The following is a 115343-nucleotide window of genomic DNA, read 5'->3' as shown; positions in this document are numbered from 1 at the left end:
AGGAATGGATGCAGGTGCAGTATTTACAGCAACTGCATTATCATCAATTATAGCAACATTAGTAATGGGATTATATGCAAAATTACCATTTGCATTAGCACCAGGTATGGGATTAAATGCATTTTTTGCATATACTGTAGTTTTATCTATGGGATATTCTTATCAATTTGCATTAACAGCGGTATTATTAGAAGGATTAATATTTTTAATATTAACGGCTTTCAATATAAGAGAAGCAATAGTTGATTCTATTCCAGTTAATATTAAAAGAGCTATTTCTGTAGGAATAGGATTATTTATAGCACTTTTAGGTTTAGAAGGAGCTGGCATAGTTGTTCATCCTGCTGATGGAGGAACCATAGTTTCTTTAGGAAATATAACTTCAGGTGCAGGGCTTTTGGCAATTATAGGAATTGTTATTACTGGAATATTAGTTGCAAAAAATATTAAAGGTGCATTATTCTTAGGAATGATAATAACAGCTATAATTGGAATACCAATGGGAGTTATAGAGCTTCCAAATAAGATATTTAGTATGCCACCATCTATAAGCTCAACATTTATGCAATTTGAATTACATAATATTTTTTCATGGGATATGGTAATAGTATTATTTACTTTATTATTTATGGATATGTTTGATACTATAGGAACTTTAGTTGGAGTTGCAACAAAAGCAAATATGCTTGATAAGGATGGAAAAGTTCCAAATATTAAAAAGGCACTTTTTGCAGATGCAATAGGAACAACAATGGGAGCATGTCTTGGAACTAGTACAGTAAGTACTTTTGTAGAAAGTGCTTCAGGTGTAGCAGAAGGTGGAAGAACAGGATTAACAGCGGTATCTACAGCATTTATGTTCTTTTTATCATTGTTTTTATCACCAATATTTGGAGTAATAACTTCTGCAGTAACAGCCTCAGTTTTAGTTATAGTTGGATTATTTATGATAGAAAATATAAAAGAGTTAAATTTAGAAGATTATACAGAAGCTATTCCTGCATTTTTAACAATAATAATGATGCCTTTTGCTTATTCAATTTCTGATGGTATAGTATTTGGTGTTGTATCATACATATTATTAAAATTATTTACAGGAAGATGGAAAGAAATAAGTTGGACTACAGTTGTAGTTGGAATAGTTTTTGTATTAAAATTTGTATTTATATAAATAAAAAAGCTCACTTCGATATTAAATTTATTGAGGTGAGTTTTTTGTTTTTTATACATAGTAATAAATATTAAATTAGAATTTTTTTATTATATTTAATATATTATTTAAAGAATGCGATAATATATCGATATCATCAGGTTGTAATGTAGAAATTTTATCTTTTATTATTTCTTTAGCATATTCTTTACTTTCTTTAAATAATTTTAAAGCCTTAGGAGTACTTTGAATTAAAACAACCCTCCTATCTGATGGATTGTAATCTCTAGTAACAAAGCCGTCTTCTACAAGTTTATCTATTATTGGAGTCATATTTGGTTTTGAAACACAAAGTTCATTAGCCATTTTAGAAATAGATGTAGGACCATGATGAATTAAATAAAATAAAACCTTTATATGTGAATGTGGAAGTGTAAATTTTTTCATTATAACATTATGGTTAAAAAATTCTTTATTTAGAGATAATAATAACATATATAAATTATCATATAAATCATTTAAATTTGAAGTACTCATGTTAGCCTCCTTTTATTGTAATGATAATATTATAAAATAAAAAAAAATAGTTTACAAGAATATAGTTATAAAATGAAAATAGTTGTAAAAATTTTAATATTTATATTGACTTAGAATAGTTATGAAAATATAATAATTATAAAAATATAAATATATTAATTTGAATAAGGAGAGGAGAGCTTATGCTTAAATTATTAAAATACTTGAAACCTTTTATTGGTTCAATGATAATTGCAATAGCATTTTTATTTGTTCAAGCTGTATGTGATTTATCATTACCAGACTATATGTCTAATATAGTTAATGTAGGAATACAACAAGGTGGAGTAGAAAATGCTGTTCCTAAGGTTATTAAATCATCAGAAATGGAAAAGCTTTTAATTTTTATGAATGATAAAGAAAAAGATTTAATAAATAATAATTATACTTTGTTAGATAAGAACAGTCTTAATTTTGAGGATTATAATAAAAATTTAAAAAAGTATCCTGAATTAGAAAATGAAGGTATTTACAAATTAAATACAAAAAATAAAGAAAAATTAAAACAATTAAATAAGGTATTTGGAAAAGCAATGATTGTTGTTTCAATGTTAGAAGCACAAGGGATAAATGGTATACCAGGAATTGCACAAGCATTACCTCCAGGAACTGATATATCATCTATAAATACTTTTGATGTTTTGAAAATGATGCCACAAGAGCAAATTGATGGTGTATTAAAACAAGTAGATGAAAAATTAGCTGAAATGCCAGAAAGTATGATAACACAAGCAGCTACAAGCTATGTAAAATCACAATATAAAGCTGCTGGAATTAATACAGATAAGCTTCAATCTAATTATGTAATTCTTGCAGGGTTAAAAATGGTGGGAATAGCTTTAATTAGTATGGTTGCAACCGTAATTGTGAGTTTTATAGCATCAAGAGTAGGTGCAGCATTAGGTAGAAATTTAAGAAAAGATGTATTTAATAAAGTTGTAGATTTTTCAAATACAGAATTTGATAAATTTTCAACAGCATCTCTTATTACAAGAACAACAAATGATATACAGCAAATTATTATGCTTATTATAATGGGCTTAAGAATTGTATTTTATGCACCGATATTAGGTATTGGTGGTGTTATTAAAGTTATTAACACTGGAGCATCTATGGGATGGGTAATTGGTGTTGCAGTAATTTCAATATTACTTTTAATTATAGTATTATTTTCTTTTGCTATGCCAAAATTTAAAAGTGTACAAAAGCTTGTTGATAGATTAAATCTTGTAACAAGAGAAAGTTTAACTGGAATGTTAGTTATTCGTGCATTTAGTACACAAAAATATGAAGAAGATAAATTTGAAGTTGCAAATAAAAATTTAACAAGAACTAATTTGTTTGTTAATAGAATTATGACAACTATGATGCCTTTAATGATGTTTATTATGAATGCAATTACATTATTAATAGTATGGGTTGGGGCTCATAGAATTAATGATGGTATTATACAAGTTGGTACAATGATGGCATTTATGCAATATACTATGCAAATAATTATGGCATTTTTAATGATATCTATGGTTTCAGTTATTTTACCAAGAGCAATGGTTTCAGCTCAACGTGTATCTGAAGTTTTAAATGTTGATATAGCAATAAAAGATTCAGATAATTTACAAACATTTAATCATGATGAAAAAGGAACTATTGAATTTAAAAATGTTTCATTTAGATATCCAGGTGCTGATGAAGATGTAATAAGCAATATTAGTTTTAAAGCTCTTTCAGGAAAAACTACTGCATTTATTGGTAGTACAGGAAGTGGTAAATCTACATTAATTAATTTAATTCCACGTTTTTACGATGCAACAAAAGGGGAAATATTAATTGATGGTGTAAATATTAAAAATGTATCTCAACATGATTTAAGAGAAAAAATAGGATTTATTCCTCAAAAGGGGCTTTTATTTTCAGGTACAATTGAAAGTAACTTAAAATATGGTGGAGATTATATAACAGATGAAGATATTTTTAAGGCTTCAGAAATTGCCCAAGCAATGGAATTTATAAGTAATAAAGAAGAAATGTTTAATGCAGAAATTGCTCAAGGTGGTACAAATGTATCTGGTGGACAAAAACAAAGATTAGCAATAGCTCGTGCAATAGCTAAAAAGCCAGAAATATTTATATTTGATGATAGTTTTTCAGCATTAGATTTTAAAACAGATGCTAAATTAAGAAAAGCAATAAATACTGAATTAAAGGAAAGTACACTGTTAATTGTTGCTCAAAGAATAAGCACTATAATGAATGCAGATCAGATTATAGTACTTGACGAAGGTAAGATTGTAGGTAAAGGAACTCATAAAGAGCTTATGAACAACTGTGAGGTTTATCAGCAAATAGCTCTATCACAACTTTCAAAGGAGGAGCTTGAAAATGAGTAAACAAAAAATGAGAGGCCCAATGGGAGGAGGTCCTATGGGCGGAATGGGACGAGGCGGAGAAAAAGCAAAAGATTTTAAAAAGACAATGAAAACTCTTGCACAATATTTAAAGTCTTATAAATTATCAATAATAATGGTTATAATATTTGCTATTGGTTCTGCTGCATTTTCAATTGTGGGACCAAAGGTATTAGGAAAAGCAACTACAGAAATATTTAATGGATTAGTTAAAAAGGTTACAACTACTAATGCAGAGGGAATTAATTTTACTCGTATAGGGCAAATAATTTTATTCTTAGTTGGTTTATATTTAATTAGTGTAATTTTCTCATTAGTACAAGGATGGGTAATCTCAGGTGTTGCTCAAAAGGTATCTTATAATATGAGAAAAGAAATAAGTGAAAAAATTAATAGAATGCCACTTAGGTATTTTGATACTAAAACTCATGGAGAAGTATTATCAAGAGTAACAAATGATGTAGATACTGTTAGCCAAACTTTAAACCAAAGTTTATCACAAATATTAACATCAGTAACTACACTTGTTGGTGTACTTATAATGATGTTTTCAATAAACTGGATAATGACATTAGCTTCATTAATTGTAATTCCTATATCAGCAGGATTAATTGCTTTTGTTGTAAAAAAATCTCAAAAGTATTTTAAAACTCAACAAGAATATTTAGGTTATGTAAATGGACAAGTTGAGGAAGTTTATTCAGGACATAATGTAATGAAAGCTTTTAATGCAGAGGAAAGAGAAATAAATAAATTTGCACAGCTTAATGATACACTTTACAATAGTGCATGGAAATCACAATTTTTATCAGGTATGATGATGCCTATAATGACTTTTGTAGGTAATTTAGGATATGTAATAGTATCAATACTTGGTGGATGGTTAGCTATAAAAAAGGTAATTGAAGTAGGAGATATATTATCTTTTGTTCAATATATAAGATCATTTATGCAACCTATTGCTCAAACAGCTCAAATAGCTAATGTGCTTCAATCAACTGCAGCAGCTGCTGAAAGAGTATTTGAGTTTTTAGATGAAGAAGAAGAAACTTTAGATATTAAAAATCCAGTAAGTACTAAAGAAATAGTAGGAAAAGTAGATTTCCAAGATGTACATTTTGGATATAATTCAGAAAAAACTATTATTAATGACTTTACAGCTCATATAAAGCCAGGACAAAGAGTTGCTATAGTAGGACCAACTGGAGCTGGTAAAACAACAATGGTTAAACTTCTTATGAGATTTTATGATGTTAATGATGGTGCTATTTTAATTGATGGTCATAATATTAAGGATTTTAAAAGAAATGATTTAAGAAAAATGTTTGGTATGGTTCTTCAAGATACATGGTTATTTAATGGAACTATAATGGAAAATTTACGTTATGGTAGATTAGATGCTACTGATGAAGAAGTTAAAGAGGCAGCTAAAGCAGCACATGTTCATAGTTTTATAAAAACATTGCCACATGGTTATGATATGGAACTTAATGAAGAAGCAAGCAACATATCACAAGGACAAAAACAATTATTAACTATTGCCCGTGCAATATTAGCAGATCCTAAAATATTAATACTTGATGAAGCTACAAGTTCAGTTGATACAAGAACTGAAGTATTAATTCAAAAGGCAATGGATAATTTAATGAATGGAAGAACAAGCTTTATAATTGCTCATAGACTTTCTACAATTAGAGATGCTGATTTGATTTTAGTTATGAAAGATGGAGACATAGTAGAGCAAGGAAATCATAATGAATTATTAGCTAAAGGCGGTTTTTATGCAAATCTTTATAACAGTCAGTTTGAAGCAGCAGAAGCTTAAAATTAAATAAACTTTAATAAAAGGAAACCCCATTTATAGGAGTTTCCTTTTTAGCATAATTTTATTTTTAATCCAGGTTTTAAAAGTGTTAAATCAGTTATATTATTTAATGCAATTAATTCTTCAAGTGATAATCCAAACATATTGGCTATTTTATTTAATGAGTCATTTTTTTTAAAAGAATATATTCCATTAGAATATATTTGAAAAACTTCATCTTTATTAATAAAATTGGGATTTTTAATATTATTTAATTTAGATAGTTTTAAAATAGGAATATTAAATTTTTCTGAAATTTTAATAAGAGTATCATTTTCATCAACCACATAGGTAAATGGATATTTACAATCTTTTATCATCCAATTTTGAATTGAACTATTTTCTTGTTGTAATGGAGAAATGATGAAAAAGTTTTTGTAAGGAATAGAATTAATAGTAATACAAACATCATTAGTATTGTAAAAATTCATTAGTGTATTATAAATTGAATGGTAAAATAAATTACTATATTTTTTGGTAGAATTTTTTAAATGAAATAATAGGTCTTTTGAAAAATCTATATAAGCAAAATTGCTATCATAATTTAAACTATTAATTAGTGTATTTTTATCAATAAGTGAAAGTAATCCCTTAGGAGGGGTTTCAAATTCCTTTGAAAAAATTAATGAAATATTATCATTAGTATTAAAAGTTATTGTTTTATTATAGCACCAGATAGTATTTAAATTTTTATCAGGATAATAAAAGTTTATATTTTTTAAATAAGGAGTGTTTTCTAATATATCATCTAATTCAAATGAAAAATAGCCTTTATTTTTGATATAATAAATACTTTTAACTAATCCTATTCCTAATACATAATAATTTACGGAAAATTGAGATTTATTTTTTGATATTGTGGTAACTTCTATAGCTGAATTATAGTAAGAAAGGTGGGTTCTAACTTTAGCATTTTTATTTGTAATACAGCGTTTGCTGCCATCAGATAAAATCCAAAGATTATTTTCACAAAGAGGTTCTTTAATTAAATAATTATTTGTACAATCTTCATCATTTATAAATTGTTGATGATAAGAAGAGATATTGGTATAATAGCAAAGTTTAATTCCATCATCGGTATATTTATAAACATTAATAAAAGAATTTATACCATTATCATATCTTACTTGAATTTTATCATCATTGAAATATTCAATATATCTTTTAAAAGTAAAGCTTTCGTTATTTGTACATTTGTATACATAAATTGAATTTGATTTAGGTGGAATATAGTCTTTTGGTTGTATTTTCATAGTTACTCACCTCATAATCATTTGTGTAATAATTTATTTAATTGTTATTACAGTATATGAAGCAAAGTATTGTAATGACTTAAAGTATTTATATAAAATTAATTAAAAAAAAGAAGTTGTTGCCAGCATTTGTTAACAATAACTTCTTTTAATATTTAAATTTTAAAATTCTCTTTCTAACATATTAATTTTTTTAGGATCTTTAAAATCCTCTAATGATGTAATTCCTATCTTTTCTAAAACATCATCAAGAATTTTGCTATGAACAGCAACTTTAATTGAAGCATCATAAGCAAATTTATCAACTGCTTTTTTAGCATCAGAAGCAGGAACTAAAATTTTAGGGCCACCAACACAACCACCAACACAACCCATTCCTTCAATAAAAGTTGCATCTAAATTTCCAGAGAGAGCTTTATCAAGAATTTCTTTACATTCTTTTACACCTTCTGCTTTTTTAGATTTAAAGTATTTAATTTTATCAGGATATAATTCTTCAATTGCTTCTGAAACAGCGATTGAAACGCCTCCAGTGCGGGCATATAACCTTCCACCCCTTGAAGTATATTCTATAGAAGGAATTCCTTTTAAATCTTTGGGATGAAAATTAAAAGTATTAAATATATCATTTAATTCTTGGAAAGTTAGTACAAAGTCAATAGCATCAGCAACATCAGGAGCAGTAGCTTCTGATTTTTTTGCAATACATGGGCCAATGAATACAACTTTTGCATCTTTATTAAGAGCTTTAATTACTCTTCCAGCAGCAATCATTGGAGAAACAGAAGGTGAAAGATTTGGAATTAAATCTTTATAAACTTTTTTTAACATTCCAACCCACATTGGACAGCAACATGAAGTAATCATTAAATCATTAGGGCTATTAACATGTTTATTAAATTCTACAGATTCTTTTACTGTTAACATATCAGCTGCAAAGGCTACTTCAATCATATCAGTAAATCCTAATTTTATAAAAGCAGCCCTTAATTGATCCATTGTAACATCTTCACCAAATTGCCCCATAATAGCAGGAGCAACAGCTGCTATAACTGTTTTATTATTTTTTATTAAATTCATAATAGGTAAAAATTCAATTTTATCTAAAATACGTCCATCCTTACAAGCATCAACGCAAATTCCACAATCAATGCAAATATCTTCATTTATTGCTGTAGTTTTATTTTCATTATCATAAATTATTGCATGAAAAGGACAAGATCTTTGGCAGCTATAAGTATTATTTTTATCAGGTTTACAATTACTATTAGAACATTCAAGCTTTTCAACTATTTTTTTATTAACATTATATTCTGTAATTGCTTTTTTTAAGTTATATACATAATTATTATCAAACTTAATATCAACACCACATAAAGAAGTTATTATTGCAAATGTTTCTTGTGGAGATTTTTCATGACAAGTAATTATTTTATTTAATGTTTCATCAAAATTGCCATTATAATAAGATTTAATTAATATATCAAATAACTCAACATATTTATTATTCATTAATATACCTCCAAAAATAAATAATGTTTGTATATTTTAGTATTTGTTTTTATAACTAAAAATAAACAAATATAATATTATAAAAATAAAATGTTTTTAGTACAAGAATTATTAGAAATATAGTATAATTTTATATCTAATAAAATAAGGGATGTTTTTAAATGGAAAATATAATTAAGATAATAAAAAAAAATCAATTATTTTCTGGAGTAAGTGAAGAAAATATAAAAAATATATCAAAAGATATTAAGTATTATATAAAAACTTATAATAAAGGTGAAATAATTGCACATGAAGATGATGAATGTAGAAGTTTATCATTAGTTTTAAGTGGTGTTGTAGAAATACAAAGATTGTATTTAAATGGAAAGTATATAGTGTTAAATAGATTAAATGAAGGCGATGTATTTGGAGAAGCATTAGTTTTTTCAAAGGCAAGAACTTATCCTGCAACAGTTATTTCTTTAAATGAATCAAAAGTACTTTTTATAGATAAAAGTGATATTTTAAAAATACTTACTAAAGAAGAAAAAGTTTTGGAAAATTTTATTTCATTATTGAGTAATAAGGTTTTTATTTTAAACTCAAAAATAAAAAGTATTTCTTTTAAAAGTGTAAGGCAAAAGGTTATTGGCTATATCTTAAATGAAGTAAAAGAGCAAAAAAGTAATTCTATTATGTTGAAAAATACTAAAGAAGAAATAGCAGCATTATTAGCAATTCCAAGACCATCATTATCAAGAGAATTAATTAATTTAAGAAATTTAGGATATATTAAGTTTGATAGAAAAAAGATTACTGTATTAGACATTGAAAGTTTAGAAGAGGAATTATTTAATTAAAAAAACTGTAACAAAAGTTACAGATTTTTTTTTAATAGTATCATAAAATAATCACATAAATATTAAAAATATACTTTTAAGAGGAGAGTTTAAATATGGAAAATAAAATGTTTTGTTTCCAATGCCAAGAAACAGCAGGATGTACAGGATGCACTAAATTTGGTGTATGTGGAAAAAGTCCAGAATTAGCAAATATGCAAGATTTATTAATATATGTTACTAAAGGATTATCAGAAGTAACAACAAGATTAAGAAAAGAAGGAAAGAAAATAGATAAAGAATTAAATCACTTTATTACTTTAAATCTTTTCACAACTATTACAAATGCAAACTTCGATAACGAAGTATTTTATAGTAGAGTAAAAGAAGCTTTAAGAATTAAAAGAGAATTAATTGAAAAATTAAATGATAAGAACAACTTATCAGAAGTTGCTTTATGGGATGCTTCTTCAAATGAAGAAATGGACAAAAAAGCAGGTATATTAGAAAGAGTTAAAAATGTAGTAAGTGGTTCTAAAGAAGTTAAGACTTTAAACACAATATTAGAAGAAAAATCAAATAGTGATGAAGTTGGAGTACTTGCAACTAAAGATGAAGACATAAGATCATTAAGAGAACTTATAACTTATGGATTAAAAGGATTATCAGCATATTCTAAGCATGCTAATGCTTTAGGGTTTGATAATGAAGAAATAGATGCATTTATGCAAGAAACTTTAGCTAAGCTTTTAGATGATTCATTAAGTGTTGAAGAATTAATTGCTTTAACATTAGAAACAGGAAAAGTAGGGGTTGATGGTATGGCATTATTAGATACTGCTAATACACAAACTTATGGAAATCCTGAAATTACAAAAGTAAATATAGGAGTAGGTAAAAATCCAGGTATCTTAGTATCAGGACATGATTTAAAAGACATTGAGCAATTATTAATTCAAACTGAAGGAACTGGAGTAGATGTTTATACTCACTCAGAAATGTTACCAGCTCATTACTATCCAAATTTAAAGAAGTACAAGCATTTAGTAGGTAATTATGGTAACGCATGGTGGAAACAAAGAGAAGAATTTGAAAGCTTCAATGGTCCAATTCTTATGACTACTAACTGTATAGTACCACCAAAGAACGAAAGCTATAAGTCAAGAATGTATACAACAGGAGCTGCTGGTTTCGAAGGATGTGTTCATATAGAAGCTGATGAAAATGGAGTTAAGGACTTCTCTGAAATAATTGAACAAGCTAAGAAGTGTAAAGCACCAATAGAAATAGAACAAGGTGTAATAACTGGTGGATTTGCTCATGCACAAGTATTTGCATTAGCTGACCAAGTTGTAGAAGCTGTTAAGACTGGAGCTATTAAGAAATTCTTTGTTATGGCAGGTTGTGATGGAAGAGCTAAGGCAAGAAACTACTACACAGATTTTGCAAAAGCTTTACCACAAGATACAGTAATATTAACTGCAGGATGTGCTAAGTTCAAATATAATAAGTTAGAGCTTGGTGATATCAATGGTATTCCAAGAGTTTTAGATGCAGGACAATGTAACGATTCTTACTCATTAGCATTAATAGCATTAAAATTAAAAGAAGTATTTGAATTAGAAGATATTAATGAATTACCAATAGCATTTAACATTGCATGGTATGAACAAAAGGCTGTAATAGTATTATTATCATTATTATACCTTGGAGTTAAGAACATTCACTTAGGACCAACACTTCCAGCATTCCTTTCACCAAACGTAGCTAAAGTTTTAGTTGAAAACTTTGGAATCGGTGGAATAACTAATGTTGAAGATGATATGAAGATGTTCTTAAACTAATATTAGAATTTAATATAAGATTAGTATAATTAATTCCTAGGAGGAACTTAACGTAAAGTCCTTCTAGGATTTTTTTATAGATTTAAATTATAGTATTATAAAAAGCTACCTAATCTTTTTTGGGGGAAGAAGAAATTAGATAGCTTTTTTATTGGAGGAAAATTTTATTTTGTTTATGTTTAAATTATAATATTAAATTTTGTCAGTTTTGTTTCAATTTGATGAATTTAACATGAAGAAAGATATAGTAAATATTATTGGGCAATAATATAAAGTAGTTTATAATAATTTTATATGAATAAATAAAAAAATATACGACTAATATAATAAAGAAGAGGGTATTAAAAAGTAGTAATATGGATAAAAGAACTAATAAGGTAGCGGAGGAATTAAATGAAAAAGAATGCAGCACTAAGGGAATTTAAAAAGTTAAAAAGTCAAATAAATCAAATAGAAGAAATAGTACATCACTCAAAGATAGGAGCATTAGTAGAGCAAGAAACTTCTATTAGAAAAAAAATAAGGCTTCTTAAGGAAATGGAAAAAGAGGGGTTTAAGGAATATGAGTATGTATTTGAAAAATATGAAGAGCTTTTAGAGTATATTTCTAAAAAAATGATTGAGGATTATAATAAAAAAAATAATACTGATTTTGATTTTTATGAAGTTGTTAGGGGAAATTATAATACATTTTTAAATTCAGGTGTAATGACAGTTCTTACTAAACAACATATACCAAGGCTTATTGGAGAAGCATTTGAAGAAGCCTTTCCAGATAATCCTAAAGATGAATATATGGTAACAAGAAGAATGAAAAGAAAAATATATATTCATCTTGGAGATACTAATACAGGAAAAACTTATAATGCAGTAGAAAGACTTAAAACAGCTAAAAAAGGAGTGTATTTATCTCCACTTAGAATTTTAGCATTAGAAAATTATGATAAATTAAATAACGAGGGTATAATTTGTGACTTGATGACAGGAGAGGAAGAGATAATAAATGAAAATTCAACTCATGTGTCTTGTACTATAGAAAAGGTTAATTTAAAGCAAAGTTATGATATTGCTGTAATTGATGAAATTCAAATGATTAGTGATACTCAAAGGGGAATAGCTTGGAGTAGGGCACTTTTAGGTCTTAGATGTAATGAAATTCATATTTGTGGAGCAATGAATGCTAAGGATATCTTGATTAAGATATTAGAGGATTGTGAGGATGATTATGAAATTAAAGAATATCATAGAAATATACCTTTAGTAGTTGAAACTAAAAATTTTAGTTATAATGATGTCCAAGAAGGAGATGCTATTGTAGTTTTTTCAAAAAAGAGAGTTTTAGAAATAGCACAGGATTATTCTAATAAAGGAATTAAAACTAGTATTATTTATGGTGATTTACCACCAGAAGTTAGAAAAATGCAATATGAGCAGTTTATAAATAAGGAAAATAAGGTGTTAGTTACAACAGATGCTATAGGAATGGGAGTTAATTTACCTATAAGAAGAATAGTATTTATGGCTATAAGAAAATTTGATGGAGAAGAGGTAAGAGAATTAACATCTCAAGAAGTTAAACAAATTGCTGGAAGAGCTGGAAGAAAGGGAATATATGATACTGGATATGTATCAGGAGTTTCAGATACTCATAACTTTATAAGTAGGAAATTAGAAATGAAAGATGATATCATAAAGCAAGCAGTAATAGGACCTTCAGAAGAAATTTTAACTATAAAAAGCTTACCATTAAATGAAAAGCTAGTATTATGGAAGACTAGAGAATCTAAAATTAATTATTATACTAAAATGGATATAAGTGAATATTTATTAATTTTAGAAAAAATAAAAAGATATAAGCTTAAAGAAGAAGATCAATGGGATTTATTAAAGGTTCCATTTGATGTAGCAAATGAAGAACTTATGGATAAGTTTTTAGAATATGTAGATGAAATATTTGTTGGAAAAGTTGATGAAATAACAAAGCCACAATGTTTTACAGGAAATCTTGATGACTTAGAAATTTATTATCAAAAAATTAATATGTATTATTCTTTTTCTAAGATATTTAACTTAAAGTTTGATGTAAATTGGGTTTACAATGAAAGACTTAAAGTGAGTGAAGATATAAATGAAATTTTAATTAAAATTTAAAATATATTAATAATGGGAAAATTATAATATAAAAGGAGATGATTTCATGACACTGTTATATGATTATAATATTTCTGTAATAATAGGAAATTATTTATTAGGGGCTTTAGCAAATGATGAAGATTTAAATTTAAATTCTAAAAAGTCTAATTTTTTTACTAAGTTATTTAGAAAAAATAAATAGATAGTATAAATCAAATAAAAGTAGAGCTATATTCATGGTGAATTGTGAATATAGCTTTATTTTAATAATAATTTATAATTTAAGAGTAAATTTGAAAAAAGTTGAAAGTAATATAGAAAATAAGATAATATTTAAATAGGAGTAATTTAAAGAAAGTATGAGGAGTATAAATGTCTATAAGTTTAAGAAACTTAACAATTTATATGTTTAGAACTATTTATGAAAGAAGTGATAAATACAATAAGTTAAAGCCATATTTTTATAGATTTATAGGAACTGATAATAGTTTAAAATATAATGATTATATTAAAACACTTGAAAGTAAATGTAATGAAGAAAAAGATAAATGTATTATCTTTGATGGAAGTATTCCTTTAAGTGGAGAGATGGAATTAATTCAATATATATTTAATGAGCTTGCATCTATGGATATATATAAAATGACATCTCAAGAAATTGTTATATTTAATAATTCTGAAACTAATTTTAAATTTTTAAATGCATTAGAATATATTATTTCAATTGCTTGTAAGAAAGAAAATTTTTTAAATGAAAATGTGAGAAATAATTTTATTACTAAGTTAATTGTTTGGGCTTATACATATGCAAAGAATATACAATATGATGATAGTATAAATCCTAAATGTATTTATTATGGTAATATACAAAGGCATGAAATTTATTTTTTAATTCTTCTTTATAAAATGGGCTATGATGTAATTTATATTAATCCATTAAAAGAAGAATTTTGGGATGAAATTGATAGTGATGGATTAAGTGAATGTATCAAAGAAATGGAGATATTAAGCATAGAATCATTTAGAGAAAGAGCTAATAAAGGAGAAGTAATTAATAATTTTGAAACAATTACTAAGCAAATACAAAGGGATATAGAAAATGAATTGTTTTTAAATACTGGAGTTTTTAAGCCATGGCAATTTAGAAGTGGATATACTAAAAGTGTATTACTAGATACTATTTTAGAAGATATATATATTTATTGGAATGAACCATGTAAATTAAGAAGTGGATTTAAGGTTGAAGGAAATACAGTTAGAGTTCCTTGCTTTTTTAAAAAGATAAATGGTATATATAATGATGAGCTTGAATATCAAAAGCTTGTAAAGTATTGTACATCATCATCTAATACATTGGTATTTAATAATGTATATTTTTCAGAGGAAGTAAAATTTACAAATGATATGTATTCACTTATGTTTTGTCAATTAAGTGATGGTACTTTTGATATTGATGAAATTAAGAAATTATCAATATATAAGTTTTCTAAGTATAGTGAAGAAATTCAAAATTTCTTGCTTAAAAAATTTAATGAAACAATAACTAATAAGGAATTATATAATAAAAATTTAAATAAAGAAGATATATTAAAGTTTTTAGTTTTAGTTTTAGGATTAAATGATAGTATTATAAGGCTTATAGATAACTTTGATTTTACTGGTTTTGTACCTAAAATAGTAATTTATTTAGAAAATGAAAATACTTTGCCAGAATCAATGCAAATGATTTTAGGATATTTTCATACTATTGGAATTGATATTATTATATTCAATCCTTCAGGATTATTTAATATTAACAATGTAATAAATGAATCTATAGTAAATGAATTTAGGCTTGATATAATGAAGTATGATTCAAAATATAAAGAATTAATAAATATGAAACAAGGTATATTTTCAAGGTTTTTAAGAAATAGATAAAACAAATAAATTTAAAAATAGATTAAAAAATGGGAGTGTTGATTTATGAATAATTATAACAATAGCAATATGGGGCAGGGATTTGATAACTTCAATGTAAATAATCAAGGAGACAATAGCTTTAATGGATATCAAAATAATTATGGTTATATGAATACACAAGAAAATATGCAAATACAAAATAATGATTTTGATGTAGCAACAATTTCTGAATATAAACAAAGATTAAGAGGAATGAAGGAAGTTCAAGATTTAACAAGTGAAGTTGAAATTCAAAATCCAAATTCAATAGTGATGTTTGGACAAGGCGCAAGTGAACAAATTTCAAAAGTTTCAGATGAGCTATTAAATTCAATGAAAGCAGTAAAAGCAGAAGAAGCAAGTGAAATGTTAGTTAACTTAACTAAAATAATGGATAAGTTTGATATCAAGGAATTAGATGGTTCAGAAAAACAATCTATGCTATCTAAATTTATGAAAGGCGTAGGAAATAGTGTTGCAAAGTTATTTCAAAAATATGACACTATGGGATATGAAGTTGAAAAAGTATATGTATTATTAAAAAAATATGAAAATGATATAAGAGAATCTAATGCTAATTTGAAAAAACTATATGATGCAAATTTACATTACTATCAATTGTTAGAAAAGTATATTGTTGCAGGAGAATTAGCATTAGAAGAAATAGAAGCATACATATATCAAATATCAATGAACAATTCTCTTGGACAAGAAGAGAAACAAATGATGTTGCAAAAGCTTGAAATAAGCAAAGAAATGTTATCTCAAAGAGTTTATGATTTACAAATTGCTGAAAATGTAGCAATTCAATCAGCACCAATGATTCAAACTATTCAAATGTCAAACTTTAATTTAATGAGAAAAATTAATTCTTCATTTATAATAACATTACCTATATTTAAGCAATGTTTAGCACAAGCAGTTATATTAAAAAGACAAGAAATTCAAGCAAAATCAATTAAACAGTTAGATGACAAAACAAATGAACTTATTATGAGAAATGCCCAAAATACAGCTAGACAATCAGTTGAAATTGCAAAAATGGCATCAGGAAGTTCAGTTTCAATATCTACATTAGAAAAATCTTTTGAAACAATAATGAAGGGAATTGAAGATACAAAAGCAATTCAAGAAGCTAATAAAGTACAAAGAATTGAAAATTCAGCTAAGCTTGAAAGAATTAAGAGTACGATGAAAAAAAATACAGCTAAATTATAAAAATAAATTATTTAAATTTAAAATAAAAGTTGATAATAATCAGCTTTTGGTAAAAATAATATAAAATTTTATTTTTATAGCATTAACAAAAATATTATTAACCACAAAAAAGGTTGCAAAAGAATTTATTAAGTGGTATAATTTATCGTATAAGATAATTATAAATAATATTTAAAAGACGGAGGGGTTGAATATGGGAATTAATTTAGGAGCAATGATGAATAATATTAATATGGGAGCAAGCAATGGCAACAATGTTAATGCTTTAAATTTAAAAAAGAATGATATATTAAATTTAGCTAAAAAAAATCCAGGACTTAAAAAGGTAATATTAGGAGCAGGATGGGATGTAGCAAGTGGTGGACAAGACTTTGATTTAGATATAGCAGCATTTTTATTAAATGCTAATGGAAAAGTTCAAAACATACCAGATGATGTTATATTTTTTAATAATATGCAAGGACAAGGAATTTACTTAGAAGGTGACAATAGAACAGGAGCTGGTGAAGGTGATGATGAAAGAATAAGAATAGACTTAGAATCTATTCCAGCACATGTTCAAAAAATAGTCTTTGTAGTTACTATTCATGAGGCTCAAGCAAAGAGACAAACATTTGGAATGGTTGAAAATTCATATGTGAGATTATTAGATGAAGAAAATAATGAAAGAGAAATTTGTAGATTTAATTTAAAGGAAAATGGCTCAACAGTGACTTCAGTAATTTTTTCTGAATTATATAAACAAAATGGAGAATGGCAATTTAAAGCTATTGGAGAAGGAAAAATTGCTGATTTAAATGGAATACTAGGAATTTATATGTAGTAAAGAAAAAGGATATAAGTGGCAAGTGACAAGTGGCAAGTTAAGGAGGAAACCTTAAATCAGTGGCAAGTGACAAGTGTCAAGTGATAAGTTAGGGAGTTTCTGAAAATATATTTATTAAATTCAGAAAAAGCTGAATTTATACCTAAACTTGCCACTTGAAACTAATAAAAAGGAGAAGTTATGACAGGAATTTTAAATTTGAAAAAAAATGATATTTTAGACTTAAGAAAGGCTGAGCCAGGATTGAAGCATGTTGTTTTAGCAGCGGGTTGGGATGTTGCTAAAAAAGGTTTCTTTGGATTAGGTACAGATTATGATTTAGATTTAATTGCTATATTATTAAATGAAAATGATAAAATGATAAATAGGGGAGTAATTTATTTTGGTAATTTAAATGGTCCAGGAATATATCTTCATGGAGATAATAGAACAGGAGCAGGAGATGGAGATGATGAAAAAATATCTGTTGATTTAGAAAAGCTTCCTGCTAATTGTAGCAAAGTTGTATTTGCTTTAAATATTTATAATGCAGTTAAAAGAAAACAAAGTTTTTCTAAGGTAAAAAATGCATATATAAGATTATTAAATGAAGATAATGGAGATAAAGAAATTTGTAGATATAATCTATCAGAAGATGGTGGAGATAACACAGCATTACTTTTTGCCGAATTAGAAAGAAATAATGGAAGTTGGCAATTTAAGGCTAAGGGAGAATTATTACATGCAACAGTTTCTTCATTAGCAAATATGTACAAATAGGAGTGGAATAAATGGGAATTAATTTAGGTGCAGGATTTGAAAATTTAAATGGAAATTCAAGTATTTCTAATCAATCAGCGGGAATTTTAAATTTAAATAAAAATGATATTTTAGATTTAACAAAAAAAAATCCTGGATTAAAGAAAGTAAGACTTGGAGCTGGATGGGATATTGCAAATAATGGTTTAGATTATGATTTAGATATAGCAGCATTTTTATTAGATTCTAATAATAAGTTTAATACAGTATCAAATATTATATTTTTTAATAATAAAGAGAGTCAGGGAATTTCGTTAGCTGGAGATAATAGAACAGGAGCTGGTGAAGGTGATGATGAAGTTATAAACATAAATTTAGAAGAAATTAATCCTAATATAGCAAAAATAGTTTTTGTTGTTACTATACATGAGGCTCAGGCAAAAAGACAAACATTTGGAATGGTTGAAAATTCATATGTAAGATTAGTAGATTTAGAAAATAATAAAAGGGAAATTTGTAGATTTAATTTAAAAGAAAATGGATCTACAGCTACATCTGTAATTTTTGCTGAACTTAATAGAAAAGGTTCAGAATGGCAATTTAAAGCTATTGGAGAAGGAAAAATTGCTGATTTAAATGGTGTTTTAGCTTTATATCAATAATAAATATTAAAATAAGCAAGATATACATGCAAAAGTTAATTTAACTTTTGCATGTATATTTTAAAAAATAATCTTATAATAAATGTTAATATAAAATATATGATATATAAGTTTGAGTTATAAGGAGGATGTAATGATTAAGGGACTTAATAAAGACCAAGTAGAACAAAGTAGGAAGTTACATGGAGATAATATAATTCATGAAGCTGAACAAGAAACATTTTGGGACAAGTTTAAAGGGGCATTTGATGATCCAATGATAAAGTTATTACTTGTAATTGCTGCAATTATGGCTATTATGGCAGTTATGGGATATGCAGAGTTTGGAGAAATTATTGGTATAGTAATTTCTGTGTTACTTGTTACTGGAATTTCGGCAAAAACTGAAATTGCAAGTGATAATGAATATAGAAAATTAAAAGATTCAACCAAAAAAGAGGTATGTAAGGTACATAGGGATGGAAAGGTTGTAGAAGTAGAAATTAATGAATTAGTTGTTGGTGATTTAGTAATTCTTCAAAGTGGTGATAAAATTCCAGCTGATGGATATCTTTATCAAGGTGAATTAAGAGTTGATAATTCAGCACTTAATGGAGAAGCTGAAGAATGCAGAAAAGTTGCTGTAAGTGATTTTAAGGCTTATAAAGAATTGGCTATGACAGCTGATGTAACAGGGGATACTTTTGTTGATGCACATTCATTATTTAGAGGTGCTGTTGTATTTAATGGCGAAGGGATAATGGAAATTACTAAGGTTGGAATGAAGACAATGATGGGTGCAATGGCTGAAGATATGGCTGATGATGAAGTAGAAAGCCCATTAAAGGTAAAGCTTGCTAAATTAGCATCTCAAATTTCTATGTTTGGATATATTGGTTCAGTAGTTATTGCTTTAGCATTATTAGCTCATAAGGTGGTTATAGCTGGAGGCTTTGCTGATTACTTTGCAAATGGTGGAGTAATGGTATTTAAAGATGTATTAGAAGCTATTATGCTTGCTGTTGTTATAGTAGTTATGGCTGTTCCAGAAGGACTTCCTCTTATGATAGCAATTGTTTTAATGAGAAATACTGCAAAGATGCTTCAAAACAATGTACTTGTTAGAAAGCCAATAGGAATTGAAACTGCAGGTTCATTAAATATATTATTTTCAGATAAGACAGGAACAATAACTAAAGGTGAATTAGAAGTTGTAGAATTTTTTGATGGTAACTTAAAGGATAGTTATAAAGATGGATCAAAGATTAAAGAAATGATGGCTTTATGCATTGGAAAAAATACAGGCTCAATGTTTGATGCAAATGGAAAAGTTATTGGAGGAAATGCTACAGATAAAGCATTATTAAACTTTTTAACTCAAGCAGAAATGAATAAATTAGAAGATTTAAAGGTAGAAAAATCACAAGGATTTAATTCTGCAAATAAATATTCTGCAAGCCAATTAAATGGTAAAACTGTATATAAGGGTGCACCAGAAAGATTACTTACAAAAGCTACTAAGATGTTAGATGAAAATGGAAATGTTGTAGCTATTGATAAAAAGAAAATTAACGATAAGATAGATAGATTAGCAGAAAGAGCAATGAGAGTATTATCATTTGCTTATAGTGAAAGTGAATTAATAGAAGATACATTACCAGATGATTTAGTAATGGTAGGATTTGTTGGAATTCGTGATGATGTTAGACCAGAAGCTAAACAAGCAATAAAGGAAGTTCAAAATGCCGGTGTACAAGTAGTAATGATAACTGGTGACAGAAAGGAAACTGCTGTTGCAATTGCAAAAGAAGCTGGATTATTAAATTCTAAATCAGATGTTGCATTAACATCAGAAGAATTAAATAAAATGTCAGATAAAGAAGTTAAAGCAATTTTACCTAATTTAAAAGTTATTGCTAGAGCATTACCTACAGATAAATCAAGAATGGTAAAACTTGCACAAGAGTTAAACCTTGTATGTGGTATGACTGGTGATGGTGTTAATGATGCTCCTGCATTAAAGAGAGCAGATGTTGGATTTGCAATGGGTAGTGGTACTGATGTAGCAAAAGAAGCTGGTGCAATTGTTATCTTAGATGATAACTTTAAATCTATTGAAAATGCAATATTATATGGAAGAACAATTTATAATAATATATTAAAATTTATAAAATTCCAATTAACAATTAATGTTGGTGCAGTTGCAGTTTGTGCTATAGCTCCTTTCTTTGGAATCGAAGAACCATTAAAAATAACTCATATATTATGGATTAATTTAGTTATGGATGGTCTTGGTGCATTAGCTTTAGGATCTGAACCAGCACTTAAAAAGTATATGCTTGAAAAACCTAAGTCTAGAACTCAAAGTATTGTTTCAGCTAAAATGATGAATCAAATTCTTTTTGCTGGAGCATGGGTTGCAGTATTAAGCTTTGCATTCTTAAAGGCACCATTCTTTATAAATATGTTTGCAAATACAGAAGAACATATGACAGCATATTTTTCAATGTTTGTACTTTGTGCAGTATTTAATGGATTTAATGTAAGAAGCAATACTATAAATATTTTTGAACATATTAAGGAAAATATGAGTTTCTTAAAGGTTATGGGTGTTATAGTAATAGTTCAAGCTGCATTAACTTTAGTTGGAGGAGAATTATTTAGTTGTACTCCAATTACAGTAAAGAATTGGCTTGTTATAATAGCTATGGCATTTACAATAATTCCAGTAGACATGATAAGAAAAGTTATATTTAATAGCTTAGATAAAGAAAAAGATTTAAAAAATTTAGCTAAATCAGCTTAATAAGAAATGGGCTGTTGCACTAAGTAATTTAGTACAACAGCCCATTTATTTATTAAGCTAATGATTCCCATTCATCATATAAATTAGCAATTAGCTGCTCTAATGATTTAATTTCATTATTAACCCTTTGACTTTCAGAAGGATTAGAATATATAGATTCTAAGCAAAGCTGTTCTTGTAAATTATTTAATTCATCTTCTTTTTCAGAAATTGTTTTTTCAAGATTTTTAATTTTTAATTGTATAGCTTTAGCTTCTTTTTCAGCTTCTCTTTTCTTTTTCTTTTCATCCTTAAGTTGAGTCTTTGTTTTTCCATTTGCTAATTCTTCATAACTTTCAAATCTACTTGGATTAAGCTTTTTTTCTTGGTAGTAACTATAATTACCTAAATATTCAGATACACCATCTTCTTTTAATTCTAATATACGACTAATTACTTTATTTAAGAAATATCTATCATGGGATATTACCATTAATGTACCATCATATTCTAAAATAGCATCTTCTAAGGCTTCTCTAGATATAATATCAAGATGGTTAGTAGGTTCGTCTAATAATAATAAATTAGATTTTGAAAGAATTAGTTTTAATAAATTGATTCTACATTTTTCTCCACCACTAAGAGTATTTATTACTTTAAATACATCATCACCAGTAAATAAGAATGAAGCAAGATAGCTTCTAAGTTTGGAAGTTGTTAAATTAGGAAAGTCATCCCATACTTCATCTATAATAGTCTTATCTAAATTTAAGTCAGATTGCTCTTGATCATAGTATCCAACGTTAACATTAGTACCTAATACTTTTACACCTTTATCAACTTCCACTTTATCCATTATTATTTTAAATAATGTAGTTTTACCACGACCATTTTCTCCAATTAAAGCTACCTTTTCTCCACGCTTTAAATCTAAATTTAAGTTTGAAAATAATGATTTATCTCCATAAGATTTAGCCATATTTTCTATATGAAGCACATCATAACCGCTTTTTACTGAAGCTTCAAATTTAATTTTAGAAGCTTCTTTTGCATGAGTTGGAGCTTCTATTTTCTCCATTTTTTCAAGAACCTTTTCTCTACTTTCAGCAGCTCGTATACTTTTTTCTCTATTAAATGAGCGGAATTTTTCAATAATTGCTTCTTGTCTTTTAATTTCAGCTTGTTGAAGATTATAAGCTTTTAATTTTGTTTCATAATTCTTTTTTCTTAAATCTATAAATTTAGTATAAGGAACATTATAGCATTCTACTTTACCACCAATTACTTCAAAAGTATTATTAGTAACAGAATCTAAGAAAAATCTATCGTGAGATATTACTAAAACAGTTCCCTTATAATTTTTCATATAATCTTCTAACCAACTTATAGCTTCTAAATCTAAGTGGTTAGTTGGTTCATCAAGTAATATAATATCTGGTTTACGTAATAATAATTTACATAAAGCAACCCTTGTTTTTTGTCCACCACTTAATGTATTGATAGATTTATAAAAATCATTTTCAGTAAAACCAAGGCCTTTCAATACTCTTGAAATTTCTCCTTTATACACATATCCACCTTTATGAGAATATAAATCTTGAAGTGTTGTATAATCTTTAATAAGTTTTTCATGATAAGAAGCCTTTTTTTCATCATAAGGTTCACTCATTTTTATTTCTAAAGATGAAAGCTTTGATTCTATATTTAATAATTCATCAAAAACAGAAAGAGCCTCTTCATAAATGTTTTTTTCTGAATTTAATGCTAAATTTTGTGATAAGTAACCTAGTGTTTTATTTTTATCTATAAATACTTCACCAGAATCTTGGGATAGTTCTTTTGTTATTATTTTAAAAAGTGTAGATTTTCCCTCACCATTAGCACCAATAATTCCAACTTTATCTCCTTCATTAATGGAAAAAGTAATGTTTTTAAGTATATCTCTAATTCCATAGCTTTTACATATATCTTTACAACTTAGTATTATCATAATTTCCTCCGTTATAGTGAAGCTTCGTAAGTGAAATTTAAAATTAAATTTGCACATTTGTCATAAAAAAGTTTTTCAGTTTAATTATACTATTATAGCAAATCTATATCAAACCTAAAAAAGAGCTGCTAAGAAACAACTCCTTTAAATTAAGTCATCAACAAATAAATAACCCATAATAGGTTTACAAGCAAAAACTCCAATTATATAAATAGTATAAAATTTTCCACCATCTAAAGTAATATTTTTAATATATTTTGCAGTAAGCTGAGAAGTGCCAACTAATACTTTAAAATTATATATTCCAGAGGAAAGTGGATAATAACTTGTAGTTTCTAAATATTCAACACTATTAAATAATACAGAATTATTAGGCAAAGACAAGCTTAGTAATGGTGAATTATTAGATAAGTTTATAAATCTTAAAAATGCTTGTGTCTTTTGTATAGGTACATTATCATCCCTTAATTTAAATAAAAATAAGTTATTAGATAATGTAACAAATGATATTGTATAATTTGTATTAGCAATTAATTCAAGGGTTTGAGTTAAAATTGGTTTATCATAAGTTCCAGTTAAATAAAGCTGAAATTCATATTCTCCTGGAGTTAATGTAATATACTTAGATATCTTTCCAAAGGAAATATTACTTGTTAATAATGAACCATTTGCATAAATATCAACATTGGATGATGTTGGATTAGCGTGGATAATTCTTATATTAGTATTAACTCTAGGAAGATACTTGCTGAATAATTCCATAAAAATTCACCTACTTATTACAATTATCTAGAGAAATTTTAATGATTTTTTTTATTAATATTTTAGCAATTGGATAAGGAATTCTATAAGCTTTCATTGTAGCTAATATTCCAGAATGATCATTTTCAATTTTAGAAAAAATATTATTTACTTCTTCTTCAGTACAACTATTTTTACGTGATTCATTAATAGAATAATCTAAAGAAAGATCAAAATTTCTTAAGACATCAACAGCATTAACAGAATTATTTAAGTATCTTGGTTTTATAGTCGGTTCATTATATGAATGAAGTAAATCATTATTTAATTCATCTGGATATTCTAATTCTAAAGATTTATTATTAGAGGTTTCTTCAGATTGTGTAGTGTTTTTTGAATTGTTATTGTATAGTGAATTATCATTATTTAAATTAGGTGTATTTTTAGGGTAAGGCATAAGTGGTGCCATTACAGGAGTAATAGAATCAACCATTTCTAATGGAATAGGGCTGACATTTAAGTTTGGAAGATCTAAGGAAATAGAGCCAAATATTCCTGAAAGGGATAATCCATCTAAGTTATAAAGTATTGGAAATTTTGAACCATTTGGTGAAAGAGAAGAATCAATATTTAAAGGTATAAATTTTAAATCATCATTATCTATATTAGCTTTTTTTGAATTCATTATTTCCCTCCAAAAAATAAATTTATTAACAATATATGTGTTTTAAACACATATGTTACTTTATAGAATATGAGTATTATAGAGGATATATTACAAGTGAATGAGTTAAGGAAATCAATGTAACAATAGATATTGCAAGGAATATATTATACTGGAGGGGATTATTATGCATAGAGATAGTATAGATGATTTAAGAAAACTATTTGTAGGGTTGGATAAAAAGGTTAATATAAATGGGAAAGGGCGAATTGTTCCTATAAATTTTGATAATGCAGCTACCACTCCGCCTTTTAAAAGAGTTGTAAAAAGAGTTTTAGAAACTACTGAATATTATGGATCAATTGCAAGAGGTGATGGTCAGAAATCACAATATTGTAGTGATTTATATGAAGAGTGTAGAAGATATATTTTAAAGTATTTTAATGCGCCAGAAGAAATTTATACTGCCATTTTTGTTGGAAACACTACAGATGGATTAAATAAATTATCTAATATATTAATTAATAATAAAGATGATATAGTAATTACAACTAGAATGGAACATCATTCAAATGATTTACCATGGAGAAATAAATGTGATTTGAAGTATGTAGAAGTTAATGAAGATGGAAGAATAAATATAAATGAAATTGAAGAATTAATAGAAAGATATAAAGAAAAAGTAAAGTATATAACAATAACAGGAGCATCAAATGTTACTGGTTATATTAATGATATAAGAAAAATTTCAGGATTGATTCATAAATATGGAGGAAAAATAATAGTTGATGGAGCACAATTAGTACCTCATAAAAAAATATGTATGTATAAAAAAGATAGCTTAGAAAATATAGATTTTCTAGTTTTTTCTGGACATAAGATATATGCACCATTTGGAAGTGGAGCAATTATTGGTTTAAGGGAGGATTTTAACAATAATTTACCAGATACAAAAGGTGGAGGAACTGTTGAATATGTAATAGATAATAATCAGTTATGGCTTAATACTCCAGAAAAAAATGAAGCAGGAACACCAAATTTATTTGGTGCGGTAGCTATTATGGAAGCAATGAAAGAAATTGAAAAGATAGGATTTGAAAGAATAGAAAAAAATGAAAAGGAATTATTGCAATATTTAATTAACGGACTCAAGGAATTAAATAGAGTAAAATTATATGCTGATAATGATTGTATAGAAGATAGGCTTGGAATATTGGTATTTACTATTGATGGTATGAAATATTATGAAGTTGGAGAAAAACTATCAGAAATTAAGGCAATAGGGGTAAGGCAAGGAGGATTTTGTTCTCATCCATATACAAGAAGAGTATTAGGAATACCTAATAATCAACTTCAAGAATATATAAACAAAAATGGAATACCTGGATTAGTTAGAGTAAGCTTAGGAATATATAATAGTAAAAAAGAAGCGAATATATTTTTAGAAACAGTTGAGCTTTTATGTAGAAGATACGCAAGATAGTTAAGAGTGGCAAGTAGCAAGAGAGTTAAAAGTGACAAGTGGCAAGTTAAGGAAGAAATTCCGTAAGGAATTTCTAAGAATGTATTTTTTTTAAATTCAGCTAATGCTGAATTTTTACCTTAACTTGAAACTTGTCACTAATTAAATTGTTTATTAAACACCTTAAATGAAGGCATTGCAACTGATGAAATAACTGAAGGAACTGAAGAAATTAAAGGAGTTAAGTATTCAAGGGCTTCAGGTTTTATATTGTTTCCTTCTTCATTTATCCATTCTGTTGGGAAGTATTTAACATTATTTGCAACTTTATCTGCTTCTATTAAGAAATATGATGATTTATATGGAGAGTTACTTTCACGTTTAATACCAATCATGTAACCACATTTGCCAAGAGAAGCTTGCTTTAATGCTTCATATCCAACTTCATATGCTTCTTCTATATCAATGTTAGAAGCACAGTGCATTGCACATCTTTGTAATACTCCAAGTTCTAAAGATTTTACTCTACTAGTGATTCCAGAAGAAATTATTAGGTTCTTTAGGAAGTTACCTACACCACCTAATTGCGCATGTCCAAATTTATCGTGAGCTTGTGCATGAGCTTCAGCAATAAATTTACCTTCAGCATTTCTTATTCCTTCAGAAACAACTATATAAACTTGGTTTTGTTCTTCAAATTTATTTTTAACATCTACTAAAAATTTATCAATATCAAATGCTGTTTCAGGTAAGTAAATAAAATCAGCAACTTGTTTACCATTTAATTTAGCTAATGCAGCAGCAGAAGCTAACCAACCAGTATCACGTCCCATGGTTTCTAATATAAAGATTCCATTGTTTATGTAAACAGATGAATCTAAATAAGTTTCTAATACAGAAGTAGCAATAAATTTTGCTGCACTTCCAAAACCCGGTGTATGATCAGTATACATTAAATCATTATCTATAGTTTTTGGTATTCCTATAAATTTAACATCTATTCCAGTTTTTTTTGCATAAGCACTTAACTTTGCAGTAGTATCCATTGAATCATTTCCACCAACATAAAAGAAGGCTTTAATATCATTAGATTTTAATATTTCTAATAACTTATCATATTCTTCAGTTGATTCTTCAAGTTTTTTCATTTTGTATCTGCAAGATCCTAAGCCAGATGATGGAGTATATTTAAAGTTATTTATTTCTTCTTGTGAAATTGAAGAAAGTTCAATTATATTACCATTTAATATACCTTCAATTCCATTTAAACCAGCAAAAACTTTATTAAAACTTCCTAAAGTTTTATTTGCTTCTAATAATCCAACAACACTAGAATTAATTACAGATGTAGGGCCGCCTGATTGTGCTATAATGCAATTACTCATTAAAATAATCTCCTTTAAGTTAAATTTAATTAAGTTACGTATTAATAATAAATGTACATTAAATCCTTATTCTTAAGGGTTAATATGATATACTATTTCGTTCGTTAGTAAATACAATATATACTATACAACAAAAGCCAACAAAATGAAAGATAAAAAAATAAATTTTACAATATGTAGCATAGCTTTAAAGCACACTTAATAAAATTATATAAATACTTGAAGCAGGAGGGGAAAATGAATCTTAAAGATATAATTATAGTTGGTGTTGCATTAGCTATGGATGCTGTAGGTGTAAGTATAAGTATAGGCGTAAATTCAGCTATAAATAAAAAGAATAAAATAGAATTTATTATATCGTTTGCTTTTTTTCAATTTTTATTCTTTTTTTTAGGGAAAATAAGTGGAAATTTATTTGAAACATATATTACAGCAATACCAAATGTTATTGGAGGAATTGCTATAGCTATTGTAGGAATATTAATGATAAGTGATGGATTTGAAAATAAGGAAAATGACGAAAGAATGTTATTAAAAAAAGGAGTAGCGTTAATATTAGGAGTTTCAGTAAGTATAGATGCATTTGTAATTGGTTTTACAGGATTTGGTTATATCAGCAATATAATACGAATAATTTTTGAATGTTCAATTGTTGGATTTATAACTTTAATATTATGTACTTTTGCATTTTTTTTATGTAGATATATAAGAAAGGTAGAATTTATTTCTAAGTATGCTGATTTTTTTGGTGGAGTAACATTAATTATTTTTGCAATTAAAATGATATTTTTTTAAAATTAAAACCCATATTAAACAATAACTTGATAAAATTACATAATTTTTTTCTCTAAAATAATTTGACAATATGTAAATTATAAGTTATATTGATTACAAGAGAAAGACGTTTGTATTTTATTGGAGGACAAATAAAGGGGGAAAATTATGAAAAAGTTAGCTTTAATTACAAAAATATTTTTATTTTTAATATTAGGAATAGGAATTGGATTAATATGTGGGGTAAATAATATTCAATTTCCAATTAAAATATTAGCAACCTTTAGTGGATTATTTAGTAATTTTTTATCTTTTGTAATTCCATTAATAATAATTGGATTTATAGTTCCTGGTATAGCATCATTAGGAAGTAAATCAGGAAAGGGACTTATAATAACTACAATAATTGCTTATATATCTACATTACTAGCAGGACTTTTAGCATATTTAATTGGTTCAGGACTTCTTCCTAAATTAATAAGTGGAAATGTAGCATTAAGTGAAGGTGGAAAAACAGTAGAACCTTATTTTAATATTGAAATTCCAGCAATAATGGGTGTTATGTCTGCATTAGTATTAGCTTTTGTTTTAGGAATAGGTTTATCTAAAATAAAAAATAGTGCTATGCTAAAGGTTGCTGAAGAATTTAATCAAATAGTTTTAATGATAGTAACTAATGTTTTAATTCCATTAGTACCTATATATATTGGATGTGTTTTTGCAAAATTAAGTTATAGTGGAGAAATTTTTAATACATTAAAATCTTTTGGAATAGTATATGTTTTACTATTTGCATTACAATTAACTTATATATGTATTCAATACTGTATTGCAGGAGCAATTAAAAAACAAAATCCATTTAAATTAATAAAAAATATGGTACCAGCATATATGACTGCGGTTGGAACACAATCTTCAGCTGCTACAATACCAGTAACATTACAATGTGTTAAGAAAAATGATGTTAATGAAGAAGTTTTAGATTTTGTTGTACCTTTAGGTGCAACAATACATTTAGCAGGAGATACTATTACTTTAGTTCTTACTTCTATGGCAGTTATGTATATGAATGGACAAACTCCTACATTTGGGATGATAATGCCATTTATATTTATGTTAGGTGTAACAATGGTAGCGGCTCCAGGAGTTCCAGGAGGTGGTGTAATGGCTGCACTTGGACTTTTAGAATCAATGCTTGGATTTGGGGCAATAGAAAAACCAGTTATGATTGCATTACATGCAGCACAAGATAGTTTTGGTACTGCAACTAATGTTACAGGTGATGGAGCTATAGCTATACTTGTTGATTATATTATTAATAAGAAAAAAGGTAATAGTATTTCAAAAGAAGATAAAGTTATATCAGCGTAAATTTTGTTGAAAATATAGTTTTTAGATTAAATGAAATAGGGCTGTCACACTAAAAATTTTATACACAATATGATTGTAGTATTTATTCTTAATGCGACATCCCTTTTGTTTTAATTATAAAGTATTTATACTATGTAAAACTTTATTAAATTTCTAATATATTAAATAAATCTTTAAGTGAGTGTATTATATATTTTGGTTTTATATCACTATTATTTATAGTGCCTTCTTTACATATCCAACATGTATCAATTTTTGCATCATTTCCACCCTTTATATCAGATGTGAGAGAATCTCCTATAACAAGTGCTTTAGAAGAATCAAAGTTATCTATATTTGTTTTTACAAAGTTAAAAAATAATTTAGAAGGTTTGTTTGATCCTATTTCTTCTGATATAAAGCTTTTTTCAAAATATTTGTCTAATCCAGAGTTTTTCATTCTATGAGTTTGTGTTTTAGCTACTCCATTAGTTATAATATATAGTTTATATTTTTTATTAAGTTCTGCAAGTGTTTCATCAACATATGGCATCTTTTGTATTCCTTTATTTAAATATGAGCGATAGGTTTTTTCAAAATCTTGTCCATCAACAGTTTTGTTGTATAAATTCATAAGTCTTGAAAATCTTGTATTTATTACATCATTAATTGTAAGTTCTTCACGTTCAACAGCTTTCCACATTTCATGATTAATTTCTTTATAATTATTATATAATTCTAAGGTATACTCTATACCTTTGTCTAACATAGTGTTTTTAAATGATTCAAATTCATTACAATCAAAGTCAAGAAGTGTATTGTCAATATCAAATAATAATATTTCATATTTCATATTTTAATCATCCTTTCTTATTATTAAAATTTTAGTTATTTATTTTATAATAATATTTATTTTGATAATTATAAATAGTAGATATATAAATAAAATTGATTTGTATAAATTTATATGAAATAATATTATAATTTGGGATAGGAGTGTGATAAATATGTCTAAAGAAAAGATTGTAAAAACAAATGCAATGAGAATATTAGATTTAAAGAAAATAAATTATGAAATTATTAGTTATGAAAGTAAAGATGGAAAAATTGATGGGGTATCGGTAGCACATAAAATTGGTATATGTGAGGATAATGTATTTAAGACTTTAGTAGTACAAGGTTTGAGCAGAGAAATATATGTTTTTGTTATTCCAGTAGCAAAAGAATTAAATTTAAAAAAAGTTGCTTTATTAACTGGTGAGAAAAAAGTAGAAATGATTAATGTTAATGATATTATGAAGTATACTGGATATATTCGTGGTGGGTGTTCACCAATAGGTCAAAAGAAAGAGTATAAAACTTTTATACATGAAAGTTGTAAGGGATTAGATTTTATTATTGTTAGTGCTGGAAAAATTGGATATCAAATAAAAATAAATCCTAATGATTTGATAAATGTAGTATCGGGAAAAGTTGAATATATAATAAAATAATTATTATATAAATATGTCTATATTATTAAATTTCAAAAAATAATTATATGAAAGATAAAATACAAGTTAAATTTGATTTTACTTGTATTTTTTGTGTAATTTATAACTTATGTATAATAACTACATATTATGTAATTGAGAATAAGGTATGAGGTGAAAGGTTTAAATAATAAAGAAAATTTAATGTCTCAATATGGTGGACCAGATGGTGAACTAAGTGCATCACTTAGATATCAAAATCAAAGATATATAATAATTTTAAAAAAATAAAAATAGAAATGAATAATATATATTAAGTTTTTAAATAATAAATTATATAAATTTATTATTTGGAGGAATGATAAAATGTTTGAACATAAAAAGCAGTTATTACATGAAGTAAAGGTTGAAAAGCCTAATCCTCAATATGCAGTATTAATGCAAGAGCAACTAGGAGGTGGAAATGGAGAGCTTAAGGCAGCAATGCAATATATTTCTCAAAGTTTTAGAATAAAAGATCCTGAAATAAAAGATTTATTTTTAGATATTGGAGCAGAAGAGTTAAGTCATATGGAAATGGTTGCGCAAACTATTAATTTATTAAATGGGCATGATGTTAATAATAATGATGTATTTAATGGTGAAATTCAAACCCATGTACAATGTGGGTTATCACCTGTTTTAATAAATTCATCAGGAGCACCTTGGACAGCTGATTATGTAACTGTTACGGGAGATTTAGTTGCTGACTTATTATCTAATATTGCATCAGAACAAAGGGCTAAAGTTGTTTATGAATATCTGTATATGCAAATAGATGATAAGGAAGTTAAAGCAACAATAGATTTCTTACTTAACAGAGAAGAAGCACATAATGCATTATTTAGAGAAGCTTTAAATAAAGTTCAAAAAAGTGGTTCTAATAAGGACTTTGGAGTTACAGAAGATTCTAAGTTATACTTTGATTTATCAACACCTGGGCCTTCACATGAACCACCAAATCCAACTGCACCTTCATTTGAAAATCCAAGAAAATAATTATATACTAATTAATTAAAATTAAAAAGATATTATAAAAAATAAAGCAAGCTTAATGTTTGCTTTATTTTTTATATGGCTCTGTTTTAGCATAGGGATGATATTAGATTTTGAATATATAATTTAAGATTTATCTATTTTAAAATAGGGCAAAGTTTTAATATAGTATTTTCAATAGTTTATGGCATCAATCCTTATTTAAAATAGAGCCTTTAATATAAATTTAATTATTACTAAATTGTAATAATTAAATTTATATTAATGTAATAATTAAAATTTATACTAGGATTATAATAAAGATGAAAGAAGTGTGAATTTTAAAATGACATTAATAGAAGTAAAAAATTTAAATAAAATATATGGTAGTGGAGAAGCGGAAGTTAAAGCTTTAAAAAATATAAACTTAAATATAGAACAAGGTGAATTTGTAGCAATAGTTGGACAATCTGGTTCTGGAAAAAGTACATTATTACATTTAATTGGAGGGGTAGATATTCCAAGTTCAGGAGAAGTTATAATAGATGGAAAAAATATTTATAAGTTAAAGGAAAAAGAGTTATCAATTTTAAGAAGAAGAAAGTTAGGATTTATATTTCAATTTTTTAATTTAATACCAGTTTTAACAGCACAAGAAAATATTGAAATGCCAGTACTTTTAGATAATGAAAAAATAGATAAGAAATATATGAATGAACTTTTAAGGATATTAGGATTAGAAGAAAGAAAAAATAATTATCCATCGCAGTTATCAGGAGGACAACAGCAAAGAGTTTCTATAGGAAGAGCCTTAGCAAATAAACCATCAATTATTTTAGCAGATGAACCAACTGGAAATCTTGATTCAAAAAATTCAAAGGAAGTATTAGAGTTATTAAAATATTGTGCAAAAAAATATAATCAAACATTAATTTTAATCACTCATGATATTAATATAGCAAAATCTGCAGATAGAGTTATTACTATTGAAGATGGAGAAATCATAAGTGATGAGGTGATTAAATAATGAAAAGTTATAGTGATATTACTTTAAAATATTTAAAGAAAAATAAGAAGAGAACTTTGCTGACTATTATAGGAATTATAATTTCATTATCTCTTATTAGTGGAGTTGGATTTTTAGGATTAAGTTTTAATGAATATATGTATAATAGAGCAATAGATAATAATGGAGATTATGAATTTGGATTTAGTAATGTTGATAAAGATGTAGTAAATATATTGAGAAATGATGTTGATTTAAAAAATGTAGGAGTATTTTCTAATGTAGGTTTAGGAAAATATGTATTAGAAGATAAAGATGAAAATAGTATTTATATAACAGAACAAGATGAAACTTATTCAACTAAAATAACAAAAACAATATTAACAGAAGGGGATTATCCTAAAAATAGCAATGAGCTTATATTAAACAATAAGACTAAAGATTATTTAGGTATTAATTTAGGAGATAATATAAAGTTAAGAGAAGTTCAATTTGATGAAAATGGAAATGAAGTGTTAACTAATAATTATAAGACATATAAAATTGTCGGTTTTTTACAAGAGCAATTTGAAATAGGTGAAGGGGTATTTTCTGGAGAAACATTTTTAGATAACCTTGAAGATAACAAAGAATATAATGTATTTTTTAAAGTAATTAATAATAAAAATAAAACAAAATTAGTTAATGAAAAATTCGATAACTTAAATTTAGATAGAAATTTTAATTATATTAATGTTAATAATGATTTATTAGCATTAATAGGGGAAAGTGAATATACAGGTATAAATACAGTAGTTAAAGTTGTAGTTGTTTTTGTATTATTGATAATTATTTTAGCAACTATATTTTTAATTTATAATGCAATAAATATATCTGTAACCGAAAGAATGACACAGTTTGCAATACTTAGAAGTATAGGGGCAACCCCAAAACAGATAAGCAATATTGTTATTAAAGAAGGTTTAGCAATGTGCTTATTATCAATACCTTTTGGAATAGTATTTGGATTTTTAGGAGTTTGGACAACTGTTAAGATAATGAATATTAAAATTACAAACCTTCTTGGAACAGGTCAATTAATTATAAGATTTCATTTAAGTGTAATTTTATTTCCCTTGATTTTAGGAATGACAACAATATTTATGGCAACATATGGACCCGCAAAAAAAGCTGGAAAAGTTTCACCTATAAGTTTTATTAAGGGTAATACTGAAAATGAAAAAATTAAATACTATAATGGAAATCTTATAAGAAGAATATTTGGTGTTGAGGGATGGATAGCTTATAAAAATATAAGAAAGAATTCAAAGAGATTTACAGTAACAATACTATCATTAAGTATATCACTTATTATGTTTATTACATTTACTACGTTGAATATGAAGAGGATAAGTGAATTGGATTATATAAAGAAAAACACATTGATGCAAGGTAAGGTAGAAGGGTATGAAAGTATAAACAAAGATAAAATTAAAGAAGAAATAAAATCAATTGACGGAATTAGTGATATATATACAATATCTATGCAATATGTACCTTATTTATATTTAGATGGAGATATAATAACTGAAGATTATAAAAATTATAGGTATAATGGATTAAATACTGTAAATAATGAACTAATAGAAGGAGCACAAATTGAAGGATATAGTGATGAAGCTTTAAATAAATTAGAAGTTGAAAATGGATTAAAAAATAATGAGGTTATATTAGTTAATAGTTTTGTTAGGTACACTAATGAAGGACAATTGGAAAATGTTAACTTTGCCAATATAAAAGAAGGGGAATTTATTAAAATAGCAAAAAGCTCTATTGAAGAATATGATGATACTTTTAATGAAGAGTTAAATAAAGATAAAAAAGATAATAATTTTATAGAATTTAAAGTAAAAAAAATAATAAATAAAAGTCCTTTTGATTATGATTATAGCTCAACATTTAAAATAATAATGAATTATGATGAATTTACTAAATTATATGATGAAAATTATTATACAACTATTGGCTTTAGATATAAAAATATAAATGATAAGAAGCAAGTTGAGAATATTATTAAAAAAATTGACATTATTGCAGAAGAAAATGAACTTAATTTTGATGATATAAATAAAAAAACTCAAGAGAATGAAGAGATGTGGAATGTAGTAAATGTATTTGTTTATGGATTTATAATTATGGTAGCTTTAATTGGAATAGTTAACATTGGAAATACAATTTCACTTAATATACTTCTTAAGAAAAGGGAGTTTGGAACTTTAGGGACAATTGGAATGAGTAATAATCAACTTAGTAAAATGGTTTTACTTGAAGGAATATTACATGGAATATTTTCATCAATAGTAGCAGGAATTATTTCAATACCATTAGTTTTATTAAGTGTTAGAGTTGTATCTTATGGATTCACAATTTCAAATAAAATATATTGGCAACCATTTGTAATAGGATTTTTAATTAATTTATTTGTAGTTCTTATAGCTTCATTGATACCATTAAATAAGCTTAAAAAGATGAACTTAGTAGAAACTATAAGGAATGTTGAGTAATTTAGTTTATAAAGTAAAGTTAGTGAGTTATAATATAATAGATAGTTTTTATTTTATAGGAGCAGAATAAATTTCTGCTCCTATTTTATGATAAAGGGGGAATTTTAAAGGTGATAAAAATATTATTTGTAGAAGATGATTTACCATTAGCATTAGGTATTGAATATACATTAAAGCAAGAAGGATTTGATGTAATTCATGCTAAAAATTTAAATGAAGCTAGAGAACAATATAAAAATAATGAATTTAACATAATACTATTAGATGTAATGTTACCAGATGGAAGTGGTTATGAATTTTGTAAAGAAGTAAGAGTAAATAGTGAAATACCTATAATTTTTATGACTGCATGTGATGAAGAAGGAAATGTAGTTATGGGACTAGATATGGGTGGAGATGATTATATAACTAAGCCTATAAGAGTTAAAGAGTTAGTTTCTAGAATAAATGCAGTTTTAAGAAGAAAAAGAATAGTGTCTAAAAAAGAAGAAAATAGTAATAAAATTATAAGTGAAGATATAACTATTGAATTATTAAAATATAAAGTTTATAAAAGGGAAGGGGTTATTGATCTTACAACTATTGAATATAAGCTATTATTACTTTTAATAAAGAATAATGGAAATGTATTAGAAAGAAATTTATTATTAGAAAGACTATGGGATACTGATGGTAATTTTGTTGATGGAAATGCATTAACAGTTTATATAAAAAGATTAAGGGAAAAAGTTGAAGATGATATAAAAAATCCTACATATATAGAAACAGTAAGAGGAATAGGATATAGGTGGAGCAAGGAAGCTAAGGAGGTATAATATATGATTTTATTTAGAAATAAGGAAGTAAAACTTATTATAGTAACTAGCTTTCTAACCTTTTTAGTGTTTTTATCAACTTTTATTTTTATAACATATAATTGGTTTAATGAGATAAATAAAAAATATATAAATCAAAATACAGCTTTGGTTGGTGCAATAATTTCAAATAATCCTGAACTTGAAGAAGAAATAGTTCCAATAATAACTAAAGGGAATATAGAGCAATATTATACAATAGGAAATAATATTTTAGATAAATATTATTATACTGAAAATTTAAGTTCAATAAAAAATCCTGTTATTAAAGATAGTTATAGTAATTTTAATTTAACTATAATATTATTATGGGGAGTATTTTTTATAGTAATAAATATATTGATTTTTAAAATTATTTCACCAATATTCAATAATATAAAAATGTTAGGTGAAAGAGCTGATGAAATGGTTGAAGGAAATTTTAATTTTAGTAAGTTTAAGTTTGAAGAGGGAGACTTTTATGTATTTTATAATAAATTTACTCATATGGGAGAAAGACTGGAAAATGCATTAAATGATCTAAAGAATGAAAAAATAAATTTAAAAGATATAATAAATGATATATCACATCAGTTAAAAACACCACTTTCAGCTTTAATAGCTTATAATGATATATTAAAAAATCATGAAAATATGGATAGTAAAACAAAAAGTAAATTTATAGAAATGACATCTGAACAGTTAGATAGAATGGATTGGCTTATAACAACTTTACTTAAATATGCAAGAATAGAAAGCAATGCAGTAAGTTATAATAAAGAAATGATACCACTTAGTGACAGTATAAAATATGCTATAGAACCGTTAAAGGTAAGTGCCAATGATAAAAATCAAAGCATAGAATTAATACTTAATAATGAAGGATATTATTTTCATGATAAAAAATGGATTGCTGAAAGTTTAAGCAATATAATAAAAAATGCTATAGAACATACTGATATAAATGGTAAAATTAAAATTATGCTTGAAGAAACACCAATGTCTATTAGTATAACAATAAGTGATAATGGAGAAGGAATTGAAAAATCAGATATTAAAAATATATTTAAAAGGTTTTATAAAGGGAAAAATTCAATAAATCCTAAAAGTATAGGAATTGGATTATCACTTAGTAAAAAGATAATAGAAGCACATGGTGGTAGTATAGCAGTAGAAAGTGAGATTGGAAAAGGAACGAATTTCACTATAACATTATTAAAAGTGATAGTATAAGGAGAAAATTTATGACAAAAGATAAAGTTGAAGAATTAAAAGAAAAATTTGATACGTTAATAGAGTTAGGAGTAGTTTTTCGCTATGGTAGTGAAGATATAGAGCAAGGAGAAATTACTAATATTGAATTTACAGAAGATGATACTGTAAAATTAGAATTAGATGAATTTATTGAAGAAGAAGTAGATTTACAAAATTTTATAGAAAATCACATAAAAGAAGGAAACAATTATCATACTTGGAACGTAAGTAGGGAGTTTGATAATTTATTAGAAAAATAACCTTAAAGTAAGTGATAAGTGACAAGTGGCAAGTTAAGGAAAAAATATAAATTTAAGAAATTCTCTAGAGAATTTCTACCTAAAACTTGAAACTTGTCACTTGCAACTAACTCTTCTGTTTAACTGATTTCATTTGCCAACGTCCTTTAGAATCTTGAGTAAAGGTTCCAATTAAATAAGTTTTTTCATATGCTTTTTCATAAGTAAAACCATATGCTTCTATTTCAACAGTATTATTTTTTTTAGATATAACTGAAAAAGATTCTACTTCTATAAGTCTAAGGTCTTTATCTTTCCAATGAGTAAAATAATAATCCAAAGAATAAATAAAATTAGAACATCTAAAAGATACATACATATTTTTTAAGGAGGTTCCTATAATAATTAATGTTAATAATAAAATACAAGTTATAAGTATTTTTTTATTTCTTTGATGAATACGATTTTTTCTATTGTTTAATTTAATTACATTTTTATTTTTTAATGTATGTGTAGTATTCATAAAAATAACCTCCATAAAAATAGTTTTAATATATATTTATATATTACCATAATATGTAAATAAGTAAAGAAAATATTGTATATTTAGCACAGCAAACTTATAATTAATATAAAATAAATAAATTTTACAATTAAGATAAAGATAAAGAAGGAGATTATTAATAATGGATTATTCAAGTTTAATATTAATGGAAAAGGATAATGAAACAGGATTTGTAACTAAGGAATTAGGAAGCTTTAATGTATCAGAAGGTGCGGAATATATAAAAGGTTTTTATGTTCAAGGAGATACAGTTTATATAAAGTTCGATACAAATAAAGATGTTCAAGAATGGGAATATTCAGCAATATATGATATGTTTAACTTGGAGTTATTTGAAGAAGAAGGATTTAAAATAGAAGAAGTTGAGGATGAATATAATCCTACATATTTAGTAAGTTTTAAATATGAAGATAAGCATGAATATATAAGTGAGAAATTATCACTTTGTATAGAATTAATAGAAGAAGCAATGGAAAAGGCCTTTAATGATATTGAAGGTAAAGAAGAAGAATATAAATAGAAAGGAGAAACCTATAAAGATAGGTTGTAAATTAATATGGAAAGTAAGGTTTTGAAGAAAAGAGGGGAAATTCAAGAAAAGGATAAATGGGCTGTAAATGAAATTTATTCTTGTGATGAAGAATGGGAAAGGGAATATAAGGAATTACAAGAAGAAGCTCCTAAATTAAAGGATTTTGAAGGAAAATTAGGAGATGCAAAGGTATTAGAAGAATATTTTGAGGTAAATGAAAAAACTTCAAGAAAAGCTGAAAAAATATATGTATATGCACATTTAAGAAGTGATGAAGATACTAGTAATACAACATATCAAGCAATGATGAATAAGATAGATGCATATATGGCTGAATATGCAACATATACAGCATATGTTGTACCAGAAATATTAGCACTTCCTGATGGAACTATTGAAAAGCTAATGAATGAAAATAAGGGATTAGAGCCTTATAAATTATTGATAGAAAATATATTAAAAGAAAAGCCACATGTATTAGATAAAAAGGAAGAAGAATTATTAGCTGCAGCATCAGATTGTTTAGATGCTCCATCATCTATTCATAATATTATGACAAATGCAGATATGAAGTTTGGAAATATTAAGGATGAAGATGGAGAAGAAGTTGAATTAACAGAAGGAAATTATTCTTCATTTATAAAATCAAAAGATAGAAATGTTAGAAAAGCAGCATTTGAAAGATTATTTGGTGAATATAAATCATTTGAAAATACATTAGCAACAACATTATCAAGTTCAATAAAAGTATTTAATTTTGGAGCAAAAATAAGAAATTATAATAGTGCATTAGAAGCATCATTAAAGCCTAATGATATTCCAACAGAAGTTTATACTAATGCAGTTAAAACTATAAATGATAATTTATCATCACTTCATAGATATGTTAAATTGAAAAAGAAACTTTTAGGATTAGAAGAAATGCATATGTATGATTTATATGTTTCAGTTATAGAAGTTCCAAAGGAACGTGTAGAATTTGACAAAGCAGTTGAAATGGCTGTAGAAGGTTTAAATCCATTAGGAAAAGAATATTTAGATATATTCCAAGGTGGAATAAATGGTGGATGGATAGATAAGTATATAAACAAAGGAAAGCGTGGAGGAGCGTATTCATGGGGGGGATATGATACTAAGCCATATGTTTTATTAAACTATAATTATGAGCTTAATGATGTATCAACATTAGTGCATGAAATGGGTCATTCAATACATTCTTATTATTCAAGAAAAGAACAAAGTTATTATTATGCAGGATATACTTTATTTTGCGCAGAAGTTGCATCAACAACAAATGAAGCATTATTAATCCATCATTTAATAAATAAAGAAACTGATAAAAAGAAAAAGCTTTATTTAATAAATCAAGAATTAGAACAAATAAGAACTACAGTATTTAGACAATTAATGTTTGCTGAATTTGAATTATATACGCATGAAAGTTTTGAAAAGGGACTTCCACTAACAGCACAAGATTATAATGCAAAATGGCATGAGTTAAATGTTAAATATTTTGGACCAGATATGGTTGTAGATTCAGATATTGATGTTGAATGGTCAAGAATCCCACATTTTTATAGTGATTTTTATGTATATCAATATGCAACTGGTTATGCAGCTGCATCAGCATTTGCAAATAGTATTTTAAATGGTGAAAAAGATGCAGTTGAAAAGTATGTTGGATTCTTAAAGAGTGGAGGAAGTGATTATCCAATAGAAATTTTAAAGAAGGCAGGAGTAGATATGACTACATCTAAGCCTTTAGAAGCTACAATAAATAGATTTAATGAATTGCTAGATATGTTAGAGAAAGAAATATAAATATGAATAAATTAGAAAAGGGATTATTTGAGAATTTAACCCAAAATTCTGGATTTTATATTAAAGATTATTATAGTGAATACTTAAATTCTAGTAAGTGGATGGCAATACTTGAAAATAATGATTTTGTTTATGCAGTAATAGTATGCAAATATAATGATTGTGATTTTGAGTATGAAGAAGCAAAGGTGTTTTTAGAAAAAAATTATTTTAAAAAAATATCACTTAATGTTGTAATATATGCAACAAAGGAAGCAGAATCATTTATTAACAAAGGTTTTAATAAAATAATTTATTCAAAAGACAAAAAACAAGTAGTTTACAGCGATAATAGCTGTAAACCACTTGTTTATATTATTGATAGTCTTACTAAAAATAATAAAAAAACTAAATACAAAGATAGTTTAATTACAAATATATTAATAGGAATTAATGTATTAATGTATTTAATAACTGCACTTGTATCAAAGAATTTATTAGATATAAATTCTTTAACACTTTTATCATTTGGAGCTAAATTAAATGTATTAATTGATAGGGGACAAGTATGGAGACTTTTAACATGTGCATTTTTACATGGGGGATTGCTTCATATAACATTTAATATGTATGCATTAAAAATTATTGGAGCAGAAGTAGAATATGCTTTTGGAAAGGTTAAATATATTATTATATATTTAATTTCTGCTATAGGATCTAGTATATTTAGTTATATGTTTAATCCTGCTTCAATAAGTGTTGGAGCTTCAGGAGCAATATTTGGATTGTTTGGAGCAATGATTATTTTTGGAATTAGAAATAAAAATAAAATAGGAAAAGAATATATAATAAATTTAGCTCAAGTTGTTATTGTAAATATAATAATTGGTATAATATTAAGTAATATAGACAATTCAGCACATATGGGAGGATTAGTATTTGGAGCAATTAGTGCTCTTATATTAAAAAGTAAAAAAAATATATTAAATAGAGGAGTACTTTAAATGAAAATGAGTAAAGACAAAGCTCTTATTATAAATTTATTTACAATGGTAGCACTTATTATTACGGCAATATGTGATTTTATATTTTTTAATGGAGATAAACTTTTTAGAGTTGTATTAATGGCAGTTACATTATGGCTTATGTATTTTGTTTATAAAAGGACTTTTTTGAAAAAATCTAGAGTAAGTTTTTATTTGCTTTTTATATTTATTGTAGGTTCTATGTATTTAGGAAGTATTTTTGAGTTTTATGAAATAATACCAATGTATGACAAGATTTTACATTTGTTATCTGGAGTTGTAGCTTCAACTATTGGATTTGTAATATTTTTACATATAACTAATGGAAAAGGAATGGATATATGTAAAAGTTATGCTCCAGCATTATTTTCAATTATATTTGCAATAGCAGCAGCTGCAGTATGGGAAATATGGGAATTTTCAACAGATCAGTTATTTGGATTTTTATCACAAAATAATAGTTTACATGATACTATGTGGGATATTATTTGTGGAAGTATTATAGGAATAGTTTCAAGTATTCCAATTTTTTTATATAGTAAAGGAAAGAAATTTAGATATATAAAAAAAATAATTGAAGAAATGCAAAAATAAAGAAGTTAACAAAGAGGAAAATAGAGATTTATTTTACTATTTTCCTCTTTTTTGTTTTTATTAAGAAGAAATTAAGGAAAATTATAAGTAATTGTTAATAAAAAATTAATTTTTTATTAATGAGATGATATATAATAAAGTTATAGAAAATATTAACTAAGAAAAAAATAAAATCTATATTATATTAAAGTGATATTTAAATATTTTAAAAATGTACATAAAAGGGTAATGAAGTATATAATCAAAAATGTCAATTTAAATATATTAAATAAAGCTATATTGTTATAACTCTGATGGTGAGTTTAGGTATTTTATGGTTTGTAATATCAATAATGTTAATATTTAAATTTTGTGATATAATACTTAATTAATTATATAAATTTAATTGTTAGGGGGACCTTAATAATGAATATTCTTATTTTATCGGCATCTACAGGAGGAGGGCATATGAGGGCCTCTAAAGCCATAGAAAACTACATGATTCAGCAAGGCGAGAACATAAATGTAGAAATTGTTGATAGTTTATTGTATATAAGTCCCATTTTGAATAAGACAATAACTTCAGGATATTTATATTTAGCAACTAAAACTCCAAAGTTATATGGGAAATTATACGATTTAACAAATAAAGAACATAAATTAGCTAATTTTGTAGCAAGATTAAATAATATATTTGCAAATAAGTTAATGCCATTAATAGAAGATTTTAAGCCAGATGTTATAATAACAACACATCCATTTCCTACAGAAATGGTATCAAGATTGAAAGTTAAGGGTGAAATAAATATACCTTTAATTTGTATAATGACAGATTATGCTCCACATAAGGCTTGGATAAGTAAAGACATTGATGCTTATATTGTTTCAAATGATGATATGGTAGGAAAGATGGTTAATGAAGGAGTAAATCTTAAAAATATTTATTCATATGGAATACCTATTGATGAAGTTTTCTTTAAAGAAGAAGAAAAGCAATTAGTTATTGAAGAATTAGGATTTGATAAAAACTTACCAACTATATTAATGATGGCAGGAAGTTTTGGTGTTAATAATGTATTTGATGTATATGAAAATATAATTGATATTGATTTAGATTTTCAAATTATATTAGTCACTGGGAAAAATCAAAAGCTATATAATAATTTTGAAAAAATTGTAGAAGATAGTCCTAAGAAAACTAAATTAATATACTTTACAGATGAAATTAATAAGTATATGCAAGCTTCTGATATAATAATTACAAAGCCAGGTGGATTAACAGTTACAGAAGCATTAGCATGTAATATTCCAATGGCCGTTTTTGATGCTATTCCAGGACAGGAAGAAGAAAATGCTGAGTTTTTATTAAAACATAATATGGCAGTAAGAATAAAGGATGGGCAAAGTTGTAGGCAGTCTATAATTGAATTATTAAATGATGAAGATAAGCTTGAAGGCATGAAAGCTGCATGTAAATCTTTTGACAAAAATGATTCAAGCAAAAATATATTTTTATTAATAAATGAACTTATAGAAAATAATAAATTATTAAGTGATGAATAGGTTTTGTGATTTATACAAAGCCTTTTTTATTTTTAAAATTATACTTCATTAATTTTGCCAAGTCATTCTGTTTTTTTAGTGAGATAAAATATAATTAAAGTTAAAAAATATAAAAAATGATTATATTTATATGGGAAAAGTAATAAAAATAGTGTAGTATTATAAGTGGTAATAAATTTTTAAGGGGGTAAACTTATGACAGGAAAAGAATATGTTTTAAGTGTACTAGAACAAGTAGAAAATAGAAATAGCAATGAAAAGGAATTTTTGGATGCAGTAAAGGAAGTTGCACTTTCTTTAATACCAGTATTTGATAAGCATCCAGAATATATTAAAGAGGGGTTATTAGAAAGAATTGTGGAGCCAGAAAGACAAATAATGTTTAGGGTTCCATGGATTGATGATGCAGGGAATGTACAAGTTAATAGAGGTTACAGAATTCAATTTAATAGTGCTATAGGACCTTATAAAGGTGGATTAAGATTCCATAAGAGTGTTAATGCAAGTATAATTAAATTTTTAGGTTTTGAGCAAATATTTAAAAATTCATTAACTGGGTTACCAATTGGTGGAGGAAAAGGTGGATCAGATTTTGATCCTAAAGGAAAATCAGATAGAGAAGTTATGAGATTTTGCCAAAGCTTTATGGCTGAATTATGTAAACATATTGGATTAGATACAGATGTGCCAGCAGGAGATATTGGTGTTGGTGGAAGAGAAATTGGTTATTTATATGGATATTATAAGAAGGTTAGAAATGCTAATGACCAAGGAGTTTTAACTGGAAAGGGACTATCTTATGGTGGAAGCTTAGCAAGAACAGAAGCAACTGGATATGGATTAGTTTACTTTACTGATGAAATGATGAAAGATAATGGCCTTTCTTTAGAAGGTAAAACTGTTGTAGTTTCAGGATCAGGAAATGTTGCAATATATGCAACACAAAAAGCAACACAATTAGGGGCAAAGGTAGTTGCATTAAGTGATTCAAATGGTTATGTTTATGATGAAAATGGAATCAATGTTGATGTTGTTAAAGAAATAAAAGAAGTTAAAAGAGGAAGAATAAAGGAATATTTAGATTATGTTCCTACAGCAAAATATTTTGAAGGATGCAAAAATATTTGGACAATAAAATGTGATGTAGCATTACCTTGTGCAACACAAGGAGAAATAGATGCAGAATCAGCTAAGATATTAGTTGAAAATGGAACTAAGGTTGTTGCTGAAGGTGCTAACATGCCATCTACATTAGAAGCTATTGAAGTGTTCCAAAATAGTGGAATATTATTTGGACCAGCAAAAGCTGCAAATGCAGGAGGAGTAGCTTGCTCAGCTTTAGAAATGTCTCAAAATAGTATGAGATTATCTTGGACATTTGAGGAAGTAGATAGTAAATTAAAAAATATTATGATTAATATTTATAAAAATTCATCAGAGGCTGCAAAAGAATATGGTCATGAGGGTAATATTTTAATGGGAGCAAATATAGCAGGATTTAAAAAGGTTGCTGATGCTATGATGGCACAAGGAATTGTATAAATTATAATAAAAAATCAAATTTTCTTATATTATATTTGTTTATAAGAAAATTTGATTTTTTTTTGAATATTTATTTATAATGTTTGTACTCTAGGAATTTTTGAAATATAATGCAGTAGTGCAAGTAAAATACTTTGTAATTTTAAATATTAAGGATAATATATAAATAAGCTAATTAATACTACTTTGTAATAATTAAGTTATATTTTATGAATTTTAATTAAATAAATAGATAATAGTTAGTGAAGAAAAAATTGTGTAAAACAAAAAATATGATAAAATTATAAAGATTAATAAAGAACATTAGTTTGATTTTGATATTATAAAATTATATAATTATATCTAAATTATTACTTAAATGTTAATAGGTTATAATTTTGGAGGTTTATATGAGTAATGAAGTTAATAGTAAATATGATGTAACAGATTTGACGTCATTAGAAAAGTTAGAACCTGTTAGGATTAGGCCAGGTATGTATATTGGCTCAACAGGAACAAAGGGGTTGCATCATTGTATATGGGAAATTTTAGATAACTCCATAGATGAAATATCAAATGGATTTGGAAATAAAGCAACTATAATAATAAATAAAGATAAAAGTGTAACTGTTATAGATAATGGTAGAGGAATTCCTACAGGAATACATCCTATAAAAAAGAAATCAGGAGTAGAAATGGTGTTTACTGAACTACATACTGGTGGTAAGTTTGATAATAAGAATTATAAAACTTCTGGAGGACTTCATGGAGTTGGTGCTGCTGTTGTTAATGCTTTATCTAAGTGGCTAGAAGTTGAAGTTCATCAAAATGGAAAGATATATAAGCAAAGATTTGAATATGCTTATGATAAAGAATTAAAAAAGGAAATGCCAGGAACACCAGTTACAGCATTAGAAGTTGTAGGAAAGGCTAATGATACAGGTACAAGGGTTACTTTTAAGCCAGATAGTGAAATATTTTCAACAACAGATTTTAAATTTGATATTATTGATGAAAGATTACAAGAGTTAGCATTCCAAAATAGAGGAATAAGATTAGAACTTATTGATAATAGAAAAGATGAAGAAATTAAAAAAGAATATTATTCAGAAAGAGGATTACTTGATTTTATAGATTATTTAAATGAAAGTAAAACGCCTATTCATCAAACACCAATTCTTTTTGAAGGTGAAAGAACAATAAACAATATAAGTATGTATGGAGAAGTTTGTATGCAATTTACAGATTCTACAACAGAATATATTGCAAGTTATGTAAACAATATTCCTACAACTGAAGCTGGTACTCATGAATCAGGATTTAAAACTGGAATGACAAGAGCTTTTAAAGAATGGGCAAAAAAATTAGGGCTTGTTAAGGAAAAAGATAAAGAATTTGAAGGCGATGATTTAAGAGAAGGAATGACAGCTATTGTTAGAATAAAAATAACAAATGCTGTATTTGAAGGACAAACAAAAACTAAGCTTGGAAGTTCAGAAGCTTATACAATGATGAATGATCTTGCTTATACTAAGCTTTGTGAGTGGATAGAAGATAATAAAGAGGTTGCAACAAGTCTTATTAATAATGCTCTTGCAGCAGCTCAAAGAAGAGAAAAGATAAAAAAGATAAATGAAGCTGAAAAGAAAAAAATAGGTAAAGGAACAGCACCATTAGCAGGAAAGGTAGCTGTATGTACATTAAAAGATAATACAGTAAATGAATTTATTGTAGTTGAGGGAGATTCAGCAGGAGGTTCGGCAAAGCAAGCCAGAGATAGAAGATTCCAAACTATAATGCCTTCAAAGGGTAAAATAATGAATACTGAAAAACAAAAGCTTGAAAATGTACTAGCCTCAGAAGAACTTAAAATATTTAATACTGCTATAGGAACTGGAACTTTAGAAAATTATAAAGAAGAAGATTTAAAATATGATAAGATAATCATTATGAGTGATGCTGATGTAGATGGATTTCATATTAGAACATTATGGATGACATATATTTATAGATATATGAGACCTTTAATAGCAAATGGTCACCTTTATTTAGCACAACCACCTTTATATAAAGTTTATAAAAATAGTAAAGGTAAAGAAATATCAAAATATGCTTATAGTGATGAAGAGTTAGAAAAAGTAAAAAAAGAAATAGGTCGAGGTGCATTAATTCAAAGATATAAAGGATTAGGAGAAATGAATCCAGATCAGCTTTGGGACACAACATTAAATCCAGAAACAAGAACTTTATTCCAAGTTACAATAGAAGATGCAGCAAAAGCAGAAAAGATGGTTTCACTTCTTATGGGTGATGTTGTTGAACCAAGAAAGAATTATATGTATAAATACGCAGAGTTTTAAATCAAGAAAGGAGATAAGTTATGGCAAAAAAGGTACATAACATACCAAGAGATAATAATATTTTAAGAATACCACTTGAAGAGGCAATGCCAGATAATTATCTTCCATATGCTGTTGAAGTTGCTAAGGATAGAGCACTTCCAGATGTAAGAGATGGTTTAAAGCCGGTTCATAGAAGAATTCTTTATGGAGCGTATCTTTTAAAGGCATTTCCAGATAGGCCTTATTATAAAAGTGCAAGAATAGTTGGAGATGTATTAGGTAAATTCCATCCACATGGTGATACATCAGTTTATGATGCAATGGTACTTATGGCACAAAATTTTTCTACAAGAGAAACATTGTTTGATGGACATGGAAACTTTGGATCAATGGATGGTGATGGAGCAGCAGCAATGCGTTATACAGAAGCAAGATTATCACCAATAGCAATGGAAATGCTTAGAGATATAGATAAGGAAACAGTTGAGATGGTTCCTAACTACTCAGATAGTGAAATGGAACCTAAGGTACTACCAGCAAGGTATCCAAATCTTTTAGTAAATGGAACATTTGGTATTGCTGTTGGACTTGCAACTAATATACCACCTCATAATTTAGGAGAAGTTACTGATGGTGTTCTTGCTTATATAGATAATCCTAAAATAACTACACAGGAACTTATGGAATATATAAAGGCCCCTGATTTACCAACAGGTGGTGTACTGATAGGTAAAAAGTCATTGTTATCAGCATATGAAACAGGAGAAGGAAAAGTTACATTAAGAGCAAAAACTGCAATTGAAAAACTTGAAAATGGAAGATATGGAATTGTAATAACAGAATTCCCTTATAGAAGAAATAAATCAAAAATACTTCAAACTATATCTGAAATGACTGGTGATAAAAAGCATCAAAAGGCATTAGAAGCTATTACAGATATTAGAGATGAATCAGATAGAAGTGGTATTAGAGCTGTTGTTGAGCTAAAAAAAGCAGCAGATTATGAAACAGCAGACAAAATATTAAAGTATTTATTTAAGAAAACTGATTTACAATGTAATATAAGCTTTAACATGGTTGCATTAGCAAATGGAAAGCCACAAACAATGGGATTAAAGACAATAATAGAACATTATGTAAATCATCAAAGAGATGTAGTTACAAAAAGAAGTATAAGAGAACTTGCAATGGCAGAAAAAAGATTCCATATAGTTGAAGGATTTATTAAAGCAATTGATGTTTTAGATGAAATCATAAAAACTATTAGAGAATCTAAGTCAAAGAAAGATGCAGGAGTAAATTTAGTTGAAAAGTTTGGATTTACAGAAACTCAAGCAGAAGCAATATTAGAACTTATGCTTTATAGATTAACTGGACTTGAAATAAAGGTATTCCAAAAAGAATATACAGAACTTGAAAAAACTATAAAGAAATTAAGAAAAATATTATCACATGATAAAACACTTTTAGAAGTTATAAAAACAGAATTAAAAGAAATAACAGATAAGTATAGAAATCCTAGAAGAACTATGTTAGTTGAAGATGATAGTGAAGCTAAAATTGATTTACAAGAACTTATAGTGGTTGAAGATGTTATGGTTACATTATCTAAAGATGGATTTATAAAAAGAATTCCTCTTAAAACTTATCAAAGATCAAATGCAAAGGCAGAAGATATTGATTATAGAGAAGGGGATGAACTTAAATTTTTATTTAAATCTAATACTACAGAAAATATTCTTTTATTTACTGATAGGGGTAATATGTATCAAGTTAAGGGTATAAATATTCCAGAGGGTAAATGGAAAGAAAAAGGTGAAAGAATAGATTCACTAATAAAAACATTAAATTTAGATGAAGAAAAAATTATTGAAGCAATTTCAGTTGGAGTTTTAGATAGTAATAAGAGCATTCAATTCATAACTAATAGAGGGATAATTAAGAAGAGTAGTTTAAATAAGTTTCAAACTAACTATACTAAAATTCAAGCAATTAAATTAAAAGAAAATGAATTTGTATTAAATATAGCTCTTTTAGAAAATGATAATGAAAGAGAATTTTTAAAAGTAAAAACTAAATTGGGATTAAAGTTTAGTTTAGAAGTTCCTGCAATTGAAGATAGTCCAAGAAATATATTAGGAACTCAATTATTTAATTTAATAGAAAAAGATGAAATAACAGAAGTTGAATATGTGAGTGAATTTGAATTTATTTCATTTAGTGTTGGAGTTACTGCCAAAGGAAATTTAAAAGGATTTGCTAGGGCAAAATCAAGTGATAGATTAAAAGTAAACACAGATTCAGCAAGTACATTATTACTATTTACTAATGAAGGAAATGTATATAAAATTCCATCATTTTTAATTTCCAATGTTGTAAAAGAAGAAATTTTATTAGAAAATATTATTGAAGGATACAATAAAAAGGAAAAAGTAATAGATGTGCATTCAGTAAAGAATTTTGAAGAAGGAAATAGGGTGTATTTCTTTACTAAAAAGGGAATGATAAAAAAGACTTCATTAAAAGAATATGATGGAAATTATTCAATGTGTCAAGCATATAAATTTAAATATGAAAATGATGAAGTAATTTCTGTTTGCATATATAATAATATAAAAGCTGAAATAGTAATAATAAGTAAAAAAGGTATGGCAATAAGATTCCTAAGTGATAATGTAAATACAATGGGAAGAGTTGCATCTGGTGTTACTGGAATAAGCTTAAAAGATGATGATGAAGTTATTTCAGGAAAAGTAATAGGATTAATAGCTAATGATAATGATGAAATAGCTATAGATAAAGATAACAATAGTCAAGTTATATTAATTACAAAAAATAAAGAAAATAAAAATGTTCTTATTGAAGAAATAAGAATCCAAAATAGAGCAGGAAGAGGAACGAATGTTATGGTAATCAACTTAGATGATGAAATAACAGAAACAGAATTTCAATAGGCTATAAATTAGTTATGAATTGACAGTGACAAGTGGCAAGTGATAAGTTAATGAAAAAATTCAACTAGGTTGAATTTTGAAAAATGAATTAAGAAATTCCCTAAGGAATTTCAACATTAACTTGCCACTTGAAACTTGTCACTTGAAACTAAAATAAAGGGGTGTTTTATATGAAAAAGGTAGCAGTTTTATTAGCAGAAGGTTTTGAAACTATTGAAGCATTAACAACTGTTGATATTTTAAGAAGAGCAGATGTTATTTGTAATACATTTAGCATTAAAGAATTAGAAGTAACAACATCACACAATATTACAATAAAAGCAGATAAAATTTTAAGTGATGAAGTATATGATTATGATGCAGTAGTATTACCAGGTGGAATGCCAGGAGCTGTTAATTTAAGAGATGATGAAAAAGTTAATGAAGTTGTAAAGCAATTTTACAATGAAGATAAAATTGTGGCTGCAATTTGTGCAGGACCGATTACTTTTGGTAAATTAGGAATTGTAAATGGTAAAAATGTTACTTGTTATCCTGGCTTTGAAGATGAGTTAAAGGGATGCAATTATAAAGAAGAACTAGTAGTTACAGATGGAAATATTATTACAGGAAGAGGACCAGCAGCTGCTGTTCCATTTGCATTTGAAATATTAAAGCATACAAAACCAGAAAAGGTAGAAGAGATTAAAAAAGGAATGCTTTTTAATAGTTAGGAGTAGGTGATAAGTGGTAAGTGGCAAGTGACAAGTTAAGGAAAAAATTCAACTAGGTTGAATTTTGAAAAATGAATTAAGAAATTCCCTAAGGAATTTCAACATTAACTTGTCACTTGAAACTTGCCACTTGAAACTAAAATGAGAGTTATAAGTTAAGGAAGAAATTCAATTAGGTTGAATTTTGAAAAATAAATTAAGAAATTCCCTAAGGAATTTCAACATTAACTTGTCACTTGTCACTACTAAAAGGGGGTGTTTTTTTGGAAAAGTGGATGGTTAGAAATGTAAGATTTGATACTGATAAGTTTGCCCAAGCAATGGGTATAAGCAATATAGTGGCAAAGCTACTTGTTAATAGGGGAATTTATAATTTGGATAATGCAAAAAGCTTTTTAAATTCATCTATTAATGAGCTTTATGAACCAGAAAATATGCTTGGAATGACTGGTGCAATTGAATTAATGAAAAATAGTATAAAAAGTGGAAAAAAAATACTTATAGTTGGAGACTATGATGTAGATGGTGTTATAAGTACATATGTTCTTTATAGAGCAATAAGTAATTGTGGGGGAAATGTAAGTTTTCATATTCCAGATAGAATAAAAGAAGGGTATGGAATTAATGAAAGTATAATTAGAAAAGCAAGTGAAGATAACATTGATATTATAATTACTTGTGATAATGGAATAGCTGCTATTGAACAAGTGAAATTAGCAAAAGAATTAGGAATAAAAGTAATAATCACAGACCATCATGATGTTCCCTTTGTTGATGAAGATGATAAAAGAGTTTATGTTGTACCTGAAGCAGATTATGTAATAAATCCTAAACAAGAAAATTGTAAATATGAATTTGATAAAATTTGTGGGGCTGGTGTAGCATATAAATTTATACAATGTCTTTATAGGGAATTTAATATATCAAAGGAAGAACTATATGATTTACTTCAATATGTTGCAATTGCAACAGTTTGTGATGTTGTAGATTTAGTTTCTGAAAATAGAATAATAGTTAAAGAAGGTCTTAAGAGAATTAATAATACTAGCAATATTGGATTAAAGGCATTATTTAAAGAAACTGGATTAGAAGGAAATGTAATAACAGTATATTCTCTTGGATTTATTATTGGGCCATGTGTAAATGCATCTGGAAGATTAGAGCAAGCTGAATGGGCATTAAAATTATTATTAACAAAGGATGAAGGGTTAGCAAGTGAATTAGCTAAGAAGTTAAATGATTTGAATAAAGAAAGACAAGAGCTTACTCAAGCAGGATTAGAAGAAGCAATTAGAATTATTGAAGAAAATGATATGACAAAAGATAAGGTTCTTGTTATTTATTTAGAGGATGTTCATGAAAGTATTGCAGGGATAATTGCAGGAAGAATTAGAGAAAGATATAATTTGCCAACGATTATTTTAACTAAGGCACATGAAGTGGCAAAGGGTTCAGGAAGATCAATTGAAGAATATAATATGTTTGAAGAGTTGCTTAAGTGTAAAGAATTATTAGGTAAGTTTGGTGGGCACCCAATGGCAGCAGGTATGTCTATACCTATTGAAAATATAAATACATTTAGAAAAAAATTAAATGAAGTTACAACATTAACAAATGAAGATATTATTCCTAAGGTTTCAATTGATATGGGATTAACTCTTAATAACATAAATTATGAATTAATAGAAGAAATATCATTATTAGAACCATATGGAAAAGGAAATTCAAAGCCTTCTTTTGGGATGAAAAAGCTTAAGGTAGTTGAAGCTAAAGTATTAGGGAAAAATAAAAATGTACTTAAGCTTAAATTAAGTGATGGAAGGCTATATATTGAAGGAATATATTTTGGAGATATTGAAGGATTTGAAAATGCTATAAAAGATGAGCTTGGAGAAAGTGAGTATAATAAGGTATTTAATGGATTACAAAATAATCTTTATTTAGATTTAATTTGTATTCCAGAAGTTAATGAATTTAATGGAAATAAAAAAGTACAGCTTGTTATAAGTAATTATAGAATTGCAAAATAATTTATTTTAATAAGGGAGATAGAAATGTCTCCCTTATTGTTATATATTTTAACCCCTTGATGTAAAAAAATAACCACTTACTTAAGGTTCATTTACAGGGAATTATTATAATATTATAATTTAACTATGGAGGGTGAGAGAAAATGAAGATTCGGATAGAGTTAGAATTAAATAATAATAGGATGCTCATAATTAAGTATCCTATTATTATTTTTTTATATTATTTCATTCCTTTTTCATATTGCTCAACCATACGTTTAACCATTTCTCCAGCAACGCTTCCACATTGCTTTGAAGTTAAGTTTCCATTGTAATCAGAAAAAGGAACTCCCATTTCACTAGAAACTTGATTTTTGAATTTTGCTAATTTTTCTTTAGAATCTGGAACTAATTGTGCCAATTAAATTCACCTCCTTATATCTTTATGTTAATAGCTTATCCAATTAGAAGGTTTGTATTATATTTAATTAGAGGAAATGGTGGAAAAATGCTGGGTTAGTGGTAGAATATATATTGATAAGTAAAAGATTTAAAATTTTAATTAGTTAGTGCGAATTTAAGATATATAATTTGGTTACAATTTTAATTAAGGAAATATAATTTATTTTTTGTATTATTTTGGTGATTGATTTATATAAGTTAAATGTTTTTAGCAGTTAAGTTTAAAGTTATAAAATACATAAATAATTAATGAGGTGTTTTTAATGAGTAATTACAAAATTATCATGACTGGTGGGGGAACTGCAGGGCATGTAACTCCAAATTTAGCATTGGTACCAAAGCTAAAAGAAAAGGGATTTGATATAAAGTATATTGGAAGTTATGAAGGAATTGAAAAGGAAATAATCGTAGATGCAGGAATACCATACTTTGCAATTTCATCAGGAAAATTAAGAAGATACTTTGATATGAAGAATTTTACAGATCCATTTAAGGTTATAAAAGGTATAGCTCAAGCAAATAAAATATTAGCAAAAGAAAAACCAGATGTTATTTTTTCAAAAGGTGGATTTGTGGCAGTTCCTGTTGTTATAGCTGCATCAATGAGAAAGATACCTGTAGTATCACATGAATCTGATTTAACACCTGGACTTGCTAATAAGTTATCATCTCCATTTTGTGATAAATTATGTGTTACATTTAGAGAAAGCTTAAATTACATTAAAGATGGAAAAGGTGAATTAACAGGTACACCAATAAGAGAAGAAATATTAAAGGGAAGTAGAATTAGAGGAAAAGATATCTGTAATTTTAATAATGAAAAAGAAGTTATTTTAGTTATAGGGGGAAGCTTAGGGGCTAAAAGTATAAATGATGAAGTTAGATATCATATTAATGAAATATTAAAAGATTTTAATGTTATTCACATTTGTGGGAAGGGAAATTTAGATAAATCATTAGAAGGATTAAATGGTTATAAACAATTTGAATATGTAAAAGAAGATTTACCACATTTACTTCAATATGCTGATTTTGTAATATCAAGAGCCGGTGCAAATGTAATATTTGAATTATTAGCACTAAGAAAACCAACTTTATTAATACCTTTATCAAAAAAGAGCAGTAGGGGGGATCAAATTTTAAATGCTAATTCTTTCTTAAAAGAAGGATATTCATTAATTTTAGATGAAGATGAAATGAAGGAAAAACACAATTTGCCAGAAAAGCTATCACAATTAAGAAATAAAAAAGATGAACTTATAAAAAATATGACAAATAGTGAAATGAAAAATGGTGTTGATGCAATACTAAATGTTATTATGAAAAGTATAAATAAAAAATAAATTTTATTAGAAAAATTTAAAGTTGTTAATTTGGTGTAAAAAATTACCAATAATTTTAAAAAAACTTGAAAAAAATTTTTGCTGTTATATAATGAAATTAATGGAAAATTTAACAGGAAAAATAAAACAAAAATGTAAGAGGTGCTTAAAATGAAAAAAGTTTCAATAATATATTGGAGTAATGGTGGAAATGTAGAAGTTTTAGCAAATGCTATAAGTGAAGGTGTCATTGAAAGTGAAGCAAAAGTTGATATAAAGTATGTTGCTGATGCTACTATAGAAGATATATTAGAAGCTGATGCAGTTGCATTAGGAAGTCCAGCTATGTTAAATGATGAAATAGAAGAAGTGGATATGAAACCTTTTATTAATAGCTTAAGTGAGTTAGAAATTAATAATAAGCCATTAGTTTTATTTGGATCATGTGGATGGCGTGATACAAAGTTTATTGATAAATGGGGAGATTTAATGGAGAACTATGGATTTAATGTTTTAGAAAAATTTACTGTTAAAGATTCTGTTGAAAAGAGTGATTTAAAATATGCTAAAGAAATTGGTGAGTTATTAAGTAAGTAATAATTTAATAAATTAAAAATATAATTAAATCTTATGGAATTAGAAAGTTTATAATGATTTTTACTAAATGATGTTAGGATATGTGATTAATTTAACAAGAAAAACAAAGGATAAAGAGCAGATGTTAGATTTTATCTATTAAGCTTAGATTATTAATTATTAGCAAGCAACAATGATATTTAATATATCATGATTTATATGCTTAAATTTTTAAAAAGTGGAAGCGAGGTAGACAAGATGAGAAAAATGAAAACTATGGATGGTAACACAGCTGCTGCACACGTATCATATGCGTTTACAGAAGTTACTGCTATTTATCCAATCACTCCATCATCACCAATGGCAGAACACGTTGATGAATGGGTTGCACAAGGTAGAAAAAATATTTTTGGACAACCAGTAAAAGTTATGGAAATGCAATCAGAAGCAGGGGCAGCAGGAGCTGTTCATGGATCATTACAAGCTGGAGCTTATACAACTACATATACAGCTTCACAAGGTTTATTATTAATGATTCCAAACATGTATAAAATAGCTGGAGAAAGACTTCCAGGTGTTATACATGTGTCAGCTAGAGCATTAGCAACATCTTCATTAAATATATTTGGAGATCATCAAGACGTTATGGCAACTAGGCAAACTGGTTTTGCTATGCTTGCTGAAGGGTCAGTTCAAGAAGTAATGGACTTATCTGCCGTTGCACATTTAGCAGCAATAAAAACTAGAATTCCATTTGTTAATTTCTTTGATGGATTTAGAACATCTCATGAAATTCAAAAAATTGAAGTTTTAGAATATGATGAACTAGCTAAATTAGTTGACTGGGATGCTGTTAAGGAATTTAGAGAAAGTGCTTTAAATCCTGATCATCCAGTAACTAGAGGTACAGCTCAAAATCCGGATATTTACTTCCAAACAAGAGAAGCTGTAAATAGATTTTATGAAGACATTCCAGAAGTTGTTGAAGAATATATGGCTGAAATAACTAAGTTAACTGGAAGAGAATATCATTGCTTTGATTATTATGGAGCATCAGATGCCGACAGAATAATAATTGCTATGGGATCAGGAACTGATGTTGCAGAAGAAACAGTAGATTACTTAAATGGAAGAGGAGAAAAAGTTGGTGTTGTAAAGGTTAGACTTTATAGACCATTTTCAATTGAAAAATTATTAGCTACAATTCCTAAAACAGTTACTAAAATTGCAGTATTAGATAGAACTAAGGAACCAGGATCAATTGGGGAGCCATTATACTTAGATGTAGTAAGTGCATTTGCTGGAAAAGAAAATGCTCCATTAATAGTTGGTGGTAGATATGGATTAGGTTCTAAAGATCCAAATCCATCAGATATAGCTGCAGTTTATGCTAATTTAGCAAAGGACGAGCCTAAAAATGGATTTACAATTAGTATTGTTGATGATGTTACTAATACATCATTAGAAACAGTAGAAGACATCGATGCTACTCCAGAGGGAACTAAAGCATGTAAGTTCTGGGGATTAGGTTCAGATGGTACAGTTGGTGCTAATAAGAGTGCTATTAAGATAATTGGAGATCATACAGACATGTATGCTCAAGGTTATTTTTCATATGATTCTAAAAAATCAGGTGGTATTACAGTTTCTCATTTAAGATTTGGTAAGAAACCAATTAAATCACCATATTTAATTGATAAGGCTGATTTTGTAGCATGTCACAATCAATCATATGTTTATAAATATAATGTATTAGATGGCTTAAAAATTAATGGAAAGTTCTTATTAAATACAATTTGGACACCAGAAGAAATTAATGAAAAATTACCAGCTGAAATGAAGAGAACTATAGCTAATAAAAATATAGAATTCTATACATTAAATGCTGTTAAGATAGCACAAGAAATAGGACTTGGTGGAAGAATAAATATGATAATGCAAGCTGCATTCTTTAAATTAGCTAATATAATTCCAGTAGATGAAGCAGTAGCATATTTAAAAGAAGCTGTTGTTACTTCATATGGTAAAAAAGGTGAAAAAGTTGTTAATATGAATAATGCTGCTATTGATGCAGGTATTGATGCTATTGTAAAAATAGAAGTTCCTGCAGAATGGGCAAATGCAGTTGAAGAAGAAGATAGTGTTACTAAAGAAGTACCATCATTTATAAAAGACATAGTAGAACCTATGAATAGACAAGAAGGTTTTGATTTACCAGTTTCAACATTTGTTAAACATGGTATGGAAGATGGTACATTTATGGCAGGTACTGCTGCATATGAAAAAAGAGGAATCGCAATTAATGTTCCTGAATGGATTCCAGAAAATTGTATTCAATGTAACCAATGTTCTATAGTATGTCCTCATGCAGCAATAAGACCTTTCTTATTAATAGGTGAGGAAGCTGAAAAAGCTCCAGATGCAATGAAGACTACTGATGCTAAGGGAATAAAGACAGAAGTACCTTATAAGTTCTCAATTGGTATTACACCTCTTGATTGTACAGGTTGTGGAAACTGTGCTCAAGTATGTCCATCAAAGAATAAGGCTTTAGTTATGAAACCACAAGATAGTCAACATGATCAAATGGAAGTTTGGGATTATGTTACTACAGAAGTTTCACCTAAGAAAAACCCTATGAATAAAAACACTGTAAAGGGAAGCCAATTTGAACAACCATTGTTAGAGTTTTCAGGAGCTTGTGCAGGATGTGGAGAAACTCCATATGCTAAGCTTGCAACTCAATTATTTGGTGATAGAATGATGGTAGCAAATGCTACTGGTTGCTCTTCAATTTGGGGAGGATCTGCTCCGGCAACTCCATATACAGTTAATCATAATGGACATGGACCTGCATGGGCAAATTCATTATTTGAAGATAATGCCGAATATGGATTAGGTATGTTCTTAGGAGTTCAAGCTATAAGGGATAGGGTTGCTGAAAATGTTAAAGTTGCATTAGAAAGCAATTTATCAGATGAAACTAAGGTTGTGTTAAAAGATTGGTTAGATAATAAAGATGAAAGTACAGGAACTAGAGAAAGAGCAAATGCTTTAGTTGCTGCATTAGAAAATTCTGATACTGAAATAGCTAAAACTATTTTAAAGGATAAGGAATTCTTTGTTAAGAGATCTCAATGGATCTTTGGTGGAGATGGTTGGGCATATGATATAGGATATGGTGGACTTGACCATGTACTTGCATCAGGAGACAATGTCAATGTATTAGTATTTGATACAGAAGTTTATTCTAATACTGGTGGACAATCTTCTAAGGCTACACCAACAGCTGCAATTGCAAAATTTGCTGCGTCTGGTAAGAGAACTAAGAAGAAAGATTTAGGAATGATGGCAATGAACTATGGTTATGTATATGTTGCTCAGGTTTGCATGGGTGCAGATAAAAATCAAGTTCTTAAAGCAATGGCTGAAGCGGAAGCTTATAATGGACCATCATTAATAATAGCTTATTCACCATGTATAAATCATGGTATTAAAGTTGGAATGACTAATTCACAAGCAGAAGCTAAAAAAGCTGTAGATTGTGGATATTGGGCTTTATATAGATATAATCCTGCATTAAGAGGAGTTAAGAATCCATTTACTTTAGATTCAAAAGAACCTAAGGGAGACTTTAAGGAATTCTTAATGGGTGAAGTTAGATATGCTTCACTAGCTAAGTCATTCCCAGAAGTTGCAGATGCTTTATTTGAAAAGACTAAGGCTGATGCAATGGAAAGATTAGAAAACTATAAGAAACTTGCAACTGAAGAATAATTTATAATTAAGAAGGAGCTGAATCAAATTAGATTAATAAATTTAATTTGAATGCAGTTCCTTTTTGTATAATAAAAAAATTAATTTTAATAAAATTTAGAATATTATTTAAAAAATAATATTTTTTCTTTTATTTTCTGAAAAATAAGAGTACAATGATAAAGACTACATAAGTTAAGCTTAAGTAATAATACAATTTTTTATAAGTGTATTTTTACTTTAAAATGTTTAATTTACTATTAAGGGAGGAATGTAAAATGGAAAATGAATTAAATAAACATGAAGGTTGCGGATGCGGACATAATCATGAAGAACATGGATGTGGAGATAACTGTGGATGTGGAGAGCACGAACATGAACATTTTGTTGTTGATTTAGAAGATGATAACGGAAATGTTTTATCTTGCCCAATAGTTGATGCATTTGAATTTGAAGAAAATGAATATGTATTAGCTCAAAATCCAGAAGATGAATCAGTATATTTATTCAGATCAACTGAAGAAGGAGAACTTATAGTTCCAGAAGAAGCTGAATTTGATAAAGTAACTGAATATTACACAAACGTTTTAGTTAACGACTAATATTTTAAAGGGGATGTCGCATTAAGAATAAATACTACAATATATTGTGTTGATTTTTATTTTTTAAAACAATATATTATGTATAAAAGTTTTAGTGCGACATCCCATTTTTTTAAAGCTAATTGAGAGGTAAATTCAGTGTTTCCAATTTACATTTTATTGCTAAGATGATATATTTTTATTATGGCAAATATTACTTAAAATATAAATAAGTAATTATTTATTTAATATGAGAAAAAGTTTATTATAGGGTAAGTGAATAAAGTAAAATTAAAATTTTATTAATAAAGGAATAGCAATTTACTTAATAACCTAAACTAAATAAAAGTGTATTTATAATAATAAGGTAAATTGTCACTTAAAGAGAAAAGGTGAATAAAATGAAGTATGCAGATTTACATATTCATTCTAGTTATTCTGATGGATGTAAAACTCCAGAAGAAATAATTGATTCAGCAATAAAAAATAAAATTAAATATATTTCAATAACAGATCATGATTCTATATCATCTCAATATGTAACTAGAAATAGCTATGATGATTTAGTCATAATTCCAGGCATTGAATTAAGTACTGAATATAATGATATGGAACTTCATATACTTGGATATTTTATAGATATTGAAAATGATGATTTAAAATCACTTGTTAATGAATTGAATGTACAAAGAATAAAAAGAGTAGAAAAGATATTATATAATTTAAAAAATTATAATATAAATTTAAAGTTAGATGATTTAGATATAGATCATACATCTACAGTTGGAAGAAGTCATATCGCTAATGCAATGGTTAAAAAAGGATATTTTGATAACTATAAAAGTGCATTTAGAAGTTATTTAGTACAAGGAAAGCCTGGATATGTGAAGGGTTTTAGATTAAATTATAGAGAATGTATAGATGTTATTAATAATTGTGGAGGAGTACCAATTTTAGCACATCCGGGGCAAATATACAGAAAAATTGAAGTTGAAAATATATTAAGAGAATTAAGGTGCTTTGGATTGAAGGGAATAGAAGTTTATCATCCAAGTCATTCACAAGGAGATATTAATAAATTTTTTAATTTATCTAGAAAATATAAGCTTTGTGTAAGTGGTGGAAGTGATTATCATGGAAGGCATATTGGTAGTGATAATTTATCCATTGGTAGCTATGGACTAAATGAAGAATGTTTAAATAAATTTATTAATTTTGATAAAAGAAAATAATGGGGGCATATAAATGGAATTATCAAGAAAAGCACAAGCAATTGAACCATCATTAACTTTAGCAATAACAGCAAAGGCTAAAGAAATGAAGGAAAAGGGAATAGATGTTATTAGTTTTAGTGCAGGAGAACCAGATTTTAATACACCTAAAAATATAATTAATGCAGCGATTAAGGCAATGGAAGATGGAAATACAAAATATACAAGTGTTAATGGAATTCTTCAATTAAGAGAAGCAATTTGTAAAAAATTTAAAGATGATAATGGGCTAGAGTATAATCCATCACAAATAGTAGTTTCTACAGGAGCAAAGCAAAGTTTAGCAAATACATTTTTAGCAATACTAAATCCTGGAGATGAGGTAATAGTATCAACGCCTTATTGGGTAAGCTATCCTGAACTTATTAAATTAGCTGATGGAAAACCTGTATTTGTAGAAGGTGATGAAAAATCAAATTATAAATTTACTAAGGAAAATTTAGAAAAGGCAGTTACTGCAAAAACAAAAGCTATTGTATTAAACACACCTAACAATCCAACAGGAACTATATATAATAAAGAAGAATTAGAGGTAATAGCTGATTTTGCTAAAAAATATAATATTATTATTATTTCAGATGAAATGTATGAAAAACTTATATATGATAATGAAAATCATATAAGTATTGCAAGTCTTTCAAAAGATGCATATGAAAGAACTATTGTTATCAATGGGTTATCTAAGTCATATGCAATGACAGGTTGGAGAATAGGATATTGTGCTGCAAGTGAAAAAATAGCAAAATTAATGATAAGTATTCAAAGTCATGTAACTTCAAATGTTTGTTCAATAACTCAATATGCGGCTTTAGAAGCATTAAATGGGCCACAAGATGAAATAACAAAAATGATTAATGAGTTTGAAAAAAGAAGAAATTATATGATAAATAGAATTGAAAGTATTGATAATTTAAGTATAGTCAAACCTAAGGGAGCATTTTATATTATGATTAATATAGAAAATTGCTTAGGTAAAGAAATAAATGGAAAAATATTAAATGATTCAATGGAGTTTTGTGCTAGTTTATTAGAAAATGAAAAGTTAGCAGTTATTCCAGGAAAGGCATTTGGGTTAAACAATTATATAAGAGTTTCTTATGCAACTTCAATGGAAGCAATTAAAGAAGGACTTAATAGAATTGAAAGTTTTATAAAAAAATTAAATTAAAATATGGGGCTGAAGCAAAATTAAATGCTCAGCCCTTAAAACATAATGGAGGAGAAGGATGGAGAAACTAGCTATATTTGATATAGATTATACAATAACAAGAAAAGAAACATTAATGGAATTTTTTAAGTATCTTGTATCAAAAGATATAAAAAACATAAAATTTTTACCTAGGGCTTTGTACTCAGGACTTATGTATGGAATAAAGGTATATGATGAAAAAAGAGTTAAAGAATGTTTTTTAAAGTTTATAGAAAATATAGATGAAAAGGAATTAGCAATATTAACAAAATCATTTTATGATGAAAGATTAAGTACGATACTTTATGAAGATGCTGTAAATATGATTAAAAAATTAAAAAATGAAGGTTATATGGTAATTCTTATATCGGCATCACCAGAATTTTATATTAAGGAATTTTATGCAATTAAAGAAGTTGATTTAATAATTGGAACAAAGTTTATTTTTGAAAATGGAAAGTTTGTAAGAAAAATGAGCGGGAATAATTGTAAAGGTGAAGAAAAAGTTAAAAGATTAGAAAAAGTTTTGAAAGAAAAAAATATAAAAGCTGATTTTAAAAATTCATATATGTTTTCAGATTCCCTTTCGGATAAGCCTTTATTAGATTTAGTTGGTAATCCTTATTTAATTAATTATAAAAAGCATAATAAATTTGAAATATTAAAATGGAAATAACAAATTTCAAGGGAAGTGTAATTTTTTATGGAAGCTATAAATAAATACTATTTAAATAATGGGATAATATATCCAATAAAGGAATTTACTGATGAAGACTCTAAGGAAAAAATAATATATGAGGTTTTAAGAGTTGTTAATGGAAAGCCTGCATTTTTAAAAGATCATTTAGAGAGAATGAAAAAGTCATTTAAATTAATTAATAAAGAATTTCCTTATGATGAAGATGAAATAGAAAAGTTAATAATTGAAGTAATTAAAAAAAATGATAATGCTTTAGGAAATATAAAAATAACATGCAATGTAAATAATAATAACTTTAAGATTTATTATATAATGCATTCTTATCCTTCAAAGGAATATTATAAAAAAGGAGTAAAGGTTATTCTTTATTATGGAGAAAGAGAAAATCCAAATTTAAAGGTAGTTAGTACAGCGTTTAGAGCAAAAGTTGCAGAAAAAATGAAGGAAGCTAATGCTCATGAAGCACTTTTAGTAGATAGGCATGGTTTTATTACAGAAGGTAGTAAATCAAACTTTTTTGGAATAAAAGATAAAAATCTTATAACAGCTAAAGGTGAAGCAGTGCTTAGGGGAATTACAAGAGATAAAATATTTAAGATAGCAAAATCACTAGGGATAGAAGTAGAAGAAAAAGAAATAAAGGCCTCTGAAATAAGTGATTTAGATTCATTATTTATTTCAGGAACTTCAGTTGCTATATTGCCAATATCTCAAGTTGATGATATAAAGTTTGATGTTAATAATGAAATTTTAATAAAAATTATGAAAAGATATAATGAGCTTTTAGAGAATAAATAATAAAAAGCTTAAAATATAAATAAAAATTAAGTAGTTACTGGATATATATTAAGTGTAAATATTATTTTTAGGAGGTAAATTTATGGAGATAAGTGAACTTGTAAATTTAATTGCTAATGTAGGTTTTCCAGTAGCTATTAGTGCATATTTATTAATACGATTAGAAAAACAAATAATGACATTAACATTTTCAATAAACAAGCTTAATACCATAATTTCAACTAAGCTTGGTATTGTGATTGATAATGAGTAAAAAATGGGGCTTTTACACTAATTATTTAGTGCAAAAGTCCTATTTTAAAATTACCTTATATTAATTAAGCAGTTATTGCATTAGTTATTGGAGGTACAACTTGTTTCTTTCTTGAAAGAACTCCTGGTAAAAATGCACCTTTGTCTTTTAATGTAACATTAAATGCCTTTTCAACTATTTCAGGTTTAGCACCTGTAACTAATATTTCAGAACCTTCATTTAATATGTCAGTTAATAATAACATAACCATATCTAATCCAGCTTCCTTAGCCTTTTGATCCATATAATTTAACATTTCTTCTTTTAAAGGCATGAATCCTTCAATATCCATTGTGTTAACTTGAGCAATACCTACTTTAGTATCTTCAATAGTAAATGGTTTGAAGTCTGAATTAAAGATTTGTTCAACAGTTTTACCTTTTAATGAAGTACCAGCTTTAAACATTTCTTTTGCAAATTTTTCTATGTTTATATCAGCAATTTCAGCAAGCTTTTTGCAAGTATATTGATCTTGTGGAGTGCAAGTTGGACTTCTGAATAATAATGTATCAGAAATTATAGCACCACATAATAATCCAGCAGCCTTTCTTGAAGGTCTGATTCCATTTTCAAAGAAGCATTTAGCAACTATTGTTGATGTACTTCCAACTGGTTCATTTCTGAAGTAAATTGGATTATTTGTTTGAATATCAGCTACTCTGTGGTGGTCAATAATTTCTACTATTTCAGCATCTTCTAATCCATCAACAGATTGACCTCTTTCATTGTGGTCAACTTGAATAACTTTTTTCTTATGGTTAGAAATTAAGTGGTATCTAGAAACTGTACCAACAACTCTTCCGTTTTGATCTAAAACAGGGTAGCTTCTAAATCTAGTTTCAGTCATAATTCCTTTTATATCATCAACTAAATCATCAGTTGTGAAAGAAACTATATTTTCTTTTACCATAACATACCCAACTGGGATACTTTGAACTAAAAGTCTTGAAGTTGTAAATGAATCATGTTGAGTTACTATAACAGTTACACCATGTTCTTTAGCTAATTCAATTATGTTTTGAGAAGGAGCATATCCTCCAGTTACAATCATTAATGAAACATTAAGTTTAATTAATTCAGCTTGAGCTTCTTCTCTATCTCCAACTATTGCAATATCACCTTCTTCAATATGACCAGTCATAGTGTCAGGTTGCATAGCTGAAACAACTATTTTACCTGGGAATGTAGTTAAATTTTCATTAATATAAGAAGCTTTAGCAGATAAAGTATCAATAATATTATCTAATGTTGTATTACTTTTAGCTAAAATTCTGTTATCCCAAATATCCATGTAGCAAGATGTAAGGTTAGATACTGCTAGTACCCCTAAAAGATGGTTATTTTCATCTGCAACAGGTAATGTTTTTATATTTTTATCTCTCATTATAGTCCAAGCTGTCTTTAAAGAAAGCTCAGGAGATACAGGACTTATATTATCAAATTGTAAGTCTTCTACCTTTAATTTAACTGTTTTTAAAAGTTGTGGAGCTTCAGCGTTGAAGTAATCTAAGATATATTGAGTTTCTTGATTAACATCACCTAATCTACAAGCAATAGTTTCAATATCGCCAATTTTATTTTTGAATTCAGTATATGCGTAAGCAGCACATATTGAGTCCGAGTCTGGATTTTTATGTCCAGTTACATAAATTACATCTTTCATGCAATACGCCTCCTTTAGTTAGTTGTATTAAAATTCAATAAAATAAGGAAATCCTTTAACTAAATAATAAAATATTTAATATTAAAAGAAATTTCACATAGTTTACATATAGTATTATTCTATATTTCTATTAGGAATTTGTAAATAAAAATGTTAAGCATAGAAATCATAAATTTTCCATAAATATTCATAGTATTACATAAACATTAATATATATATACAAGAGTTCTTAAAGAGGAGGAAAAAGGGTGATACAGGAAAAGGAATTTACTAGAGGATTAAGTACTAGAGAAGCAGAAAAAAGAGTTAAATCCTATGGATTAAATGAACTTAAACATAATAAGAAAAAATCACCAGTTTTAATTTTTTTAGCACAATTTAATGATTTTTTAGTATGGGTATTAATAGGTGCAACTATTATTTCAGGATTTATTGGAGATAAGGCAGATGCAATAACTATACTTATTATAGTAATTGTAAATGCAATATTAGGATTTGTTCAAGAGTTTAGAACTGAAAAATCATTAGAAGCACTTCAAGAATTAGCAGCACCAACATGTAAAGTAATTAGAGATGGAAATATAAAAGTTGTTAGTTCAAAGGAATTAACTATAGGTGATTTAGTTGTTTTAGAAGCAGGAGATAGAATTCCAGCAGATGGAACATTTATTGATGCAGCTAATATGGTTGTTGATGAATCATTATTAACAGGAGAATCAGTTGGAATTTCAAAAGATACAACAAAAGGTAAAAATTCAGGGTTTATGGGAACAATAGTTTTAAAAGGAAGAGGCTTAATAATAATAGATGCTATTGGAATGAAAACTGAAATGGGTAAGATAGCTAATCTTTTAGATAATATAGAAGAAGATAAATCACCTTTAAGAGAAAGGCTAGATTCATTAGGAAAAATACTTGTTGTAATGTGTATCGTAGTTTGTTTAATTGTTACTATATTAGGAATAATAAGAGGTAATGATATTACAGAAATGTTTCTTTTAGGTGTTTCATTAGCTGTTGCAGCAATACCAGAAGGTTTAGCAGCAATAGTAACAGTTGCATTAGCATTAGGTGTTGGTAGAATGTTAAAGAGAAATGCACTTATTAGAAAGCTACCTGCAGTTGAAACATTAGGATGTACATCAGTAATTTGTTCTGATAAAACAGGAACATTAACTCAAAATAAGATGACTGTAAAAGAAATATTGGTTAATGGAAGAATATATGAGTTAGATAAAGAAAAAATTTATGATTGTGAAAAGTTAAAAAAGGCATTTATATATTGCAATGATGCTAATTATAATTATGAAATAAAAGATATTGAAAAAGCTGTTATGGGTGATCCAACAGAAACAGCTTTAGTAAAGGCATTTTATAAAGATAGCAAGGAACTTCAAAAATTTGTAGAGAAAAGTAAAAGAGTTTATGAAATATCATTTGATTCTACTAGAAAAATGATGACAGTTATAATGAATGAAAATGGTAAAGAAACTTGTTATATGAAGGGAGCTCCAGAAAGAGTATTAGAAAAGTGTAATTCGGTATTAGAAAATGGTAAGGTAAAGCCATTAACATATCAAAAGAAAAAACAAATATATAGTTATATTGAAGCTATGTCTAATAGAGCACTAAGATGTATAGCTGCAGCATATAAGGAAGAGAATTTAGTTAAAAATGAATCTGTTGAATGTGATTTAATATTTTTAGGTGTTGCAGGTAGTATGGATCCTCCAAGGATAGAAGTTAAAGATGCTGTTTTAAAATGTAAAATGGCAGGAATTAAACCTATCATGATTACTGGAGATCATAAAAATACAGCATTAGCTATAGCTAAAAGTATTAACATATGTAATTCTGATGATCAAGCTGTAACAGGTGATGAATTAGAAAAGATGTCAGATTCAGAGTTGGTTAAAAAAGTAAATAAAATAAGAGTATTTGCTAGGGTATCACCTAATCATAAATTAAGAATTGTTAGAGCTTTTAAAAAGAATAATAATATTGTTGCTATGACTGGTGATGGTGTAAATGATGCACCAGCAATTAAGGAAGCTGATATTGGAGTTGCAATGGGTATATCAGGAACTGATGTAACTAAGGAAGCTGCAGCTATGGTATTAATGGATGATAATTTTGCTACAATTGTATCAGCAGTAGAAGAAGGAAGAGTAATTTATGATAATATAAGAAAGTTTATAAGATATTTATTATCTTGTAACCTAGGTGAAGTTTTAACAATGTTTTTAGCATCATTATTTTATTTACCAAATCCACTTACACCAATTCAAATTTTATTTGTAAACCTTGCTACAGATGGATTACCTGCAATTGCATTAGGGGTTGATCCTCCTGATAAAGATATAATGAGACAATCTCCAAGAGAAAAAAATGAAGGTATTTTTGCAAGAGGACTTTGGGAAAAGATTATTGTAAGGGGAAGTTTAATAGGAGTTTGCACACTTTTATCATTTATGTCAGGTAGATATTATGGAATGGACTTAGCAACTTGTAGAACTATTACAATGTGTACTTTAGTTATGTCACAATTATTGCATGTATTTGAGTGTAGATCAGAAAGACATTCTATATTTGAGATAAATATATTTAGTAATATATATTTATTAGGAGCTGTATTAGTTTCTATGACAATGATATGTTGTATATTATATATACCTTTTTTAAGTGGAATTTTTAATACTGTTGCATTAAATTTAGGACAATGGTTATTAGTAATATTTTTTTCAGGAATAATATTCTTAATAAACAGTGTATATTTATTAATTAAATCAAAAAAATAATTTTTAATTGATTTCTGGCTATGAAATTATATAGTCAGAAATTTTTTTATTTATAAAGAAAATATTTTTTGATATTAAAATGTTTACAGTGAAAAAACGGTTGTATATCATGGGAATACATGATAAAATTTTTTTATGGTAATTATTGTTTTAAAATAAAAATAAAGGATGAGCGTATAAATGTTAATTAGGGGGTGCAAAATGAATTTTATAAGTACAAGAGGAGGGGAGGAAACAGTTTCATCCTCGCAAGCAATTATAAAGGGGATTGCAAATGACGGTGGATTATATGTTCCAAATGAATTTCCTAATATATATGATAATTTAAAAAAGAAAATGGGGCTTTCTTATATAGAATTAGCATATGAAGTTATAAAAGAATTTTTTGGAGATATAGGAGAAGAAAATTTAAAAGGGGTAATAAATAGGGCTTATAATGGTAAATTTTCTGTTAGAGAAGAAAAGAATTTTTTAGAATTATATCATGGGCCAACATCTGCATTTAAAGATGCAGCACTTCTTTTCTTACCACAAGTAATGAAAGAAGCAAAAAAGTTAAATAATATAAAAGAAGAAATAATAATATTAACTGCAACTTCTGGGGACACAGGAAAGGCAGCATTGCAGGGATTTAGTAATGTTGATGGATTTAAGGTTGTAGTTTATTATCCTGAAAATGGAGTAAGTGCAATTCAGGAAAAACAAATGGTAACTCAAGAAGGTAATAATGTAGAAGTAATTGGAATTAGAGGCAACTTTGATAATGCACAAAGTGGAGTTAAAAAGATATTTGGGGATATTGAATTTAAGAAAGAATTAAAAAATAGGGGCTTTTTATTATCTTCGGCAAATTCAATTAATATTGGAAGATTAGTTCCACAAATAGTTTATTATTTTTATGGTTACTTTGATTTAGTTAATAAGCAAAAAATAAAAGAGGGCAATGAAATAAATATAGTAGTTCCAACAGGGAACTTTGGAAATATATTAGCAGCTTACTATTCGAAAAGAATGGGGCTTCCTATAGGAAAGCTAATATGCTCATCTAATGAAAATAATGTATTAACAGATTTTTTAAATACAGGTGTATATGATAAAAGAAGAGATTTAATATTAACTGAATCTCCATCAATGGATATTTTAATATCTTCTAATTTGGAAAGGCTTATATTTGAAGCTAATAATAGAGATGCAGAAAAAACTAAAAAGCTTATGGAAGAATTAAATGAAAATGGTGTTTATTCAATTTCAAATGAAAGCAGGAAGTTCTTAAAGGACTTTTATGGAAATTATGCTGATACTAAAGAAGTATATAAAGCAATTAAAGAAGTTTATGAAAAAGAAAATTATCTTATGGATACACATACAGCTGTTGGATATGTAGTTCTTAATAAATATAAGAATGAAACAGGAGATAACAGACAAGCTCTTATAGTATCTACTGCAAGTCCGTATAAATTTCCAAGAAGCATATGTAGGGCTTTAGGATTAGATGTTAGTAATAAAAATGATTTTGAAGTGTTGAAGTTATTAAATGAATATACTAATATTGAAATTCCTAATAATTTAAAGGGCTTGGATGTTAAGAAGGTTATTCACAATAAGGTATGTAATAAAGAAAAGATGAAGGAAAGCTTACTTGAATTTTTAAAGGAAAATAAAAATTGATTAAGGTAAGAGTACCAGCGACATCAGCAAATTTGGGGCCAGGATTTGATTCGTTGGGAATTTCTTTAAGTATATATAATGAATATGGATTTTCACTTAAAGATGAAGAAGGTTTATTTTTTGAAGGTGTGGAAAAAGAATTTCAAAATGAAGATAATATAATTTATAAAGCTATTAAAAAAGTTTTTGATAAATATGACTTTAAATTTTATGGTTTAGGGATTACAATAATAAAACAGGATATCCCAATATCAAGAGGGTTAGGATCTAGTTCTAGTTGTATAGTAGCTGGATTAATAGGGGCTTTTGCATTAATGGGTAAGAATATAGATAAAGAAGAAATATTAAACTTAGCAGTTGATATTGAAGGGCACCCAGATAATGTATGTCCAGCTATTTTTGGAGGCTTAATTTCTACAATAATGACAAATGATAAAAAGCCATTATATAATTGTGTGAATGTAAAAGATGGTATAAAGTTTGTTGCATTGATTCCAAGATTTAAGCTTTCAACTGAAAAGGCAAGAGCAATATTACCTAAGGAAATTTTATTTAAAGATTGTGTTTATAATATAGGAAGAGCTGCTTTATTGGTATCTGCATTTTCAAATGGAAATTATAATTTATTAAGAGAAGCAACAAAGGATAAACTTCATCAACAATATAGAAGTGGTCTTATAAAGAATTTTAATAATGTATATAATAAAGCATTAGAATTAAATGTTTTTGCATGTTTTTTAAGTGGAGCAGGACCAACATTAATGGCAATAATAAGTAAAGATGATTTTGTTTTTGTAAATGAAATTTCAAAATTTATAAGTGATAATGATATTAATTGGGATATTAAAGAGTTAACAATTGATAAAGATGGGGCAAAAATTTTGAAAGGTGAATAAATATGAACGGAGATTATTTAGTTATTGATAAAAAGGTTTTGCCAGAAGTATATGAAAAGGTGATTGCTACAAAAAAGATTTTACAAGAAGGCAAAGTTAAAGAAATCACTGAAGCTACAAAATTAGCTGGAATAAGCAGAAGTGTTTATTATAAGTATAAAGATTATGTATTTGAATTTTCTCAAATGTCTAATGGAAGAAAGGCAACTTTTAATATGATAATTGGGCATGAAAAAGGGGTACTTTCAAATATATTAAATCTTATTTCAGAATACCAAGGAAATATACTAACAATTGATCAGGGGATTCCAATTAATAATTTAGCTAATTTAAGTTTAACTATTGATATATCATCAATGAAAATTGAATTAAGTGAAATGCTAGAAAATTTGAAAAAACTAGATTATGTTGATAGAGTAGAATTTATAGCTATGGAGTAAAATATAATTGTCTCTGGGGTTAATCTAATATTTGGATTGACCCCAGAGATTTATTTTGATAGAATTTAAAATTAATGTGATATAACTATTTATAGTATTAAAATTTTAGATTTAATTTATGAAACTAAAATTTAAAAATTCACTTATGATGTAAATACTAATAAGAAAGGAGTGATTGTCAGTGAATGTTTATTTTGATAATAGTGCAACTACTAAGCCTTATGATGAAGTAATAGAAGCTGTAAGCAAGGGCATGAAGGAGTACTTTGGCAATCCGTCATCATTACATAAGATTGGAATGAATTGTGAAAAGCGATTAAATGAAGCAAGAGAGTATTTTGCATCTACAATTAAATGCAATAAAGAAGAAATTTATTTTACTTCTGGAGGAAGTGAGGGTAATAATCTTATTTTAAAGGGATTATTAAAACCAGGGCATCATTTTATAACAACTGCTTTTGAACATCATTCAATAATTAGTACATGTAAGCAGCTTGAAGAAAAGGGTGTAAAGGTTACATATTTAGATGTTGATAGTGAAGGAAGAATTTCATTAGAAGATTTAGAAGAAGCCATTACAAAAGATACTGTATTAGTATCAATAATGCAAGTTAATAATGAAATTGGAGTTATTCAAGACATTGAAGCTATTGGAAAATTAATTAAGGAAAGAAGCTCAAGAGCTAAGTTTCATGTAGATGCAGTTCAAGGTTATGGAAAGCTTCCTATTGATGTTAATAAGTCAAATGTAGACTTTTTAACAGTTGCATCTCATAAAATTCACGGACCAAAAGGTGTAGGATTTATATATATAAAAAAAGGAATAATATTAAATTCATTAATTTCTGGAGGAAGCCAAGAAAAAGGTATTAGAGCAGGAACAGAAAATTTACCAGGAATAATTGGATTTGAAAAAGCAGCTCAAATGACTTTTGAAGAAATGGAAAGCAGGTATGATAAAGTTTTAGAGTTAAAAAAATATTTTGTTGAAAGATTAAATGAAATAAAGGATATAAGAATTAATGGAGAAATAGATGGCTTTAGTCCTTATATTTTGAATGTTTCATTTTTAGGTGTTAGGGCTGAGGTGTTATTACATTTGCTAGAAGAGCAAAATATTTATGTAGCTACTGGATCTGCATGTACATCTAAAAGTAGTGCAGCACATGGAAGTTATGTAATAAAATCTTTGGGATTAAGTAATAAAGAAGTGGAATCAGCAATTAGATTTTCTTTCTCATATGAAAATACAAAGGAAGAAGTAGATTATACAATTGATGTACTTAAAAAGTCATTAATGTTTTTAAGGAGAGTAAAAAGATGAACAATAAGTTAATTTTAGTGAAGTATGCTTCAGAAATATTTTTAAAAGGATTAAATAGAGGAAAGTTTGAAAGAAAGTTAAAGGAAAACATAGAAAAAAAACTTTCTGGATTAGAATTTGAATTTGTTACTGACCAAGGAAGAGGTTTTATTAAGGCAACAGACATAGAAGCAGCAGTAGAAAGAGTAAGAAAAGTATTTGGTGTTGCTGAAGTATGTATAGTTACTCAAGTTGAAAGAGATTTAAATGCCATAAAGGAAGAGGCTTTAAAGAAAGTTAAGGAAGCTAATCCTAAAACATTTAAAATTGAAACAAATAGAGCAAATAAGAAATTCCAATTAAATTCTATAGAAACATCTAGACAAGTTGGAGGATATGTACTTCATCATTTTGGAGAAGCACTTTATGTAGATGTTAAAAATCCAGAATGCTTAGTAAATATAGAAATAAGAGAAAATGCATATGTATTTACAAGTAAAGATAAAATAAAAGGTGTTGGAGGATTACCATATGGAATGAATGGAAGTACAATGTTAATGCTTTCAGGTGGTATTGACTCTCCAGTAGCAGGATATTTAATGGCTAGAAGAGGTGTAGAATTAAATTGTGTTTATTATCACAGTCATCCATATACTTCAGAAAGAGCAAAAGATAAAGTTAAGGAATTAGCTAAGATACTTTCTAATTACACTGAAAGAGTTAATTTATATATAGTTCCATTTACAGAAATTCAATTAGATATAATGGAAAAATGCAGACAAGATGAGTTAACAATATTAATGAGAAGATTTATGATGAGATGTGCATGTACTTTAGCTGAAAAATATGGAGTACAATCAATTTCAAGTGGAGAAAGTATAGGTCAAGTTGCAAGTCAAACTATGGAAGGATTAATAGTAAGTACTGATTGTGCAGATAGACCAGTATTTAGACCATTAATTGCAATGGATAAAGGTGATATTATGGATATTGCTAAAGAAATAGGAACATATGATACTTCAATATTACCATATGAAGATTGTTGTACAATATTTGTGCCAAAACATCCTAAAACTAAGCCACAATTAGAAGCAATGAGAAAAGCAGAATCTGTTTTAGATGTTGAAGAAATGGTTAGAAAAGCAATTGAAGGAACAGAATTAGTTGTTTTCTAAAATTTGAAATATTAATATAAAAATTAAACTGTAACATAATAGAAAATTATGTTGCAGTTTTTTATTAGGATTACAAATATAATATTTATATTTGTAAAGTAGATTTCATGTTAAAAGTTTTGGTGGTATTTATAAGATTTAATTTGGATTTATAAAAAGAAATTGAAGGTAATAAAGATTGAAGATTAATAATTAATTTTTAAGAATATAAAAAATGGATAATATAAATATGTAAGCTTAGACCGTACTGTTTGGGATAGTACGGTTTTAATATTATCAAAAAGAGCCGCATTTGCGACTCTTTTATTATCTTGTTCTCATTTTAGTAGCTTGTTGTCTAGCTTTTTTTATTTGACTATGGTCAAATGGATGAAGATCTTTTCTTGTAGTTAAGTTAGCTATATTTGAAGCAATAACAACTTCAGAATTTGCTTTACCTTTTTCACCTTTGATTCCCATAACAATTACTTTGTTACCTTGATTTATATCTATAAATTCAGGCTTTTTAAACCATCTATTTCTCTTATATTCACATTTACATATTTGCTTACCAGCATCAGATTTAACAACTAACCAAACATGTAATCTATTAAAAATTCCTAAAAAGCTCTTAGTTTCAGTTTTAACTGATAAAACTGTACCAGATACACTTGTCATTCTGTCTCCGTACTTATTCATATATGCATCAGAGTAATATTTAGTCATTTTATCTTTGAAACCCATTGCAAAAAACTCCTTTATTATAAATTATACTATATTAACAGTAATTATATTGTAATTATAGCATAAAAGTTATGGATATAAAATAAAATTCAAAAAGTTTAAATATACTATTAAAATAGGACATAAATTTTTGTATAATAAAAGAATAAATAATTGTAAAAAATATACATAAACAGAAAATAATGTTTGGGGGTGTGATATGAAAAAAATTATCACAGAAAAAATTTCAAAGGATGAAATAGTGAAAAAGGTAAGAGAAGTCAGGGAAAAGGAAGGGAGATTAGTTGCTATCAATGGTTATGTAAATAAAGAAAAAAGTAATATTATTGTTTATACATTAGAGTATGATGAATTTAGAAAACATTATAATATTGAAGGGGAAAATATATTACCCACAATTACTAATATATATAAAGGAGCACAATGGTTTGAGGAGGAAATACAAGAGGTTATGCCAGTAAAGTTCGAAGGTCTTGTATTTAGTGGAAGATTATTTTTGCCAGATGAATTTAAGGAAGGGCAAGGACAAATTTTAATAATGCCTTTAAATGAATTAAAAAAATTAAAAAACAATCAAAAGGAGGAGTAAATAATGAGTTATGTTTTACCATTAGGACCTTATCATCCTGCTTTAGAGGAACCTGTTCATGTTAAGCTTCTTACTGAAGGTGAAATTATAAAGGATTCAGAGGTTTATATAGGGTATAACCATAGGGGGATAGAAAAGTTAACTGAAACTAGGAATTTTATTCAAACAATTACATTAGTAGAAAGAGTATGTGGAATTTGTTCACATTCACATGCAATGACATATTGTTTAGCAATAGAAGATATTGTTGGAATGGAGGTTCCAAAGAGGGGGCAATATATAAGAGTAATATTAAGTGAATTAGAAAGATTACATTCTCATTATTTATGGTTAGGTTTAGCGGCACATATAATTGCTTTTGATTCTTTATTCATGATGTGCTTTGCATCAAGAGAAAAGATAATGGATATGTTAGAAGTTATAAGTGGAAATAGAGTTAATTATGCTATGAATATTGTTGGTGGAGCAAGAAGAGATATTAATGAAGAACAAAAACAAACATTAATAAATATGATATCAGAATTAAGAAGAGAATATAAGAATATTTATAATATATATGCTAAAGATTCAAGTATAGCAGCTAGGACTAAAGGTGTTGGTGTTTTATCAAAAGATGATGCATTAAATTATGGAGCATGTGGCCCTCATGGAAGAGCCTCAGGAGTTAATTTTGATGTAAGAAAAACAATGTCTTATAACTTTTATGAAGATTTTGAATTTAATGTAGCATTAGCAAAAGATGGTGATGTATTTTCAAGAGCGGTAGTAAGATTAATTGAAATTGAAGAAAGTTTTAAAATTATTGAACAAGCATTAAATAAAATTCCAAATGGGCCTATTAACTTAGGAAATAAAATACCAAGAGTACCAGCTGGAGAAGCTATGATTGTTACTGAAGCGCCAAGAGGTGAAGTAACTTATTATGTAGTAACTAATGGTGGACAAACAAATGGGAGAGTTAATATTCACGTACCAACATTTAAAAATGCAATGACAGTTCCAGTTATGTTAAAGAATAATACAATTGCAGATGCAGGATTAATAGTTGCAAGTATTGACCCTTGTTTTTCTTGTTTAGATAGGTAGGAAGAGAATTATGCATGAATTAGCAGTAACAAAGGGATTACTTAAAATATGCTTAGAGGAAGGTGAAAAGCATAAAATAAAAAAAATAAGAAAAATAAATATAAAAGTTGGGGAACTTACAGATTTACTTCCAGCTTGTATAGAATATTATTTTAATATTGTTTCTAAAGATACAATTGCAGAAAATACTAAAATTAATGTTGAAAAGATACCAGTTGAAATTAAATGTAATGAATGTGGATATAGTGGAGTTTTAGGAAAAAATAATTATGTATGTCCTAAATGCAAGGGAATAGTATATGAAATTACTAAGGGAAAGGAATTTTATTTAGACACTATGGAGGTTGATTAATTATGGAAATTAAGGTTGTAAGACAAATTTTAGAGTGGAATGAAGATTGTCATAAGGAAGTGCAGGAGGAACTTAATGAAAATAATGTTAAAATGATAAATATTATGGGATCTCCAGGAGCTGGAAAAACAACTTTTATATTAAATTTAATTGATGAATTAAAAGAAATGGGATTAAATGTTGCAGTTATAGAAGGAGATATAGAAGGAACTATAGATGCAAAAAAAATTCAAGATAAAGGAATACCTGTTGTTCAATTAAATACTAAAGGTGCATGTCATATTGAAGCAATGTCAATAAAAAATATTATACATGAATTTAATTTAAATGACTTAGATTTAATAATAGTTGAAAATATAGGTAACTTGGTATGCCCAGCAGAATTTGATATTGGAGAGGTAGTAAAAGTTGCACTATTAAGTATTCCAGAAGGTGATGATAAAGTTGTAAAATATCCATTAATGTTTTCAAAAGCAGATGCATTGATACTTACTAAATATGATATGATAAAATATTTTAAATTTAATGAAGATGAAGTAAAAAAACAAACATTTTTAAGAAATCCTAATTCAAAGATTTTTAAGATAAATTCTTTAAAGAAAGGTGAAGCAAAGGAATTTGCAAAATGGCTAGTTAAAAAAATATAAATTAGAAGGTGATAATTTGTGAAAAAGTGGACAGCATTTTTTGCTACCTTTATCTTATCATATTTGTTTTGGATACTATTTTTAATGCAAGATTTTAATGTTTTTCACTTAGGAAGACAGGAATTGATTGTAGGTGCAATTGTAGCAATAGTTGTAAGCTTATTTTCAAGTTCATATTTTGTAAGAGAAGATGGGCTATGGTTATTTAAAAAAATTAGAATTATTAATTTATTAATATTTATTCCTGTATATTTATGGGAACTTATTAAAGCAAATTTTAGCGTTGCAATTAAATCTTTATGTCCTAAGATTGATGTGAATCCTGGAATTGTAAAAATAACTACAGATATAAATTCTGATTATGGATTAGCAATGTTGGCTAATTGTATAACTTTAACACCAGGGACAATTACAATGGATATTTATGAAGAAGGTAATGGTAAAAATTCAATGTATATTCATTGGATAGATGCAACAACAGAAGATACTGAAGAAGCATCTAAAATTATAAAAGGAAGGTTTGAATATTTTGTAAGGAGGCTTTTTAAATAATGGATATGAATTCTATATTTTATATAGTAGCAATATTATTGGCTATCCTAGCATTAATTTTATTATATAGAGTTTTTAAGGGACCTAATATAATAGATAGAGTTTTAGCTGCAGATTCAATAGATATAATTCTAGGCATTGTAATGATTTTATTTGGAACAATTGAAGAAAGAGCTATGTATTTAGATTTAGGTCTTATTATAACGCTTTTGGGTTTTATTGGCACAGTTTTAGTTTCTAAATATTTAGAGGGGGAATTGTAATGTCCATATTAGAAATCATAATTTGTGTATTAATAGTAATAGGTATTTTTTTTACATTAGCAGGTGTAATTGGTGTAATTAGAATGCCAGATACTTTTTGTAGGATTCAAAGTGCCACTAATATAGCAACTATGGGAGCAATGCCAATAGCCTTAGCATGCAGTATATATGGATTTGGAAATTCAAATACTTCTTTAGGGATAAAGGCATTAATAGTTGTTATTTTTTTATTAATTAGTAATCCTGTTGGATCACATGCAATGGCAAGGGCTGCTTATAAGAATAAAGCACATTTATGTGATAAAACAAAATTTGATCATTATAGGAGGGATATAGATGAGTAGTTTTGAAATACTTAATTTTTTAGTTATATTTGGATTAATTATTGCTGCTTTATGTGTATTTTTCTTAGATGATATACTTCAATGTATTATTGCAATGGCTGTACTTGGTACATTTTTAGCACTAGAATTTTTACTTCTTAAAGCACCAGATGTAGCAATTGCAGAAGCGGCAGTTGGAGCAATATTAACTCCTGTAATCTTTATAATAACATTAAATAAAGTTAAGAGTAAAAAGGTTAAGGAGGGAGAAAAGTGCAAAAAAAAATAACGTATATAATTTTATTTTTATTACTTGCATTATTTTCTTTTATTGGAGTTAAAATGAATGCAAATCAAGAGGAATTAGGTAAGGCATCAAAAATAATACTTAATGAAACAATTAGTAAGACAGGGGCTATTAATTCAGTTACAGCAACAGTATTTGATTTTAGGGGATATGATACATTAGGTGAAGCAATTGTATTATTTACAGCAATTTGTGGAGTAGCAACAGTGTTAAGAGTAGAAAAAAAGGCAAAGGAGGAAAGGTAAAATGAAAAAAAGAAGAAATTCAATATTAATTTCATGTACTAATTTAGTTTTACCAATTTTACTTACTCTAGGCCTATATATAATAATTCATGGACATTTATCACCTGGTGGAGGATTTCAAGGTGGAGTATTAATTGCAGGAGCAATTGCGCTTATTTATATTGGATATGGATTTAAGGGTGTTAAGAAGGGAATAGCTTCTAATACATTTAAAATTGCAGAGGACTTAGGAGCACTTGGATTTATAATTTTAGCATTTATAGGATTAATAGGTTCGGGAGTATTCTTTGGAAATGTTTTAGAAAAGGGGAATCCTGGGGACTTATTTTCATCAGGAAGCATATTTTTAATGAATTTTGCAGTAGGATTTAAAGTGTTTGCAGGAATTTCATTTTTAATAATAATTATGTTAGCTAACTTAAATAAGGAGGATTAGTAAATGACAATTAATTATATTGGGGCCTTTTTTTTAATTGTTATTGGATTAGCAATAATAGTATTAAAAAGTAACCTAATAAAAATAGTTATTGGAATGGGTATCTTAGATTCAGGAATAAATTTATTATTAATTTCAATTGGATATAGAACTAATGGAACAGCGCCTATATTTACAGACAATAGTAGTTATTTTGTAGACCCTATTCCACAAGCATTAACTCTTACCTCTATAGTAATAGGTGCTTGTGTTACTGCACTTGCATTATCTTTAGTAATAAAAATTCATAAATATTATAATAGTATAGAAAGTGATGAAGTAAGGAGGATTAGGGGATGAGTACAAAGTTTATTTATAATCTTCCAATAATTTCAATAATGACACCTTTTATATTAGCCTTTGTTCTTGGATTATTTAAGGAAAAATATATACAAGCAAAAAGGGTATTAACTATTATAGCAACTTCAATATCTTTTATATGTGTATTATTACTTATTAATCCTATTTTCATTGAAAATAAAGTAATAGTAACATGGATGGGAAATTGGTTGCCGATTAAAGGAAATGCTTATGGTATATGTATTGAAATAGATGCATTAGGATTATTTTTAGGATTGATTATTACAGGAGCATCATTTTTATCATCAATATATTCACTAAAATATATGAGCAAAGATAACGGATTAGAAAAATATTATGTATTATTTTTATTATTGACATCAAGTATGATAGGTTTCGTATTTACAGGTGACTTATTCAATATGTATGTAATGCTTGAAATAATGACATTTGCAGCTATTTCATTAACTGCATTTAGAAATTATAAAGATAAGGCTGTAGAAGCAGCATTTAAGTATATAGTAACAGGATCACTAGGTTCATCTTTAATTTTACTTGGAACTTGTTTAATTTATAGTGAAACTAAAACTTTGAATTTAGCAGAAATATCATTGAAATTAAATTTGGATCAAGAAATGAGTCCAGTATTAATAGTTGCATTTTCTCTTATGATGGTTGGATATGCAGTTAAATCATTTATGGTTCCTTGTCATACATGGCCAACTGAAGCACATATGGCAGCACCATCATCTATATCAATGATACTTTCAGGGGTAATGAGTAAAACGGGTGTATATGCAATAATAAGATTAGTATTTATGATTTTTGGACTCGCTACTAATAAACCAGTAGGATATTTGATTTTAATATGGGGACTTATAACAATGGTTATAGGAGTTTCTATGGCGTTGTTACAACATGATTTTAAGAGGCTTTTAGCATTTCATTCAGTTTCGCAAATAGGTTATATAATTACAGCTTTGGGAATGGCTATTATTGAAAATAGTGAAGTAGGTGCAATGGTTTTAATAGGTGGTATTTATCATATGATAAATCATGCTGTTTTTAAAGGATTATTATTTTTAGTTGCTGGAGCTGTCTTGTATGTTACAGGAACTACTGATTTAGATTCTGTTTCTGGACTTGGAAAGAAAATGCCTTTTACAATGGCAATGTTTTTATTTGGAGCAGCTGCTATTAGTGGGATTCCGCCATTTAATGGTTTTGCATCTAAATGGATAATTTACGAGGCTGGATTTAATGGTGGTTTAGGAATTGCTTCAATAATAGCTATTGTTGTATCAGCTCTTACATTAGCATCTTTTATAAAAGTTGGACATTCTATATTTTTTGGACCACAAAAAAATAAGTATAAAAATATACAAGATGTACCTGTAACTATGAAAATCTCAATGGGGATTTTATCTATATTAACTTTGATTTTAGGATTGATACCAAAAATAGTTGTAGAAAATTTATTAATGCCAGTAATAAGAGCAATATATAATTTACGGCTTTATATTGGAAGTGCATTAGGAAATATAGATGAAATATTTGAATTTGGAGAAATTAGATTTAAAACTACTGGAATTTATAATCCAACAAACTTTTTAATATTATTTATAGTATTGCTTTTAGGAGTTTTATTATTTTTAATATTTAAGAGTGATAAGGCCGGAGAAGAAATAAATGAAAAATCAGATACTTCATTTGATATGAGTATATTTAAAAAGTATAAACATAAATATAAAAATGGAATAAATTATTCAAATGTCTCCATAGATTCAAGCTGTAAATATGAGGTTTTTATTGGTGGTGAAGATGGAGATAGTATTAAAGTTGGATCAAATGATTTATTTTGGGGAATGAAATATCAATTGAAAGAATATTTTAATGGAATTAAGGATGCCCATACAGGTAATGTTAATGATTATGCCTTATGGATTGTAGCAACATTATTGATAGTTACTATAGTTTTATTTCTATTTATATAGGAGGTGGGAATATGGAGTATTTTTTAAAATTAGTATATTTAATTTTATTTCCAGGTTTCATTTTTACAATAATTATGGGATTACTCATATCTGGAATAGATAGAAAAATAGTAGCTAGAATGCAAAGAAGAAGAGGACCTAAGATTATACAGCCTTTTTATGATATTGTAAAATTAATAGGAAAAGATACTATAGTTCCTAGAAATGCAAGTTCTAGATTGTTTATAATAGCACCAATAATAGCATTAGTAAGTATTTGTATAGTTCCAATTCTATTTCCTATATATAATCATGTAACACTTTTTGAAGGAACAGCAGATATAGTTGTAATTATTTATTTATTAATCATTCCCTCAGTTGCAATGATTGTTGGGGGAATTGCATCTGGGTCTCCATTTGCATCTATAGGGATTTCAAGAGAAGTTGTAAGTATGATTGCATATGAATTACCATTGATAACTTCAGTATTAGCAGTTTGTAAAAAGGCTGGAATGATTTCAGGGGAAGGAGTAATATATTCATTATCTAAAATAGCATCAGTACAAGAAGCTAATGGAAGTTTCATTTTTTCAATATCATTATTACCAGCAGCAATTGCATTTTTGATGATATTACCAGCTAAGATAGGAAGTTCACCATTTGATGTAGCAGAAGCAGAAACAGAGTTGTGTGAAGGTCCATTAGTAGAATATAGTGGATTACAATTAGGATTATTTAAATTAACTCATAAAATTAAGGCTTATGTTATTACTGCATTATTTGTAGTTTTATTTTTAGGTGGAATAGGTATTTCAAATACAAACTTTTTTTTATTAAATACATTAATACGTATAGTTTTAAGTATAGTTATAAGCATATTATTTTTATCAGTAGTAAGAGGGGTTATGGGAAGATATAAGAGTAATCAAATGTTTAAGTTTTATTGGATTGTTCCAACTATTTTAGCATTATTAAGTTATATATTAGTAAGCTTTAATTTATAAGGGGGGAGTTTTTATGTCATTAATAGAAAAGAGTAGAGAAAAATCTCCTTGGATATATCATTTAAACACTGGTTCATGTAATGGATGTGATATTGAATTACTTGCGTTACTTGGACCTAGATATGATGTTGAAAGATTTGGAGTTAAATTTGTAGGTTCTCCAAGGCATGCAGATATAATAGTTGTTACAGGGCCGGTTACAGTTCAATCTAGAAATAGAATGTTAAAGGTATTATCACAAGTTCCAGATCCAAAGGTAGTTGTTGCAATAGGGTCATGCCCAGCATCAGGCAATGTATTTAAGGATAGTTATGCTATTGATGGACCATTAGATAAATGGATTAAGGTAGATGTTACAGTTGCAGGATGTTCACCTAAACCAGAAGCAATTGCACAGGGAATTTTAAAAGCTGTAGAAATATTAAATAAAAAGAGGGAGGAAGAAACTTATGTTTAAGGTTCCTTACTTTTTAGAAGGAATAAGCAATATTTTTAAGCCGGTTTTAACAAATAAGGAAAAATTTGAAAATACAAAAGGTGCTGAAAATTATAGGGGAAAATTAATATTTGATGAAAATGCATGTATTGGCTGTGGAATTTGTATTAGAGTATGTGCTGGGGAAGCAATAACTAAGGAAGTAATACCTGTTGAAGGTGGTCAGGAAATAAAAATGACATTTGATTTAAGTTCATGTACTTTTTGTGGATTATGTACTGATTTTTGTCCAAAGAGTGCTATTAAAACTACAAAGGAGGTTATGATGGTAACAAATGATAAAGAAAAGTTAAAAATTGAAGGCAAATTTATTAAAAAATTACCTCCTAAGCCAGCTATAAAAACAAAGAAAAAAGAATAATTCTTAAAAAAGCACAGATATCTGTGCTTTTTTAAGAATAATAACTTTCAATTTTTGATTTTCTATTTAATAATTTATAATCTAAATTATTAGGGTGAACCTTAGTAAACCTTGCTGATTGCCAAAGTCCAAAACATTTATCAAATCTATAAAGTGAATTATCAATTTCTACTATTGGTGAATTATCTATATCAAATCCCTTAAAGGAAATATTTTTACCCTTTTCTTTTAAATATTTAAGTGCTTTTCCAAGCAATTCATCAGGATCAGGAATATTTCTTTCCTCTAAAAAAACTTGAAATGAATCTTTGGTGTTAATATAATTTTCGAGCATAGACAAAACCTCCTAATTTTTTTCTTGTATTTTATATTATATGTAATATGTAAAAAATTTACAATAAGAAAATAATAATTTATTAAAAAATCATTGGAATCAATTCCAAAATGGTAATTTCATTTAAAAAATACATTTTTAATTAAATATTTATATGAATAATTTTAAATTTAATTTATTAATTATTAAGATATTAAAATAAATAAATGATATTAATAGTTAGAATTTAGGTTAGTAACAGCAAATAAGAGTTTAGAATAATATACATTAAGCACTATATGGGGTAAGTGTTTAATGAAAAAAAATAATAATGATAAAAGTAAAAAATATGAAAATGCGAAGGATAATAATATTAATGATGAGGAAAGAGAGGAATTAATAAGTCAAATAGGTATATTAGATTTATCTATTTTTGGACTTTGTTTAATAGTATATGCAGCTATTAGTAATATTAAATATTTAGAATGGCAAAAATCTAAAATATTAGATCAATTAAATAATAGTGATTATTCAAGTTTAATGCAGGATTTATCAGGGGTTCCGATTAAAGCTAATATGATATATTTATTTGTAACGTCTATATTTTTTGGAGTTATACTTAATAATTATAGAATTGTTTCTTCTAAGGTTGGAGAGGAAAGAGATGAAAAGGAAATAAGAAATTCATATAAAAGTATAATAGCTATTTTATTAATATTATTGGGTACATCTATTAATTATGAAGTACTACATTTTTAAAGGGGCTGTCGCACTAAAACTTTTATACACAATATATTGTTTTAAAAATAAAAATAAATACAATATATTGTAGTATTTATTCTTAATGCGACATCCCAAAATTATTAAAAAATAAATGAAATATATTTACTATATGGTTTAAAATGGTATAAAATATATATTATTGAATAATTAATAATATTTTAATTATAATTACATTTTAAAATAAAATCCAAGTTAATAATTTTGTATAAGTTAATAAAAATTTAAGGGGGATAAGTATATGAAAGTTATTGTTGGGGCAGGAAAAACGAAATATGATGGATGGATTTCAACACAAGAAGATGAATTAAATTTGCTAAATATGGAACAATGGGAAAATTTAAAGGGAGATAAAGAAATTGAAGCTATATTAGCAGAACATGTATGGGAACATTTATCACTAGAGGAAGGTAAGGAAGCTGCTAAAAATTGTTTTAGGTTTTTAAAAGAGGGAGGATATGTAAGATGTGCAGTTCCAGATAAAAATTTTAAGAATGCATTATATCAAAGTACAATTAAAATAGGTGGACCAGGAGAAGAAAATCATCCTGCTACTAATCATAAGATAGTTTATGATTATAAAACATTAGTAAAAGTATTTGAAGAGGCTGGATTTGAAGTATCTTTATTAGAGTATTGTGATGAACATGGAGATTTTCATTATAAACCATGGGATGAATCTAAAGGAAAGATATATAGAAGCTATAGATTTGACAATAGAAATTCTAGTAATAAATTAGGTATGGTATCAATTATAATAGATGCTGTAAAGCCAATAAAAAATAAGTAACTTGTAAATAATAAATATTATTACTATAATTAATTTAGATGAAAATAAAAAAGAAGGTGTAGATATAATGAATTCATTTAAATCAATTAATAGTAAAATAGCTGAAAAATTAATAAATGAATGCAAAGATTTAATAATTATAGATGTAAGAAGATTTAATGAATATAAAACAGGAAAGATTCCTAATGCAATAAACATACCTATTGAAGAATTAGAATGGGAAATAGAAGATTTAAAAGAAAATATAAATAAGCCAATTTTAATTTATTGTAAAGTAGGAAATAAAAGTGCATTAGCATGTCAAATGTTAGAGGAAGAAGGATTTGTTAACCTTTATAACTTAGGGCAAGGTATTTTAGGGTATGAAGGTAAATTAGTTTAAAAAATAATGTATTTAAAATAGTAAATAATTATGATTTACTGTTTTAAATATGTTTTTTTTATTTTTTTATATTAAACTTATGTAAAATTAATATATAATATAGAAGTATCATATAAGATAACGTTTAAATTTTAATAATAGATGGGGAGTTGAAGAAGTGTTATATACATTAGAAAATGAAAAATTTAAAATTATAGCAAATAATCATGGTGCAGAACTTAGTAGTATTAGCTCTAAAGAAGATGGAACAGAATACTTATGGAATGGGAATAAAAAATATTGGGGATATCACGCACCAGTTTTGTTTCCAATAGTTGGTAAGGTTAAAGGTGGAATATATAGAGTAGATGGTAAAGAATATAATTTACCACAACATGGATTAGCTAGAGTTCGTGAATTTGAATTAATAGAAAAAAGTGAAAATAAGTTAGTATTTGAGTTACTTTATTCAGAAGAAACTTTAAAGATATATCCTTATAAATTTTCTTTAAAGATAACTTATTCATTAGTTGAGGATGGAGTTATAACAGCATATACTGTTGAAAATAAAGATGATAAGGATATTTATTTTTCAATAGGAGCTCATCCAGCATTTATGTGTCCTATAAAAGGTGGAGAATTAATAGATGATTATTATTTTGAGTTTAATGAAAAAGAAACTGTAAATAAAATGCCTATTAATAAAGAAGGATATATAAAAAGGGAAACAGTAAAATGTTTAAATAATAGTAATATTATTAATTTAAGTTTTGATGTATTTAAAAATGATGCATTAGTATTTAATGATTTAAAGTCTAATAAAATAAGTTTAAAATCTGTTAATCATGATAGATATGTAACAATGGATTTCACAGGTTTTCCTTATATGGGATTATGGACAAAGCCTACAGGTGCACCATTTGTTTGTATAGAACCATGGTATGGTCATGCTGATTTTGAAGACTTTGATGGTGAATTAAAAGATAAGGATGGAATACAAAAACTAGAAGTTGGAGAAGTATTTAATGCTTCATATACAGTTACAGTAAAATAATATTTAATTATACAAAAAGAAAGCAGATAATAATCATTATAGAAATTATTTGCTTTCTTTTTATATTATTTAGTAGTATCATTTTTATATTCAACAATTGCAGAATAAAGAGCCTTAGCACAATTTAATTGACCAGAAGAAGAAGAAAGAAATTTTTCATCAGAAGAATTGCTTAAAAAACCTAACTCAATTAAAGAAGAAGTATTTTCATTTAACTCTAAAACTGCTAATTCTTCTCCAGAAACATAAGAACGTACTCCTCTATTAGTAGTATAATTTAAATCAATTAATGATTGTTGAAGATATTTAGAAAGGTTTAAGCTTTCATTATCTTTAGGATTATACCATGTTTCAACTCCACGTATTTCTTTAGAATCAGCACTATAGTTACAATGAATAGAAATAAAAATGTCAGCATTACTTATATTAGAAATTTTAATTCTTTCTTTTAAACTATCATTTGCTGTTTTTACCCAATCTATTTTATCACTTGAACGTGTATAAATTACTTTAAAATTATCATCATTTTGAAGTAATTCACCAAGTTTTAAGGAAATAGATAGTGCAATATCCTTTTCTGCGGTTCCATTTACATTTATAGCCCCATAATCCCAATCACCATGACCAGGATCTATACAAACTACATATTTAGATGTTTCTTCTACTTTAGGAATTGCAAGATTAAATGTAGCATGAGTGGCAGTTTTATTTGATATAATAATATTAATAATGATAATAACTATAAATAAAATTATGGTTGTAAAAATACACTTTATTATTCGTTTACGTTTCTTTTTTCGAATATAAAGCATTTTCCTTTTGTTATCTAAGTTAAATGAATTTTTATATATATAAATCACCTCTCAGACAATAAATAATAACTATATAATAAGTATAATATAATTGGTAAAATATGTAAATTGACTTTGGGTAAAAAAATATTATAATATTGATAGAACATTTTAATATATATGTTAGTCTAATTAATAAACAAAAGAAACTTATATAGTGAGGTTAATAAAAATGAAAAAAATATTAGTAAGCACATTAATTGCAATAATGGTAGGAGCTACTTTAACTGGATGTGGAAATAGTGGGAATGGAAATAATAGCATTCAACAAGGGCAACAAACTTCATTATCAGCAAAAGAAATTGTAGAAAAGTTAGGTGAAGAAGAGTTATTTATGATGCCAATGATGGTAGAAGATGAAATGGCTCAAGAGGTATACAATTTAAATTTAGATGATGTAGTAGATTATGGAATATTAGTACCAGGAATAACAGCACAACAAGATGAAATTATAGTAGTTAAAGCTAAAGAAGGAAAAGTAGATGCTGTAAAAGCTTCATTAGAAGAACATCTTAAAGATTTATTATCTCAACGTTTATATCCTACATATATGGAAGCAGCTGAGGAAGCTAAAGTTGAAGTAAATGGTGATTTAGTTTCTTTATTTATTTTAGATAGTGAAATTAAAGAAAGTGTAGAAGAGCAATATTACAAATTAATTAAAAAATAAATTAATATAAATATTTAAAAGAGTATATTATTTAAAGATATGTTTATAAAAATAATATACTCTTTAATTTTTATTTTACCATTCACCAGGATATGCAATAAGGTATAATGATACTGTTTGAACACCCCAGTTAATACATTCATCTTCAGAATTTAAAAATAAATCAATTCTATTTCCATTAATTAATCCACCTGTATCAGATGCAATAGCTAAGCCATAGCCAGGTATGTAAACTTTTGAGCCTAATGGAATTATAGAAGGATCTACAGCAATGGTACTAATACCATCAGGATCACGTACAGGAGTAGTACCCATATATGTAATTGTATCACCTGCATAAGCAGTACTCATCATTGTATAAACTTCTTTATAATTGTTAGTTGGATTAGATTCAATTTTTATATTATCAGAATTAGTAGTGGATAATGCATCATCAACTTTTTTTTCTTCAATATTTTTATTATGAATATTTAAATCATTAATAATAGTTTCAGATTTAGATTTAAAATCAATGTTAATAGATTTATCAATATTATTTATATTAACAGCATAAATATCATTATTAAAGTCATAAATATTAGTATTTAAATCTTTTTTTTCTAAATAATTTGCATTAACAGCTTCAGAATTTATATTATTTAAAATACTTGCTTGTGCATAAATTCCATTTATGCTAAGTAGTGATATAGCAAGTGAAGTTGTTAAAGCTATAATCTTTTTAAACAGAAAATACACCTCCAAAATTATGTGTTTAATTTCTTTGTCATGCATAACTAGGTTATACTATATCCATAAAAACATGTCAAATTCATATGGAGTATAATGGGAAAGAAAAAAATTACAAATTTTATATGGTTAAATAAGGATAAAGTATTCTAGCACTTTAAATTAAAGGTCTTAAAGCATATTAATTATAAAAAGTCAATAAAAATTTAAAGGGAAATTTAAACTTTTATACCTTTAATTTAATAAAAATAAAAAGAATAAAAATTTTAATATATATAAATAATTTTAAAAATAAATATATAGATAAAAAAGTAAGATAGTTATATAGAATATTAAATGAAAAAATATGGTATAATTTATAATATGTAGTTATTTTAAAATGTAAAGAGGGAGAATTATGGCTGTTATAACTTATAGGTGTCCAAATTGTGGAGCAGAAATTAAATTTGATCCTACCTTACAAAAGGGAAAATGTGACTTTTGCATGAGTGAATTTACTGTTGCAGATATAGAGCGTTTAAATAATGGTAATAAGGAACATATAACAAATGAAAACTTAGATAAAGAATATAATAATGAGTGGAATAATATTAAAGAAAATACTTCATATTATTCATGTCCTAGATGTGGGGCAGAAATAATTTGTGATAAAAATACAACTGCCACATTTTGTTGTTACTGTCATGGTCCAATAGTATTAAATGATAAGTTTAATGGAGATTTTAAACCATCAAAGGTTATACCATTTAAGATAAACAAAGAAGCTGCAATTAATAATTTTTTAAAATGGAGTAGTAAAAAATGGTTTTTACCTAAAGAGTTTTCATCATATAAACAATTGGAAAAGATTACAGGAATATATATTCCATTTTGGCTAGTTAATTCAAATGTAACAGGGGAAATGAGTGCAAGATGTAAAAGAATAAATACATGGGTAAGTGGTGATTACAGATATACAAAAACAGATGTATATAATGTATATAGGGAAGTTAATTTAAATTTTAATAATGTTCCTCATAATGCTTCAAGTAAAATGGATGATGATATTATGGAAAGTATTGAACCATATAATTCAAGTGAACTAAAAGACTTTTCTATAGCATATTTACCAGGTTTTTTTTCAGAAAAATATGATAAAGGTAAAGAAGAGGTCTTGCCTTTAATTGAAAATAAGATAAGAAAAGGTACAAATGAAATATTAAGAAACTCTATAGGCGGATATTCTACAATTGAAGTTGTAGGAACACGTGAAAATTTTAATAAAACCTCTTGTAATTATACATTAATGCCAGTATGGATGATTACATATAGCTCAGGAAATAATAATTATATTTTTGCATTAAATGGTCAAACTGGAAAGGTATTTGGTTCATTACCAGTATCAAAAGGTAAAATAGCTATATTATTTATATTAGTGTTTATATTAGTATTTTTAGGTGTATTAGTAGGAGGTATGTTTATATGAAGAGTATGGTAAAGAAAATAATACCTTTTATTAGTTCAATTATTATATCCTTAATATTTACAATTACTATAAATGCAGATTTAAATTTTGTTGTGGATGATGCTAACTTATTATCATTGCAAGAGGAAACAAAATTAAGAATTGATTTAGAAAATTTTAAAAATGAATATAATATGGATGCTGTTATAGTGACATCTAATAATTTAAATGGAAAAAGTCAACAAGATTATGCTGATGATTATTTTGATTATAATGGATATGGTGTTGGAAAAGAAAAAAGTGGATTGTTATTACTAATAGATATGGAGAACAGAAATATATGGATATCTACATCAGGTGAAGCAATAAAATATTTTACTGATAATAGAATAGACAATATAGTTGAAGATATAACTTCGTATTTAAAGAATGGAGATTATTTTGGTGGTTGTAATGTATTTATAAATGATATAAATAATTATGTAAAAGAAGGAATACCAACAAATAAATATGTTAAAGGTAAACCTACTAAAAATATTGTTTTTATTGGATTAGCAGCAGGAGCCATAGTAGCTTCTAGTGTATGCTTTTTAGTTGTTAATTCATATAAAAATTCAAAATCTGTATCATCAGTTAATTATGCAGATAGAAATTCAATAGTTTTTACTCGTAAAAAAGATAGGTTTATTAATACTTATACAACAAGAACTAAAATAGAGAGAAATAATAATAATAATAATAATAATTCAGGTGGAACAAGCTCAACTCATACATCAAGTAGTGGAAATACACATGGTGGGGGCGGAGGAAGCTTTTAAAATAAATTAAAAGTAAGATTATATAAAAGGAAGAAGGATTGGTTTAACTAATTTTTAAGTCTTTTGTATAATCTTATTTTTTATTGTGAAATAATAATGAAAAAAACTTAGATAAATTGATAAATAAATATAAATAAACTATACTAATGTTATAAAAATTACAGTATATTAAAGGAGTGATTATTTGTTTGGTTATGTAACTCCACTTAAGCCAGAACTTAAAATTAGGGAATATGAAATGTTTAAAAGTTATTATTGTGGTGTATGCACGCATATTAAAGAGTATTTTGGAAATATTCCAAGGCTAACTTTAAACTATGATATGGCATTTTTAGGAGTATTATTAGATGCGTTACATAATGAATCACCAAGTATTAATTTTAAAAGATGTATAGCACATCCATTAAATAAAAAACCAATGATACTTAACAATAAAGCATTAGAATATGCTGCAGCAATGAATGTTTCATTAGTATATTATAAGTTTATTGATGATGTTAATGATGATAAAGACATAAAAAGTAAAATGAAAATCTTAGTATTAGAACCTTATAAAAGAAAGTTTAACAGAAATGTTACTAATATTAATGATATAATAGAAGAAAATTTAAAGTTGCTATCAGAATTAGAGGAAAATAAGAATTTTACTTCTATAGATGAAATAGCAAATCCATTTAGTTTAATAGTTGCAAAAATTTTAGAATTATATCCAGAAACTTTTGAAGGGGATTGTCAAGATATTAGATATGAACTTTATGATTTAGGATATGCATTAGGAAAGTGGATTTATTTAATAGACGCATTGGATGATTTAAAAGAAGATATGGAAAAGAAAAAATTTAATCCTATTAACTTTTTATATAATAAGGAAAATAAATCATATGATGATTTTATAAAAGAAATTAAACCAAGAATTGAATTTACTATATTGAATTGTGGATATAATTGCAAGGAGTCATTAGAAAAGCTACCTTTAAAGAGAAATAAGGAAATACTTCAAAATATAATTAATCTTGGTATGATGGACAAATATGAAAAAGTAATAAATAGTTGTAACTGCAAGGATAAGAAGAAAAGAGTAGATAGATAATATAAAAAATAATAAGATAAAAAGGAGTGTTAAAAATGAATCCATATGAGGTATTAGGTGTTAAGCCAGGAGCTTCTCAAGAAGAAATAAAATCAGCATATAGAAAGTTAGTAAAGCAATATCATCCAGATCAATATGGTGATAATCCACTTAAAAATTTGGCAGAGGAAAAGCTTGCTGAAATAAATAAAGCATATGATATGATAAAAAATAATAATGAAGGAAATTCTACATATAATTCATCATCTAATGGATATAATGAAAGTTATAATTCTTATGGTAATAATTCTGTAATTTATGCTGAAATTAGAGGATTAATACAAAATAGAAATATAAGTTTGGCAGAAAGAAAATTAAATGAAATAAGAGATAGAAATGCGGAGTGGTATTATTTATATGGAAGAATAATGTTAGCTAAGGGATGGTTTGAATCTGCTTACAATAATATTCAAAGGGCATGTAAAATGGATCCAAATAATTTTGAATATAGGCAAACACTAAATCAACTAAAAGAAAGAAGCAATTCATATAGTCAAACATATAGAACATCTAATGGAAATATGAATGCATGTGATTGTTGTATGCAATTATGGTGCTTAGATTCATTATGTGAATGCTTTGGTGGAGATTTAATAGGATGCTGTTAGGGAATTAATAGTTAGGAGTTAAGGATGAAAGCTTAAATCAGTGACAAGTGGAAAGTAGAGAGTGGCAAGTGGAAAGTTAACGAAAAAATATATTTTAAGGGGATATCGCATTAAGAATAAATACTACAATATATTGTGTATAAAATTTTTAGTGCGACAACCCCATCCATAAATTATCACTTGTCACTTCAAACTTGAAACTTGAAACTATAAAAGTATTTTCAAGAAATTCCCTAAGGAATTTCAACATTAACTACAAACTACCTAAAGGGGGGGATTTTTATGAATGCAAGGGATATGGCTCTTGGAGGAGTATTGGTTGCATTAACTAGTATAATCTTATATATGGCTTCTGTTATACCTACAAGCACATTAACAATTTTAACTATTGCTTCAGCATTAATACCAATATGTATAATAAGAAGTAATGTTAAAACAGCAATATTTGTTTATTTTGCATCAAGTCTAATTTCATTTTTCTTAGTTAAAATTAACATATCATTATTATATTTTATTTTCTTTGGAGTATTTGGAATAATTAAGTTTCTTATAGAAAGATTAAGAAATGGAAGGGTAGAAATGATATTAAAACTAATATTTTTTAATATTTCATTTTTTATTGGATTTATAGTAATGCAAAATATATTAGGATTAAATATAATTGCAGGATTAAAAGAAGTTATTTTTAATGTTTTTAATATTTCATCAAAAAATATAGCAATTATTTTACTATGGCTAATAGCACAGCCTGTATTTTTGATTTATGATTATGCAATGACACTTATAATTACATTTTACATGGAAAAAATTCATGGAAGATAATTATTAAAAATATGAAAAAGGGAACTACCTAATGGGAGGGTACTGAAAAACATTAAGTTTTTCAGTGCCCTAGCCTAATGGCAGCTACTTTTTATATGTCTAAAAGATTCTTTTTATAAGAAGAATACATATTTCTTAATAAACTCATTTTATATTCTAATTCTAAATATAAATCTGAAGCTAATTCTAAGTTGTTTTCTGTAATTGCATCTTTAAGTCTTGTGAAAAGAGACTTTGTAGAATTGGTATCCTTCATTATATATAATCTTAATTCATGAATTTTCATCCAATTAGTTAAATCTAAATCTAGTGCTTTATTTGCATCATGAAGGCATTTACAAGATCTTATTTCAGAAGTGAATTTATTAACTATTCTATGAGAAATTTCCATTTTCCATCTAGTAATAGTTGCTATTCTAAAACTATTAATAAGCTGATCAGTCAATACTCCATTTCTTTTTAAGACTTCTACCTTTTCAGGATATCTATCTAAAGCAGTAATATTTTCATATATTGTTGCAGGTGCCTTGCTGAAATATTTATTTCTTTCTTCTTCAGTGAAATCTTCAAATACATCTTCTTCAGCTCTATATTTTCTATTCTTTTCTAGGTAATCTGCAGCTTCACCATATTCTTTAGATAGTTCTGCTAAAAGTTCATCTTCTGTTTTTTTATTATTAACTGCATAAAGAATACCATCAAGCATTGCCATATAACATACTGCAATAGTTATATATGCATTTGAATGTGGATTTGGTGAACGAAGTTCAAATCTTGTAGCAAGGGGATTTGATAAGTCTCTAATTAAACCAACTAATATAGATCTATTTCTTGATGGATTACTAGGTGATAATCCAAGAGAAGTAACTATACAAACAGGTGCTTCAAATCCAGGCTTTAATCTTTTTAATGAGTTATTAGTTGAAGATATAAATGGATTCATAACTTCATAGTTTTTAAGTAATCCCATAAGAGAACCATATCCTAAGATACTTAAGAAATGTTCTTTATTTGTATGGAAGAGGTTTATTCTTTTACCGTTTTTAAGCTTTAAGCTAATTCCTAAATGAACGTGCATACCAGAACCAGCAACACCATCAAGTGGTTTAGCCATAAATGTAACATCTAAACCGTGCCTTCTATAAGTTTCTTGAACTAATATTTTTATAAATAGTTCATTATCAGCAGCTTGAATAGCATCAGAATATTTCCAGTCAACTTCTATTTGCTCCATTACATGATTAAAGTTACCAGAAGCATCTAATTTAGCTTTAACTCCACCAACTTCTTTATGACCCATTTCAGGTTCAAATCCATAGGCCTCCATTAATAGTAATGTTTCTTCTAGGGCTGTACGAACTTTTCCTTTAGTTCTTGTCCAATATTGTTCATGAAGAACTTGGGAAGTAGATAATTCTTCTATTTCAGCATCACTATTTGGTGTTTTAACCCAAAACTCTAATTCTGTAGCTGATGTAATGATTATTTCTTTTATATCATCTTTTTTTATATTATAGTTGCTTAATATTTCTGGATTTGTATCAAAGATATTCCATAAAGTTTCTTTAAAAGTATTAACTGCATTACGTAATATATTTCTTGAATCAACAGGTTTATTATCGTGATATAAGAAACAAGGTATTCTTAATGTACCAATAGGTTTATTTGTTATAGAATCTATAAAATCGTAGTTATAGTCAACAAACCATTTACTATCTAAATCAGTTATCATATCAACTTTAGCATTATTTAATGTTGCAATTCCAGGAAGTACAACTGATGATCCATCTGTTTGAACTGCAACTCCATGAAGGAAAGAGTCAATATCCTCTAAAAATAAGTTTACAGGAATTTTTTCATCTGTATCATTTCCAGAAAGATCAATACCAACAAATGAAACAAATTTAATTTCTGGATGATTAGATAATATTTCTATTATCTGGTCTTTTGTATGATTTTCCTTTGGTATAGTATAAAGTAAATTATCAATCATAAGCCTAATTTTACAATAATTAATATATTGTAAAATATATTCACATCCCTTCTTTTTTAGTCGAATAATATTTTGAATATTAAAAATAATATTCGTGAAGTCTTTATAGAAATTTTATTATAATTTAAATAAATATGTCAATAGGGTTTTATTTTTATATTGTAATAAAATTTTAAATTTATTATAATTAATTATCTTTTACAAATTATAACATAAAATTTGAGTATTTACTTATATTTATGTTTAAAATTATACAATTTGGTTAAAATAAGTATAATTAATTGTAAGATATATAATAATGAGGTGAAGATATGAATAAGGTTTTATGTCCTAATTGTGGTGAAGTTATTTTTGAAAATCCAGAATGTGAAGCTAATGGGATCATTACATGTGATAAGTGTAATAATAAAATAAAATGGGAATGTAATGGGAAAAATACAATAACTAAATTATATACATAAAAATTAGTTTTCTTTATATATAGAAATTTATATAAAGAAAACTTTTTTTATATAAGGGCAGTTATCAAAGAATAAAAATTTTGAAGTTGTAAAGATAAAGGTATTAATATTTAAAGCTAGAAAATTTATACCATGAAGTAGAGTTGGATATAGATATAGCATCATAAAAGCATATTAATTGAAAAAATATAATAAAATAATATGTATAATAAAATATTATTTTATAAAAGGTAAAGTTTAATAATGGGGTGAAAAAGTGAGTAAATATTTCAATTTAAAAAGTCAAAAGATTCAAGGTAGCATAATTACTATTTTAGTAATAATAGAAATATTAATTGTTTGTAAAATATTCTTTTTAAATTATAGTGATTTATTTACAAGGAATGGAATATTTTTAGTTGTACTAGGATTTTTAATTACAGTATTAAAAAATGATAAAGTAAAATTAGGACAAACTATAATTGAAGGTGGATTGTTTATAATGATTTTAAGTTGTTTTATATAAAATATGTAAAATGCACACTTTTAAGTGTGCATTAATTGCTTTTGTTTAAAGATGCATAAGTATCATACCATTTATTAAATAAAACTCTTATAGAAGCAGCAATAGGAACAGCAAGTAACATACCTAATAAACCACCTATTTTACCGCCTATTAAAATAGCCATAATAGTAAACACAGGATGAAGCCCTACACTTTGCCCAACTATTTTAGGTGCTAATAAGTGGTTATCGATTTGTTGAACTATAAGCATTGCTATAATTGCATAAACTACTTTTATGGGAACCCCACTTAATAATCCTATTATGGCAGCTAGTATAGTACCAACTAATGGCCCTACATAAGGAATCATATTACATATACCAGCAATAATACCTATAATAATTGAATAATCTATTGTAACAATAGCTAATGCAATTGCAGATAAAACACCAACACAAAAGCCTTCTAATAATTGACCACGAATAAATTTTGAAAATGAATCAATTACAATTGCAAAGATGTCAGAAATTTTTTTACCAGTAGATGTATTTCTAAAAATTAAATAATAAATTTTTTTCCACAAGTTAATAAAGTATTCATAATCACTTAAAATATATATGCTTATAATAAAAGCAATAAAAAATGTTGCTATACCACTTCCAATAGACAGTATATTAGAGCTCATCACTCCAAGATTGTTAATTATATATTTTTGAAAGCCGTTTAAAATTTGAATTATATATGGCTCAAGTGAATTAATAAATGGAATATTTAAATCCCTTAAAGTAGATTTTATTGATGATGTATTAAGAGAATTAGAATTTAAATAAGAAGAAATATCAGTTATTATCTTACTTAGTGTTGTACTTTTTGAAATTTGTCCTCCTATCATAAAGTAAATTCCCCAAATTATAGATAAAATTATACTAATAATAAGAATATAAGAAATTAAAATTGAAATAATTCTTCGAGTTCCTTGTTTTTTTACTTTTAAAAATTTATTTTCTTTTAAAAAGTTTTCAAATATTTTCATTAAAGGAAAAAGTAAATAAGCAATTATTATAGCAATAAGTAATGGTTTTATTAAATTAAATCCTGAACTAATAAAAGAAAATATAGTAGTAAATATTATTCCAATGTTAGTAAGGATTATTAATGCTAAAAATATTGCTATAGCTGTTAAAGTAACATATATAGAGTATTTTAGTAATTTTTTATCAAAGTGTATCTTCATGATTTCCCACCTTTCAATAATAAATATTAAAATATATATAAATTATAGTATAACATAAATGGTTAAGGTTTAAGATAGCAATAAAATATTCTAATTATATAAATTATTAATTTTAAGTAAACTATATATTAACAAAAAATATATAGTAATATTTTTGATATTAAATATATATAATATAAACAATATAAAAACTTAATATTAAAAAATGGGTATTGAGTTATTTTTAGGAGGAGTTAAATATGGAAAATATCTATTCACAAATTGACATTAATGCATATGTTGCAAGATATATTGACGAAAATGGATGTAGCTTAAATCAGGCTTGCGAAGAGCTTGAAATAGATCCTTCAAAGGTATTTTCAGTATCAACTGATTATGATGAAGGTGAATTACAATAGTATAGAAAGGGAATAAAAGAGGCTATATTTAAAGTATAGCCTCTATGATAACGTATAATATAATTTTATTATACTTTTTTTCTAAATGAAAGGAATTTATAAAAAATAAAAAAAGCATATACTGACTTTTTATTTATTATATTTTAGTGAAATTTTTCAATGATATATCAAATGCTTTAACAGAATGAGTTAATTCTCCAGAAGAAATAAAATCAACACCAGATAATGCATAACTTCTAATAGTATCTAAAGTTATGTTTCCAGAACATTCAGTAATAGCTCTTCCAGCAATTAATTTTACCATTTCTTTAGCTTGATTTGGAGTCATATTATCAAGCATTATAATATCAGCACCAGCTTCAATAGCTTCTAATATTTGTTCTTTGTATTCAGTTTCAACCTCTATTTTTCTAACAAAAGAAGAATTTTCTTTTGCTAATTTAATGGCATTTTTAATACTTCCTGCATAACCAATGTGATTATCTTTAATTAATATTCCATCAGATAAGGAAAAACGATGATTATGGCCACCACCAATTTTAACAGCATATTTTTCTAATATTCTTAAATTAGCAGTAGTTTTTCTTGTATCTAAAAGTTTAGTATTAAGTCCTTCAAGTTTTTTTACATATTTATTAGTTAAAGTTGCAATTCCGCTCATTTTTTGAAGTAAGTTTAAAGCAACTCTTTCACCCATTAAAATATTAAGGGCATATCCATAAAGTTCACCAATAATATCTCCTTTAGTAACACTAGAACCTTCATTAATAAAGGATTTAAAGGTAACATCACCAAGAATAGTAAAGACTCTTTCAAATACAGGTAATCCACATATAATACCATCTTCTTTAGCAATTAATGAAGCTTTGGCTTTAGAGCCATTTGTAACAATAGAAGAAGCCGTTATATCTCCATAAGGAATATCTTCTTTTAATGCATCATTTATTATTTTATCAACAATTAAATAGTTTAGCATATCTGTTATCCACCTTTTCTTTCAAAAATTTTATTAATTCTTCATATGAATCTAAGGCATATGATTTTGGTTCTTTAATAATTTCTTTAAATGAAATTTCATTAATTTTTGAATTAATATTTTCAGCTGCTTGTTTTCCAAATACTAATGCTTCAAGCAATGAATTACTTGCAAGTCTATTACTTCCATGGACACCTGTACAGCTAACTTCACCAACAGCATAAAGGTTATTCATAGATGTTTTTGAAAATAAATCTACCTTAATCCCACCCATACAATAATGATGAGCAGGGGCTATTGGTAATAAATCTTTATCCATTTCATACCCTCTTTTTAAACATTCATTGTATAAAAAAGGAAATCTATCTATTAAAAAATCTTTTGATTTTTTTGTCATATCAAGATAAACATAAGGTTTATTAGGAGTAGATTCTATTTCTTTTAATATTGCAGATGATACAATATCCCTAGGAAGCAAAGAGTCAATAAATTGTTCTTTATTTTGGTTTAAAATTATTCCACCTTCACCACGAAGAGATTCAGATAAAAGTAGTTTCTTTCCTTTAACTTTAGGTTCATATAAAACAGTAGGATGTAGTTGTAAATATTCCATATCTTTAATAGAAATATTATTTTTTAAACTTATATTTAACCCATCTCCAGTTAGATATTCAACATTAGTAGTTGATGTAAATATGCCTCCAATACCACCAGTTGCTAAAATAGTAAACTTACTATTTATACTATAAGTTTTAGAAGAATTTTTTAAAATTCCTCCATAACAAATATTATCTTCACAAATTAAATCTATTAAAGTTGTATTTTCAAGCATGGTTATATTGTTTTTTTGAGCTACCTTATCTAATAAGGTTTCAGTAACCGCTTTTCCTGTTTCATCTTTAACATGTATTATTCTAAATTCGCCATGTCCACCTTCACGAGTATAATTTAATTTATCATTTGTTTTATCAAAAGGAACTCCAAGTTTAACTAAATTATTAATATTTTCAATTGAATTTTTTATTAATAACTTAACAGCTTCAGGATTATTGTTATAATTTCCAGCCTTCATAGTATCATTAAAATAATTTTCTTCATCAAAAAAGCCAAGAGAAGTAGAAATACCACCTTGAGCAAGATAACTATTACAATCTTTAAAGCTATTTTTAGTAATCATTAATATCCTAATATCATCTCTTAAATTAAGTGCAGTATAAAGGCCTGCAATTCCTGTACCAACTATTAAAACATCATAATTCATAATGTTACACAGATAGAAGATGCATATTTTCTAAAGCTTTATGTGCTTTAAATCTAAGCTCTTCGTCAATATTAACTTCAAATTCTTCATTTTTTAAACAATTATATAAGTCATTAAGAGATATTTTTTTCATATTAGGACAAATCATTCCTGTTTTTGTTGGAATAAAAGTTTTATTGGGACTCTTTAATTTCATTTCATAAAAAACTCCTTCTTCTGTTACAACTATAAATCCATTTGCATTAGAAGAAGCGCTATAATTAATAAGTTCAGATGTACTTCCAATATAATCTGCTAAATTACGAACAGATTTATTACATTCTGGATGAACTAAAACAGGATAATCAGGGTATTTTTCCTTTAATTCGAGAATTTCATCCTTTTCTATTCTTTCATGAGTAGGACAAAAACCAGGATATAAAGTAAAGTTTTTATTTGGAATTTGTTCAGATAAGTAACTTCCTAAGTTTCTATCCGGTAAGAAAATTACTTCATCAGTATCTAAATTATTTAATATATTAATTGCAGATGATGATGTTACACATACATCTGATAAAGCTTTTATATCTAAATTTGAGTTAATATAACTTACAACCTTAGCATTAGGATGCTTGTCTTTTAATTCTTGAAGCCTATCTACTAAAGCCATATCTGCCATTGGGCATGTTGTATTATTTGATGGAATAAGTATTTTTTTATTAGGTGAAAGAATTTTAGCACTTTCAGCCATAAATTTTACTCCACAAAAAATTATTAAATCTTTATCACTTTCCATTGCTTTTTTACTTAAAAAATAAGAATCACCAACTATATCAGCAATTTCTTGAATTTCATCACGTTGATAAAGATGAGCAACTATTAATGCATTTTTTTCTTTTTTTAATTTTAATATTTTTTCTTTTAAGTTCATTTTCACACTTCCTTTTTTGTATATTACAGGTGTATATACATTAGGTTAACATAAAAATACATAACTTTCAATACGTGGTAAATGCGAGAGGTGATTTTGCAATAAGATTGTACATATTTAAAATAAATATCGTATTATAATATGAATATTATTTTGGAGGATTAATATATATGGAGAAAAACATTACTTTAAGTTTGTGTATGATAGTTAAGGACGAGGAAAAAACATTGGCAAGATGTTTAAATTCGGTAAAATCATTTATAGATGAAATTATAATAGTAGATACTGGATCTAAGGATAAGACAAAAGAAATTGCAAAAAGTTTTAATGCACAAATATATGATTTTAAATGGATAAGTGACTTTTCAGCAGCAAGAAATTTTTCTTTTAGCAAAGCTACTAGCGATTATATATTATGGTTAGATGGTGATGATTTTATAGATGATGAAAACATTAGTAAGATAGAGAACTTATTAAAAAGTTTAGATACTAAATATGATTATGTAAGTGGACAATATATATTATCAAGAAATGAAGAAGGAGGAGTGAATTCAGTTTTAAGGAGAAATAGAATTGTTAAAAGAACAAGAAATTTTAAATGGATAGGAAAAGTGCATGAATATTTAGAAGTATATGGACAAGGATTTAATGGAGACTTTGCAATAGAGCATGGAAAAGTTAAAGTTCATACAGATAGAAATTTTAGGATATTTAAAAAAATGGAAAATGAAGGCGTAGAATTTTCTCCAAGGGATATGTATTATTATGCAAATGAGTTAATGGATAATGGACAATATGCTAAAGCAATTGATGAGTATAAAAGATTTATTGCAACTAAACAGGGATGGATAGAAGATGTAAAGGGAGCATATTTTAGAATTATAAATTGTTATAAAATATTAAATAAAACAGAAAATATACTAGATATTGTTTTTGAGGCATTTAAAATAGATGTACCAATGGCTGAAATAGTTTGTAGTTTAGCAGAATACTTTTTTGAGAAAAATAATTTTAATCAAGCAGCATTTTGGTATAAAACAGCATTAAATTGTATTCCTAATAAAGATAATCCATCTCTATCTAATATTGCTTATTATAGTTGGATTCCTAGTTTACAGCTTTGTGTTTGTTATTATAATTTAGGAAAGATTAATTGTGCATATTTCTTTAATGAATTAACAGCAAATTTTGTTGGTGAATCTGATAAGGTAATATATAATAGAAAATTATTTGATGATATATATGAAAATTTAAATATGAAAAAGCCTAATTTAAAATATCCTTTAAGAGCAGATGACTATATTAATTATTTATAAAAATATTTATGGAACAAAGACATATTATAATTTGTCTAATTAAAGAAGTAGGTCTTCAAGTTTTTGTTATTGTAAATTAACTTGAAGACTACATAACAAAGGAAGTGAATAAAGTGGTTTTCAGTAGTATTTTATTTATATTTAGATTTTTACCAATTGCTATGGGAATTTATTTTTTAACACCTAAAAAATTAAAAAATTTAAGTTTGCTTATACTTAGTTTAATCTTTTATTCATGGGGAGAACCTAGATACTTTTTACTCATGATTGCTTCTATATTTGTAGATTATTTTATAAGTATTAATATTGAAAAAAATAATAAAAATAAAAAAATAAAAATTCTTCTTTTAGCTATATCTATAATATTTAATGTAGGAATTTTATTTTTCTTTAAGTATATTAATTTTTTTATAGAAAATATAAATAGTATTTTTAATATGTCATTGAATAATGTAAAAATAACTTTACCTTTAGGAATAAGTTTTTATACTTTTCAAACTATGTCATACACAATAGATGTGTTTTTGGGAAAAGTTAAAGCAGAAAAAAATATAATTAATTTTGGGGCATTTGTATGTTTGTTTCCACAACTTATTGCGGGACCAATAGTGAAATATATAGATATAAGTAAGGAGTTAAAAAATAGAGATATTAATTTAGATGAAATTCAAGAAGGAATAAGATTATTTATTTTAGGATTGGGAAGTAAGGTTCTTATTGCAAATAATATAGGAAGCCTTTGGAATGAAGTTGAAACAATGGGATTTAATAATATAAGCACTATTCTTGCTTGGATGGGAATAATAGCCTTTTCATTACAAATATATTTTGATTTTAATGGATATTCACTTATGGCAATTGGGCTAGGAAAAATATTAGGATTTAATTTTCCTAATAATTTTAATTATCCATATGAATCTAGAAGTATTACTGAATTTTGGAGAAGGTGGCATATAACTTTAGGACAATGGTTTAAGCAGTATGTATACATACCTTTAGGAGGAAATAGATTAGGAAGAGCAAGAACTTATTTTAATTTATTTATAGTATGGTTTTTAACAGGGCTTTGGCATGGGGCAAGTTATAATTTTATATTATGGGGACTATATTTCTTTATATTAATATGTATAGAAAAAAATGGATTATTAAATTTGTTAAATAAACATAAATTAATTTCTCATATATATACTATATTTTTTATTTTAGTTGGATGGATATTATTTGCTGTAATTGATTTAAATCAAATTATAAATTTTTTTAAAAAAATGTTTATATTTAATGCAGGAAATGAATGGATTTATTATTTAAGAAACTATATTATTACTTATAATATTGCTATTATATTTTCAACTAGTTTTCTAAAGAAAATATACAATAAATTTGTTAAAAGTAATATAGTAGACACTATAATTTTAATAACAATTTTTTTATTATCAATAGCTTATTTAGTTGATTCATCTTACAATCCATTTTTGTATTTTAGATTTTAGGAAGGCGTTTTATATGAAAAGAAGATATTTATTATATTGTTTTACAGTAATTATTTACATAGTTACTATAATAAGTTTTATTGATAAAGATAAGATATTTTCAGAATTTGAAAATAGAAATTTAAAAACAAATGTTAGGTTTTCTATTAATAAGTTTGTTAATGGTAGCTTTCAGGAAGAATATGAAGAATATATAAATGATCAGTTTCCGTTAAGAAATCAATGGATAAGTATAAAATCACTAAATGAATATTTATTAGGTAAGATTGAAAATAATGGGATTATATATGGGGAAAATAAATGGCTTTTTGAAAAGTTTACTTCATTAAATAAGGTAAAGCTTAGTAATAATATTAATGCAATAAATCAATTTAGTAAAAAATATGATAAAAGTGTATCTGTAATGATTGTACCAAATTCCTATGAAATATATAATGAAGATTTGCCAAGAGGTTTATATCAAATTGAACAAGAGAAAATAATAAAAGATTTATATTCAAATTTAATATATTCAAATAATATTAATTTATTAGATAAATTTAAAGATGAAAAAAATAACTATATTTATTATAAAACAGATCATCATTGGACAACATATGGTGCATATTTAGCGTATTGTAGTTTTATAGAATCAATTGGTATGAAACCTATAAATTTAAATTATTATAATAGCAATGAGATAAATGGATTTTATGGTTCTTATTTTTCAAAAGCAAAGCCATTTAATATATCAAGTGATATTATTAAATATTATGATTTTGAAGATTTAGAAATGAATATATTGGGAGGTGAAGTTTATAATTCTATTTATGATTTTTCAAAAATAAATTCTAGAGATAAATACTCTATGTTTATAAGAGGAAATAATGCATTAACTATAATAAATAATAAAAATTTAAAAAATGGTAAAAAAATTTTAGTTATAAAGGATTCATTTGCAAATTCATTAGTACCATTTTTAACGCAAAATTTTGAAGAAGTACATATTATTGATTTAAGAAGTTTTAATATTAAAATTAGTAACTATATGGAAGAGAATGATTTTGATAATATTTTAGTTTTATATAATTTTATAAATTTATCAACTGATAGTGACATAATAAAAATTAAATATTGATTTTTTATATGCATCATTACTTAAATTATAAAGTAATGGTGTATATTTTTTTGAAAAGTAATTTTTTTAATGATTTAAGTAACAATAAGCATCTAAAGACATAATATAAAGTATAGAAAAACTTTGGAGAAGTTTAGATACTAAGGAGGAAAAAAGATGGCAGGGTATAGAAGTAGAAGAAATAATCCATTTTCAAAAATAAATTCAATGAGCAGAAGAAGTAGTTATAGTCTTTATGAAGAACTAAGCAATAAAAACTCAGAAGATGAATCAGCAAAGATAAATAACAGAAATAATTATATGTATAATAGTTGGATTTCTGGATCATATGATCAATCTAAATGCATGGAATGTGGAAATCATTCTTGTATATGTGTTAGAGGATGTAAAGGAGCAACTGGGGCAACAGGACCACAAGGGCCTCAAGGATTAAGAGGACCACAAGGACCACAAGGACCACAAGGATTAAGAGGAGCAACTGGAGCAACAGGAGCACAAGGAATACAAGGTGTAGCAGGAGCAACAGGGGCAACAGGACCACGAGGACCACAAGGGTTAAGAGGAGCAACAGGAGCACAAGGACCACAAGGTGTAGCAGGAGCAACAGGTGCAACAGGAGCACAAGGACCACAAGGATTAAGAGGAGCAACTGGAGCAACAGGAGCACAAGGAATACAAGGTGTAGCAGGAGCAACAGGTGCAACAGGACCACGAGGACCACAAGGGTTAAGAGGAGCAACTGGAGCAACAGGAGCACAAGGACCACAAGGTGTAGCAGGAGCAACAGGTGCAACAGGAGCACAAGGACCACAAGGATTAAGAGGAGCAACTGGAGCAACAGGAGCACGAGGACCACAAGGATTAAGAGGAGCAACAGGAGCAACAGGTGCAACAGGAGCACAAGGACCACAAGGTGTAGCAGGAGCAACTGGAGCACAAGGTCCAGCAGGAGCACAAGGACCAATAGGACCACAAGGACCACAAGGTGTAATAGGGGAACAAGGACCACAAGGATTAAGAGGAGCAACTGGAGCAACAGGGGCAACAGGAGCACAAGGACCAATAGGACCACAAGGGTTAAGAGGAGCAACAGGGGCAACAGGTGCAACAGGAGCAACAGGAGCAACAGGTCCTCAAGGAGAACCAGGATCTATTGAAGATTATGCAGTTGTTTATAGAAATTTTGATGATAGACAAGTATTACAATATCAAGACGATGTAGTTTTCACTAACAGTAAAATAATTGGTAATAATATTAGACATGAAGATAATACTGCACCAATAACATTCATGGGGGGATGTTCTTATTTTGTAAAATATACAATTTCTTATTCAGTACCAGAATGTAGTGAAAGTGGAAATGATATAATATTTGCAATTACAGATGAAAATGGAAGTGAATTACCAGGAAGTAAGCATGTAGCATCAGTTTCAAAAGAAGTATATACTAATAGTATTTCATTAGGTATTGTATTAAATGTTGATGATAATGAAATATTGAATATCAAATTAACAAATCTTACTCAAGATATTAATAAACTTACAGTTAATGCTGTAACAGTAATAGCTTTTGCTTTAAATTAGTAATAAAAATAGAGATAAATAGAGTGGATAAAAATTATCCACTCTTATTAATTTATATTTTTATTTTCTAAATTATTAGATTCATTAATATTAGTATCTATTGTATTTTTATCATCTTTTAAATCCGAAGGATTAGATGAATTAGAATCACCAGATGATTCAGTAATATCAACTTAGCATAGCAAAAGCTAGAGCTGTAATATCAAGGGTTATACAACATGAATTTAAAATATCAAAAACACAAGTAAAAGGAACTTTCTTGTTGCTCGGATGAATTAGCTATGAGAGGTGAATTTGGATATATAACTAATATGCTACTAACTAGAGTATATGATGAAAATGTAACTAATTTTGAAGAAGCAACAGACGCTATAGTAAGAATTAACGATATATTTGGAGATGTATTTAAAATTCATTCAACGGCAGGATTTTTAAATACTATTAGGATTGAAAGACAAGCGGTAATAGATACATTAGCAGAAAAAAGCTTTAATGAATGTCAAGAAATATTAACAGACTTATTTGCAAGGAAACTACCTTCAATAGAAGACAATGTACAGTGCTTAGTATCTAAAGAAGGATATAAGAGAACAGACCTTAAATCATGCTTTGAGTACCAATACCATATACCATCAATATATGCATTAACAACATTATGTGAAAGTATAATTGAAGACATGAAGAATTATCACAATGTAAAAGGTGCAAAAAAATATAAGCTTGCATTAGCTATTGATAGAAAAAGCATTCTTTTAAAAGAAGCTATGGATATACTAACTCCTGAGTATGTATATAACTGCTTAGGTTTAACTAGGGATGAATTTAAATCAAAATTAAATTTAATAGATATGCCTGAAGATTTTTTAGAATATAGAGAACTTTTAGAAAGGTAATAAATTATATGAGTAGATTGACTGATAAGATAGATATAAATTTAGTAGAAGAAAAAATTGTAGATATAGAAGAAATAAAATGTAAACTTAATGAACGTATTATAAAAAATGATATATTAAGAAGAGAAAGTAAAACAGAAACATCGGATGCTACATTTGATAGTGATATATGGATAATAGATAAACCGTTAACTCAAGGATATATAAATTTAAATATGACTTTTCTTTCAGATTTAAAGACTTTTAAAAGGATTACAGATAAAGAAATAACAGCATTTAGATGTTTCTTTGCAGAAAAGATTTTAAATAAATATAATACGAGCATAGGCTCTGAATTATCAGTTATAAGAGATTGTATAATGGTTACTAATAATTTTGATTTAGAAACTATAGATTCTACATATGGAAATCCTATAAATCAATTATTAGACGCTTACAGTGGTAAGACTAAATCAGATAAAATAAATAGTATTTTAGAATATTTATACTACGTAGATGAATTAGATATTTCAACAGAAGGACAAAATAAAGCAATTGAAACACTAATGACTATGGATACATCAAGGCAAGATAATGCAAGGGAGCTACCTAAAGAAAAAGATATAATGGCATTTGATTATTATTTAAAGCGATTTTATAAAGATGAATCGTTTGCCAATTAATGTACTTGGTCCTATGTTGAAAGGCTTTTATAAAAGAATAATATCAAATACTTATAAATTGGAAGTATATTTTGTAATAGTCGCTTAGCTGATAATTCATTAGTAGATGTTATATCTATGAATAAATCAAAAGATTCTATGGTTTATGATAGTTTAAAGAATATGTTTAATGATGACAAGATAGATGAATTGAGAAAAACTAATAATCTTAATAATTTAGAACCAAATAATGTTGTAAGCTTGAAAGGTTAGCAACGCAAAAAAAAGAGGTCTGATTTATTCTAAAAATAATAATAAAAATATTGTATATAAGGCACAAGATAATTCTTGTGCTATTTTGATTAATAAAAAATAAAAAAAATTTGCACATTTTCGATTTTAGAATTGTTATATATTATGAGGAGGTGATGATGTGCCTAAAAACCCTATTGGAAAGATTAAGAATGGGGACGCAGATATCGGTGAACAAATTGTTACTGAAAATTATGATGCTATTTATAAGTACTGTTACTGGAAATTGGGAAATAGTGAAGATGCACAAGATATCACACAAGATGTTTTCTTGAATTTCATACGAAATATAAATACATATTCTGATAGGGGAAAGCCAAGAGCATTTCTTTACACCATAGCTAAAAACCTATGCATTAATTGTAATAAAAAGCGTAAACCAGATTACTTAGAAGCAACAAAAGAAATTATAGATATTACTGCAACCGAAAAAATTAATAATATTACAGATAAAATAATACTTGAACAGATTGTTAATCGACTTCCACAAGAGCAACAGGAAGTTATAGTTTTAAGATATGTTCATGATTTAAAAGTAAATGAAATTGCAGTTATCACAGGGAAATCACGATTCTCAGTTCGTTATAGGATAAATTCTGCATTATCAACAATTAAAAATAAATTAAATGGGAGTGATTATATTGAAAAAACAATTAGAAAATGATTTAAAGAAAATATACACAGATGTACCCATGCCAAATCCTATTAACATTCAAGAAACTATTATACAGGTACGTCGAGAAGTGAATCAAGCTCAAAATAAGGGATTAACATTTTGGGAGTTTTACTTCCAACAATTTGGATTTATTCGTAAAAATGTATGGGCTATCCAATTTATAATACTATTATTTTGTGGATTGAAACTGCATTATTATACTATATCTGCACAAGTGATAGGCTTAATTTCATCAATAGCACCACTGATTTTTCTATCGGGAATTACAGAACTATCAAGAACTTACACACATGGAACTATTGAAATTGAAATGTCGACACAATATACACTAAGTCAAGTAATGATGTCTCGTGTAAGTATCTTAGGACTTATGGATATTTTAAGTATAACAATTTTATGTATTATTGTGGGAGTAAATACAACACTTCATCCATATGCTACATTTTTATATATTTGTGTACCATTTATGGTAACTTGCTTTGGATGCTTATGGTTACTAAATAAATTTAAAAACAAAGAATGTAATTATTATTGTTTTGCTTTAGGTATTTTTATAATGGTTATAGTATCGATGTCAACAACATTCTTGCCTAGGTTATACGTAGTATCTTCATTGTGGATATGGACAGTTATGCTTGCGATAGCAATAGTTGGTTCATGCGTCCAAATCTATAGGTTATTAAATAGCTGTAACAAAAAATATGATTACATAAATTTAACACATATTTAGGAGGTTTAAAATGGAATTAAAATTTGATAGATTAACAAAACAGTTTGGAAATAAAATAGCAGTTGACCGAATGGATGTTATATTACAGCCAGGAGTGTATGGGTTACTTGGAGCGAATGGAGCAGGTAAAACAACTCTTATGAGAATGGTATGTGGTGTTCTTAATCCGACATCTGGGGACATATTGCTAGATGGATATGATATAGATACATTGGGTGAAAATTATAGAAAACTTATTGGATATCTTCCTCAAGATTTTGGGTATTATCCAGACTTTACGGCTAAGGAATTTATGCACTATGTTTCAGTATTAAAAGGAATAGATAAGAAGAGTGCAAAGTTAAAAACAAAAGAACTATTAGATTTAGTAGGCTTGTCAGAGGTTGCAAATAAAAAAATAAGAACTTTTTCAGGTGGTATGAAACAAAGATTAGGAATTGCTCAAGCAGTATTAAATGACCCAAAGATTTTAGTATTAGATGAACCAACAGCAGGGTTAGACCCCAAAGAGCGTATACGTTTTAGAAATTTAATTTCTAGCTTTTCAAAGGATAAGATAGTTATTCTTTCAACTCATATTGTTTCTGATATTGAATATATAGCAGATACAATACTAATGATGAAGGGTGGTCAAATAATTATTAATAGTCCAAGTGAAGGCGTGACTAAGGAAATAGATAAAAAAGTATGGAGATGTAGAGTACCACAGAATAAAGTAGATATAGTTAGTAGTAAGTATCGTGTTGTAAACTTACATCATGAAGGTAATAATGAGGTTTCGCTTCGTATTGTAAGTGATACAAAACCTGATGAAAATGCAATTAATGTAGACCCAACACTTGAAGATTTATTTTTATACCATTTTGATGACATGATATCACTATAGGGGGAATAATATGAAAGATTTGTTAATATTTGAGCTTAAAAAAATTGTAAGAAAAAAATTAAATATAATTGTAGTTTTAGCTAGTTTCGCCTTAACAGCATTACTATTTATATCTCCAGTTATTCAATTCATATCATTTGATAAGGACGGTAATCAAGAAAGAGGATTTACTGCTATTGAATTAGAAAAATCTAACCAGAAAGAACTTGCAGGAGTATTAACAGAAGACAGAATTAAAGATGATATTTTAAAATATCAACAGTTATTTGATAATCCAGATAACATAGTTATTAATGATGGGAAAAAGGAGTTAAGTGATTCAGCTTTTAATAAATACTTAGTAGATAAGATGTATTATTTAGGTCTTCTTAATAATAATTATACAATTCCAAATCTATATGACTATTCATTTGCAGAGCTTAAAAAATTACAAATAGAAGAGGACGCTAAATTTTATAGTCAAAGAGATAATAAAATATATAAGCTTTTAAATGATAGTTATGAAGATTGGAATTATTCAGAGCAAGAAAAAGAATTTTGGATTGAAAAAAACAAAGAAGTCTCAACACCTTTTGAATATGGATATCACGAGGGATGGAAGACTGTATTTAACTGTATTGAGCTAATGGCACTTCCTATAATAGCAATTTGTATTTGTATTGCTCCTGTTTTTGCAGGTGAGTATCAATCTGGTGCTGATAATATAATACTATCTTCTAGGTATGGAAAATCCAAATTAATACTGTCAAAGGTATTAGCGTCATTTGTTTTTGCAATTACAGTATATACATTAAATATTGTAGTAGGTATAGGGATTATATTATTATCATTCGGAATAGATGGGTGGAATTTGCCAATACAAATTATAAATTCAATAACACCATATTCTTTAACATTTTTATCGGCAACAGTTATTTGTATTGTAACACTATATTTAGTGATGCTTTCAATGGTATCAATTACATTATTATTATCTGCAAAAATGAAGACACCATTTTCAGTGTTAATTGTTATGATATGTATAATAATGGCTCCGTTATTCTTTAAGCTTAGTGAGACTAACGGTGTTTGGAATCATATTTATATGCTACTTCCTTCTATATCATGTCAGCCAGTATTTATGATGGATATTACAAATTATATGTCTTATCCTTTACCTGGGATAACAATGGATATACTTACAATGAGAATAGTAATTTATATAATAATAGTGGTTGTTTGTATACCTTTTGCTTATCGTACTTTCAAAAAACACCAAGTGGTATAAATTAAATATAAATTGGAGGGAAATAATGATGAATAGCATATTTAAAAATATATTTCCGAAGACACCAAGTAACTTTAAAAAAGTTATAAGAGAGACGTTGAATATTTTACCAGAAAAGTGTGATAATAAAAAAGTTAAAGTTAAGAAATAATTAAGAAGAGAGTCTATCTGAGGGCACTGAAAAAGTGCCTTTCGGAATAAAAGACCTAAAAAATTTTTTTAAGACAATTTTTTAGGTCTTTTATGTTATACTTAACTTATAAAATAATGTGGGTGATGTGTATAATAAAAAAGCAAGAAACAATGATTTTAAGTGAATATACAAGAATTTATGATTTAGTTGTTCCTAAATATAATATGTTAAGAAAAATTAATGAACTAATTGATTTTTCATTTGTTTATGATGAACTTTTAGATAAATATTGTATTAATAATGGTAGAAATGCTATTGATCCAATACTAATGTTTAAATATCTTTTATTAAAATCTATATTTGATTTATCAGATGTAGATATTGTGGAGCGTTCAAAATATGATATGTCATTTAAATATTTTCTTGGAATGGCTCCAGAGGAAAATGTTATTGAGCCAAGCTCTCTAACTAAATTTCGTAGGCTTAGACTTAAAGATATAAATATTTTAGATATGTTAATAAATAAAACTGTTGAAATCGCCCTTGAAAAAGGAATAATAAAATCAAAGTCAATCATTGTTGATGCTACGCATACGGCAGCAAGATATAGTCAAAAATCACCACGTGAAGTGTTACAAGAACGTTCTAAGAAATTAAGAAAATCAGTTTATGAAATAAATGAGAATATTAAAAATACTTTACCAGCTAAAAATACAATTGATAATTTAGATGCTGAAATTAAATATTGTCAGGACTTAGTTAAAGCTATAGAAAAGAATGATGTTATTGCAGCTTATCCAAAGGTTAGGAAAAAATTAAATAAGTTAAATGAAACATTAGAAGATGATATTCATCATATTCAAGCTTGCGCTGATGCGGATGCAAGAATTGGTCATAAGTCTGTTGACACATCTTTCTTTGGTTATAAAACACATATTGCAATGACAGAAGAAAGAATAATAACTGCTGCAACTATTACTACTGGAGAAAAAAACGATGGTAAAGAATTAGAAACATTAATCACTAAAAGTCAGAAGGCCGGAATAAAAGTTAAAACAATAATTGGTGATTCTGCTTATTCAGAAAAGGGTAATATTGAGTTTGCAAATAGAAATAATATAAAACTTGTATCAAAGTTAAATCCTTCTGTAACGCAAGGATTTAGAAAAAAAGAAGATGAGTTCCAATTCAATAAAGATGCTGGAATGTATGTATGTAAAGAAGGACATATGGCTATTCGTAAAGCACGACAGGGCAAAAAGAATATATCTACAAACCAAACAGATACTTATTATTTTGATATAGAAAAATGTAAAATTTCTCCATAAAAAGAAGGTTGTTATAAAGACGGAGATAAAAGTAAAACTTATTCAGTTACTATAAAAAGTGATATACATAAATCGCAGATAGCTTTTCAAGAAAGCGAATATTTTAAAGAAAAGTCTAAAGATCGTTATAAAATAGAAGCAAAAAATAGTGAGTTAAAACATAGACATGGATATGATAAAGCATCATCTTCTGGTCTAATTGGCATGGAAATTCAAGGGGCATTAGCAATATTTACAGTAAATATTAAAAGAATATTGAAGATATTAGGA

107 protein-coding genes and 2 pseudogenes (2 of these 109 running past the window's edge) are annotated in these 115343 nt (G+C 26.7%); 89 read left to right on the top strand and 20 right to left on the bottom strand.

The window, feature by feature from the left end; translation table 11 throughout:
* A protein-coding gene (locus ACUN06_RS10725) for an NCS2 family permease (RefSeq protein ID WP_291733221.1) crosses the window boundary here: on the top strand, positions 1 to 1171 show its 3' portion. Its footprint begins 137 nt before the window's first position; only the last 1171 of its 1308 coding nucleotides appear in the window; its start codon lies beyond the left edge, outside the window; its stop codon occupies positions 1169 to 1171.
* A 75-nt stretch (positions 1172 to 1246) separates the two neighbouring features.
* Here ACUN06_RS10725 and ACUN06_RS10720 read toward each other — a convergent pair whose 3' ends face one another.
* Complete coding sequence (locus ACUN06_RS10720) at positions 1247 to 1687, bottom strand: MarR family winged helix-turn-helix transcriptional regulator (protein WP_294125285.1); 441 nt, start codon at positions 1685 to 1687, stop codon at positions 1247 to 1249.
* 182 nt (positions 1688 to 1869) lie between these two features.
* Here ACUN06_RS10720 and ACUN06_RS10715 point away from each other — a divergent pair, with 182 nt between their 5' ends.
* Both ACUN06_RS10715 and ACUN06_RS10710 read left to right on the top strand, forming a co-directional pair.
* Entirely contained in the window at positions 1870 to 4113 is a 2244-nt protein-coding gene (locus tag ACUN06_RS10715) for an ABC transporter ATP-binding protein (protein WP_449389769.1), read from the top strand.
* Positions 4106 to 5956, top strand: coding sequence for an ABC transporter ATP-binding protein (locus ACUN06_RS10710; RefSeq protein ID WP_449389768.1), 1851 nt, complete (start codon positions 4106 to 4108; stop codon positions 5954 to 5956). Before ACUN06_RS10715 ends, ACUN06_RS10710 begins: the two co-directional genes overlap by 8 nt.
* A gap of 50 nt (positions 5957 to 6006) precedes the next feature.
* Here ACUN06_RS10710 and ACUN06_RS10705 read toward each other — a convergent pair whose 3' ends face one another.
* The gene (locus tag ACUN06_RS10705; RefSeq protein ID WP_449389767.1) at positions 6007 to 7248 is read right to left on the bottom strand and encodes a LysM peptidoglycan-binding domain-containing protein; all 1242 of its coding nucleotides are present in this window, start codon (positions 7246 to 7248) and stop codon (positions 6007 to 6009) included.
* A 162-nt stretch (positions 7249 to 7410) separates the two neighbouring features.
* Positions 7411 to 8760 carry a [Fe-Fe] hydrogenase large subunit C-terminal domain-containing protein gene (locus ACUN06_RS10700; RefSeq protein WP_291733208.1) on the bottom strand — a complete coding sequence of 450 codons (1350 nt, stop codon included), beginning with the start codon at positions 8758 to 8760 and terminating at the stop codon, positions 7411 to 7413.
* Between the two features lie 161 nt (positions 8761 to 8921).
* On the opposite strand from ACUN06_RS10700, the gene ACUN06_RS10695 reads away from it, so the two are divergent.
* The 10 genes from ACUN06_RS10695 (at position 8922) to ACUN06_RS10650 (ending at position 21728) form a co-directional block, all read left to right on the top strand.
* Positions 8922 to 9602 carry a Crp/Fnr family transcriptional regulator gene (locus ACUN06_RS10695; RefSeq protein ID WP_294125294.1) on the top strand — a complete coding sequence of 227 codons (681 nt, stop codon included), beginning with the start codon at positions 8922 to 8924 and terminating at the stop codon, positions 9600 to 9602.
* Positions 9603 to 9697: 95 nt separating this feature from the next.
* Positions 9698 to 11425, top strand: coding sequence for a hydroxylamine reductase (gene hcp / locus ACUN06_RS10690; protein WP_449389766.1), 1728 nt, complete (start codon positions 9698 to 9700; stop codon positions 11423 to 11425).
* Between the two features lie 393 nt (positions 11426 to 11818).
* Entirely contained in the window at positions 11819 to 13576 is a 1758-nt protein-coding gene (locus ACUN06_RS10685; protein ID WP_302739579.1) for an SUV3 family DEAD/DEAH box RNA helicase, read from the top strand.
* Between the two features lie 46 nt (positions 13577 to 13622).
* Positions 13623 to 13760, top strand: coding sequence for a hypothetical protein (locus ACUN06_RS10680; RefSeq protein WP_291733199.1), 138 nt, complete (start codon positions 13623 to 13625; stop codon positions 13758 to 13760).
* A 170-nt stretch (positions 13761 to 13930) separates the two neighbouring features.
* Positions 13931 to 15478: a YceG family protein gene (locus ACUN06_RS10675; RefSeq protein ID WP_294125302.1), complete on the top strand. Its 1548-nt coding sequence runs from the start codon at positions 13931 to 13933 to the stop codon at positions 15476 to 15478.
* A gap of 45 nt (positions 15479 to 15523) precedes the next feature.
* Positions 15524 to 16717, top strand: a complete 1194-nt coding sequence (locus tag ACUN06_RS10670) for a toxic anion resistance protein (protein WP_294125304.1) — start codon at positions 15524 to 15526, stop codon at positions 16715 to 16717.
* A gap of 193 nt (positions 16718 to 16910) precedes the next feature.
* Positions 16911 to 17540, top strand: a complete 630-nt coding sequence (locus ACUN06_RS10665; RefSeq protein ID WP_294161258.1) for a TerD family protein — start codon at positions 16911 to 16913, stop codon at positions 17538 to 17540.
* 183 nt (positions 17541 to 17723) lie between these two features.
* The gene (locus ACUN06_RS10660) at positions 17724 to 18302 is read left to right on the top strand and encodes a TerD family protein (RefSeq protein WP_294125307.1); all 579 of its coding nucleotides are present in this window, start codon (positions 17724 to 17726) and stop codon (positions 18300 to 18302) included.
* A gap of 11 nt (positions 18303 to 18313) precedes the next feature.
* A complete protein-coding gene (locus ACUN06_RS10655; RefSeq protein WP_291733967.1) occupies positions 18314 to 18943 on the top strand; it encodes a TerD family protein in 630 nt (209 codons plus the stop codon).
* 133 nt (positions 18944 to 19076) lie between these two features.
* The gene (locus ACUN06_RS10650; protein ID WP_294125309.1) at positions 19077 to 21728 is read left to right on the top strand and encodes a calcium-translocating P-type ATPase, PMCA-type; all 2652 of its coding nucleotides are present in this window, start codon (positions 19077 to 19079) and stop codon (positions 21726 to 21728) included.
* A 52-nt stretch (positions 21729 to 21780) separates the two neighbouring features.
* Here the strand turns inward: ACUN06_RS10650 and ACUN06_RS10645 are convergent, their stop codons facing one another.
* The 3 genes from ACUN06_RS10645 to ACUN06_RS10635 all read right to left on the bottom strand — a co-directional run bounded on the left by ACUN06_RS10645 (position 21781) and on the right by ACUN06_RS10635 (position 25123).
* Positions 21781 to 23697 carry an ABC-F family ATP-binding cassette domain-containing protein gene (locus ACUN06_RS10645; RefSeq protein WP_449389765.1) on the bottom strand — a complete coding sequence of 639 codons (1917 nt, stop codon included), beginning with the start codon at positions 23695 to 23697 and terminating at the stop codon, positions 21781 to 21783.
* A gap of 144 nt (positions 23698 to 23841) precedes the next feature.
* Positions 23842 to 24459: a DUF4397 domain-containing protein gene (locus tag ACUN06_RS10640; RefSeq protein ID WP_302541553.1), complete on the bottom strand. Its 618-nt coding sequence runs from the start codon at positions 24457 to 24459 to the stop codon at positions 23842 to 23844.
* A 10-nt stretch (positions 24460 to 24469) separates the two neighbouring features.
* A complete protein-coding gene (locus tag ACUN06_RS10635) occupies positions 24470 to 25123 on the bottom strand; it encodes a hypothetical protein (RefSeq protein WP_302541551.1) in 654 nt (217 codons plus the stop codon).
* Positions 25124 to 25289: 166 nt separating this feature from the next.
* Between ACUN06_RS10635 and ACUN06_RS10630 the strand changes: the two genes are divergently transcribed.
* Complete coding sequence (locus ACUN06_RS10630; protein ID WP_449389764.1) at positions 25290 to 26585, top strand: aminotransferase class V-fold PLP-dependent enzyme; 1296 nt, start codon at positions 25290 to 25292, stop codon at positions 26583 to 26585.
* A gap of 137 nt (positions 26586 to 26722) precedes the next feature.
* On the opposite strand, the gene ACUN06_RS10625 is transcribed toward ACUN06_RS10630, so the two are convergent.
* On the bottom strand, positions 26723 to 27949 hold the full coding sequence (locus ACUN06_RS10625) for a 6-phosphofructokinase (protein ID WP_449389763.1): 1227 nt from the start codon (positions 27947 to 27949) through the stop codon (positions 26723 to 26725).
* Between the two features lie 237 nt (positions 27950 to 28186).
* Here ACUN06_RS10625 and ACUN06_RS10620 point away from each other — a divergent pair, with 237 nt between their 5' ends.
* Together ACUN06_RS10620 and ACUN06_RS10615 are read left to right on the top strand one after the other, a co-directional pair.
* On the top strand, positions 28187 to 28744 hold the full coding sequence (locus ACUN06_RS10620) for a manganese efflux pump MntP (RefSeq protein WP_301953877.1): 558 nt from the start codon (positions 28187 to 28189) through the stop codon (positions 28742 to 28744).
* A gap of 147 nt (positions 28745 to 28891) precedes the next feature.
* Entirely contained in the window at positions 28892 to 30094 is a 1203-nt protein-coding gene (locus ACUN06_RS10615; protein WP_412192545.1) for a dicarboxylate/amino acid:cation symporter, read from the top strand.
* A gap of 145 nt (positions 30095 to 30239) precedes the next feature.
* Here the strand turns inward: ACUN06_RS10615 and ACUN06_RS10610 are convergent, their stop codons facing one another.
* The gene (locus ACUN06_RS10610) at positions 30240 to 30926 is read right to left on the bottom strand and encodes a YjjG family noncanonical pyrimidine nucleotidase (protein ID WP_291733986.1); all 687 of its coding nucleotides are present in this window, start codon (positions 30924 to 30926) and stop codon (positions 30240 to 30242) included.
* A gap of 154 nt (positions 30927 to 31080) precedes the next feature.
* Here ACUN06_RS10610 and ybaK point away from each other — a divergent pair, with 154 nt between their 5' ends.
* The 7 genes from ybaK to ACUN06_RS10575 all read left to right on the top strand — a co-directional run bounded on the left by ybaK (position 31081) and on the right by ACUN06_RS10575 (position 38455).
* Positions 31081 to 31566 carry a Cys-tRNA(Pro) deacylase gene (ybaK, locus tag ACUN06_RS10605; protein WP_291733988.1) on the top strand — a complete coding sequence of 162 codons (486 nt, stop codon included), beginning with the start codon at positions 31081 to 31083 and terminating at the stop codon, positions 31564 to 31566.
* A gap of 345 nt (positions 31567 to 31911) precedes the next feature.
* Positions 31912 to 32583: a manganese catalase family protein gene (locus ACUN06_RS10600; RefSeq protein WP_449389762.1), complete on the top strand. Its 672-nt coding sequence runs from the start codon at positions 31912 to 31914 to the stop codon at positions 32581 to 32583.
* 322 nt (positions 32584 to 32905) lie between these two features.
* A complete protein-coding gene (locus ACUN06_RS10595) occupies positions 32906 to 33586 on the top strand; it encodes an ABC transporter ATP-binding protein (protein WP_291735379.1) in 681 nt (226 codons plus the stop codon).
* Complete coding sequence (locus ACUN06_RS10590) at positions 33586 to 36108, top strand: ABC transporter permease (protein WP_449389761.1); 2523 nt, start codon at positions 33586 to 33588, stop codon at positions 36106 to 36108. The genes ACUN06_RS10595 and ACUN06_RS10590 overlap by 1 nt, the downstream gene beginning before the upstream one ends.
* 110 nt (positions 36109 to 36218) lie before the next feature.
* On the top strand, positions 36219 to 36923 hold the full coding sequence (locus ACUN06_RS10585) for a response regulator transcription factor (RefSeq protein ID WP_449389760.1): 705 nt from the start codon (positions 36219 to 36221) through the stop codon (positions 36921 to 36923).
* Positions 36924 to 36926: 3 nt separating this feature from the next.
* Positions 36927 to 38174 carry a sensor histidine kinase gene (locus ACUN06_RS10580; protein ID WP_449389759.1) on the top strand — a complete coding sequence of 416 codons (1248 nt, stop codon included), beginning with the start codon at positions 36927 to 36929 and terminating at the stop codon, positions 38172 to 38174.
* Between the two features lie 11 nt (positions 38175 to 38185).
* Positions 38186 to 38455: a hypothetical protein gene (locus ACUN06_RS10575; RefSeq protein WP_449389758.1), complete on the top strand. Its 270-nt coding sequence runs from the start codon at positions 38186 to 38188 to the stop codon at positions 38453 to 38455.
* 106 nt (positions 38456 to 38561) lie between these two features.
* On the opposite strand, the gene ACUN06_RS10570 is transcribed toward ACUN06_RS10575, so the two are convergent.
* Positions 38562 to 38957, bottom strand: coding sequence for a hypothetical protein (locus ACUN06_RS10570; RefSeq protein WP_294367690.1), 396 nt, complete (start codon positions 38955 to 38957; stop codon positions 38562 to 38564).
* A gap of 163 nt (positions 38958 to 39120) precedes the next feature.
* Between ACUN06_RS10570 and ACUN06_RS10565 the strand changes: the two genes are divergently transcribed.
* The 10 genes from ACUN06_RS10565 to recJ all read left to right on the top strand — a co-directional run bounded on the left by ACUN06_RS10565 (position 39121) and on the right by recJ (position 54052).
* A complete protein-coding gene (locus tag ACUN06_RS10565; RefSeq protein ID WP_294397927.1) occupies positions 39121 to 39519 on the top strand; it encodes a DUF6762 family protein in 399 nt (132 codons plus the stop codon).
* 36 nt (positions 39520 to 39555) lie between these two features.
* A complete protein-coding gene (gene pepF, locus ACUN06_RS10560; RefSeq protein WP_449389757.1) occupies positions 39556 to 41352 on the top strand; it encodes an oligoendopeptidase F in 1797 nt (598 codons plus the stop codon).
* A 2-nt stretch (positions 41353 to 41354) separates the two neighbouring features.
* The gene (locus ACUN06_RS10555; protein ID WP_291736077.1) at positions 41355 to 42335 is read left to right on the top strand and encodes a rhomboid family intramembrane serine protease; all 981 of its coding nucleotides are present in this window, start codon (positions 41355 to 41357) and stop codon (positions 42333 to 42335) included.
* Positions 42336 to 42950: a hypothetical protein gene (locus tag ACUN06_RS10550; protein WP_294367694.1), complete on the top strand. Its 615-nt coding sequence runs from the start codon at positions 42336 to 42338 to the stop codon at positions 42948 to 42950.
* 405 nt (positions 42951 to 43355) lie between these two features.
* Positions 43356 to 44492 (top strand): MGDG synthase family glycosyltransferase, encoded by a 1137-nt coding sequence (locus ACUN06_RS10545; RefSeq protein WP_291731133.1) that lies wholly within the window; start codon positions 43356 to 43358, stop codon positions 44490 to 44492.
* A 195-nt stretch (positions 44493 to 44687) separates the two neighbouring features.
* Positions 44688 to 46034 (top strand): NADP-specific glutamate dehydrogenase, encoded by a 1347-nt coding sequence (gene gdhA / locus ACUN06_RS10540; RefSeq protein ID WP_294397942.1) that lies wholly within the window; start codon positions 44688 to 44690, stop codon positions 46032 to 46034.
* A gap of 389 nt (positions 46035 to 46423) precedes the next feature.
* Positions 46424 to 48373, top strand: coding sequence for a DNA gyrase/topoisomerase IV subunit B (locus ACUN06_RS10535; RefSeq protein WP_294160811.1), 1950 nt, complete (start codon positions 46424 to 46426; stop codon positions 48371 to 48373).
* 20 nt (positions 48374 to 48393) lie between these two features.
* Entirely contained in the window at positions 48394 to 51309 is a 2916-nt protein-coding gene (locus tag ACUN06_RS10530) for a DNA topoisomerase IV subunit A (protein ID WP_449389756.1), read from the top strand.
* Positions 51310 to 51479: 170 nt separating this feature from the next.
* Positions 51480 to 52022 carry a DJ-1 family glyoxalase III gene (locus ACUN06_RS10525; protein ID WP_449389755.1) on the top strand — a complete coding sequence of 181 codons (543 nt, stop codon included), beginning with the start codon at positions 51480 to 51482 and terminating at the stop codon, positions 52020 to 52022.
* Between the two features lie 275 nt (positions 52023 to 52297).
* Positions 52298 to 54052, top strand: a complete 1755-nt coding sequence (gene recJ, locus ACUN06_RS10520) for a single-stranded-DNA-specific exonuclease RecJ (RefSeq protein WP_449390272.1) — start codon at positions 52298 to 52300, stop codon at positions 54050 to 54052.
* 220 nt (positions 54053 to 54272) lie between these two features.
* Here the strand turns inward: recJ and ACUN06_RS10515 are convergent, their stop codons facing one another.
* Entirely contained in the window at positions 54273 to 54452 is a 180-nt protein-coding gene (locus ACUN06_RS10515; RefSeq protein ID WP_449389754.1) for an alpha/beta-type small acid-soluble spore protein, read from the bottom strand.
* A 304-nt stretch (positions 54453 to 54756) separates the two neighbouring features.
* Here ACUN06_RS10515 and ACUN06_RS10510 point away from each other — a divergent pair, with 304 nt between their 5' ends.
* The 9 genes from ACUN06_RS10510 to ACUN06_RS10470 all read left to right on the top strand — a co-directional run bounded on the left by ACUN06_RS10510 (position 54757) and on the right by ACUN06_RS10470 (position 64939).
* A complete protein-coding gene (locus ACUN06_RS10510) occupies positions 54757 to 55836 on the top strand; it encodes an undecaprenyldiphospho-muramoylpentapeptide beta-N-acetylglucosaminyltransferase (protein WP_291731123.1) in 1080 nt (359 codons plus the stop codon).
* A gap of 150 nt (positions 55837 to 55986) precedes the next feature.
* Positions 55987 to 56412: a flavodoxin domain-containing protein gene (locus tag ACUN06_RS10505; protein ID WP_291731121.1), complete on the top strand. Its 426-nt coding sequence runs from the start codon at positions 55987 to 55989 to the stop codon at positions 56410 to 56412.
* Between the two features lie 237 nt (positions 56413 to 56649).
* Positions 56650 to 60168: a pyruvate:ferredoxin (flavodoxin) oxidoreductase gene (gene nifJ, locus ACUN06_RS10500; protein ID WP_449389753.1), complete on the top strand. Its 3519-nt coding sequence runs from the start codon at positions 56650 to 56652 to the stop codon at positions 60166 to 60168.
* 257 nt (positions 60169 to 60425) lie between these two features.
* Entirely contained in the window at positions 60426 to 60749 is a 324-nt protein-coding gene (locus ACUN06_RS10495) for a DUF1292 domain-containing protein (protein ID WP_291731117.1), read from the top strand.
* Between the two features lie 380 nt (positions 60750 to 61129).
* The gene (locus ACUN06_RS10490; RefSeq protein WP_291731115.1) at positions 61130 to 61960 is read left to right on the top strand and encodes a PHP domain-containing protein; all 831 of its coding nucleotides are present in this window, start codon (positions 61130 to 61132) and stop codon (positions 61958 to 61960) included.
* Between the two features lie 13 nt (positions 61961 to 61973).
* Complete coding sequence (locus tag ACUN06_RS10485) at positions 61974 to 63167, top strand: pyridoxal phosphate-dependent aminotransferase (protein WP_294367705.1); 1194 nt, start codon at positions 61974 to 61976, stop codon at positions 63165 to 63167.
* A 58-nt stretch (positions 63168 to 63225) separates the two neighbouring features.
* Entirely contained in the window at positions 63226 to 63864 is a 639-nt protein-coding gene (locus ACUN06_RS10480) for an HAD-IB family hydrolase (RefSeq protein WP_291731112.1), read from the top strand.
* 27 nt (positions 63865 to 63891) lie between these two features.
* On the top strand, positions 63892 to 64686 hold the full coding sequence (locus tag ACUN06_RS10475; RefSeq protein ID WP_291731110.1) for an aminotransferase class IV: 795 nt from the start codon (positions 63892 to 63894) through the stop codon (positions 64684 to 64686).
* Positions 64687 to 64768: 82 nt separating this feature from the next.
* A complete protein-coding gene (locus ACUN06_RS10470) occupies positions 64769 to 64939 on the top strand; it encodes a YvrJ family protein (RefSeq protein ID WP_133015567.1) in 171 nt (56 codons plus the stop codon).
* A gap of 64 nt (positions 64940 to 65003) precedes the next feature.
* Here ACUN06_RS10470 and ACUN06_RS10465 read toward each other — a convergent pair whose 3' ends face one another.
* Complete coding sequence (locus tag ACUN06_RS10465; protein WP_294367706.1) at positions 65004 to 66641, bottom strand: putative manganese-dependent inorganic diphosphatase; 1638 nt, start codon at positions 66639 to 66641, stop codon at positions 65004 to 65006.
* A gap of 248 nt (positions 66642 to 66889) precedes the next feature.
* Between ACUN06_RS10465 and ACUN06_RS10460 the strand changes: the two genes are divergently transcribed.
* From ACUN06_RS10460 to thiI, 6 genes are all read left to right on the top strand, one after another.
* Positions 66890 to 69439, top strand: coding sequence for a calcium-translocating P-type ATPase, SERCA-type (locus ACUN06_RS10460; protein ID WP_449389752.1), 2550 nt, complete (start codon positions 66890 to 66892; stop codon positions 69437 to 69439).
* A gap of 201 nt (positions 69440 to 69640) precedes the next feature.
* Entirely contained in the window at positions 69641 to 71107 is a 1467-nt protein-coding gene (thrC, locus tag ACUN06_RS10455; RefSeq protein WP_291731104.1) for a threonine synthase, read from the top strand.
* Positions 71104 to 72003: a homoserine kinase gene (gene thrB, locus ACUN06_RS10450; RefSeq protein WP_291731102.1), complete on the top strand. Its 900-nt coding sequence runs from the start codon at positions 71104 to 71106 to the stop codon at positions 72001 to 72003. Before thrC ends, thrB begins: the two co-directional genes overlap by 4 nt.
* A gap of 2 nt (positions 72004 to 72005) precedes the next feature.
* Positions 72006 to 72443: an ACT domain-containing protein gene (locus tag ACUN06_RS10445; RefSeq protein WP_291731100.1), complete on the top strand. Its 438-nt coding sequence runs from the start codon at positions 72006 to 72008 to the stop codon at positions 72441 to 72443.
* A 181-nt stretch (positions 72444 to 72624) separates the two neighbouring features.
* Positions 72625 to 73767: a cysteine desulfurase family protein gene (locus tag ACUN06_RS10440; protein WP_291731098.1), complete on the top strand. Its 1143-nt coding sequence runs from the start codon at positions 72625 to 72627 to the stop codon at positions 73765 to 73767.
* The gene (thiI, locus tag ACUN06_RS10435; protein WP_291731096.1) at positions 73764 to 74921 is read left to right on the top strand and encodes a tRNA uracil 4-sulfurtransferase ThiI; all 1158 of its coding nucleotides are present in this window, start codon (positions 73764 to 73766) and stop codon (positions 74919 to 74921) included. Before ACUN06_RS10440 ends, thiI begins: the two co-directional genes overlap by 4 nt.
* Positions 74922 to 75227: 306 nt before the next feature.
* Here thiI and ACUN06_RS10430 read toward each other — a convergent pair whose 3' ends face one another.
* Complete coding sequence (locus tag ACUN06_RS10430; RefSeq protein WP_291731094.1) at positions 75228 to 75644, bottom strand: hypothetical protein; 417 nt, start codon at positions 75642 to 75644, stop codon at positions 75228 to 75230.
* 199 nt (positions 75645 to 75843) lie between these two features.
* Between ACUN06_RS10430 and ACUN06_RS10425 the strand changes: the two genes are divergently transcribed.
* The 15 genes from ACUN06_RS10425 to ACUN06_RS10355 are packed head-to-tail and all read left to right on the top strand — an operon-like array spanning position 75844 to position 84617.
* Complete coding sequence (locus tag ACUN06_RS10425) at positions 75844 to 76233, top strand: NADH-quinone oxidoreductase subunit C (RefSeq protein WP_449389751.1); 390 nt, start codon at positions 75844 to 75846, stop codon at positions 76231 to 76233.
* A gap of 3 nt (positions 76234 to 76236) precedes the next feature.
* Complete coding sequence (locus ACUN06_RS10420; protein WP_449389750.1) at positions 76237 to 77319, top strand: hydrogenase large subunit; 1083 nt, start codon at positions 76237 to 76239, stop codon at positions 77317 to 77319.
* Positions 77320 to 77329: 10 nt separating this feature from the next.
* Positions 77330 to 77671: a hydrogenase maturation nickel metallochaperone HypA gene (gene hypA / locus ACUN06_RS10415; RefSeq protein ID WP_291731087.1), complete on the top strand. Its 342-nt coding sequence runs from the start codon at positions 77330 to 77332 to the stop codon at positions 77669 to 77671.
* 2 nt (positions 77672 to 77673) lie between these two features.
* The gene (hypB, locus tag ACUN06_RS10410; RefSeq protein ID WP_294126409.1) at positions 77674 to 78318 is read left to right on the top strand and encodes a hydrogenase nickel incorporation protein HypB; all 645 of its coding nucleotides are present in this window, start codon (positions 77674 to 77676) and stop codon (positions 78316 to 78318) included.
* An 18-nt stretch (positions 78319 to 78336) separates the two neighbouring features.
* Positions 78337 to 78870 carry a Na+/H+ antiporter subunit E gene (locus ACUN06_RS10405; RefSeq protein ID WP_291731082.1) on the top strand — a complete coding sequence of 178 codons (534 nt, stop codon included), beginning with the start codon at positions 78337 to 78339 and terminating at the stop codon, positions 78868 to 78870.
* A complete protein-coding gene (locus ACUN06_RS10400) occupies positions 78870 to 79133 on the top strand; it encodes a monovalent cation/H+ antiporter complex subunit F (protein WP_291731080.1) in 264 nt (87 codons plus the stop codon). The genes ACUN06_RS10405 and ACUN06_RS10400 overlap by 1 nt, the downstream gene beginning before the upstream one ends.
* Entirely contained in the window at positions 79133 to 79477 is a 345-nt protein-coding gene (gene mnhG / locus ACUN06_RS10395) for a monovalent cation/H(+) antiporter subunit G (RefSeq protein WP_291731078.1), read from the top strand. Before ACUN06_RS10400 ends, mnhG begins: the two co-directional genes overlap by 1 nt.
* On the top strand, positions 79470 to 79745 hold the full coding sequence (locus tag ACUN06_RS10390) for a Na(+)/H(+) antiporter subunit B (RefSeq protein WP_291731076.1): 276 nt from the start codon (positions 79470 to 79472) through the stop codon (positions 79743 to 79745). The genes mnhG and ACUN06_RS10390 overlap by 8 nt, the downstream gene beginning before the upstream one ends.
* A complete protein-coding gene (gene mbhE / locus ACUN06_RS10385) occupies positions 79730 to 80008 on the top strand; it encodes a hydrogen gas-evolving membrane-bound hydrogenase subunit E (RefSeq protein ID WP_291731074.1) in 279 nt (92 codons plus the stop codon). The genes ACUN06_RS10390 and mbhE overlap by 16 nt, the downstream gene beginning before the upstream one ends.
* Before the next feature lies 1 nt (position 80009).
* On the top strand, positions 80010 to 80444 hold the full coding sequence (locus ACUN06_RS10380; protein ID WP_291731072.1) for an MnhB domain-containing protein: 435 nt from the start codon (positions 80010 to 80012) through the stop codon (positions 80442 to 80444).
* A 3-nt stretch (positions 80445 to 80447) separates the two neighbouring features.
* Entirely contained in the window at positions 80448 to 80783 is a 336-nt protein-coding gene (locus tag ACUN06_RS10375; protein WP_294126414.1) for a sodium:proton antiporter, read from the top strand.
* Positions 80780 to 82777, top strand: coding sequence for a proton-conducting transporter transmembrane domain-containing protein (locus ACUN06_RS10370; RefSeq protein ID WP_449389749.1), 1998 nt, complete (start codon positions 80780 to 80782; stop codon positions 82775 to 82777). Before ACUN06_RS10375 ends, ACUN06_RS10370 begins: the two co-directional genes overlap by 4 nt.
* Before the next feature lie 11 nt (positions 82778 to 82788).
* Complete coding sequence (locus ACUN06_RS10365; RefSeq protein WP_294161572.1) at positions 82789 to 83760, top strand: respiratory chain complex I subunit 1 family protein; 972 nt, start codon at positions 82789 to 82791, stop codon at positions 83758 to 83760.
* Positions 83761 to 83773: 13 nt separating this feature from the next.
* Complete coding sequence (locus ACUN06_RS10360; RefSeq protein ID WP_291731064.1) at positions 83774 to 84217, top strand: NADH-quinone oxidoreductase subunit B family protein; 444 nt, start codon at positions 83774 to 83776, stop codon at positions 84215 to 84217.
* Positions 84210 to 84617 (top strand): 4Fe-4S binding protein, encoded by a 408-nt coding sequence (locus ACUN06_RS10355; protein WP_449389748.1) that lies wholly within the window; start codon positions 84210 to 84212, stop codon positions 84615 to 84617. The genes ACUN06_RS10360 and ACUN06_RS10355 overlap by 8 nt, the downstream gene beginning before the upstream one ends.
* Positions 84618 to 84648: 31 nt before the next feature.
* Here ACUN06_RS10355 and ACUN06_RS10350 read toward each other — a convergent pair whose 3' ends face one another.
* On the bottom strand, positions 84649 to 84951 hold the full coding sequence (locus ACUN06_RS10350; protein WP_294397970.1) for a hypothetical protein: 303 nt from the start codon (positions 84949 to 84951) through the stop codon (positions 84649 to 84651).
* Positions 84952 to 85245: 294 nt separating this feature from the next.
* Between ACUN06_RS10350 and ACUN06_RS10345 the strand changes: the two genes are divergently transcribed.
* From ACUN06_RS10345 to ACUN06_RS10330, 4 genes are all read left to right on the top strand, one after another.
* A complete protein-coding gene (locus ACUN06_RS10345) occupies positions 85246 to 85689 on the top strand; it encodes a hypothetical protein (RefSeq protein WP_291735824.1) in 444 nt (147 codons plus the stop codon).
* 262 nt (positions 85690 to 85951) lie between these two features.
* Positions 85952 to 86500 carry a class I SAM-dependent methyltransferase gene (locus tag ACUN06_RS10340; RefSeq protein ID WP_291735822.1) on the top strand — a complete coding sequence of 183 codons (549 nt, stop codon included), beginning with the start codon at positions 85952 to 85954 and terminating at the stop codon, positions 86498 to 86500.
* A gap of 67 nt (positions 86501 to 86567) precedes the next feature.
* Positions 86568 to 86882 carry a rhodanese-like domain-containing protein gene (locus ACUN06_RS10335; RefSeq protein WP_294126421.1) on the top strand — a complete coding sequence of 105 codons (315 nt, stop codon included), beginning with the start codon at positions 86568 to 86570 and terminating at the stop codon, positions 86880 to 86882.
* 157 nt (positions 86883 to 87039) lie between these two features.
* Positions 87040 to 87915 carry an aldose 1-epimerase family protein gene (locus ACUN06_RS10330; protein WP_449389747.1) on the top strand — a complete coding sequence of 292 codons (876 nt, stop codon included), beginning with the start codon at positions 87040 to 87042 and terminating at the stop codon, positions 87913 to 87915.
* Positions 87916 to 87980: 65 nt separating this feature from the next.
* On the opposite strand, the gene ACUN06_RS10325 is transcribed toward ACUN06_RS10330, so the two are convergent.
* Positions 87981 to 88727 (bottom strand): N-acetylmuramoyl-L-alanine amidase family protein, encoded by a 747-nt coding sequence (locus ACUN06_RS10325; protein ID WP_449389746.1) that lies wholly within the window; start codon positions 88725 to 88727, stop codon positions 87981 to 87983.
* 211 nt (positions 88728 to 88938) lie between these two features.
* Here ACUN06_RS10325 and ACUN06_RS10320 point away from each other — a divergent pair, with 211 nt between their 5' ends.
* The gene (locus ACUN06_RS10320) at positions 88939 to 89436 is read left to right on the top strand and encodes a DUF4358 domain-containing protein (protein ID WP_294126424.1); all 498 of its coding nucleotides are present in this window, start codon (positions 88939 to 88941) and stop codon (positions 89434 to 89436) included.
* 75 nt (positions 89437 to 89511) lie between these two features.
* Here the strand turns inward: ACUN06_RS10320 and ACUN06_RS10315 are convergent.
* Positions 89512 to 89790 (bottom strand): annotated as a pseudogene (locus tag ACUN06_RS10315) (3D domain-containing protein); the annotation flags it as partial.
* Between the two features lie 769 nt (positions 89791 to 90559).
* Between ACUN06_RS10315 and ACUN06_RS10310 the strand changes: the two are divergent.
* From ACUN06_RS10310 to ACUN06_RS10290, 5 genes are all read left to right on the top strand, one after another.
* Positions 90560 to 91627 carry a hypothetical protein gene (locus ACUN06_RS10310; protein WP_449389745.1) on the top strand — a complete coding sequence of 356 codons (1068 nt, stop codon included), beginning with the start codon at positions 90560 to 90562 and terminating at the stop codon, positions 91625 to 91627.
* Positions 91624 to 92424: a TPM domain-containing protein gene (locus tag ACUN06_RS10305; RefSeq protein ID WP_449389744.1), complete on the top strand. Its 801-nt coding sequence runs from the start codon at positions 91624 to 91626 to the stop codon at positions 92422 to 92424. Before ACUN06_RS10310 ends, ACUN06_RS10305 begins: the two co-directional genes overlap by 4 nt.
* Before the next feature lie 184 nt (positions 92425 to 92608).
* Positions 92609 to 93514, top strand: coding sequence for a DUF5685 family protein (locus ACUN06_RS10300; RefSeq protein ID WP_294367732.1), 906 nt, complete (start codon positions 92609 to 92611; stop codon positions 93512 to 93514).
* A gap of 35 nt (positions 93515 to 93549) precedes the next feature.
* Positions 93550 to 94161, top strand: a complete 612-nt coding sequence (locus tag ACUN06_RS10295; RefSeq protein WP_294126428.1) for a J domain-containing protein — start codon at positions 93550 to 93552, stop codon at positions 94159 to 94161.
* A 282-nt stretch (positions 94162 to 94443) separates the two neighbouring features.
* On the top strand, positions 94444 to 94983 hold the full coding sequence (locus tag ACUN06_RS10290) for a hypothetical protein (protein WP_294126429.1): 540 nt from the start codon (positions 94444 to 94446) through the stop codon (positions 94981 to 94983).
* A 91-nt stretch (positions 94984 to 95074) separates the two neighbouring features.
* Here the strand turns inward: ACUN06_RS10290 and ACUN06_RS10285 are convergent, their stop codons facing one another.
* The gene (locus tag ACUN06_RS10285; protein WP_291733871.1) at positions 95075 to 96976 is read right to left on the bottom strand and encodes a type I glutamate--ammonia ligase; all 1902 of its coding nucleotides are present in this window, start codon (positions 96974 to 96976) and stop codon (positions 95075 to 95077) included.
* Positions 96977 to 97287: 311 nt separating this feature from the next.
* Between ACUN06_RS10285 and ACUN06_RS10280 the strand changes: the two genes are divergently transcribed.
* The gene (locus ACUN06_RS10280) at positions 97288 to 97437 is read left to right on the top strand and encodes a hypothetical protein (RefSeq protein ID WP_291733872.1); all 150 of its coding nucleotides are present in this window, start codon (positions 97288 to 97290) and stop codon (positions 97435 to 97437) included.
* 256 nt (positions 97438 to 97693) lie between these two features.
* Positions 97694 to 97942 (top strand): hypothetical protein, encoded by a 249-nt coding sequence (locus ACUN06_RS10275; protein WP_294128026.1) that lies wholly within the window; start codon positions 97694 to 97696, stop codon positions 97940 to 97942.
* Between the two features lie 31 nt (positions 97943 to 97973).
* Here ACUN06_RS10275 and ACUN06_RS10270 read toward each other — a convergent pair whose 3' ends face one another.
* Positions 97974 to 99155, bottom strand: coding sequence for an AI-2E family transporter (locus ACUN06_RS10270; protein ID WP_449389743.1), 1182 nt, complete (start codon positions 99153 to 99155; stop codon positions 97974 to 97976).
* A 239-nt stretch (positions 99156 to 99394) separates the two neighbouring features.
* Here ACUN06_RS10270 and ACUN06_RS10265 point away from each other — a divergent pair, with 239 nt between their 5' ends.
* The gene (locus tag ACUN06_RS10265) at positions 99395 to 99553 is read left to right on the top strand and encodes a hypothetical protein (RefSeq protein ID WP_294367741.1); all 159 of its coding nucleotides are present in this window, start codon (positions 99395 to 99397) and stop codon (positions 99551 to 99553) included.
* A gap of 136 nt (positions 99554 to 99689) precedes the next feature.
* On the opposite strand, the gene nadC is transcribed toward ACUN06_RS10265, so the two are convergent.
* From nadC to nadA, 3 genes are read right to left on the bottom strand one after another with little or no spacing between them, the layout of a single operon-like run.
* Positions 99690 to 100529: a carboxylating nicotinate-nucleotide diphosphorylase gene (gene nadC, locus ACUN06_RS10260; RefSeq protein ID WP_449389742.1), complete on the bottom strand. Its 840-nt coding sequence runs from the start codon at positions 100527 to 100529 to the stop codon at positions 99690 to 99692.
* On the bottom strand, positions 100507 to 101790 hold the full coding sequence (locus ACUN06_RS10255; RefSeq protein WP_291733878.1) for an L-aspartate oxidase: 1284 nt from the start codon (positions 101788 to 101790) through the stop codon (positions 100507 to 100509). Before ACUN06_RS10255 ends, nadC begins: the two co-directional genes overlap by 23 nt.
* Before the next feature lie 4 nt (positions 101791 to 101794).
* Entirely contained in the window at positions 101795 to 102700 is a 906-nt protein-coding gene (gene nadA / locus ACUN06_RS10250; protein WP_291733882.1) for a quinolinate synthase NadA, read from the bottom strand.
* 170 nt (positions 102701 to 102870) lie between these two features.
* Here nadA and ACUN06_RS10245 point away from each other — a divergent pair, with 170 nt between their 5' ends.
* The 13 genes and pseudogenes from ACUN06_RS10245 to ACUN06_RS10185 form a co-directional block, all read left to right on the top strand.
* A complete protein-coding gene (locus ACUN06_RS10245; RefSeq protein ID WP_294161593.1) occupies positions 102871 to 104016 on the top strand; it encodes a tetratricopeptide repeat-containing glycosyltransferase family 2 protein in 1146 nt (381 codons plus the stop codon).
* Positions 104017 to 104129: 113 nt separating this feature from the next.
* Positions 104130 to 105506, top strand: coding sequence for an MBOAT family O-acyltransferase (locus ACUN06_RS10240; protein WP_294161594.1), 1377 nt, complete (start codon positions 104130 to 104132; stop codon positions 105504 to 105506).
* Positions 105507 to 105519: 13 nt separating this feature from the next.
* A complete protein-coding gene (locus ACUN06_RS10235; RefSeq protein ID WP_412345942.1) occupies positions 105520 to 106623 on the top strand; it encodes a DHHW family protein in 1104 nt (367 codons plus the stop codon).
* 156 nt (positions 106624 to 106779) lie between these two features.
* Entirely contained in the window at positions 106780 to 108207 is a 1428-nt protein-coding gene (locus ACUN06_RS10230) for a hypothetical protein (RefSeq protein ID WP_449389741.1), read from the top strand.
* Positions 108208 to 108488: 281 nt separating this feature from the next.
* Positions 108489 to 109100, top strand: a complete 612-nt coding sequence (locus ACUN06_RS10225) for a hypothetical protein (RefSeq protein WP_449389740.1) — start codon at positions 108489 to 108491, stop codon at positions 109098 to 109100.
* Between the two features lie 8 nt (positions 109101 to 109108).
* On the top strand, positions 109109 to 109762 hold the full coding sequence (locus ACUN06_RS10220; protein WP_449389739.1) for a hypothetical protein: 654 nt from the start codon (positions 109109 to 109111) through the stop codon (positions 109760 to 109762).
* Positions 109763 to 109879: 117 nt separating this feature from the next.
* Positions 109880 to 110014, top strand: a complete 135-nt coding sequence (locus tag ACUN06_RS10215) for a hypothetical protein (RefSeq protein ID WP_291735769.1) — start codon at positions 109880 to 109882, stop codon at positions 110012 to 110014.
* Positions 110015 to 110174: 160 nt separating this feature from the next.
* Complete coding sequence (locus tag ACUN06_RS10210) at positions 110175 to 110717, top strand: RNA polymerase sigma factor (protein WP_291735768.1); 543 nt, start codon at positions 110175 to 110177, stop codon at positions 110715 to 110717.
* Positions 110718 to 110745: 28 nt separating this feature from the next.
* Positions 110746 to 111459, top strand: a complete 714-nt coding sequence (locus ACUN06_RS10205; RefSeq protein WP_449389738.1) for a hypothetical protein — start codon at positions 110746 to 110748, stop codon at positions 111457 to 111459.
* A 10-nt stretch (positions 111460 to 111469) separates the two neighbouring features.
* Complete coding sequence (locus ACUN06_RS10200; RefSeq protein ID WP_449389737.1) at positions 111470 to 112345, top strand: ABC transporter ATP-binding protein; 876 nt, start codon at positions 111470 to 111472, stop codon at positions 112343 to 112345.
* A gap of 10 nt (positions 112346 to 112355) precedes the next feature.
* Complete coding sequence (locus ACUN06_RS10195; RefSeq protein WP_449389736.1) at positions 112356 to 113612, top strand: ABC transporter permease; 1257 nt, start codon at positions 112356 to 112358, stop codon at positions 113610 to 113612.
* Positions 113613 to 113637: 25 nt separating this feature from the next.
* Positions 113638 to 113763: a hypothetical protein gene (locus ACUN06_RS10190; RefSeq protein ID WP_291735758.1), complete on the top strand. Its 126-nt coding sequence runs from the start codon at positions 113638 to 113640 to the stop codon at positions 113761 to 113763.
* Positions 113764 to 113894: 131 nt separating this feature from the next.
* Positions 113895 to 115343, top strand: a pseudogene (locus tag ACUN06_RS10185) (IS1182 family transposase) (it continues 3 nt past the right edge of the window).

The sequence above is a fragment of the Clostridium sp. ETTB3 genome (assembly GCF_053571985.1).
The sequence above is the reverse complement of the archived record's forward strand: the minus strand, read 5'-3'. Positions and strand labels throughout refer to the sequence as shown.

Coding starts and splice junctions, on each gene's coding strand:
- ACUN06_RS10200 (WP_449389737.1), top strand. CDS start 111,470: ATGGAATTAAAATTTGATAGATTAACAAAACAGTTTGGAAATAAAATA.
- ybaK (WP_291733988.1), top strand. CDS start 31,081: ATGTCTAAAGAAAAGATTGTAAAAACAAATGCAATGAGAATATTAGAT.
- ACUN06_RS10645 (WP_449389765.1), bottom strand. CDS start 23,697: ATGATAATACTAAGTTGTAAAGATATATGTAAAAGCTATGGAATTAGA.
- ACUN06_RS10650 (WP_294125309.1), top strand. CDS start 19,077: ATGATTAAGGGACTTAATAAAGACCAAGTAGAACAAAGTAGGAAGTTA.
- ACUN06_RS10400 (WP_291731080.1), top strand. CDS start 78,870: ATGGATATGAATTCTATATTTTATATAGTAGCAATATTATTGGCTATC.
- ACUN06_RS10205 (WP_449389738.1), top strand. CDS start 110,746: ATGCCAAATCCTATTAACATTCAAGAAACTATTATACAGGTACGTCGA.
- ACUN06_RS10190 (WP_291735758.1), top strand. CDS start 113,638: ATGATGAATAGCATATTTAAAAATATATTTCCGAAGACACCAAGTAAC.
- ACUN06_RS10545 (WP_291731133.1), top strand. CDS start 43,356: ATGAATATTCTTATTTTATCGGCATCTACAGGAGGAGGGCATATGAGG.
- ACUN06_RS10695 (WP_294125294.1), top strand. CDS start 8,922: ATGGAAAATATAATTAAGATAATAAAAAAAAATCAATTATTTTCTGGA.
- pepF (WP_449389757.1), top strand. CDS start 39,556: ATGGAAAGTAAGGTTTTGAAGAAAAGAGGGGAAATTCAAGAAAAGGAT.
- ACUN06_RS10595 (WP_291735379.1), top strand. CDS start 32,906: ATGACATTAATAGAAGTAAAAAATTTAAATAAAATATATGGTAGTGGA.
- ACUN06_RS10490 (WP_291731115.1), top strand. CDS start 61,130: ATGAAGTATGCAGATTTACATATTCATTCTAGTTATTCTGATGGATGT.
- ACUN06_RS10495 (WP_291731117.1), top strand. CDS start 60,426: ATGGAAAATGAATTAAATAAACATGAAGGTTGCGGATGCGGACATAAT.
- nadC (WP_449389742.1), bottom strand. CDS start 100,529: ATGCTAAACTATTTAATTGTTGATAAAATAATAAATGATGCATTAAAA.
- hcp (WP_449389766.1), top strand. CDS start 9,698: ATGGAAAATAAAATGTTTTGTTTCCAATGCCAAGAAACAGCAGGATGT.
- ACUN06_RS10305 (WP_449389744.1), top strand. CDS start 91,624: ATGAAGAGTATGGTAAAGAAAATAATACCTTTTATTAGTTCAATTATT.
- ACUN06_RS10580 (WP_449389759.1), top strand. CDS start 36,927: ATGATTTTATTTAGAAATAAGGAAGTAAAACTTATTATAGTAACTAGC.
- ACUN06_RS10630 (WP_449389764.1), top strand. CDS start 25,290: ATGCATAGAGATAGTATAGATGATTTAAGAAAACTATTTGTAGGGTTG.
- ACUN06_RS10470 (WP_133015567.1), top strand. CDS start 64,769: ATGGAGATAAGTGAACTTGTAAATTTAATTGCTAATGTAGGTTTTCCA.
- ACUN06_RS10465 (WP_294367706.1), bottom strand. CDS start 66,641: ATGAAAGATGTAATTTATGTAACTGGACATAAAAATCCAGACTCGGAC.
- ACUN06_RS10570 (WP_294367690.1), bottom strand. CDS start 38,957: ATGAATACTACACATACATTAAAAAATAAAAATGTAATTAAATTAAAC.
- thiI (WP_291731096.1), top strand. CDS start 73,764: ATGAACAATAAGTTAATTTTAGTGAAGTATGCTTCAGAAATATTTTTA.
- ACUN06_RS10480 (WP_291731112.1), top strand. CDS start 63,226: ATGGAGAAACTAGCTATATTTGATATAGATTATACAATAACAAGAAAA.
- ACUN06_RS10685 (WP_302739579.1), top strand. CDS start 11,819: ATGAAAAAGAATGCAGCACTAAGGGAATTTAAAAAGTTAAAAAGTCAA.
- recJ (WP_449390272.1), top strand. CDS start 52,298: ATGGTTAGAAATGTAAGATTTGATACTGATAAGTTTGCCCAAGCAATG.
- ACUN06_RS10715 (WP_449389769.1), top strand. CDS start 1,870: ATGCTTAAATTATTAAAATACTTGAAACCTTTTATTGGTTCAATGATA.
- ACUN06_RS10635 (WP_302541551.1), bottom strand. CDS start 25,123: ATGAATTCAAAAAAAGCTAATATAGATAATGATGATTTAAAATTTATA.
- ACUN06_RS10680 (WP_291733199.1), top strand. CDS start 13,623: ATGACACTGTTATATGATTATAATATTTCTGTAATAATAGGAAATTAT.
- ACUN06_RS10720 (WP_294125285.1), bottom strand. CDS start 1,687: ATGAGTACTTCAAATTTAAATGATTTATATGATAATTTATATATGTTA.
- ACUN06_RS10320 (WP_294126424.1), top strand. CDS start 88,939: ATGAAAAAAATATTAGTAAGCACATTAATTGCAATAATGGTAGGAGCT.
- ACUN06_RS10505 (WP_291731121.1), top strand. CDS start 55,987: ATGAAAAAAGTTTCAATAATATATTGGAGTAATGGTGGAAATGTAGAA.
- ACUN06_RS10425 (WP_449389751.1), top strand. CDS start 75,844: ATGAAAAAAATTATCACAGAAAAAATTTCAAAGGATGAAATAGTGAAA.
- ACUN06_RS10225 (WP_449389740.1), top strand. CDS start 108,489: ATGAGAGGTGAATTTGGATATATAACTAATATGCTACTAACTAGAGTA.
- ACUN06_RS10600 (WP_449389762.1), top strand. CDS start 31,912: ATGTTTGAACATAAAAAGCAGTTATTACATGAAGTAAAGGTTGAAAAG.
- ACUN06_RS10335 (WP_294126421.1), top strand. CDS start 86,568: ATGAATTCATTTAAATCAATTAATAGTAAAATAGCTGAAAAATTAATA.
- mnhG (WP_291731078.1), top strand. CDS start 79,133: ATGTCCATATTAGAAATCATAATTTGTGTATTAATAGTAATAGGTATT.
- ACUN06_RS10390 (WP_291731076.1), top strand. CDS start 79,470: ATGAGTAGTTTTGAAATACTTAATTTTTTAGTTATATTTGGATTAATT.
- ACUN06_RS10610 (WP_291733986.1), bottom strand. CDS start 30,926: ATGAAATATGAAATATTATTATTTGATATTGACAATACACTTCTTGAC.
- ACUN06_RS10290 (WP_294126429.1), top strand. CDS start 94,444: ATGAATGCAAGGGATATGGCTCTTGGAGGAGTATTGGTTGCATTAACT.
- ACUN06_RS10640 (WP_302541553.1), bottom strand. CDS start 24,459: ATGGAATTATTCAGCAAGTATCTTCCTAGAGTTAATACTAATATAAGA.
- ACUN06_RS10510 (WP_291731123.1), top strand. CDS start 54,757: ATGAGTAATTACAAAATTATCATGACTGGTGGGGGAACTGCAGGGCAT.
- ACUN06_RS10235 (WP_412345942.1), top strand. CDS start 105,520: ATGAAAAGAAGATATTTATTATATTGTTTTACAGTAATTATTTACATA.
- nadA (WP_291733882.1), bottom strand. CDS start 102,700: ATGAACTTAAAAGAAAAAATATTAAAATTAAAAAAAGAAAAAAATGCA.
- ACUN06_RS10195 (WP_449389736.1), top strand. CDS start 112,356: ATGAAAGATTTGTTAATATTTGAGCTTAAAAAAATTGTAAGAAAAAAA.
- ACUN06_RS10475 (WP_291731110.1), top strand. CDS start 63,892: ATGGAAGCTATAAATAAATACTATTTAAATAATGGGATAATATATCCA.
- ACUN06_RS10215 (WP_291735769.1), top strand. CDS start 109,880: ATGAATAAATCAAAAGATTCTATGGTTTATGATAGTTTAAAGAATATG.
- ACUN06_RS10670 (WP_294125304.1), top strand. CDS start 15,524: ATGAATAATTATAACAATAGCAATATGGGGCAGGGATTTGATAACTTC.
- ACUN06_RS10285 (WP_291733871.1), bottom strand. CDS start 96,976: ATGATTGATAATTTACTTTATACTATACCAAAGGAAAATCATACAAAA.
- ACUN06_RS10705 (WP_449389767.1), bottom strand. CDS start 7,248: ATGAAAATACAACCAAAAGACTATATTCCACCTAAATCAAATTCAATT.
- hypA (WP_291731087.1), top strand. CDS start 77,330: ATGCATGAATTAGCAGTAACAAAGGGATTACTTAAAATATGCTTAGAG.
- nifJ (WP_449389753.1), top strand. CDS start 56,650: ATGAGAAAAATGAAAACTATGGATGGTAACACAGCTGCTGCACACGTA.
- ACUN06_RS10430 (WP_291731094.1), bottom strand. CDS start 75,644: ATGGGTTTCAAAGATAAAATGACTAAATATTACTCTGATGCATATATG.
- ACUN06_RS10550 (WP_294367694.1), top strand. CDS start 42,336: ATGAAAATGAGTAAAGACAAAGCTCTTATTATAAATTTATTTACAATG.
- ACUN06_RS10370 (WP_449389749.1), top strand. CDS start 80,780: ATGAGTACAAAGTTTATTTATAATCTTCCAATAATTTCAATAATGACA.
- ACUN06_RS10445 (WP_291731100.1), top strand. CDS start 72,006: ATGAACGGAGATTATTTAGTTATTGATAAAAAGGTTTTGCCAGAAGTA.
- ACUN06_RS10565 (WP_294397927.1), top strand. CDS start 39,121: ATGGATTATTCAAGTTTAATATTAATGGAAAAGGATAATGAAACAGGA.
- ACUN06_RS10575 (WP_449389758.1), top strand. CDS start 38,186: ATGACAAAAGATAAAGTTGAAGAATTAAAAGAAAAATTTGATACGTTA.
- ACUN06_RS10340 (WP_291735822.1), top strand. CDS start 85,952: ATGAAAGTTATTGTTGGGGCAGGAAAAACGAAATATGATGGATGGATT.
- ACUN06_RS10230 (WP_449389741.1), top strand. CDS start 106,780: ATGGCAGGGTATAGAAGTAGAAGAAATAATCCATTTTCAAAAATAAAT.
- ACUN06_RS10310 (WP_449389745.1), top strand. CDS start 90,560: ATGGCTGTTATAACTTATAGGTGTCCAAATTGTGGAGCAGAAATTAAA.
- ACUN06_RS10295 (WP_294126428.1), top strand. CDS start 93,550: ATGAATCCATATGAGGTATTAGGTGTTAAGCCAGGAGCTTCTCAAGAA.
- ACUN06_RS10700 (WP_291733208.1), bottom strand. CDS start 8,760: ATGAATAATAAATATGTTGAGTTATTTGATATATTAATTAAATCTTAT.
- ACUN06_RS10380 (WP_291731072.1), top strand. CDS start 80,010: ATGAAAAAAAGAAGAAATTCAATATTAATTTCATGTACTAATTTAGTT.
- ACUN06_RS10655 (WP_291733967.1), top strand. CDS start 18,314: ATGGGAATTAATTTAGGTGCAGGATTTGAAAATTTAAATGGAAATTCA.
- ACUN06_RS10535 (WP_294160811.1), top strand. CDS start 46,424: ATGAGTAATGAAGTTAATAGTAAATATGATGTAACAGATTTGACGTCA.
- ACUN06_RS10530 (WP_449389756.1), top strand. CDS start 48,394: ATGGCAAAAAAGGTACATAACATACCAAGAGATAATAATATTTTAAGA.
- ACUN06_RS10245 (WP_294161593.1), top strand. CDS start 102,871: ATGGAGAAAAACATTACTTTAAGTTTGTGTATGATAGTTAAGGACGAG.
- ACUN06_RS10625 (WP_449389763.1), bottom strand. CDS start 27,949: ATGAGTAATTGCATTATAGCACAATCAGGCGGCCCTACATCTGTAATT.
- ACUN06_RS10665 (WP_294161258.1), top strand. CDS start 16,911: ATGGGAATTAATTTAGGAGCAATGATGAATAATATTAATATGGGAGCA.
- ACUN06_RS10255 (WP_291733878.1), bottom strand. CDS start 101,790: ATGAATTATGATGTTTTAATAGTTGGTACAGGAATTGCAGGCCTTTAT.
- thrC (WP_291731104.1), top strand. CDS start 69,641: ATGAATTTTATAAGTACAAGAGGAGGGGAGGAAACAGTTTCATCCTCG.
- ACUN06_RS10345 (WP_291735824.1), top strand. CDS start 85,246: ATGAAAAAAAATAATAATGATAAAAGTAAAAAATATGAAAATGCGAAG.
- ACUN06_RS10525 (WP_449389755.1), top strand. CDS start 51,480: ATGAAAAAGGTAGCAGTTTTATTAGCAGAAGGTTTTGAAACTATTGAA.
- ACUN06_RS10620 (WP_301953877.1), top strand. CDS start 28,187: ATGAATCTTAAAGATATAATTATAGTTGGTGTTGCATTAGCTATGGAT.
- ACUN06_RS10710 (WP_449389768.1), top strand. CDS start 4,106: ATGAGTAAACAAAAAATGAGAGGCCCAATGGGAGGAGGTCCTATGGGC.
- ACUN06_RS10615 (WP_412192545.1), top strand. CDS start 28,892: ATGAAAAAGTTAGCTTTAATTACAAAAATATTTTTATTTTTAATATTA.
- ACUN06_RS10350 (WP_294397970.1), bottom strand. CDS start 84,951: ATGCTCGAAAATTATATTAACACCAAAGATTCATTTCAAGTTTTTTTA.
- ACUN06_RS10675 (WP_294125302.1), top strand. CDS start 13,931: ATGTCTATAAGTTTAAGAAACTTAACAATTTATATGTTTAGAACTATT.
- ACUN06_RS10220 (WP_449389739.1), top strand. CDS start 109,109: ATGAGTAGATTGACTGATAAGATAGATATAAATTTAGTAGAAGAAAAA.
- ACUN06_RS10360 (WP_291731064.1), top strand. CDS start 83,774: ATGTCATTAATAGAAAAGAGTAGAGAAAAATCTCCTTGGATATATCAT.
- ACUN06_RS10375 (WP_294126414.1), top strand. CDS start 80,448: ATGACAATTAATTATATTGGGGCCTTTTTTTTAATTGTTATTGGATTA.
- ACUN06_RS10325 (WP_449389746.1), bottom strand. CDS start 88,727: ATGCTTTATATTCGAAAAAAGAAACGTAAACGAATAATAAAGTGTATT.
- ACUN06_RS10555 (WP_291736077.1), top strand. CDS start 41,355: ATGAATAAATTAGAAAAGGGATTATTTGAGAATTTAACCCAAAATTCT.
- ACUN06_RS10420 (WP_449389750.1), top strand. CDS start 76,237: ATGAGTTATGTTTTACCATTAGGACCTTATCATCCTGCTTTAGAGGAA.
- gdhA (WP_294397942.1), top strand. CDS start 44,688: ATGACAGGAAAAGAATATGTTTTAAGTGTACTAGAACAAGTAGAAAAT.
- ACUN06_RS10365 (WP_294161572.1), top strand. CDS start 82,789: ATGGAGTATTTTTTAAAATTAGTATATTTAATTTTATTTCCAGGTTTC.
- ACUN06_RS10355 (WP_449389748.1), top strand. CDS start 84,210: ATGTTTAAGGTTCCTTACTTTTTAGAAGGAATAAGCAATATTTTTAAG.
- ACUN06_RS10590 (WP_449389761.1), top strand. CDS start 33,586: ATGAAAAGTTATAGTGATATTACTTTAAAATATTTAAAGAAAAATAAG.
- ACUN06_RS10270 (WP_449389743.1), bottom strand. CDS start 99,155: ATGAAGATACACTTTGATAAAAAATTACTAAAATACTCTATATATGTT.
- ACUN06_RS10265 (WP_294367741.1), top strand. CDS start 99,395: ATGGAAAATATCTATTCACAAATTGACATTAATGCATATGTTGCAAGA.
- ACUN06_RS10280 (WP_291733872.1), top strand. CDS start 97,288: ATGAATAAGGTTTTATGTCCTAATTGTGGTGAAGTTATTTTTGAAAAT.
- hypB (WP_294126409.1), top strand. CDS start 77,674: ATGGAAATTAAGGTTGTAAGACAAATTTTAGAGTGGAATGAAGATTGT.
- ACUN06_RS10660 (WP_294125307.1), top strand. CDS start 17,724: ATGACAGGAATTTTAAATTTGAAAAAAAATGATATTTTAGACTTAAGA.
- ACUN06_RS10485 (WP_294367705.1), top strand. CDS start 61,974: ATGGAATTATCAAGAAAAGCACAAGCAATTGAACCATCATTAACTTTA.